Source organism: Singulisphaera rosea (assembly GCF_054877945.1).
Genome location: NZ_JBTYIP020000008.1, coordinates 173014 through 288356, shown reverse-complemented (window position 1 = coordinate 288356; position 115343 = coordinate 173014). Strand labels below are relative to the sequence as shown.

Below are 115343 nucleotides of genomic sequence, written 5' to 3'. Positions count from 1 at the left end.
TTGTTGAGCAGGAAGCTTTCGAGCTTAGGGCGGACCATCGACTCGACGAGCGAGCGGACCTCCGGGTTATTCAACCGCCCCTTGGTCTGCCCCTGGAACTGGGGCTCGTGGATGCAAATCGACAGGACGGCCGTCAGACCTTCAAGAATGTCTTCATTCTTGATTTCGATGCCCTTCTTGACCAGGTCGTGGTCCTTCATGAACCGTCGGACCGCATCCCGGATCGCCTCGCGTAGGCCGAGCTCATGAGTCCCGCCGTCCTGCGTGGGAATCGTGTTGACGAACGACCGGATCCGTTCCTCGGGGGCCTCGGTCCATACGAGCGCGACGTGGCAGCGTAGGCTGACGCCGCTATCCTCGCGCTCGAGCACGAACGGGAGCGCGGCGACCCGCTTGTCGCCTCGGGCCTGGTTGATGGCGTCGAGGAAGTCGGCGACGCCTCCGTCGTGGCGGAACTCGACGTTCTTGCCGTTCTTCTGGTCGACGAACTGGATCACGAGCCCTTTGTTGAGGTAGGTTTTCACCTCGAGCCGCTCGGCGATCAGCTTGGGATTGTAGAGCTGATCGTGGAAAACCTCGGGGTCGGGCGTGAAGGTGACCGTTGTCCCCGTGCCCCGCGCCGGCTCGCCCGGTTCGACGTTCCCCAGCGGCTTTCCCCGCTGATAGCGCTGGGTGTAGGTCTTGCCGTCGCGACGGACCTGAGCCACGAGGATCTTGCTGAGGGCGTTGACTACGCTCGCCCCGACGCCGTGGAGGCCGCCCGCGACCTTGTAGGCGTCGTTATCGAACTTGCCACCCGCGTGGAGGGTGGTGAAGATGACCTCGAGCGCGCTCTTGCCCGTCTTAGGGTGGATGTCGACGGGGATGCCTCGACCGTTGTCGGCGACCGACATCGTCTTGCCGTCGGCCTGGAGCGTGACTACGATCCGAGTCGCGTGGCCGTTCATGACCTCGTCCACCGCGTTGTCGACGATCTCCCAGAGGAGGTGGTGGAGTCCCGCCTCGTCGACGCCGCCGATGTACATGCCGGGTCGGCGCCTGACGGCCTCGAGGCCTTCGAGCACGGTGATCGACTCGGCGTTGTAAGTTCCTGAGGCCATCGGGCATCGTCCTTTTAGGGCCGGTCGAATTGAAAGGGGCCGGCCGGTTCGGGCGAAACGATTCGTAGTGGTTGGGCGTGGTAGACGGCTACTCGACGACCTGTTCGGGCGGCGGGACCGGCTTGACCTCGTCGTGGATGATCGACTCGAACGAGCCGCGCTGGAGGACGCCGTAGCCCTTGCCACCTCGGCCGGTGACGGGATACTTGGTCGCCCGGATCACCTGCGTCGACCCGCGGTTGGTGTTCACCGTCAGCCCTTCGCGAACCTTGTTAGCGAGGGCGAAGCCCAGCACGCGGTCGTGCGACTCGAGCTTGATCGCCGTCACGCCCTTGGCCGTACCCGCGACGACGTTCGCCTCGGTCACAGGGAAGATCAGGACCCGGGCGGCTCGGGTGGCCAGGCAGACATTCTCAGTGCCATCGCTCGCCTCGACGCCGACGACCGCGTCGTCCGTGAGGACGGAGTCGAGCCGGACCACCGCACGTCCCTTCCGGTTCGAGACGGTCGCGACCGACGCCAACGCGAAGCGTAGGACTTTCCCCCCCGCCGTCATCGCGATCGCATACGGAGGGGGCGGGAGCGAGCCGTGCGAGGAGTCGCCGTCGCCGTTGACCTTCGCGAGCTCGCCGTTGAGAGTCCCCTGGACCAAGGCCGGGGGGCTTTGGGGGGCCTCGGTGACTTCGGGCAGACAGCGTGGGTCATGGCAGATCACGCTGACGATCTGCTCGTTGTCCTCGAAGGCGAATTGCTTCTGGATCGGCTCGCCGTGGCCGGTCGTCATCGCGATGTCGTTGGTCCGGAGCGTGTACGCCATGCCTCGGTCGGTGAAGATGGTCAAGGTCTGGCGTGCTCGGGCGCGATAGATCCAGCCGACCCGGTCCTCGTCGCGGACCCGGATGCCGGCGACGTCGGCGAACGACTTCTGACGCTTCGTCCAACCCTCCCGAGTGACGATCACCCAGGAGTCGTCATCGATGATGTAGTCTTCCTCGCGATACTCGATCGGCGCGGCCGGGCCATCGATCCGGGTGCGCCTTGCGTCGCCGTACGCGCTGGCGATCTCCTTCAATTCGGCCCGGATGATCTTCCAGCGGGCGGGCTCGTCGGCCAGCAGACGCTCAATCTCGCCGGCCCGCTCGCGCTTCTGGGCCAGTTCGTCGAGGATGTCCTGGATCTCGAGCTTGCCGAGGCGGTAAAGCTTGGTTTCGAGGATCGCGTCCGCCTGCAGGTCCGACAGGCCGAACCGATCGATCAACTTCGGGGCGGCGTCGGCCTTGCCGTCGCTCGCCCGGATGATCCGGATCGCCTCGTCGAGGTTGTTGAAGACGATCGCGAACCCTTCGAGGATGTGGATCCTCCGGAGCAGGTTCGCGAGCTCGTGCTGGAGCCGCCTCGTGACGATCTCGAGCCGGAAGTCGAGGAAGTGCTGGAGGATGCTCCGCAGGTCGAGCCGGTCGGGGACCGCGACCTCGGCCCCCGCGGCCGGGAGCAGGCACGTCATGTTGACGTTGAAGTTCGTCTGGAGCGGTGTGTTCTTGAAGAGATAGGCGAGCGCGGCATCGGCGTTCGAGCCGGGCCGGAGCTCGAGAGCGATCCGGACGTCCTCGGTGCTCAGGTCCTTGATGTTGGTCAGTTGCGGGACCTGCCCCTTGCCGATCAACTCGCCGATCCGCTGGACCAGCGGATCCTTGTCGATGCCGTAGGGGATCGAGGTGATCAGGACGACGTTCTGCTTCTCGGGGTCTTCCTCGTACGTCCCGCGGAGCTTGATCGCCCCTTGCCCGGTCGCATAGATCTGGAGGATCTCGTCCGCCGAGTTGAGGATGACTCCCCCGGTGGGGAAATCGGGCCCGAGGATGTGCCGCGTCAGTTTCTCGAGCGGCAATTCTCGGTTGTCGAGCAGGGCGACGAGGGCGTTGCACACCTCTTTGAGGTTGTGCGGCGGGATGTTGGTGGCCATCCCCACCGCGATCCCCGCCGCCCCGTTGATGAGGATGTTCGGGAACTGCGCGGGGAGGACGATCGGCTCCTCGGTCGTCGACGCATAGTTCGGGCGGAAGTCGACGGTCTGCTCGCCGAGTTCGCTGAGGAGTTCGTGCGCGAGCGCCGTGAGGCGGGACTCGGTGTACCGCATCGCGGCCGGGGGATCGCCGTCGATCGAACCGAAGTTCCCGTAACCCTCCACCAGCGGGTGCCGCAGGCTGAACGACTGCGCCATGCGGACGAGGGCTTCGTAAATCGACGAGTCGCCGTGCGGGTGATAGCTCTTCATCACCTCGCCGACCACTGCGGCGCACTTGATGAACCGGCTATCGGACCGCACGTGCAGGTCGTGCCACATCGCGTACAGGATGCGGCGCTGCACGGGCTTGAGTCCGTCGCGGACGTCGGGCAAGGCACGCGAGGTGATCACGCTCAGCGCGTAATTCAGGTATCGCGAGCGGGTCGCATCCGCCAGCGACACATCCTCGACCACCGCCTTGGGCCGAACTCCGAGCCCAAGTCCTTGACTCGACCGGCGGGTGCGTTTCGCCATCGCTCCGTCTTCTGCTCGAGTAGACTCGTTGACCTGACCGTCACCGAGGAAACCCCATTCGCCTGAAGTCGACAATAGCAGTTTCGGGGGTGGGAGGCAATCCGATTACTGTACAAAATTATCTGGGTGGGGGCGAGGCCGGGGACTGATTCACCACAAAGGCACAAAGTCACAAAGAAATACGAAGAATGAACATTTTTAAGAATAATTCCTTTTGATTTCCTTCGTGTCTTGGCACCCTTGTGGTGAAGAGTTCCCTACCCATCAACCCCGATTCGCCGCATCGAGCTCACGTCTCAGGCAATCGAAGCTCTGCTTGGCGGTCGCTTCGGCTCCCGGCGAGTAGTCGAACACTTCGACCGAGACCCAGCGGTCGTAGCCGGAATCGACGAGGGCCTTCATGATCGGGCCGAAGTCGACGTCGCCCATGCCGGGGCCTCGGAGGTTGACGTCCTGGGCATGGAAGTGGCCGGCGAGTGCGGCGTGCTGGAGGATGAGCTCGGGGACGGTCGCGTCAGGCTCGCCGCTCTGGGCCTTTACGTCCATGTGGAGTGTGAACCGAGGGTGCCCCACGCGATCGATCAGGGCCTCGGCCTGGTCGCAGGTGTTCAGGAAGTTGGTCTCGCTCGGCGCGAGCGGCTCGAGGCAGAACTCGACCCCGAGGTCGCCGATCCGGGACATCATGTTCTCGAAGACCTCGGCGGCGTATTCGAAGGCCTGATCGTAGGTCACTCCCGGCAGCAGGTCGCGTTGTTTCGGGGATCCGAAGACCATCAGCGAGCCGCCGAGGTCTCGGGTCGCCTCGGCCAGGGCCACGAGGTAGTCCGCGGTCCTCTTGCGGCCGGCCGCGTCCGGCGTGGTCAGGTAGAACCCCTCGGTCTTCGCCAGGAGCCAGTGGAGGCCGATGGTGGTCAGCCCCGAGTCCTCGACCATGGCCCGGAGTTCTCGACGTCGGGCGGCGGAGACGTCCGTGATGAGCGGGGCCAGGGTGAACGGAGCGATTTCCAGTCCGTCGTAGCCGAGGCTCTTGACGGTCCGGCAGACGTCGCCGAACTCCCAACCTTCGAACAACTCGTTGCAGATCCCGAGGCGAATCATGACAGGGCCCTTCCCGTGCATTCGTCGTGGCGTGTCTCGACGCGCGAAGACCGTTGCTTCAAGAGGCAGACAGGCGTGCGGCCCGGAGGGTATTCCGGAGGAGCATGGCGACGGTCATCGGGCCGACGCCCCCCGGGACCGGCGTGATCGCCGAGGCAATCTCGGAGACCTCCGGAAAATGGACGTCGCCGCAGAGCGAGCCATCGTCCCGCTTGTGGATGCCGACGTCGATGACGACCGCGCCCGGCTTCACCCAGTCGGCGCGGATGTGCTCGGGACGGCCGATGGCGGCGACCAGGATATCCGCCTGTCGAGTGATCGCCGCGGCGTCTCGGCTCGCGGAGTGGCAGACGGAGACCGTCGCGTCGCCGCCGATCCCCTTCTGGAGCAGGAGCAGGGCCATCGGCTTGCCCACGACCTGGGAGCGACCGACAACCACCGCGTGCGCCCCTCGGGTCTCCACGCCTCCGGCGATGAGCAGTTCGCGGATACCCAGCGGGGTGCATGGGACGAACCTCGGGGTGCCGATCGCCAGGAGCCCGGCGTTGACCGGGTGGAAGCCGTCGACGTCCTTACTCGGGTCGACCCTGTTGAGGACGGCCCGCTCGTCGATCTGGCTCGGGAGCGGCAACTGGACCAGGATGCCATGCACGGACGGGTCGGCGTTCAGCCGGTCGATCGCCTCGAAGAGGGCGTCTTGCGAAACATCGGCAGGATATCGTTCGATCGTCCCCGACATCCCGGCGGCCTTGCAGGAGTTCTGCTTGTTCCGGACGTAGACCTGGCTCGCGGGGTTCGCGCCGACGAGCACCACGGTCAGTCCCGGGACGATCCCCGTCTCGGCCTTGAATCGAGCGACCTCCTCGGCGACGTCGACGCGAACTTGCTGGGCGAGGGCTTTTCCGTCGAGGATCCTGGCGGGCACGGGCGCACTCCTGCGTAAACTGGATTGTCCGGCCCGCTATCATAGCTCGTGACGAGGGGGGGCGGGATACAGAACTCCGCTCGAGCCGAGGGGGATGGTCCGCGTGCCGCAGGGTTCGGAGTCGGAGTTTCGGGCGGGGGTCGAGTCGGAGGTCGGGCCGGTCGATCGCACAAGCGCGGCTGGCCCTGAGAGGACGATTGCGCGCCAGGTTCTCAGGCTCGCCGCGCCGGTCATCGTCGAACAGGCATTGCTCTACCTCGTGGGATTGTCCGACACTCTCCTGACCGGCCGATACCTCTCCGAGACGCATCTCGCGGCCGTGACGGTGGCGACCTACCTCCTTTGGTTCCTGACCAGTCTCCTGACGATCGTCTCGGTGGGAGGGACCGCCCTCGTGGCGAGGCTCGTCGGGATGGGCCGGCCGGACGCGGCGTCGAGGATCAGTGAGCAGGCGATGGCCATGGCTTTGATCGTCGGTACCCTGACCGCGGCGGTCGGACTGTCGACGGCGCCTGGGTTAGTCCGGGTCCTCAACCTCTCGGGGGAGCCGGCCGAGGCCGCGGCCCTTTTCCTGGGGATCATCCTGTCGGCGACGCCGCTCCTGGCCTGCATGACCATCGGGGTCGCTTGCCTCCGAGGGGCCGGCGACACGAAGACGGGCATGTGGGTGATGGTCCTCGTCAACGCGATCAACGTCGGGTTGAGCTGGAGCCTCGTCCGAGGGTTTGGCCCGTTCCCTTCGATCGGTTTCCCCGGGATCGCGCTCGGGACGGCGATCGGCGAAGGCGTCGGAGGGATCGTCGTCCTGGTGATCCTGGTTCGAGGGCGTTCGGGCTTGAAACTCGGTTGGCGAGGGCTTTCGCCCCGATGGCCGGAGATCCGACGCATCTTGCGGATCAGCACGCCCGCGGCCGGCGAGAGTGTGACTAACATCGCCTGCCAGCTCTGGTTCCTGGCCCTGATCAATCAACTCGGGGCCACCGCGACCGCTGCGCATGGCGTCGCGATCCGCTGCGAGGCGATTGCATTCCTGACGATCACGGCGTTCTCAGTGGCCGCCAGTACGCTGACCGGTCAGTACCTCGGGGCGGGGCGGCCCGACCTCGCCGACAAGGCGGCCCGCACGGCCTGGGCCTTGGGCGTTATCGTGCTCGGAACGATCGGGGTCCTGATCTATGTCAGGGCCGAGTCGATGTTCACGATCTTCACCGGGGGCCGGCGGCCGGGAGTTGTCGCCGAAGGAGTCCCGGTGCTTCGGGTCGTCGCATTCGCCCTCCCCGCCCTGGCGACGATCAACGTTCTGAGCGGATCCCTGCGGGGGGCCGGCGACACGCGCTGGCCCTGGGCCTTCGTCCTCTTCGGGTACCTCGTCGTACGGATCCCCATGACTTACTGGCTCACCACGACGATCGACCGTGGCGGGATCGGTTGGGGCTTGTATGGAGCCTGGGTGGCGATGCTCGTCGACCTCTGGACTCGTGCCGCCCTGGTCGCCGCACGATTCCTGAGCGGGAGCTGGAAGTATGCCAAGGTCTGAGCCGATCGCCGGGGGGGAAGTCGGCTGTCTCAAGGCGTCTTCGACCGGTGGAGTGCTGTCGAAGACGCAATCCACGCCCAAACTTAGAACGACTCGAGCGAGGCTCGCTGGTCACGGTCGATCGTGAAGAGGCGGTCGAGGTTCGAGTTCCGGAAGACCTGCTGGAGGACCGGGGACATCTCGCACAGACGGAGCTTACCGTGTGAGGCGTCGATTCGCCGTTGGAAGAGGATCAGTTTGCTGAGCAAGGAGCTGGAGATGAGCGCCACGTCGGCGAAGTTCAGGACGAGTTGGATTGGGGAGCCGTCGTTGGGCATGATCGCAGCGACCTGATCGGCGACGTCACGAACGGTCCTCTCATCGAAGAGGTGCCGTTCGAGGAATCGGACAACCTTCACGCCGTCGACCTCACGGACATCAATCCGGGAAGTGGAGGTCATAGGGGGATGCTCCGAGGTTGAAAAAGCAGACGCGACGGCCGAGTGAACGGGGACCTCGGCGAATCAGGTAGCCCGCCAGTTCACGACAGCTTCTTGCGTCGGCTCGAGTGAAGCAAGCCATCACCCCCCGTTTTCTTGAGCGAGGGAGGGGCTGGATCGGTTGGGGGGGCTTTGGCGGCGTCACCCTCCGCCGTTGCCGTCGCGGGGCGTACCGCCAGGGCGAGGGCTTCGGCACGGTCCTTTACGAACGAGAATAACGGCTCGAGCTTGCTGACGCGAAAAACCTCGTGGACCGTCGGATCGACGTTGCAAAAAATGAGCTGACCCCCACGCTGCTTCGCGAGTCGGTGCAACGCGACAAAGTTGCCGAGGGCTGCTGAGCCCGCGAACCCGATCCCAAGGAGGTCGATCACTAACTCCGGGCGCCCTTTCTTGCCCAGGTGTGCCTCATATTCCTTGCGAAGATCCTGCACCGGCGCCGGGTCGAGTCGAAAACAATCCCAAAACTCTGCGACCATTATCCCATCAAGATTATGGACCTGCACGGCCGGCTTGAGCATTTTAAGAGGTTCCGTTGCCTGACACCCATCGGTCGCGGCGACGAGCACGAAGAGAGGAAGGTTTTGATGAGATGGTTCATCGATCGCGATTCCCTCCCCCTCGATCCGACCCTGGAATCGCCTTGGGAATTGCGAGTCGAATGCCGTTGCGATCGATGACAAAAGTCATCCTAGCATTCGCCGAACACCTCGGCCAGTGCAGACGACGGCTGGACCCGAGGATTGCACGGTCTTTCATCCTTCCTTCGCAACTCGCGCAACGGAGTGTTCTCGCCCCGGACTCGACCTCGTCACGCAGGTGGACCGCGATTTCTGTCAATAGATCACGTCTTACCTGAAGATGACGTCAACTTCGCGGTTTCTCGCTTCGTGAACCCAGCACTCGCCGGTTCTCTCGAGAATCGCTCAAGTGTTGCGTCGGGACGAGATCGGCCCCTGAATCACGAGGCGTGTCGTATTGATTTTTCTGAATTTGACGGCCCTTCCTCCGCCAGGTGATCGTTCCGAATCCATCATTGCTGAAAGACTTTTGCGATCACGCGAGGCGTCGGGAGCGCCGAATTGAGTGGGAGGATCTCGACGTCTGTACCTCGCCCGGGCGTCGAAATCGCTCCTCTCGGAGTGGCGGCGATATGGTATGTTTCCCGTAAGGAGTTTGAAGGCGGCCGGTCCGCCCCGCGTTGGTTTGAACCCATCTCGCGGGCGGCGTTGGATGTTGAGGATTGGCTCGAGCAAGGAGTTGCAACGAGGCCGCTCCGAGTCAACGCCTTTAGAAGGGATCTGACCCAATGCGTCGCGTTTCTGTCCTCCTCGCGGTTTGGGCCGTTTTGGCCTCTCTGCCCGCCCACGCGCAGAACTGGGTCGATTCCGTCCTCCCGGAACGGGCTTTCGACTTCGGAACCGTCGCGCGAGGCTCGAAGATTCGTCACAGCTTCAAGCTCGTCAATCGGACCGATCAGGAGATCCACATCGCCAGTTGGCGGACCAAGTGCGGCTGCACCGAGGTCCGCGTCGGCGCGAAGGAGATCCCGCCCGGCACCCAGACGACGATCGAGGCGGTGATCGACACCACAAAGTTCCTCGGGTACAAGCCTTCGGGCCTGACCTTGATCCTCGACCGGCCCAACTTCGTCGAGGTGGACCTGAACCTCAGTTGCTTCATCCGGGGTGACCTCGTCCTCAACCCCGGCCTCGTCGACTTCGGCACCATCCAGCGTGGGGGTGGCTCGGCGGTCACCCTGACCCTCACCTATGCCGGCGGCCAGCCGAATTGGGGGGTCACGAAGATGAACACCAAGAGCGAGCATGTTTCGGCCGAGCTCCGCGAGTTGGGCCGCTCGGCCGACGGTCAGTTGCAGTATTCGCTCGTCGCGACGCTCAAGCCTTCGGTCGCGAACGGGTATTTCAAGGACGAGATCACGCTCCTGACGAACGACCCGTCGAGCCCCTCCGTCCCGATCTCGGTCTCGGCCAACGTCCAGACGGCAGTGGTTGTCTCGCCCGCGATCGTCAACCTCGGGCGGGTTAAGCCGGGGGGTATCGTCAAGAAGAAGGTGATCGTCCGGTCGGCCCAGCCCTTCAAGGTTACCTCTGCGAAGGCGAACAAGGACGGGCTTTCCGCCCCTGCGGATGATGTCGCCAAGCCCGTCCACACGCTCGACGTCACTTTCACCGCCCCCCAGGTCTCCGGGCCGTACAACGCGGTCTTCGAGATCGCGACGGACCTCAAGGATGAACCCCCCGCCAAGCTGACTGCGTTCGCAACCATCGTTCCCTGACGTTGGCACGAGATCCGAAGTCTGTCAGGTGGCGCCGCCACGAACCATCGAGCGAGCCGAGATCGAGCAGATCTCGGCTCGTTCGCGTTTCCGGGGTGAAGCTCATTTCGTTGGCGGGTGTCGTGAAGTTGTCGTAATCGTTACGGCGTCCCTTCGAAACGAAGAAATCCTCCCGCAAGGTGCGGGAGGATTCTTTGTCGGGTGGGAGGGCGAGAAGGCAGCGTCGCGTCGCGACCGTCATCAATGCAACGACGATCGCGACGGGATCAAGTTCGTGATCAAGGACGGGCGCAGGTACCGCCGGCGCAGCTGGTCGCCGGGGCGTAGTAGTGGGAGGTGTACGGCATGGCCTGGGGAGCCGCGGTCACGGCGGGGTAGGCGACGCTGCCGCAAGCGGCCGGGGACGCGCAGGGGGCGGGAGCGGCGTAGGAAACGGGGGCCGCGCACGGGGCGGGGGCGGAACACGAAGGGGCGCGGAAGCCTCGGAAGCCGCAGTGGGCCTTGGGGGCGTAGCCCACGGTCGGGGCGCAGGTCGAGTAGGCCGGAGCCGCGGAGACCCCGCCGCAGGTGCCGTGGTGGCGCCCGCCGCCGAAAAGACCCGTGGTGGCCGAAAGCGCGGTCAAGAGAACGATCTGATGCATCGTCTGAATCCCTTTACTCAATGATGTCCGTTCGAGTGGTGAATCCGGAGCGGCTTCGCTCCGGTGGCCTTGCAACTTTGCACGTGAGTGCGAAGACCTATCCGTCGGATCGACAAAGGTCAAAACGGCACCTTGTCGATGTCACCCTCTCTCACCCCGATTCCTTTGATCCCTCGGCGACACCAAACCCCCCCGCATCCTCCTGGGTCCGGCCGCTGTCACCAAGTCGGCCCGATTGTAGGGACTACGTCGGATGCGGGCAACCGTGGTGTGGACTGCTTGGAGGATATTTTCCGATTCGGATGACTCTTTCGATTCACTAAAATGGATGGATCTTAGGGAACATTAAGGAGAAACGACCGTTGTCCGGCGATCGTCGATTCGGGAAAAATTCTCCCGTATTGGCATCGAGTTGGTTGAAGGTCAGGATGATTGCCGTTGGGTTTTACGGATTCGATCCCGCATTCACGGGCGGGGTCGGCCGTCCTCCCAAGGACATTCCCTCTAGGTCTCGAACCATTCCCATGGTGCCCATTCCGTTGACATGGAGACGAGCGGTTGCATAGACTTTCCGCTCGACGAGGCGGGATGGATCAAGCCTGAGACTCGGCAATTCAGGCCTTGGATTGTTCGTAACAGAGTCCCCTCGTTCGGTTCGGAACGATTTTCAGGGATGCCGCGGGAGCCATGATGGCCACCACCATGACTTCGAGCGACACCGAGAGGGTTGGGCGTCGAGGGCGCCTGGCGCTCGCGGTGGCGGACGCGAATTGGTTCACGACCGAGAACCTGTTCCGCGAGATCCGTCGGGATGACGTCGCGACCTTGCTTCTGAATTGCATGGACTTTCGCGTGGCCTGGATGAAACGCCGGCCGTTGCGGACCTGGCGGTCGTCGTTGAAAGATCGTGGTCCGGGCCTCTGGCAGCATGACTTCGTCCTGCCGAGCGGCTGGATGAAGAGCTACCCTCGCCTCGGGATGAGGCCGATTGCGCGGGCGGTCCGGCGCTGGCGAGACACGCATGTCGCGGACGGCGACCTGGCCCTGGTCGTGACCTATCCCTATTATCTTCACCTCCGCGACCTCGTCCGCCCCGAGCGCCTCGTCTACTTCAACATCGACGACTACGCCTTGTACTGGCCTCGCCAGGCGGAGCAGGTCCGAGCGTTGGAACGCCGAGCGGTCCGGGAGGCGGACCTCACCGTTTGCGTCTCGCGCGCTCGGGCTGACGAGCTTCGAGCGGCGGTCCCCGAGGCCTCGGACCGGATCCGGCACCTCCCCCACGGCTCTCCGAGCTCCTCGCAGGCCGAGCATGCCTGGGAACGCCCCGACGAACCGCCGGCCGACCTCGCGTCGCTGCCTCGGCCAATCCTCGGTTACATCGGTTCCCTCGAAGACCGGCTCGACTGGTCCCTCATGGCCCGCCTCGCCGATGCGATGCCGGAGGCGTCGATCGTACTCATCGGCCGCGAGCCGCCTGCCGGGGATGACCCCTGGATCGCCGAATACCGCCGATGTCTCGAACGTCCGAATGTTCATGCGATCGGGTGGAGATCCCAAGACGAGATCCATCGTTACAACCGTTCGTTTGACGTTTGCCTGATCCCCTACAAGGTTGACCACCCGTTCAACCTGGCCTGCTGTCCGACCAAGATCATGGATTACATGGCGACGGGGCGTCCGATCGTCGCGACGGACCTGCCGGAGTGCCGGCTCTACGAGCACCTCTTCGACGTCACGCCGGCCGATGACGCGTTCGTCCGGTCGGTCCGCGCGATCGTCGCCGCTGGCTCGGACGACGGCCGCGCCCCGAGGCGTTTCGACTGGGCCCGCGCCAATACCTGCCGGAACGTCGCGGACCGCTTGATCGGCTGGCTGTCGGACTGAACTCGCCGCACGATTTCCTTTCTCTTCTCGGCAGGCGTCGAGCGATCCCCCTGCGCCCTTGCATCGCCGTGCCTCGGGCTTAAGACGGTTGAATAAATATTTTAAGTGTTTGGGGGCCACATTCGTTGCCGATGGGGCCACCTCCCTCTGCCGTCAGGGGAAACCTTGAGGGTTTGGACGGACATGAGGATGCCCTCGGCGGCGACGACGACCCGGGCGTTCGGTCCTACCTTCCGCGTGGCTGGGGAATCAGTAGAATTGATCCTTCGCGTCGGAGCTCGGGGACGTCCCGCCATGGGATGATCCCCGCCCTGGGCGCCGAGGCCGGGGGCACTCCCCTCCCCGACCCGGATGGCCATTGACGATCGGAACGCAATGGTTCCGAATCCAGAGAGGACGCAGCCCAGACGTGGATGAACGCCGCGCGCGGATTCACGACGACCTCCGAGGGATCCTCGGGGGCGACCTGTTGTTCGAGCCGCTCCGTCGCGCCAGCTATGCGCACGATGCCGGGCTCTACGAGGTCGACCCCCTCGGGGTGGTCGTCCCCAGGACCGAGCAGGATGTGGTGGGAGTGCTCCGCTACGCCTCTGAGAACTTGATCCCTGTCCATCCGCGAGGGGCCGGGACGGGAGCATCGGGCGGGGTCCTGGGGCCTGGACTCGTCCTGGACCTGAGCCGGTACTTCCGGCGCATCATCGCGATCGAGTCCGAGCGTGTCGTGGTGCAGGCCGGGGTCGTCCTCGACGTCCTCAACGCCCAGCTTGCACCGTTGGGCAGGCGAGTCGGCCCCGATCCGGCCGGTTCGGAGTCCTGTACGATCGGCGGGATGATCGGGACCGACGCCTCGGGGCCCCGTTCCCTCCGCTACGGCGGCACGGGTGACCACGTCGAAGAGTTGCGCGTCGTCTTCGCAAACGGCGAGGTCGCCGAGCTCGGCCGCGCCCCCTGGCCTTCATTCGACGATGAGCCGGAAGACTTCAAAGGGGTCGTCGTCCGAAAGCTCGGGGCCCTGGTGAGGCGGAGCGGCGAGACCGTCGCCCGCAAGGCGTCTCGTGCCCCGAGGAACAGCGCGGGCTACGCGCTCAAGCCGGCGTCGTCTTCGGCGGACATCCACCTCGCGCGACTCCTCGTCGGCTCCGAAGGGACGCTCGCCGTCGTGACCGAGGCGACCCTCCGGACGATCCCGATCCCGGATGCGCAAGGGGCGGTCCTCTTCCCCTTCGGACGGATCGCCGACGCCGCGGCGGCGGTCGTCGCCTGCCTGGGCGAGTCACCCTCCGCCTGCGACCTACACGACTGGCGATCGATCCGGCTCGTTCGGGACGCGGTGCCAATCTTCCGGGGGTGGATCGACGAGGAGGCTGAGGCGGTCCTGATCGTCGAGTTCGAGGGGGACGACCCCGACGAGGTCGTGGGACGGATCCGCCGCCTGTCCGACCGCCTGGCACGCTCCGGACGGCTGGTCGCCGGGCCGGTCGAGCTCACCCGACGTGCGGAGATCGAGCGGCTGCTAGGTCTCCGTCGCGCCCTCGACCCCTTATTGATGAGGATGAAAGGGCCGGCCCGGCCGGTCCCCTTCATTGAGGATGTTGCGGTCCCTCCGGAGGTCTTGCCCGAATTCCTCACGCGACTCCAGCTCATCTTCAAGCACTATGATGTGAGCTGGACCCTCGACGCCCAGGCCGGAGTCGGCCGTCTTCAGGCGCGGCCGTTCCTGGACATGAGGGACCCTCGCGACGTCTCCAAGCTCGAGCCGCTCGCGACCCGCGTCTACGACGCAGCCCTGGAATTTGGAGGGACCATCGCCTCCGGGAGCGGCTGTGGGCTGGTCCGCACGCAGTTCCTCAAACGCCAGTACGGCGAGCTGGTCCAGGTCTTTCGCGAAATCAAGGATGCGTTCGATCCCCTGAATATCCTGAACCCGGGCAAGGTCATCGGCGACGATCCGCACCTGATGGTGCGCGACCTTCGACGGAATCCTCGACAGGAGGAAACCCCGGAGCCTGGGGCGGAAGCCGAGGCGGTCGAGCCGCCGGCCCTGCCGATCTTGCGATGGCCGGAGCCGGGTTTCGAACACACGGCCTCGGCCTGCAATAGCTGCGGGGCCTGCCGGACCCGTGCCCCCGACGCGCGGATGTGCCCGACCTTTCGCGCACTCGGGTCGGAGGCCGCCACGCCGCGTTCGAAGGCCAATCTCGTCCGGCAACTCCTTGCGGGCGAACTCGACCCGAAACTCTGGGGGTCGGAGGAATTTCGGGAGAATGCGGACCTTTGCATCCACTGCAATCTCTGCCCTCAGGAATGCCCTTCGGGGCTCGACGTCTCGGCCCTGATGCTCGAGGCGAAAGCGGCGTACGTCGAGAACCACGGCCTGACGCCGGTCGACTGGATGCTCTCGAGGGTCGACACCTGGTCGGCGATCGCGAGCCGATTGCCGATCGTGACCAACGCCCTCCTGGCGAGCCGGCCGATGCGCTGGCTGTTCGAGCGTCTCTTCGGCCTCTCGAGGCTGCGACGAATCCCCAAGGCCCACCGGACCCCGTTCGTTCGTCGGGCCGCGAAGCTCGGCCTGACCCGTCCCAGGCCCCAGGCCCCAGGGCCTCGCGTCGCCTACTTCGTCGACGTCTACGCGAACCACTTCGACCAGGAGCTCGCCGAGTCGGTCATCGGGGTGTTTCACCAGGCGGAGATCAACGTCTACGTCCCCCCCGGTCAGCGCGGATCGGGGATGCCCGCCCTGGTCGCGGGGGACATCGACCATGCCCGGGACTTGGCGCTGGCGAACCTCCGGATCCTCGGCAACGCGGTCCGCGACGGCTACACGATCGTCTGCTCCGAGCCGACCGCGGCCCTGATGCTCCGCCGAGAGTACTTCAAGCTCACCGACGACCTCGATGCCGCGCTCGTCGCCGAAAATACCCGCGACGTGGGCGATTACCTGATGGGCCTGGAGGCCCGAGGTCAGCTCCCGGCCCCCGCCCATCCTCTCCGCGCCCGGGTCGGCTATCACCAGCCGTGCCACCTCCGGGCGCTCGACGTCGGGACTCCGGGCCTCGACCTGATCCGGAAGATCCCCGAGCTCGACGTCGAGTTCATCGACCGGGGGTGCTCGGGGATGGCGGGGACCTTCGGCATGGCCCGCGACAACTTCCGGACCTCGCTCCGGGCCGGCCGGGGGCTCCTCAACCGGCTCCGCGACCTCGACATCGAGGTCGGCGCCACCGAATGCGGCGCCTGCCGAATGCAGATGGAGCAAGGCTCGCCCAAGCGGACCCTCCACCCGATCAAGCTCCTGGGCCTGAGCTACGGCCTGAACCCCTCCTTGCTCCGGCAGTTCAAAGATCACAAGCCTCGGCACGAGATTACCTGAACTCCCGTCTACAAGCATCGACCCAGGCCTGCGCCGGCCCCGCGCCTCGGACGTCCTCAGGAGAGGCCAAGAATCTGACATATCCCTGAGCGTGAGCCGCCAACTCTCCCCGAGAGTCCCAACCGCTTCGATGTCTTCTCCCCTCCGGCGACGGGTCGAGAGGGCGAGTGACGAGTCCGAGCGGGTGGAAGGATTCCCGCAGAATCCGTCGGCATCATGAAGAGGATTTTAGGGAATCGTTCGACCGACTTGGGTGCCCTCCAACGCTCGCTTGGGATATTGGCGAAATCTGTCACGAGCGAGGGGTGTTCGCCCCAGGACTCCTCAGAGCCAAATCGGAGGATGGTATGAGCGCACCGTTCACGGAGAGACTTCCTGGCCGCGACCGTCGCTGGAATGGGCAGGGAGATGGCGTTGCGGTCGCCTTGGGCTTGGGCTGCCGATGAGGTTGATCCACGCGTGGCGGAAATCGCGGCCAGCACCATAGGAGTCGACGCGCACAACCAAGTCGACGTGCCAACGACTGCGGCCGAAGTCCCCGGCCCGGACCTCGACCTCGCCGGCGAGTTGAAGCGTTCGGGGCTTTCGGCGATTTGCTCGACATTCGCCGTCGACCGCCAGAGGATCGGCGGACCGGGCGTCGCTTATGACCGATTCCAGAACGCGTTGAAGTCGATGGATGCTCAACTCGCCCGGAATCACATGACCCGAGCCTTGAACCTCGAGCAGCTCCAGACGGCCCACGAGAAGGGCCAGCCTATCATCATCCAGGCCGTCGAAGGGGGGGCATTTCATCGAGGGCAAGCTCGAACGAGTGGAAGAGGCATACAGGCGGGGCATCCGCGTGATTGGCCTGGTTCACGACAACGATGCGACCCCTCCGTTGGGTGACCTCTTCACGGCACCCCCGCGCCACGGCGGTTTGACCGGGTTGGGGGCGGATGTCATCAAGGAATGCAATCGCCTGGGCATCCTGGTTGACATGAATCACGGGAACGTCCAGACCGTCGAGGGGGCCCTCAAGCTCTCGACCAAGCCCGTCATCTTCTCGCACACGACCCTCTCGGCCCCTCGTGAGGACAGCGCGGGGAAGGGCCAGATGATGCAATCCCGCAACATCCCCGTTTCGCCTTCGCTCTCGGGTCACAGGCTCGTTGAGTATAGTAGAGTTTATGCGTTGGCCGAGCCCAGGGGGAATTTCTTGACACTACCTGCTTGATTGATTTTGTGATTTTATTTTAGAATTCTTAATTTTAAGCGTATTGGGTGGGTCCGCAGGGTGGCCGCCTCGTATTGTAGATTGCGAAGTCTGATTGTGGAATCCATTCCAGTGGCGTTTTGGTCAGTGGTCGTGGGCTTGGTTGATCCGAGGTTCGGAGCCTTCTTGTCGAATCACCGGCCGATTGAGCTTGTTGGGTATGGGTGAAGAGCCCCAGAAATCATGGGAGGTGTCAACCGTGAGCATCAAGCCAAGTCGGGGTGTCATTCACGGGAAGACAATTGAACTCGTCGAAGACCTTGGCCTTACGGAGGGCCTGGAGGTCGAGGTGATCGTGAGGGTCCGAAATGCCGGGTTGGGATGGGGCCAAGGTATCTTGAATTCGGCCGGCGCAATGGCTCCTTACTGGACCCCGGAGGATGATCGCATCCTCGCCGAACTCGAGCGGGATCGAAGGCAGCCGAGTACCCGTGAGATCCCGGAATGAGTTTCCTCCTGGACACGAATATCTGCTGAGCCCATCTGCGCCGGCCTTCTGGACTTGCCCATCGATTCATGCAGCACACGGGGCGTCTTTTCATCCCGACGGTCGTTCTGGGCGAGCTTTATGCCTGGGCGTTCAAACGTCCTGATCCCTCGCCGCTCCTGCACCTTGTCGATGAGGAACTCCTGCGGGACGTCGAGGTCCTGCATTAGGATTCGGCTCGTGCTTATGAATTCGGGGAACTTCGAGGGCAGATGTTGCGCCGAGGAGGGGTCGTCTTCGAACTCGACCTGAGGATCGCATCGGTCTCGCTGGTCCACGATCTGACGCTCGTCACGAACAACACGAGACACTTCCATCTCATCCCCGGTCTTCGGCTCGATGACTGGCTCGCAGATTGAGCTGGAGGCTCAAGAACCTCCCCTCGGCGAGGCACAGGTTCTGGACAGACGATCCTCGTCTGCAAACGGTTTGCCTCGGACGCCGAGCCCGAGAGTTGTTTCAGACGTCGTCAATATGAGGTTCGACGTCGAACGCGAGTTGCGGAAGCGGAGCGACTCCGGTTCTCGGGTTGACGGTTCGGCATGTCAGGGCTATCTTGCCCGCCGATTGTCCTGTCACATCCATGTCTTGACGCTCTCGACATTCACCGTGCGACCGCGACAAGGAAAACCAGGCCCCCTCGATTGCGTCGAGGGTTCCTGCGCCCTTGGCGGGACGAGACGGTTTCATGAGGGTCGCTGAGCTCAGTCGGCGTGATGCCGAAGTGGTGGCGGACGATCTTCGAGCTCGGCCAAGGAAGGCCGGCTCGTTCGGTGGCCTGGTCGAACCTTGGGAGGAGCTGTGCAAGGGCACGACCAAACCAGAGTTTGTGCGCCCCGATGGGTCCGGCTTGGACTCATCCTCATGGCCGTCTCGGTCCCGCTCTTGGTCCGCGCACAGGCTCCCGCCAGCCCCGAAGTCCTGAGCCACGACGCCGAGCCTATCGACCTCGCGGCGGATCGGATCACGGCCTGGGGAGTCGGCACGAGCCAGTGGCTGGTCCTCCAAGGGCAGGCCGCGATCATCCAGGGGGGCGTCGACGGAGTTCGGGCCGACCAGGCCGTCGTACGCGTCGTCCGTTCCAATGATGATGGCATCACGACCTCGCATGTCGAGATCTATGCCGAAGGCCACGTCCAACCGATGGGGGAAGGACCTTCCGCTAGACCCTCGGGCCGCATGACGCTGCGGACTGTGAGGGAGGTCACCCTGAATCCGTATTCGGGCGACCGCGGCATGGTGCACCTGAAAGGTCGGCCGAGCGGGGTGGCGATTCTCGATCGCGCCTTCCCTCCGCCCGCGGCCCCGAAACCCGCACCGAACACTCTTCCCACAAAGCCTCGCGTCGCGAACGCCGCGGGGCAGCCTGCGCCGACGTCGCGTCCCCCCGCGCCTCGACCCGAAGTCCAGACGCCTTCGGGGATGAGGACGGGAACCGATCCCCGAAATGCGGACGTGGTGGCGACGCAGTTCCGGCCGGCGATGCTCCCCGAGGGGGTGATTGCCACGTCGTCATCCTCGGGAGCAGCAGGTCCCAGGTCGACCGGGACTCCTGCTGAGACCGTGGCTTCGGTTCCGGCCTCGGCCCCCAGCACGCCTGTGGTCAATTCGAGGGATGCGTTAGCGGCGACGGAGGCATCTCCGGTCGACCCCGTGGTCGTCCCGACGCAATTCGGCCCGGATGGTTTCTCCGACGAGCCGAACGCGATGCCGTCGGCCTCGGAACTGCCTCCCCTGATCGAGGCGCCCCAGGGCAACTCACCCCCCTCGACCACACCCGGGTTTGACGACTCGGCGGTGTTGCCCGACGCCTTGCCACCGCTCGACAATCTTTCGACCGATCTCGAGCCGCTGCCCGGGCCGTCCGGCGGCCCTGCGTCGCCGGCGCAACGCCCCCCCGGTCCTCGGGTGCAAGATCCGGGCTCTCTCGCCATGCCGATCACCCCGGGGACCCAACGCGTCACGCGCATCTACTCGAGGAACGGTGGTCCCGACTTCAAGTTCCAGAAGTTGCAGACGTCGGATGATCACGTCGAGACGTATACGATGCGGGGTGGCGTCTCGATCCTCTCAGAGTCACCGGCCCCGAACGGGGTCATCGACCTCTCGGCGGACAGCGCGATCATCTGGCGACGCGTCGACCCGAACAAACCGAAGGGGAAAACGATCGGCCCCGACGGCGTCATCGTCGAGGACGCCGGGGACCCGATGGAGATCTACCTCGAGGGGAACGTCGTCGTCCGTCAGGACACCCGCGAGATCGCCGGCAATGCCGACCAGAAGACGTACCGGGCCAAGCAGATCTATTACGACTTCCGGACCGGCCGATTGATCGGACTCCAGGCCCAGCTCGACCTCTTCGCGCCCGGGCTCATCGCTCCGACCAAGCTCACCTCGCCGAGGATCGACCAGTTCCGGCCGCTCGAAGTCACTCCCGAGGGCACCTATAAGTTTGGACTCGAGCGAGTGCAGGCCAACCGCACGCTGATGACCGGCAGCCGGTTCCCTGTCCCCGGATACCGGTTCACCAGCAAGTCGGTCGACCTCACGCACGTCGTCAGTTCGAAGACCAACCCGACCACGGGGAGCACGGTCAGCAAACCCGGTTCGCCAAACCCGGAGCCGAACCTGACCTGGAACTTCGACGCGAGGCAGAACATCTTCTACCTCGGGCCGTTGCCGGTCTTCTACCATCCCAGGATCAGCGGCGACGTCGATGACATCGAGCCGCCGCTGCGCCAGATCCGCTACGGGATGAACAATTACTTCGGCCAGCAGATCCTCTCGGATTTCAACGGCTTCCGCCTCTTCGGGATCAAGCGGCCGCAGTGGATCGACAGTTGGACCGTCGACCTCGACTACCTCCAGAAGCGGACGCAGGAGTTCCCCGCCGTGGGGACCGAGATCGGTTGGTTCGGCAAGGACTTCCTCGGCGACCTGAGCGACCCGTATCGCTCGAGGCGGGTGGCGAACCCCAACCTCACAAACGACGGCTACTTCGGCTACCTCGACGTCTGGGGCTTGAAGGACGCCGGCGTGGACGTCCTCGGCTCCGGCCCGGCGATCGTGACGAGCAACACGATCCTGCCGTCGGGCATCGTGGCGGGCAAGCGAGGCTACCAGCGAGACGACGTCCCGTCGTTCCAGGATTTTCGCGGTCGCATCAATATGCGGCACATGCAATCGCTGCTCAGCCCCGACGCCGACCCCTACGAGGACTTCCGGGTCCAGGTCGAGGCGGCGTACATCTCCGACCGCCAGTTCCTCGAAGAGTATTACAAGCGGCTCGCCGAGACCGGGCTCGACCAGGAGACCCTCGGCTATGTCATCCGGCAGAAGGACAACTGGGCCTGGAGCGTCTGGACCGAGGCGAACCTCCAGAACTTCAACACCGAGACCCAGTGGCTCCCCCGGCTCGACTACTACCGCCTGGGCGACTCGCTCCTCGGCAATCGCCTGACCTACTTCCAGCACTCCGGCGTCGACTACGCCAACACGCACACGGCGAACGAAGTCAACAACCCGAACATCTTCGCGTTCATGCCCTATGACCCGATCTCGAACACGAGCGGGGTGCTCTCGACGGGCCGTGCGTACTCGAACCACGAAATCGACATGCCGATGAGCTTCGGCAACGTCTTCCGGTTCGTGCCGTATGTCCAGGGGCAGGTCGTCGGTTGGAACAACCAGCTCGGCGGCAATGCGATCGGACGCGTCTGGGGAGCCGCGGGTGCCAAGGCCGATATCATCGCCTGGAAGCGGTATCCGGACGCCGAGAGCGACCTCTTCAACGTCCACGGCCTGAACCACAAGATGAGCTTCGAGGCCGACTACCGCAACGCCGTCTCGAACACGCGGCTCAACCAGATCGGCGTGCAGGACGACCTCGACGACAACGAATACGAATTCGTCCGACGCTACTTCGCCCTCTCACAGTACATCGGTGGCGTGCTCCCCCAGCAGTACGACCCCAGGCACTTGATCCTCCGCCGGGCGATCTCGCCGATCTCGGGCACGACCGACATCCAGGGGACGATCCAGACGCTCCAACTGAACTTCCACTCGAGGCTCCAGACGAAGCGTGGGCCCGAAGGGCGACGGCGGGTCACCGACTTCATGACCCTCGACGTGAGCACCACGTTCTTCCCGTACGCCAGCCGCGACGACTTCGGCCAGAGCTTCGGCCAGAACATGTACAACTACCAGTGGTTCCTCGGCGACAGGACGAGCTTCATCTCCTATGGTTGGTTCGAGTTCTTCAAGATCGGCGGGCAGCCGACGACCCTGGCCACGGCCAATCAGCCGGGCTACCCGTTCGGCCTGAACGTGGTCACGTCGGGGTTCTCGATCAGCCGACCGCCCCGAGGGAACATCTTCATCGGCTACACGGTCATCAACTCCGGGCCGATCACGACCTCGGCGTTGAACCCGAGCGTGAGCTACTGGCTGAGCCCGAAGTGGTACGGGACGTTCTCGACCTCGTACGACTTCGGCAACCAGATCCTCCTCGCGTCGATGTTCTCGTTCACCCGTGTCGGGGCCGACTATCTGACCACGTTTGGTTTAGTGGTCGACCCGCAGCGAAACAACTTCTCGCAGATTGCCATTGCGATTTCGCCGCGGATGAGCCCGAATATGCGATTCGGGTCGGGGAGCGGCCTGACCCAATTCGATTCGCGGTTCGCTCCAACGCAGTGAGGATGAGGGGGTCGTTTCGCCCTCCTGGAGCCGATCGGGTAGGACCCGAGGGACGACTCAATGTTTGAGAGAACGAGCGAGACCGGCCCGCGCGACGGCGTGATGGACTACGACGGGCCGGAGCTCGACGAGAGCGAATTCGGCCCTCCCTCGCCCTGGGCCGCCCGCGCGGGCCGACGCGACTCGCGCGAGAAGTTCGCCGCCGGCCTCCGCGGCCTGAAGCACGCCATCCGGGGCGACTCGAGCTTCTTCGCGCACGCCTACCGAGGGATCCTCATCGCCCTGACCGCCGGGCTCCTCGGCGTCAGCCCCTGGGGCTGGTGCCTCCTCGTCGTCGGCGCCTGCCTCGTCCTTATGGCCGAGCTGACCCACAGCGCCATCGACACCCTGGCGAGGGCCGTCGGCGACCCCGAATCCCCTCCCCTCCGAGTCGCCCGCGAGATCGCCGCCGGCGTCGTCCTCGTCGCCGCCTTCGGCTCGGGCGCTGTGACGATCACCGTCCTCACCATGAAGTTCGGCGAGCTGCTCGGCTGGTGGAAGTAAGGGCCCGGTACGAGTCACAGTGGCTTCCCAAGAGCCCACTACGTCTGCGGTCGGCCGTAGGTTCACACCCAGGAACCGGTCCATTTTTTGGACGAGCCGGATGGTGCTCGGATCAGGTCCGAAACCCACCTGACGCGTTCATCAAATCCCAAACACTCGATCGTCGAACGGTTCGTGCATTCGAGGGATGGGTCGCGGAAAAGTCTACCGGCGACTCGCTTCCCCTCTCGAGCCCGAACGGCGTGTATTCGGGTCTCCCAGGAGCCGACTTTTTACGGCTTCGAGGCCTTTTCTGATTCCGCGACCAAGCTCTCGATCATCTTGTCGAGTTCCTTGCCGTCGTGGATTTCGTTGTCGCGAATCACGCCGTTGGCGTCGATCACATAGAAGGTTGGCCAGAGGCTAATGCCCCACTCCAGAGGGGTGCCTCGCTTCGCGCCACCGGGCCAGAAGGATCGCCAGTTGACGCCTTCTCTGGCGGACACCGCTTTCGCTTTCTCGCGGTCGTTGTCGCCGTTGACGCCGATCAGGGCAAACGGCCGGCCCTTCATCCTTTCGACCAGGGCTTTCTCGTGAGGTACTTGTTCCATGCACGGAATGCACCAGGTCGCCCAGAACGAGACCACGACGACCTTGCCCCGGTAGTCGGAGAGCTTCATCGGCTTGCCGTCGACGTCCTCCCCCTCGATCTCAGCCGCGGTACGACCGATGCCGAGGTGATGCAATTGGAAAAGCATTCCCTCGGCCTGCTTTCCTAGCGGCGGGAAGAACGAGCCCATGGGTTGCTGATCTCCGAACTCCTTGATCGTGCGGTCGAAACACGCCTCGGCCTCGCGAGTGAGCTTCTCGGGATCGAGCGAGCCGAGTCGTCGGATCACGACTGGCCCGAAGCGGTCGAGAATTCCTTCGCGGACCTCGCGACGGACGGGATCGTTGAGATCTCGCGCCACCGAGGCGAGCTCCTGATAGCACCGGCCCAGACTGAAGCAGGAAAGTGCACGCACCTTGGGGTTCGTGCTCCGCTCGACCGCGGCGCGGAGACACGTTTCAACCCGGGGGCTCTTGACGGCGTCGACCCAGGCGGTACGGCAGAGCGGCAGGATCGCGTCGGAGTCGAGATAATGTTCGGCCACAAAGTCATAAACAACGCCAGCGAGCTCCGAATTGCCCTCCGCCCCCACCTTACGGGCCCATAGCAGGGTCTCGACGGCGTCGGGCGCATCAGGACGTATCCTGACGACCGCCATGCCGCGGCGACCAAGGTCGGCGACCGTCTCGTAGTAGCGATCGAGAGCCTTCTTCTGATCGGCCTGGGTCGTTCCCGGCTTTCGCCGACTCTCCAGTTCCTCGAACGCCGCACCCTCCCACTTCTTGAGCGAAGCCAACGTCTCCTCCGGCCTCTCATCCTCCGCCGCGCAGAGTGAGGTCGAAACCAGAACCGCAAGCACCCAAACCGTGCGTCGCATGAGCCGCATCGTGGTATTCCCTCCGAGGTCTTACGATGGTCCGAGGGCCGTACAAGAATCGCCGGGACGGCTGGCGTTGTCCAGAGCCATGGCGCAAAACCGATGCGAATCAGAGGTTTTGTCAGAGCTTGACGCGTCACGCGTCTTGAGCCAGTACGCCATCAGGCTGCATAGCTGCACGCTACGAGCCGGCAACCAGGCCAGGGCCAGCGCATATCAAAGCTGATGTAATTGCAAGACTTGAACCAAGTAGTCCTTATTTATCATAAGGGAAATCGTGTTTCCACGGAGACTATTCTTGTCGGGATGCCGCCTCAGGAGCGTCTCGGCGAGCCGTCGCAGGGGGGTATGTTCAAGAGCTGTGTCTGGGGATTTTTCAGGCGGCGGTCTTTTCCTTGACGCCGTCCTTGAAGATGGTCCCCTTCACGACGTCCTGAAGCAACGGTGAACCGTTCAACGATCGCCGACTCTTTGATGTACTCTCCATCAGCTTGAACACCATCGTCAGGCTCGACACCCGGTCACCGCTCCCCTTCGTCTTGTCGTGCCTCAGCCGCACCATCGAGAACACGCTCTCGATCGGGTTCGTCTGGATGTGCCGCCAAGGCTCCGCCGGGAAGTCTTAGAACGCCAGCAGGTCCTCCTTGTCCTTTTCCAGGCACTCCGTCGACTTCGGATACTTCGCACCGTACGTCTTCACGAACAGGTCCAACGCCTTCTCCGCAGCACCCTTGCTCTCGGCCCCGTAGATCTCGTGCAACGCACCCTTCCTATTGGGTTGCGCCCCCTTGGGCAACTTGTCCAGGATGTTCGCCATCTTGCGCACCCAGCAACGCGGCTCCTTCGTCTTGTCCCAGACCTGACGCATCGCTTTCCAGAAACCCAACGCCCTGTCACCGATCACCAGGCTCGACTCCTCCTCCAGCCCTCGCCTTGCAGTCGAGCAGCAATTCCTTAGACGATTCGATGCACCCTCGGTTTTGCCTTCTGAAGACCGGTGCCAACGTCTTACACCCCGATCCTTTGGCGAACCGATTGTGAGCTCGCGAGTCAGAGCTTGCGTCTCGGTGAATGCGGTTGCTGGCAGGCAACGCTTAGGAAGGACGCAAGCGTGGGCAGGTCGCAAGTCGTTACGGCCCTGGAAATTTGGAGAACCCAAGTGTGCGCCGGCTGCATCTCCATCGTGCCGAGGACGAGTGGCAGGAGCAGCTGTCAGGCCATGGAGAGGATCGATCACGATCCTTCTGGAATGCGGATCTTGGAGGAGTGCAGGCCTGAGAATTCAGGCTCACCTCGGGAAACATCGACTAAGACCGGGGAATAGGGCGACCGGACCAGCGCACGGCGACCTGAAGCGTCGTATGATCGACCAGGCACAGCAATTCGCCCCCGCGTTCGAGGAAGGCCAAGGACGGCGCTCCTCCACCCCGGGCAGCCAGGTTCCGGGCTTTCCATCGCGGCCGCTCGACGCGAAGACCGGAGCCCCTGGCACGGATGGAGGGGTTTGATGACACGAGAACCGCTGGGGGAAGCCATCGAGGCTTACGCCCAGAATATTGTCGACACGGTCCGCGAGCCGCTGCTCATCCTCGACGCCACCCTCCGCGTCCGTTCGGCCAACCGCGCATTCTACCAGGCATTCCACGTCTCTTCCGAAGAGACCGAGAATCGGCTGATCTACGAACTGGGCAATGGCCAATGGGATATCCCCGACTTGCGAACGCTCCTGGAGGACATCGTCCCCAAGAGCTCTGTCTTTGACGACTTCGAACTTGAGCACACCTTCCCGGTCATCGGCCGGCGGGTGATGCTGCTCAATGCCCGCAAGCTCCAGGCTGGGCAGCACGGAGAACTGCTGGTCCTCGCCATGGAGGACGTGACACAGCGGCGACGATCCGAGGAGGATGTCGCAAAGGCCAAGGAGGCGGCCGAGGCCGCCAATCGGGCCAAGAGTACCTTCCTGGCGAACATGTCGCATGAGATTCGAACGCCGATGAATGCGATCCTTGGGTTCTCCCAACTGATGTTGCGTGATCGGAACCTGGACGCCCGGCAGAGCCAGTACCTCGGGACGATCAATCGAAGCGGTGAGCATCTGCTCGCCCTGATCAACGACATCCTGGAGATGTCCAAGATCGAGGCCGGGCGGACCACGTTGAACCTTAGCACGTTTGACCTGGCCGACCTGCTCGATGACCTCGAGATGATGTTCCGTGTCCGGACGGACGGGAAGAGATTGTCGTTCGTCGTCGAGATGGGGGGCGACGTCCCCCGTTTCATCGAGTCCGACATCAACAAGCTTCGGCAGGTATTCATCAACGTGCTAGGTAATGCCGTCAAGTTCACAGATCGGGGCGGGATCGGCCTTCGGGTCAGCGCGGATCGCGAGGGCACGAAGGGCCCAATCCTGAGGGTCGAAGTCCAGGATACCGGCCCGGGTATACCTGAGGACGAGCAGCCCAAGCTGTTCCGGCATTTCGAACAGACCAAGACCGGACAGCAAGCGGGGACCGGCACGGGCCTCGGGCTAGCGATTAGCCGGGAGTTCGTCCGGTTGATGGGCGGCGACATCAACGTGAGGAGTGAGGTCGGCAAGGGGAGCGTCTTTTCGATCCACTTTCCCTTGAAGGAGGGGCAGTCCCAAGCTGTGCATCACGCCGAGAGACCCCGGCAGGTCCTTGGGCTAAAGCCCGGACAGTCCCCATGTCGGGTGCTGGTCGTCGATGACATCGAGGAGAACCGGGAATTGCTGGCACAGCTCCTCGTCCCCATCGGATTCGATGTCCGGCTGGCGTATGACGGAGAGCAAGCGATCGCGGAGTTCGCTCTCTGGCGGCCACACCTGATCCTGATGGATTTCCGCATGCCGGTAATGGACGGCAACGAGGCGATCCGAAGGATCCGCGCGTCGGCCGGCGGGACCGAGCCCAAGATTATCGCGGTCACCGCCAGCGCGATGGATGAGAACCGCCACGAACTGATCGGGGTCGGCGCCGACGATTTCATCGGCAAGCCATTCCGGGAGGCGGAGCTGTTCCAGAAGATCCAGTCCCATCTGGGAGTCGAGTTCTCTTACGCCGAAGAACTGCCCATCGTTGAGGGAGCGATAGCCGAGCTCTCGCCCGAGGCCCTGGCGGCCGTGCCTCGGTCACTGATCGACCTCATGCGAGAGGCCGTCGTCGAAGCGGATCTGGACCAATTGCTCGCGACGATCCACGAAGTCGAAGCTCGAACTCCCGACGTCGCACAAGGGCTTCGATACCTGGCCGAGCGGTTCCAGTACCAGATCCTGCTTGATTTATTCGGCCCGCCCACCGTCGGTCGGGTACCGACTGTCTCTCCTTCGAGTGGTTTCCCGAGCCCTCCGTAACGGCATTCCAGGGTTACGTGTGGATCGGCCTTCCCACCGGCCTCCGATCGAGTGGTGGAAACCGAACGTCATGAGAGCGCCCGCCGGAAGAGTTGACGGATGTTTGGTCGAACGATCGAGTGCCCGAGGTAGATCTCGAAAAGGTAGCCCATTGCCGCGCTCCGGCGGAGAAAGGGTCTAAGATCAAAATTCCCAGCATCCTGGTGGTGGATGATGTCCCGGCCAATCTCCATCTGCTGGCCGGCATGCTCAAGGCTCGCGGCTACAAGGTCCGGCCGGTTCCCAGCGGCAGGCTGGCCCTGGCGGCGTCCCGGAAGGAACCTCCGGACCTGATACTTCTCGACATCAACATGCCGGAGATGGACGGCTACGAGGTTTGCCGCCACCTGAAGGCCGATGAATTGCTCCGGGGTATCCCTGTCATCTTCATCAGCGCCCTCAACGAGAACCTCGACAAGGTGAAGGCGTTCGCGACCGGCGGGGTGGATTACCTCACCAAGCCGTTCCAGATGGAAGAGCTTCATGCTCGCGTCGAAACACACCTCAAGATCCGCCGCCTCCAAATTGAGCTGGAAGTGTCCAATGCGCAACTGGGAAAGGCCAACGGTCGGATGTCTCGGGACTTGGAGGCGGCGGCCAGGATCCAGAAGGCGTTCCTCCCCTGCACGGCCCCCTCGATCGCTGGCGCGGAGTTCGCCTGGTGCTATCGCCCATGCGACGAACTGGCGGGCGACGGTCTGAACATCCTGCCGCTTGGCGAAGGTAAGGTCGGCCTCTACGTCCTTGACGTCAGCGGCCATGGCGTCTCGGCGGCCTTGCTGTCGGTTACGCTGAGCCGCCTCCTGTCGCCCCCATCGGAAGCGTCCTCGATCCTGATCGGTGATCGAAACGCTGCCGGGTCTCCGTGTCTAACCCCACCCGCCGAGGTCGCTAATCACCTGAACCGGCTCTTCCCGTACGACGCGGCCACCGAGCAATTCGCCACGCTCATCTACGGCATCTTGGAGGTCTCGACCGGGGAGTTCCAGCACGTTTCCGCGGGCCATCCGGGCCCGATCCATCTCCCCGTCGTCGGTTTCCCGGTAATCCTCGAAACACCGGGTTTCCCGATCGGACTGGCGGAGGAGGTCTACGGCGAGAGGTGTGTCCGGTTGGCGATGGGGGACAGGCTGTATCTCTATTCTGATGGCCTGCCCGATGTGATGAACCCTGACGGTCAGCGATTCGGTGACGCACGCGTCCTGGACTCACTCGACCGGCTGAGGGCGCTACCGCTGGCACGGGGGATCGCCCTACTCTTGGAGGAGATAACGCATTGGGAAGGGGCCGGCGGATCTCATGATGACATATCGATTTTAGGAGTCGAGCTCACGGCCCATCCTTGACATGTTAAATTCGGAATTCTCTTAAATAAATGCCGATTGCGTGCTGGCTGCGCGATTCGTTGCGTATCCCTCCTGCACTCCCACCCGGGTTTTTCAGGATTGGTCACCCCGGTAACCGAACTGACCGCCTGACCACTTCTTCGTTCCATCCGTGACCGGCAGCCCGACATTTCGTCCGGGTACGGCGCAATAAATTTTTGTTTTGATATTTTTTTGGCATGTCGAGATTCGAATGAATCGGGGTTTCTACCCGTCGGGTTACTTCCCCGGAAAGGACACAACAACGTGAAGACCGTTCATTCGGTAAACGCTCTGCTCGATCTGGACCTTCGTCGTTCACTCCCTGGTCGCCATGCACGAATCGGTCGATACTTCGACGTTCAAATCGGATGGCCTACAAATGTTTGCAAGCCATGTAGTGGCAAACAGAGGGGGCCTACCACAGTCGGCATGAAGCGAGAACCTTGAGGGACTGCATCACCGACCCGGAATTTGCGAGCAATATCGATGCTCCCGCTCGTCCTGCAAGAGGCCGACGGGAATCGCGAGCGATCCGGATATGCTGGCAAGACGCCCGCAGGAGGCCCGATGACAATCGATCAAGAGACCGAGGCAGGGATGATCGCCTGGCGACCGGGAGGGATGGCGAAAGCTGACGACCTGATGGCGAGTCGTTGGGTCAGACCAAACAACGTCCTGATGGCATGCGGTGTCCGAGTCTCTGGGTGTTTCGTAGTGACGAGGGTGGACAGGGCCATTGATTGCCTTGATATGAAATTTATAATGGCGACGTTAAGTTGAATGTTTCAAGGTTTCCCTCATTGGCGTAGGTGACTCAACTCATATTTCAGTGATCGACGGCAATTTTCCGATCTCCTACAGCGGTTCCCGGCCGCATCGCACACGACAGAATAGCCTGAAACCTTGGATTTCGGGCGGAACCGTTCACCTCGTGCGATATGCCTGCGTTAACCGCTGTAAACATGGTCTCGAAGGTCTATCCCCGAGCCAAGGGTTTGCTCATCATCGCCAAAGTCGGTGGAAGCCAAGGTGGCGGTGCAGGAGTTGGCCAATGCGACGGGTTTGCGGAACAAGGTGTGTCATATCCCACCGGGGACGAGCAAGTGAAACAAGATCGAGCACCGGATGTTCTGCCACATCACAGAGTTGGAGAGGGAGGCCGCTTCGGAGCCTGGAGATGCTCCTCAACTTGATCCGCAATTCATGCACCGAGACGGGATTGCGGATCCAGGCGGGATTGGACACCGGCAGCTAACTCAGGGGGGTCGAGGTGAGTGAGGAGGAGACGACTGGGCTGCGGATCAAGGGCGACGACTTCTACGGCGAATGGAACTACACGACCTCATTCCGGTGACATTGAATTTCAACAGGTTCTTTTGCCCAACACCTTATTTTTCGAACGTACCGCCGACGGCCGGAGGTTGAAGCGTCTCGGTATTGTCGATGAGTGTACGAGTGAATCCTTGGTGTTGGAGGTAAGCCGGGGCATGACGGCCGTAGATATCCGCAGGATTGTGTAGGGCTTGGCGGCGCAGCGCGGCGACCCGCCGCACCGGATATGACGCCACGCTCTCAGTTCACGACCCTGCGGACATGTCGTCTCTGTACCGGGGTCGGCCTGGAGGAGTTCAGCTCTTGATCGACTTACGAACGCTGCCCGTCGTGCAGGGCGGCGTGTGCGGCTTCGTCGGCAGGGCGGGTGTCGCGGCCTCGGCGGATTGTCAGCTCGATACGGCTGAGGTATTTGACGTTGGCGCAGTCGTCGAGTTCGGTGGTGTGGCAGGCGGAGGGGTCGCGGATCAGGAAGCGGATCGGCCCTCCTTGCTTGAGCTCGAGCGGCCCGTCGCCGAGCCGATAGACGACGATGCATTCGCCTCGGACGGCCTGGAGCGGGACCGAGACGTGGAAGTCGTCGCGGTCGGCGTGCAAGGTCAGGTAGTTGGCGTCGGCGTGGGGGCGGGCTCGTTCCAGCAGGGCGTCGAGCATAACGCCGTCGCCTTGGCGTGAGGGCTGGAAGCGAGAGACGTCCCGGACCTGACCCGATTCCGGGAAGGCAGACAGGTCGTCGTAGGTCAGTCGCAATGGCTGCTCGACGGCACCGTCGAGGATGAGGATGTTCGGTTCTTCCATTGTGGGGATCACCTGTGAGCGATCGTGCTTCGGCACGGAGATGAAGCCGCCGGGAGCCCGAACGGGGACGGCGTCATGGCCCCTCATTTCTGCCGGCGCGGCCGGTTCCGGGGTTCAGTCGTGGGCGGGCTCGCGGACGTTGAACTCGAGCTTCCATTTCCGGTCGTCGCGGGTGCTGTTGCACCAGAGCTCGAGCGTGCCGACCTCAGTGACGTTCGAATGGAGTCGGACCGGGACGGTTTCGTCGGCATCGCCGTCTTCGGCGACGAGGGAGGTCTCCATCGGGGACATCTCCTGGAGCTCTTCGGGTTGCCAGCGGTCGAGGATGAGGCCGACGGCATCGTCTCGACGGGTGGTCGAGCCGAGGAACCGGAACTCGGCCGGCTCGCCGACGACGAGGCCGAACTCAGGGCCGGGGACGTCGGCCTCGGTCCCTTCCTCCATCCCCATCGGGACGACGCAGAGGGCCTTGATCGGGGGCGCGATCCCGGGGACGGCCGGGGCCGAGGTCTCGATCCCGACGTAGTAGGAGCGGGGGACACCGCCTCGGATGCGGATCCCCTTCCCTCGGCGGACCTGTCCGTAGTAGGCGGCCCCGTGAGCTACGGCCAGGTCGAGGTCGCTCGTCTCGAGCGGGGGGACGGGAGAGCCCGACCAGGACGAGAGCACTTCGACCACGCGGTCGCGGAGTTCGCCCGCCTTGAAGACGCCGCCGTTGAAGAGGACGGCCGAGGGGGCTATCGAGCTCCCGCCGGTGTGGAGCGAGCCGGCTTGCCGGCCGAGGAATCGGGCGAGGTGACGCGTGATCGCCGGGTCGGCTGCGTAAGGGAGGCCGATCTCGGTCAGGCCGACCCGGCGGCCACGGGCCGGCTGGTCGGTGGGGGCGCATCGCGGGAGGAAACCCTCGAGCAGGACCTGATTCAACGCCTCCCTCGTCAGCTCGGTCTTCAACGCACCCCCGATGACCTTGGAACCTCGGCCGAGGATCGTCACGGGTGCCGAAGCCTTGTCGGGGCCGGAGAACAGTGCTTCCTTGGCGTTGCGGCAGGCGTAGCCGAGGGCGATCCGCTGGGTGGCGTCGAGACCCTCCATGCCGGCCGGGAGCGTCGAGGCGACGGCGTGGGCGAGGGCGAGGTCCATGTTGTCGCCGCCGAGCAAAATATGTTCACCGACCGCGAGGCGAGTCAATTCGAGGTCCCCCCCCTGCTCCGTCACGGCGATCAGCGTGAAGTCGGTCGTGCCGCCGCCGACGTCGCAGACGAGCAGGAGGTCGCCGACCTTGACCTTCTTCCGCCAGCTTTCTCCCTGCGCCGAGAGCCAGGAGTAGAACGCGGCCTGGGGCTCCTCGAGCAGAGAGACGTTTTCGAGGCCCGCCGCGCGGGCGGCCTCGACCGTCAACTCCCTCGCGACCGCGTCGAACGAGGCAGGGACGGTGAGCAAGACCTCCTGTTGCTCGAGGCGATCCGAGGTGGACTTCCCGGCGATGAGATGGTTCCAACTATCCCGCAGATGTGCGAGATAGGCCGCCGACGCTTCCACGGGCGAAAGTTTCGCGACCCCCTCGGAGGCGCTCCAGGGCAGGATCGGGCTCTTGCGGTCGACCCCAGGATGCGAGAGCCAGCTCTTGGCCGAGCTGATGAGCCGGCCGGGGACCTTGCCGCCGTGCTCGCGGGCGAACGTCCCCACGACGCGGTCGCTGGGGGATTTCCAGGGGAGGTCGGTCGCCCCCGACGGAAATTCCTTGGCCGCGGGGAGGTAGAGGAACGAGGGCAAGACCGTCCGTTCGCCGACGTCATTCACGCCGATCACCTGCGGGATCGCCAGCGCCCGGATCGGTGCGGGGGCGTCGGCGGTCGCCTGGCTCGTGTCGGCATACGCCAAGGCGCTGTTGGTCGTCCCCAGGTCGATGCCGACGACGAAGCGAGACATGGACACTCCTTAACCAAGTGGCCGGGTCGTCCGGGCCTCCCGGCGCGACCTGGATTCGGAGATCACCCGCCTTCAACGATTCGAGGACAGGCCCCGGATTTCAACAAGCCTGGCGCGCGAAGGGTCGACTTCGGCTCGGGGCTCAGACGACTTCCACCTCGGCCGGAGAGAGGACCGAAGAGTCGTCCCTGGCGACGGGGAGGACCGGGAGATGGACCGACGTGACCCGCCAGCCGTGGTGCTTGAGGACGCCCTGAAACGGCGGGGCGCCGTTCACGTTGCCGATCAGCCGGATCGCGGCCGGGTCGAAGTCGGGGGCGACGGTCACCCGCGCTTCTTCCTCGCCGGGCATGATCGGCTCGATGGTCAGATAGTCGCGCAAGGATTTGCGACAGCCTCGATGGATATCGCGCACCGCGGCACCGATCTGGGCGTCGGTGTACGGGTCGATGTCCTCCTCGAGGAAGTCGATCAGTCGGCCGTCGCGTTGGAGCACGGCCAGCACGCGGAGGTCGGGGCCCGTGGGGGTGTGGACGAACAGGGGCTCGACTCGTGCCGCGAACTCGGGGTTGACCGACGTCTGCCAGAACGCCTTCAGGGCCAGCCAGAGACGATTCAAGTGAGGTTCCCCAACGCCGCAAGGCGGGGCGGGTCCGCCTTGCTCTCCGAACTCCGGTCCGTGGCACGCGTCCGGTCCGCCCCAACCGTGCCTCGGCCCGCCCGGCAAGCATGGCTCCAGTCTAACCCGGTTTCACCGGAAATGTGAGCCGATCATGGGAACCTGGGGCAATTCGAGGGGAGAACCGCGGGCCGTCGACGGTCGGGTAAAGACGACGGCCTCGGCAGACTGGCCCACCGAGATGTGGAGCGAGGCTGCCGAGGTCGAGCGTTGCGATCCGAGGCCGGGGCGGTGATCGGTCAGGCCGTCGCCGGTTCCACCTTCGCCTTCGTGGTCGAGATCCACCACTCGTCGGCCTTGTCGCTGTCCCAATCATGGGCCGCGGCACAGGCCGCGAGGTCTTTCCCGAGGGCTTTGACGTCGGCATACCGTTCCTCACGCTTCTTCGCGAGGCAGCGGAGGACGATGGCTTCGAGGTCGGCGGGGATCCCGGGGCGGATCTGCGACGGGGGCACGACGGGGTCTCGGGCGTGTGCGATCATGATCGCGAACGGGCTGGTCCCCGAGAAGGGGGCCTGGCCGGTGAGGCAGAAGTAGGCGATCGCCCCGAGGGCGTAGATGTCGGCCCTGGCGTCGAGCTCGCGGTCGCCGGACGCCTGCTCGGGCGCCATGAACATCGGGGTGCCGCTGACCGACTGGTCGGACGTCAACTCGGCCGAATCCGGCCCGTGGGTCACCTTCACGAGCCCGAAGTCGAGGACCTTGGCGACGTCGGATTCGCCCCCTCGGATCGCGACATAGATATTCGCGGGCTTCAAGTCGCGATGGACGAGGCCCAGGTTGTGGGCCTCGGCGAGACCTGCGCAGATCTGCCGGAACAGGTAGATCACGCGCCCCGGAGGGAGCGGACCGGCCATGCTCACCAGCTCGTTCAGGCTCAGGCCCTGGAGGTATTCCATCACGTAGTAGAACGTGCCGTCGTCGGTGTGGCCGTAGTCGAAGATCTCGATCGTGTTCGGGTGCGAGAGCCGCGCGGCCGACCGGACTTCGCGCTCGAAGCGGGCCATGGCAAGCGGCTCGGCGCCGACCTCGGACCGGATCAACTTCAACGCACACGGGCGTTTGAGCAACTCGTGTTCGGCGAGGTAGACATCACCCATCCCGCCTGAGCCCAGCTTGTGGACGAGCTTGTACTGGCCGAACTTCTTGGCCTCGTGAAGTTGGACGCGGAGGCCGTTGAGCACGTGCGCCCCGTAAATCGCAAGGCTCGCGCCGATCAGTACCGAGATGAGTCCGGCACCGAGGGGCTCGATGGTCTTGAGCTTCTCGATCATCGGCTCGGCGTCCTGGTGCTCCAGGGAGAGCGCCAGTGCCAGGCCGGGGAGGAGCGCCATCGTCAGGACGACTCGCGCGGTGTTCTTGGCATCGTTGGGGATCACCATCCCGTAGAGCACCATCAGCGCGAAGAGCTGCAAGACCGTGTTCTTCTCGTACGCGATCAGGCCGGCCACGTTCTGGGCTTCGATGAAGCCATGGGTCACGAAATACTGCCCGACGCACATCACGAGCGTGAGGCCGCCGAATAGCACAAATTCGACGGTACGAAGCTGGCTCCTCGTCAGCGAGACTTTGCTGACGAGGAAGCCGGCGACCGCGCCCGTGAGGACGACCCGGAAACCCATGAGCACCGGGATGAGCCACTGCGTGGGCACCCCGGCGATCCGGTTGAAGACGAAGATCACCAGGGAGACGATGGAGAGGAAGATCGCGACCGAGGTCAATCGGCTCCTCCGGAGGGCATCGAGCTCGCCGCCGAGGCTCGCCATCGTCCCTTGCGCCAGGGCGACGGGGGGGCCCAGGCTCGGGTCTGCGGCCTCCAGCGTGACCGTCGGCTCGAGGTCGATGACGCCTTCGTCGGGGAATTGACCGTCGCGAGGATGTTGGTCGAGTCGGGTGGACATTGAAGAATGCACTCTCAATATCGGGGATTCGTCGGTCCGCGTCGGGAGATCTACGGCTGGGGTTGGGGACGGGGGAGGCCGTCCGGGCGTCGAGGTCGGGCGATGGGCTCGAGTTTACTGGCTCGACCCGTCGCCTCCCTTCTCGACCTTGCTGCGGAGGCGCCCCTTCACGTCCTCGAGCTCGCCCTTGGCCTTCTCGCCCAGGGAGTTGACGTCGAGTTTTTTCGACTTCGACACCTCGTCGCGAATTTCCCCTTCGAGCTCGGTGGCCCCTTCCCGAATTCGCTCGGCGACGCTTCCGGAGGCCTTCTTCCCGCCCGAGAGGGATGGGATGAAGGTGAAGGCGAGGACAACCAGGCCAATGGTGATGGCCGGCTCGATCACCCGCTTGGCAGACTTATGGACCTTCGACCAGTGCTTCGAGAGGAAGATGAAGGTGAAGGGAGGGATCAGGAAGCTCACCCCCTGAGGGATCCCTTCGCGGAAGGCGAATACGGCGAGGTTGGCGATCCCGATTCCCAGCCGGCCGATGTTGAGCAGGACCACGACCGTGGCGCCGAGGATCGCCAGGTGACGCGACCGGAGCATGATCCCGAAGAGGATCAGCATCAGGAAGGGGATCGAAATCAAGTAAGCCGTCTCGCTGACCCAGCGGAGGACCTTGAAGACGCTGCTGAGCTCGTTCCGCCAGAGACGTTTGACCGTACTGACCTGGTTCGACACGCGTCCGCGTGACCGTTCCCCCATGGGATTGGCCAGGTTGTACGGGTTCGAATCCTCCCACTCGTCGTCGTCTTGCGGCGTCGGCTTGGACGGTTGCCGCTTCAAGGAAGGGAGGCGGTCGATGGTAAGAGGTTTGAGGCCGACATTGCTGCTGTTGACCGCCGCGACCCATGAGGACGAGCTCGTGGCGGCGGCGGCCGCTGCCAAAGGAGTCGCCGTGACCGGCAACTTGGCCTTGGACGCGGGGATCTCGATCTGGTGGCCGCACTTCTTGCAGCGACCTTTCTTGCCCGCCATCTTCGAGTCGACCTCGAACCTGGCGCCGCAGTCGTCACAAAAGAACACGATGCTCATCGGGCCATTCCCCTCGCCATTGGACAGGGCAACCTTCGCCTTGCCTTCTCAGACATCCGCCCCGGACTCGCCCTCGAGTCGGTCGGACGCCTTCCGCACGATCGTTCGGCTCAGGAAATCGAGAGCCAGTTTCCCAACCGTAGCACCGATTCGAGGACGGTAAAAGGGGGGCTTGGCTATTTTGCCGAGCCGCCCCAGTTGCTTCGGATCCCGGGACTCCAGAGGCGAGCCCGACCGAGGAATCCTCGATCGATCGAGGCCTTGGAACCACCCGCGGGTTGGCCTGCGAAGCCCAAGCCTGTGCGACGTGTCGGCACGAAAGAGTCGGACAGCGACCTATTCATCGATGCGCACCGTACACGTCCCTCGAAAGGAGGACCGGTTGGGACACTCGAGTTTAATGGATCAAAGCATTGACGAACAAAAGTGTGATTGAGTTTTCGGAATGATCGGCATGTGCCGCGCTCTCGCGGCGAACCCGAGCAGGGGCGGGAGACGAGTGCCATGCCCGCGTATCTGTTGGCGTCTTTCAAATGATTGGAGCAGGATCTCGCGCAATCGTCCAATGAATTCCCGAAGTGCGCGCGGGATTCCTTCTTGGCTTATGAAGGCGTGCTCAAGGTCCACCAACAGACCGTCCCGACGTCGTGCGCGATGTCGGCGAGAGCCTGGGACCTGGAGGTAACGAGAACCGGCTTCGCCGAGGAAGCCGGTCGCATCGATTGCCAACGTCCGCAATGGGAGGAGGCGGGGCGATTGCACAGTGGCCCGGGCCGCGGCCACGCGTCGTTCGGGAACGAATCCGGCGGCCCGAGGGTCGCGAGTGGGAGGCGAAAGGAGAAGACCGCAAGGAGAGACCGAGCATCGGGACGGTTCAGTCGTCGACCTTGGGCAGTTCGGACGGGCCGTCGGGGACCTCGACATTGACGAACGGGGCACGGACGCGGACGCCCTCTCCCGTCTGGACGTTCACGAGGGGGGCGCGACGTTCGTGGCAGCCGGCGCCCGCGAGGGTGATGAGGGTGATGAGGATCGTGCGACGACTGCGTGGTCTCACGGGAAGCGACTCCTTACGTCTTTCTCTTTCGAAGACTTCAGATAAGAACAAGATCGACAGAGGCCCGGCTCTGGGTTAACTTCGACGTCAGGCTCCGCAATCGACCCGACGTCCGCGGCGGGCCGCTCCCCACCCGTTCGGACGAAACGTCTCAACCAATCCGACCTGCGCCGCCCCGACCCCGAGCCGAGGAGACCACGGAGATATGTCGTCCTTCAGTGTCCGAGAGGAGCCGGGAGGCCTGATCTTAAGGCTCGAGGACCCTTCCGGCCTGAATGACTTCCGCTCCAACGCCGTCCGCTCGTCTCTCTACGAAACCGTCGAGACGATCTCGACGCCACGGATCGCCGTCGACCTCGGCCCCATCGACTATCTCTCCAGCTCGGGCGTCGCCATCCTGGTCGGCATCCAGCGCCGGGGTACCGCCCAGGGGGGGAAGGTCGTCTTCTTCCACATCCAGCCCAACGTCCTCGACCTCCTTCGAAGCATGAAGCTCGACCAATATTTCCAATTCGCCGATGATGAGAGTTGCGCGATGGCGGCCCTTCGTTCCCTTCCCACGGCGTAACCCCCTCTTCTGATTTCCTCGATACCCTGATTTGCCTACCTTATCTCGTCGCCTGAAGTCTTCCCAAGACCTCGGCCGAGTAATTTAGCCGTAACCTCGTTCGTTGCGCCGACAAGGCTTGGGTTCGGACCGAATCGGGACGACCGGCAAGACACGTCCGAGGCGCGCGATCCCGCGATTTTTCTTCTGGACGGCCACGCCGATCAGGGATGGCGGCTCTCGGCTTCGTTGCGCCGGGTGTGAAGACCTCGTGCAACGTCGACCGTCCTCGCGAGCTGCCCATGGAGGGAGTCTTCGATGCGGAACACACGTCGGCGATTAGACCGACCCGAACCCAGCCGGTTCGGGCCGAGTTCGACACTCGAAACGCTTGAGAGCCGTACGTTGCTCTCGGCGACCAGCCAACCTTTCTCGCCATGGATCCCGACCGACCTGCCGGTCTACACGGCGACGACCCACCAGAAGATCCCCTTTTCGATCAGCGGCCTCGTCCGGCAGGGGAAAGCCAATCCCCAGGCGCAGTTCCTGAACAACGAAGGCAAGATCGTCTCGGGCACGGACCGCGAGGGGGACACCTGGACGATCACGGTCCACGGCCCCGGTAAGGTGATCGTCACCGACGTCACCCCCAACGACGGCGCGCTCGACGACGCGATCGACACGATCCAACTCGTCGGCACGACCTCGAAGTCGATCGTGACGGGTCAGACGACCGCCTCGCCGTATGTGCAGGGCAACGGCATTGTCTTCTTCAACCGCTTGATCGACACCACCGCGGTGAAGTCGGTCGTACTCAACGGGTTCACCCTGACCCAGACGCTGCTCGCGCCTCCGGGCGGGGTCAACTACAGCACCACCGGGGTCTACCTCCTCGGCGGGACGAACCTGCTGCAGTTCCACGACATCATCGCCCCGGTCGACCTGGCCCAGCCCAATTCGCCGATCAACATCCAGATCGGGGATATGTCCACGCCGTTGAAGATGCAGCCCTCGATCCGGCTCGACAGCATCTTCAACACCGTGTTCAACTCCGACGCGGCGTCGGTCCCGACCGACCCGCAGACGACCCCGACGGTCAACATCCTGGTCAACGGCAACATCCGAAGCCTCGACGTGATCTCGTCGACCCAGGCCGCGCCGAACGACCCGGCCGAGACCCTCCGGACGTACCAGATCCCGCAGTTCGCCGGCTTGATCAACACCCCGCAGTACCAGTCGGATCGGTTCGCCAACTACTACAAGAGCCCGATCGCGAGCGCGGGCGTCGCCTACCAGTTCCCGAAGGTCAGCACGACGGGACGGACGGCGATCCGGGCGACCGGCATCAACCACCTCAACGCGGGCGGTTCGCTGGTCAACGTCACGGCCTCGAAGGGTGCGGTGCCGTTCCAGAACGGCCTCAGCGGGCTCGACCACCTCGACGCGGCCCGGTTCGGCGGCAACGCCGACGCCCTCGGGCTGGACGTCCGGGGCAAGATTGGCCGCCTGACCTTCGAGCGTGGTCTCGGAAGCTCGGTCGGCAACACCACGGCCGCCACGAGCTACGGGACTCCGGCCGAACAGACCGGTTACCCCGCGGCGGGCCTCCTGGGTGGCCTCATCACCGCCCGCCAGATCCGTCGGATCACGGCCGAGCCGGCCAACGTCAACCTCCAGACGGCGACGAACCCGCAGTTCGTCCAGCTCACCCGCCAGCGCTACCCGTACTACTTCGCTCGGCCGGGCAACGCGCTCAACTCGGCGGCGATCGTCTCCGCGGGTAATATCGGCCACACGGCCGTCACCGGGAGTCTGGTCAACAGCGAGATCAAGTCCGGGTTCCACTACCCGTCCTACGCGGCCGGGCTCGAAGGGACCCGGGCCAAGAGCAAGTTCATCACGTTCCAGCAGACCGGCAGCCTGATCAACAGCGACGTGTCGGCGACGTATCGGCCCGGGAACCGCTTCTACGGGAGCACGACCTCGGTCGCCGGCCCCGGCAAGATCCGCGGTCAATTCAACGGGAACCTGTTCGTCAACGGCAACGGCGTCACCGCGCTCAACAACACGGGTTCGGGCATCTGGGCGCGGCTCAAGAGCCGCAATCTCCCGTCGTCCCGGGCATTCTGAGTACGCGGAGGCAGGCTCCCCTTTTCCCGAGGGGATCCCGCCCCATCGATGCGAGTCCGAGTCCTCGCCAACGTTTTGGGCCGCCGTCGATCGCTCGACGGCGGCCCAACGTGTTTTCCGGCGGCGAAACCTCGAGGGTCAAGAACCCTCGCGTTGCGGGGCTCACCAACGCCAGAGGGCGGTGCCCCAGTTCAGGCCGGCCCCGAAGCCCGAGGTCAGCAGCAAGTCTCCACGCTCGATCTGACCGTCCCGGGTCAGCTCGTCGAGCGCGATCGGGATGGATCCGGCCGACGTATTGCCGTACCGCTCGAGGTTCTTGAAGACGACGTCGCGTTGGAACCCGAGCACGTCGCTGGCGGCGTGGATGATCCGCACATTCGCCTGGTGCGGGATGAACCAGCGGATGTCGTCGACCCGGCATTCGGCCCGGGCCATGACGTCGACGGTGGAGTCGGTCAGGATCCGGACCGCCCACTTGAAGACGGCCCGGCCGTCCATCGTGAGGTAGTGGAGCCCTTCCTGGAGCGCTTCCGGCGTCGGTGGGATCCGGCTCCCGCACGCGGGTCGGCTCAAGAGATCGCCTCCCGAGCCGTCCGAGCCGAGCTGGTAGGCGACCAAGCCTTGTTCTGCACTCCCGGGTGCGAGCAAGACGGCCCCTGCCCCGTCACCGAACAGCGGGAAACTCTTCTGGTCGCTCGGATTGATGACGCGACTGTTACAGTCGCCGCCGATGACCAGGGCTCGCTGGCTCGTCCCCGCCGCGACGAATTGCGCCGCCGTGGCGAGCGCGAAGACGAACCCCGCGCAGGCCGCCTGGATGTCGAACGCCGGGCAGGTGAGCCGGAGCCGATCCTGGACGAGGTTCGCCGTCGAGGGGAAGCACATGTCGGGGGTGAACGTACCCACGACCAGGAGGTCGACGTCCGACGGGTCGCAGCCCGCGGCCTTCAGGCAACGCTGGGCGGCGTGGGTGCAGAGGTCGCTCGTCGCCTGATGAGGCAGCGCGAACCTGCGCTCGTGGATCCCCGTCCGATTGACGATCCACTCGGGGTCGAACCCGTGCGACTCTCGGAGGGTATGGTTGCTGATGACATTGTCGGGAACATAGCTGCCGGTTCCCAGGATCTGCACGCCCGTCAGCGAGCGAGTCCGCGGCACGACGTGGAGTTGGCCGTTGCTCATAGGCAATCCGCGACAGACATCGACCACATTCCGAAAGATTCGATCCCGAAGGCCCACCGTCGTGGTGGCCTCAATCGATCACGAAACCGAAACACGGTTCGACGGCCCTAATTAAGAGTCGAGCAAGGCGGGGGAAGCGTGGCTCTCGGGAGCGATTCTCGGCGTGGCCCCCGACGAGGTGTGTCGCAACTCGAAGTTCCGCCTTCCGGGAAAACCCCGGAACGCCCCAGGAAGGTTTTGACTATACTGACTGGGGCAGACCCTGACCATACCAACTTGGGCACCACTCGATTCGACCCTAACCGGCGGGGACGGTTCCCCTTTCGTTGGGTGCGCTCGAGGAACCCGGAGACGACCCTTTGGCCGAGCATCAGATCCGGCTCCGAGGGGGCTGGCAGTCTCAACCCCTCCCTCTCGACGAGGCTTCGCCGTCCCTACGGATCGCTCTCCCCGTCGATCCCGGGCGAACCTACCCCGGCCCTGCCAGACTCTCCCGATCCTTCGGCAACCCCCACATCGACCCTCGCACCGAACGACTCATCCTCCGGATGGAGGACGTCCCCGGCCTGACCGCCGCCTTATTGAACGACCAGGAAATCACTTGCCCAACCCCGGGCGCTAACTCCATCGAGACCGACGTCTCGGTACTCGTCCGCGAACGCAACATCCTCATCCTGGACGTTCACCCTCCAAGTGATCACCTACCGGCGGGATGGGGCCAAGTCAACCTGGTCGTGGCCCCTCGCTAAAGGAGGCCTTTCGCTTTGTGGCATCCACGAAGAAATCCTCGACATGGCAAGAACCCTTGTCGCGTGATCAACGTTCTAAAAGTAGCCACGCCGGCAGGCGGCAGCAGCGGGGCAACCTGATGATGAATGAGGAGCCATCCGTGCTGCGGTCACGCGTATCCGGTAGGCGTGGAATCGGCCCTTCTCAGGGGCGCGGGCGGACCTTCGCGTGAAACGCGGGGAAACGCTTCGATAGGTAACGAAACTCTGGCCGGAATCCCCCCGAGGTATTTTACGGATTCGATCGAATTGAGACGTCGGAGGCTGGCCCATGTTCCTGCCCGTCGTCCTTGTTTGTCTCGCCTCTCTCGCCGAGGCTTCCTCGATAGCCTCGCCCGTCGAAAAAGCGGACCTCCGGACCTACGAAGCCGCGAAGGCCAAGGCCGGCAGCCGGGCCGAGGCGCATGTCAAGTTGGCGCTTTGGTGCGAGGGCCGAGGATTCATGGCGCAGCGGAAGGAGCAACTCGAGGAGGCGGTGAAACTCGATCCCGGAAACACCGCCGCGCGTGGGCTCCTGGGACAGGTTTCGTTAGACGGGGCATGGGAGCCGCCTGATGCCGTCGCGTCACGAATCAAGGCCGATGAGCAACTGGGCGCCAAGCTGGCCGAATACAACGCGCGCCGCGATGCCCTGGATAGACTACCCCGGCGCCGATCCAGGGTTTCCCCGGCCGTCGAGGCCAAGGCCCATGTCGCGCTCGGAATGTGGTGCGAGAAGGTCGGGCTGAAAGCCGCAGCCTTGGCCCACTTCACATCGGCCGTGGTGCTCGACCCTTATCGCGACGCCTCGTGGAAACATCTCGGCTATATCAAGCATGGCGGCCGCTGGATGAGCCACGCCCAGGCCGACGCCGAACGCCGCGAGGCCGATGCTCAGTACAAGGCTAACGCCTACTGGGAGCCAAAACTGCGGACTTGGCGGACCGCCCTGCGCCAGGCCGCTCTGACTCGCGACCATGCGAAAGAACGCCTCGACGAGATCAATGATCCCCGAGCTGTCCCGTCCCTGCTCCGGGTCTTCGGAAACGGCTCCGAGGCGGGGCAGACCATCGTGGTTCAAATCCTGACCCGGATCGAGGCACCCGAGTCGACGCGGCAACTGGCGTCTCTCGCCGTCTTCAGTGAGTCCCCCACGATCCGCGAGGCCGCGATCCACGCCCTGAAGAAACGCGAGCCTCGCGACTATGGGGGCACGCTCGTAGAAATGCTCCACACTCCGATTCGCTATCGGGTCCAACCGGTCGCGGGCCCAGGTTCGCCGGGAGCGTTGCTGGTCGAGACCTCGCGGTTCAAGATGATGCGGACCTACGACGCCCCTCCCGCCTTCAGACTGGGCGGAGGGTTTTACGGCTACGTCGGCTTCGACGAGAACGGCCTGCCTGTGGTCGCCCGCGGTGTGGAGGTGGACAAAATAAAGAAGTTGAGAGAAAAGAATTCCTCTGAGTTGGCCGGTGAGATTGCCATGATCGAGGAGAGGACGCAGAGGATGCTCGCCGAGGCGAACCTCAAGGCCGCCGCATCCCAGCAGCAACTCATCCTCGACGTCAACGGCATCGAAGCCTGGAACGCGCAGGCCAATGTGGTCAACTCCCGCGTGGTCGACGTGCTCCAGGGGGCCATGGATGCGCCCAAGGTCCCTGAACTCGTCAAGCCGGCGAACGCGGAGATGTTGGCCGGAAATGCGTTCCCCGACGAGGGCGTGAACGACTCGCCCAAGAACGACGAGGATTCCTGGCGGGCGTGGTGGTTCGACCGACTGGGCTACAAGTACACTCCCCCTCCGACGATCACCCACGTGGTCAACGCCGCGCCCCAGCCATCACCCCCCTCGGTCTATAGCTGCTTCAACGCAGGGACGCCCGTCCGCACCCTTGAGGGGCTGCGGCGCATCGAGACCCTGCGAGTCGGGGACCAGGTTCTGTCCCAGGACATCTCCACGGGATCCCTGGGCTTCCAACCGATCCTCGTCGTGCACCACAACGCCCCCGGGGAGACGCTCAGGATCCGGCTTGAGGACGGCGAGATCCTCACCGCCAGCGTCTACCACCGGTTCTGGCTCGCTGGCAAGGGCTGGGCGATGGCCCGAGAGCTGAAGGCGGGCGACGTCCTCCGCACGCTCAAAGGTCCGTCTCGCATCGAGTCGGTCGAGGAAGGAATCGTCGAACCCCTGTTCAACCTGGTCGTGGCGCAGACCCGGACGTTCTTCGTGGGTAACAGCGACACACTCGTGCACGACAACACCCTGCCCGAGATCCGTGTGAAGCCGTTCGACGCCCCGCCGACTCTTGCGGCGATCGGCTCGGAACGGCGATAAACCCCCGGATCATCGAGAGGCGGCAATCGCACCGTGACCAACCCGGGTCATCAGGGTTCGTCACGGTGCGATTGCCGCCTTTTAGCTTTTGGATTGAACATGAATTCGTATCTACGATTTTTTGGCGTCTGATCGGTTGCCGGTAAGACCCCCTCGGCGATTCTCTTTGCCGGGCGCGAACCACGAGTTACCATGGGCGAGGCCCTGGAGACGTCAAACCTATTCTTTCGCGAAACGGCGTGCTGCATGCGGTTCGAAACCGATTGGCAAGGCGAGATGGGGACGAAGGAATCCGATCGCAGGAGTCGCCGTCAGATCCTCCGCGCCGCCATCGTCAGCCTCGCCGGGGCTTCCCTCGCCCCGGCGCAAGTTTGGTCGGCCGAGGAGGTCTTCCACGATGATGTGGCCATCAACGAGACCGCGGCCTTGATTTTTTCGGAGCAGGTACCGCTCCGGCCGAATGCAGGCCTGAAAGACTCGAGGGCCGTATGGTGCCACACGCCCGAGGAACCTGCCCGGAGCGCGCTGCTCTATTTTCACGGCCACAATGGTTACGTCACCGTGGATGCGCAGGGTCGTTCGCGCGTGCCGGATTGGGCCGTCGGTGACGCCTCGGCGCGGACGGGGGCTTCGGGGAAGGACGCCGCACCTCTCGTTTACGGGCTGGATCGTCTTGGTCCGAAACTCAAGAAGAAGGAACCGATGGTGCTGGTCCCCGAGGTCAGCACGCTCGCGACGGGTTCCTTCTGGGCGAAGGAGCCGGCCGGTCAGTACGCCGACTCCACCAGGCTGACGCGACTCGTCGAGGATTGCCGTCATCACCTGGCCCGCCTCCCTAAGCCGGGTGGCGGCCGGTACGTCCGTCCCGATCTCGAGAAAAGCACGATCGATCGGGTCTACCTCTGCGGCCACTCGGGTGCGGGCATCCCGCTGGAAGAAGCGGCCGGATCCGCGATGATCCTTCCAGGAGAGGGAATACCGACCGACCTGTGGCTTTTCGACTGCACGTACTGGTCGAAGGTCGCCGGCTTCGTCAAGTTCTGCGAGCGTTGGAATGCCGTCGGTCGCCTCGCCGGCGGCCGTCCCGACGCCTCGCACTTCGTTTGTATCTACCGCCCGAAGTCTCAAACCGAGGAAGTCGCCGACGAGTTGAGGGCCGCCATTGCCAAGAGCCTCGGCGTCGATGCCGGGTCGCTGGTCGTGGACCACTCGCCTGAGGATCTCCCGGCCACAATTTTGCCCTCCTTGAGGAAATCAGGAGTCGTCTTCGTGCGGACGACACTTCCACACGACGAAATCCCGAAATTCTTCATTCCAGTCTTGATCGAGGCGGCAGGCTCGTGATCTTCTGCATCAGACGTGAAATCACACCTCACGAGTCGACGCCTGGACCTCTTCTATCCGAACGAACGAGATCCAGAGCCTCGTCGTTGTGAAGCGAATGAGGGCGATGGGATCGCCGAATATGAGCATAGAGGCTGCCGATGGAAAAGGACTGGTCTGGAGCGATCTTGACGGCGGTCCTGCTAACGCCGCCGAGCTTCCTCGGCGTCCGTTCGTTGATCCGAGGACCGACGAGATTCGCCGGCAAGGTCGTGCCGATCGAGATGGACCGGCTCGCCACTGCCATTTGGCTGGCGGTGTTCCCCTTGACGATCGCGATCGTCTTTTTCCGCCTCTATTACTCTCCCCCGCGAACGCAATCCGAGGCGGATTACCTGGCCAAGGAATGGGGACCCCTGGTGATTCGAGCACTCAGCATCACCTGTCTGCTTGTCGGAGGGGGCATCGCCCTCCGAACGGCGAGGCCGGAAGCGAAGCCCAAAACCGGGAGAAAGCGGGATGCCCGGGGCAAGAAGCGGAAGCGATAATCTTTGGAAGCCAGAAATGGGGTCTTGCACAGTATCATACCTCGATCGTATTGATTGTTTAATGTTGATATAATGTTTGTTATGATCGTCAATAATTCTGCTGTCTGAGGCCGGTTGACGAGATGCAAGGACTTTCGTATCAATGACTTCCAGGGGAAATGCGTCCTCGATGGAAGGAGTCGGACGATGGAGCATCGATTCCAGGAACGCCGTGAACAGTTGCTCGCCGATTGCCAAGTCCCACCCGACGCCTTCCGCGGAGTCATCCGGCGATTGGAGACTTTTGTTCTACCCTTCGTCGCCGCCTTCCCTACAGCGGTTAACGCAGGCATATCGCACGAGGTGAACGGTTACGCCCGAAATCCAAGGCTTTCAGGCTAATCTGTTGTGTGCGATGCGGCTGGGAACCGCTGTAGCCCCGAGAGCCAGAGGTATTCCCGGATCTACCTCGCAGGTCTCCTCTCCAACCTCGCGCCCAAGAATGCCGAAGCGATCGCCTATCGCCACGACCTCGATCGCCGGACCCTTCAGGCATTCGTCGGATCCTCGCCCTGGGACTACAACCCCCTGCTCGACGAATTGAACCGTCAGGTAGCTTGCGACCTCAGGAGAGCCGACGCCCGTGCTCGTCTTCGACCCTTCCGCCTCCCCCAAGAAGGGCGAGGCCTCCGTCGGCGTCACAAGCGACAATACTGCGGCCGCAACGGCAAGTTCGACAACTGCCAGATCGGTATCTACCTGGGCTATGTCACCCATGTCGAGCATGCCCTGGTCGACTTCCGGCTCTATCTGCCCGGGGAATGGCCCAAGGACCGGGCGCGCCGCAAGCGTTGCGGGGTCCCCAATGAGATCACGTATCGGACGCGGCCTGCCCTGGCGCTTGAGATGCTCGATCGTCGCAGCGGGATGCTGCCGCACGGCTGAGTCGCCGACGACGACGAGATGGGCCGCCTGGTGTGGTTCCGCAAGGCGTTAGTGGCCCGGGGGGAGCGTTACCTGCTGGCCGTGCCGTCGAACACGAGCGTGCGTGACCTGGAGGCCGAGTTGCCACCTTACGGTGGGAAGGGTCGGCATCCCAAGCCGCCGATCCAGAGCGTTCGCGCCTGGTGCGAGGCCCTGCCGGAGAATGCTTGGGAACGAGTCGTTGTGCGCGACGCCGAGAAGGGTCCTCTTGAGGTGGAGATCGTGGCGCGACGAGTGGAGTCGAAAATCGAACGTAAGGTCGTCGGCTTCGAGGAGCCGCTGGTGGTGGTGAGGTGTCTGGATGAAGGAAAAAGAAAATACGATTATAGTTTATCGAATTCTACACGTGAAACATCGGTGACGGGATTGGTTCGGGTGGCGAAGGCGGAACACCGGATCGAGGAGTGCCTGAAGCGGAGCAAGAGTGAGGCGGGCCTTGGTAGCTACGAAGTGAGGAATTGGTTGGGTCGGCATCATTGCCAAGCGTTGAGCTTGATCGCGACGTGGTTCCTGGTGAAGGAGGCCGATCGGGGGAAAAAAGGTAGCCCCGGCATTGACAGTGCCGCAGGTGCGGTTGGCGTTGGCGATGATCATCCGGAAAGCATGCGGGTGCGATACGGAGTCGCGAATGGCGCGGGAGTGGACGTGTTGGCTACAGCGAAGTGAGCTGGCCCGCCTCTACAACTACAAAGCACTTAACCGGCTGCCACCACTGAAGAAATGACCGTTCGACAAGAACAGACTGTAGAATTGGAATCGGGCTGAACGCGGTCGGTCGATGTAACAAATTATTCAAGATATCGATGCGGGTTTTGTTTTCGAATCGATCGGTTGTGATCGCATCCTCCCGATAGCCTGAATGGGCCATGGTCCATGACACGTCATGCTTGCGAATGATCTAAGGTTTCCGCCACCGCGACGACAGATGCATGATGCGTCTCCTGAACTGTCCACGGGCTTCGGGTCATCATGTCGCTGGCGATTCTCACGATCGAATCCTGCGATTCGCTCGCTGGACGTCTGATCTCATCATCGGGGGCAACGTCCTCATGCCCTTGGATCTCGAGCAAATTCCCAGCCGGTTGGCCCCACGTCTCCTTGACGTAGCCAAGGAGCTTGGGCCACTCCCCTTGCAACTCCTGACCATTGATTACCATCTTACGACACTCCTTGAATTTTGAGTGGCTTCGCTAGGGCCCGAGAAAGGTTCCTCAGTTTTCGACTTGTGTCATCGATCGAAGTTCATGGAAACGGGCTTCGGCGGGCCAAGTCCCCGTTCGCAGCCATCCTTCCACATCCGACCGAGAGAAATACAGGGTCGTTGCGAGTATCGCCCGGGGCATCGGCCACGCGCCCGTCTCTACCCAGAGGTTGAGCATTCTCCGTGAAACCCCGGACATCCTCGCCGCTTCGAGATCGGTTACCAGTCCAGCCAGAGACGTCCTCATGAGAACGGGCTGGTGGCGGGACTGACCAGAAGCGGAACTGTTGGTGACGGTCCGATCGTTCCTCCAACGTCGGCGGGTGAGGAAGGGCAGCGTCGGGATATTCATAAACGCTCCTGTACAGGTAGAAGCTCAGAGCGATGGCTGGAAGGGAAGTCCTACCGGAGTGAGCCGGTAGATCTGGGCGACCGATGATAGCAACCGGTCGGGATTGGCCGGAGATTGGGTCTGGCCTCGGATCGCGGTGTTCAGCGCAGACGTGAATGGCGGCGTGAGAAACACTGTACGTTGAGCTCGGACGACGCCCGTATCGGCTTCGACAAGCGTCACGCGGAGCTGGGCGTGAAGGTTAGGACTCAATGATGGCGAAGGTGGAATGCACCGCTTGGATTTCGGCACCTCGTGCCGGTGGAATGGAATTGAGTGTGACCACGGAAGCGATGTGCCAAAGCGGGCGCAGAACACGATCTCGCATTCGTCCGTCACAAGGGCCAGGTCGAAAGTCCCTTCGCGGAGGTCTGATTCCTGTCGAGCGGTGACGTTCCGGACGAGAAGAATCAATTCGTGTCCATCCGAACGATAGGAGTACAGCGACGCTTCGGACCACCAGGTGCACCCGGCCCTGTATGACTTCCCTATGAGATATTGGGGCATTGAGAATATCCATCAAGGATGGCCGGCAGAGGGATCGCATGCGTGCATTGCGCTTCGGCACGATCTGCGATGTCCCCGCTTGGTGCCGACGAAGACACGGCACTTCTCGTCGCCCAGAGGGCCCGGACAATGGTCGATGTGCCGGTCGTCTTCCAATTGACAATCATAGGGTCCCAAAGCGCAAAAATCCATAAAATTCATGAAAATTTTGACATCAATAGGCTTGCAAATCAACACTTTCATCAGGAAGACCTGGGGGCGGACCTGTGGACCTAGAAGTCGGACCTCGTTTCTAGTTTTTCAATCTCCCCGACGGTGTGTACATGCTCCAATGGCGGACAGGCCACGACGCTACCATCGCAGTCCTCTGAGGCGATTTGCCGAGCGATCACCGACGTTAAAGGCCGACAGACCGGAGCTGGCGCATATCAACGGCACCGCGATCCGGGACTTGCAAACTTTGGGGTTGGATTATGAACGATACCTGTAGGCCGGTAACCCTAATAGAAGGGGAGGCACCATGAACCTGGCCCTTAAGGATCTCCATTGAAGTGGCCGGAAAACCATAAAGGGTATCCTTATATTTCACATGGCCAGGCTCCTCTTTCCGTGACGTCATGACACGATCTGAGCCGTCAACGCAGCGTCCTCCGGGCCTGGATGGTCCTCAACTCGTGCCGATGATCCCCGGCCCAATCGCCGAGGTGCTCCAGCGGTTCAAAGAGTTTCGAGCCCAGGGATGTCAGCTTGTATTCGGTCTTCGGTGGCACGACTGCGTACACGGTTCGTTCGACAAGTCCGTCAGCCTCCATCGATCGGAGCGTTTGTGTGAGCATTTTCTTGGAGATGCCATGAAGCAGACGTTGCAACTCGCCGTAACGATGGACCCCCTGCGAGAGCAGGTAGAGCAAGGCGAGGGTCCACTTGTCGCCGAGCAACTCGAACATGAAGTGCAGAGGGCAATCCTCGACGGATACGCCGTCCGGTCGGGCCTTGGATACCATTTGGTGCCTACGATACTTCCGGGTGCCTACTTGTCGGTTAGAACCAATTAACCTTAAATGCCGGGACATGATACGTCGAGGGCCAGATCTCAAGCTCGCCCTCGGCCATTTGCTCTCCATCGGTCGGCGGAGGGGCTCGTTTCACCCACTAACAGGCAAAACATGGATCTTCAATTGAAGGACAAGCGGGCTTTGATCACGGGGAGCAGCAGCGGCATCGGTGAGGCAATCGCCAAGACTCTCGCTGCCGAAGGTGCCCTCGTGGCGATCCACGGGCGGGACGAGAGGAGAGCGACCCGGGTCCGCCAGCAGATCGAGGCGACAGGGGGCAACGCCGTCGTCGTGCTTGGCGGCCTCTCTCGGGACGCCGATGCCGAGCGGGTGGCAGACACAGCGGCGAGGGCGTGGGGCGGGATCGACATCCTCGTCAACAACGCCGGGGGTTCGGGTGACAAGGACCCTGCGGACCGAACCTCGCCCGAAGAGTGGGCGGAGATGTATGACCAGAATGTGCTCTGCGTCATCCGCCTCACCCGATGGTTGGTCCCGCCGATGCGTAAGGCGGGGTGGGGCCGGGTCGTGAACATCTCGAGCGGAGCCGGGGCCATGCCAACGGTCAGTCGAGCGGCCTACTCGGCGGCCAAGGCCGCGGTCAACAACCTCACGGTTTCGCTCTCCAAGGAGGTGGGCCGCGATGGAGTGACGGTCAATGCCATCTCGCCCGGCACGATTCTGACGCCCAAGGCCGAGCGGGTCTTGCGGGAGGTGGCTCGTCAACGGGGCTGGGCCGACGGCGGCAACGCAGAATGGCCCGATGTCGAGAGAGCGATCGTGGAGAACATCGCCCCTAACTCCCTCGCCCGTATCGGCCGGCCTGAGGAGGTCGCCCACGCCGTTGCCTTCCTCTGTAGCCCGCATGCCGGATACATCACCGGAGCGAATCTCCGGGTAGACGGTGGGATCGTCCCAACAGTCAACTGACCGCTATGGCAGGCCGTCGGAGACGTCCCTGGGGAAGTTCTTGTGAGTGACCATGTCCTAGTTTCATGCTTTCTGTACTAACGTTCATGGCACGCTCTAAGGCGCCAGAACCGGTACGCCACCGAACCGTCTCTACCAGGGTCAAGCCCCCGGGGTTCCTTTCAGCAGATCTTCGACGACTTTGTCGAGTACATCACCGATCACATTCTTTCGGCGAATCACCCCCTTCGCGTCGATCACGAACAAGGTCGGGTAACCGCGGACGTGGTACTTCTCGACGATCGGGCCGTCATCCTCGCCATCATGCCACTGGGGCCAGTTCATCTTCTCGCGTTCGACGGTCTTCTTCGCCTCCTCAGCCTGCTCGCGGCAGTTCACGCCCAGGATGGCGAATGGCTTATCCCGGTACTTCTCGGAGAGTCGCCGTTCGTTGGGGACCTCCCTCATACAGGGGCCACACCACGAGCCCCAGAAGACCAGCACGACGACCTTGCCCCGGAAGTCGGACAGCTTCAGCGGGCGGCCGTCGAGGTCCTTGCCCTCGATCTCAGGCGCGGCCTGGCCCTCGTTCACATGGTGCATCTCATCGAGATTCCCCGCGGCGACCTCGCCGAGCGTCTTCCTCCTCTCCGCCATCGCCCGGACCTTCGAGATCTCATCGGGGGTCAACGGCTTGTCGTTCCACATCGGGACCGGGGCATTCAGGAGGATCTGCAGAGACCTCTGATGGGAGGTGATGTAGGGGATGTCGCCGTAGTCGGCCTGGATCTCCTCATAGATGGCCTCGGCCCGTTTCCGCCAGACATCGGGGTCGATCATGCGAAGGCCGACGATGTAGCCCTGGAACTCATTGGGAAACGTATACGTCTTCGTGATCGGTTTGCCGTCGTCGTCGATGGCGTCGTAGGGCGTCGACTGCTTCCCCGTGGTCTCTCTCGTGCCCTGGGCGAATTCCGCCTTGCGCTGGAGGTAACGGGCCAGGGCCATACGGGCGAGCCCCTTCGCCTCGCGGCTCTCCGCGTTCGCGAACATCCCATCCATCAGGGCGTCACGGTGGTAGGAGAAGCTGTTGTCCAGCCCCAGCCCCACCCGGACCGCCTCGGGGTCGTCGGCGAAGTGGTCGACCAGCAGCCGGACGGCGCGGCCGACCTCGTCGCCGTAGTCGCCGACGTCGAGGCGGTAGACCTTGTTGATCACCCAGATGAGGGCATCCCGCGAGGCCGGTTCCTTGGGCGACGAGGCCGCGAGGTCGACCATCCTCCGTGAGAAAGCCGCATCGTCGGGCGACATCGTCTCGTAGGCCTTCCTCTGCTCGGCCTCGGTCTTTGCCCGGCCCGAGGCTTCCGCGGCGGCCTTCTTCTTCGCCTCATACTCGTCGACGATCGCCCGGTAACGCTCGGCTACCGAGGGCTTCGAATCGTCCACGGCTCGGCACAGGCCCACCGGGCCGTTGGCCAATGACCCAAGGCCGACCAGGACGGCCGATGTCATCACGATCCTTCGGAACATGGAATGATTCTCCTCGTTCTACACGGACGGGTCTGCGTCGAGTTGTTTTAGACGCACGACGCTCTGCTTCTCCTGCGCGTCGCGTACCAGACTGACGATCGGGTGATCGCGGGACCCTGCACCGGCACGACGTTTTCTGGTAACCTCAGGACAAAAGGCGGCGAACCATCCGCTGAGCTTTGCCGTTAGAAGTCGTTCCCCCCGAGGCAACCCATGAAGAATGCACTTCTCGTGCTCTTCTCTCTCGCGACGGCCACTGTGTACGGGGCGGAAAATACGCTCAAGGTGACTGGCGTCCGCGACGCCAAGAAAGTCGCGTTTTCCGAAAATGACGCTGCTGATGGCGTGAGGGTGGTCGTCGATCTCGGGGAATCCTGCCACGACGAGAGTCCATTTCAGAGCGATGAGTTCGAGAATGCCCCGCGAGGAGATCATGTCTGGTTGGAATTTTCAAGGCCGACGGCGGTCAAGATCATGGGAGAAAAGATTGAGATCGCAGAGCTGGTTTTGCGACTTCCGACGAACACCGGAGTGTTCTGGCTGCGATCTGGTAACAAGGTGAGGCGGTTCACTAAGTTTGAGCCGCAGAAGGTGCAGCCGTTCGGTGATTGGTTTAAGGAGGCCCAGCCGGCGAACTGACGCCTAAAGGTGGGATTGACAGAGCCTTCCTGCGATTAGGGGCTTGGTTTGGAGCGGTGCTAAACAGACCGGCAGTGTGTGTTAGGCGGAATCCGATTCTACTTATTCAATGAGCTCGCCCACATTTATAGCTAAGAAATTAACTTCACGTTCGTTGTCATTGCTATAGGGCGGCATCTGACCTCCCAGCCGTGTGTCCGACCGAGCATTTAAGAAGAGGCCGTGATGAGGAATCGAACGATCTTGCTGGTCCTGGGCCTGGTGGTGGCGATGAACATGACGCTCAACGCCGGCGATCTCGACGCATCGCGGAAGATCATGACTCCCGACGTGGCGATCGAGGACCGTACGGGCGGCACTATCACAATCGAGTTCCGCGTCGGACGCGTCGGAATGCTCACTGGCCTCCAACCCGAGGGCATGCCCCCTCATCTCCAGCCGATCGATCTGGTCGCTGAAGCGCCCTTGAAGTGTGGAGGAGAGTTCCACGCCTATATCAACGGCAAATTCTTGGAGGATCTCCATCGGCTCGCCGTCGTTCCCACCAAACAGTTCGAGGGCGCCCTCGTCCAGGTCACCGGAACGCTCCGCAAAGTCGAGGTCGAGGTGCACAACGTAAAGCGGGATGATTACCAAGTGGTCATCCTGGACCTGGACAAGTTTCGAGTCCTGCAACGACCCGCGAATTGAGTTCTTGCCGGGCACCCTAACTTCGCGCCGCACACCCACCCACTACGGTGTCCATAGATAAATCGAATGAGGTATGGGTGTGCAACGAACGGCTCTTCGGCAAAGACTCTACGGATTTTAGAAATGTGATGCGGCCCCTAATTCGTCCGGGACGGTGCGAGTCGATCGCCGTGTCAGGCCCGGGATCATGAGGATTTCTAACCCTGTGTATGCAGGCCAGAGTTCCCGCCAAGAGAACTCATATAACGCCCATGGCATCAGAAGAGGGCGGCGATATTTTTGGCTTCTTGCCGTAAAGGTGTCGGCCTGAACGCCACGTAGATAGCTCACAGGTTCTTCGCTGGCAACGATTAGGGACTATGGGGGGCAGACCTAGTTAATAGTTCTCGCCGACGTCCGCGAGGTGACCGACCTCGCCGGTCGAGATCGTCGACGGAATAGCGGGGTGGCGGGGGGGATGGTAGAATCACAATTAGGTTCACGGAGAGCGACGAACGTCAGGTTGTGGCGAGCCTCGCATGCACGCGATCGATTTCCTGCGCGATCCCGCAAAGACTCCGGCTAAACCCGTTTATGCGGTGTTCGGGGACGATACGTTCCTGCGTCGGGAGTCGCTGGTCGCGATCACGAAGCAGGCGCTCGGCGGGGTGGACGACGACCTTGCGGTGACTCGGTTCGCGGGCGAGCAGACGGGGCTTGCCGACGTCCTCGACGAGGTGCGGACGCTCCCGTTCTTTTCGAAGCGGAAGGTCGTGATCGTCGAGTCGGCCGATGCCTTTATCACGGCGCATCGCAAGGGCCTCGAGTCGTATGTCGAGCACCCTTCGAGTGCCGGCACCCTCGTGCTCTCGGCCAAGTCGTGGCCGTCGAACACCAAGCTGGCGAAGGTGCTCGAGAAAACCGGCCTGGCGGTCGACTGCAAGGGCGCGAACGAGCGCACGTTGATGACCTGGTTGGTCCACCTGGCCAAGTCTCGGTTCGGGGCGCACCTTGACGACGAGGCCTCGCGACTCCTGCTCGAGCTGGTCGGTCCGGAGGTTGGGCTCCTCGTCGCCGAGGTCGACAAGCTTTCGGTCTATGTCGGGAAACGGGCGAAGATCCATCGCGACGACGTGGCCAAGATGGTCGGCGCGGGGAGGGTCGACGACGTCTGGAACGTGCTCGGTGCCGCGACGACCGGCCGAGGCGACCTGGCTCTGGAACTTCTCGACCGACTGATCGCCGCGGGCGAGCCTCCCGTTCGACTCCTGGCCGCGATCAGCTTCTCCCTGCGTAAGGTCCACCACGCCGGCCAGCTCCGCAGGGCGGGGCTCGACCTCAAGAGTGCCTGCCAGAAGGCGGGCATCTTCTCGAACGCCGTCGAGTCGACCGGCCTGCAACATACCCACCTCGGCCCGAGACGGGTCGGGCAGTTGCCGAACCTCCTGCTCAAAGCCGACCTCGACCTCAAGGGGTCGTCGATGCTCCCCCCGCGTTCGATCCTCGAGAAACTCCTCGTCCAACTTTCCCGACCTCGGGAAGACTAATCTCCTCGCGAGAGGGTTGCCGCATGGCTCGACCTGCCGGTCCCTGGTTCGGATGGCTCTCCCTCGGCCTCCTGGCGGCTGCCGCGAATGGCGCCGATCTCTCCGGTGGTTCCTCGGCTCCGCCTATCGGGCCCAAGGTCCCTGTGGCAATGGCATGGGGGCCGGATGGGGCGGTCCACGTCGCACTCCGAGACACCAAGCAGGTTGCGGTCATCCAACCAGGGACCTGGGCCGTCGTCTCGTCCTCGGAACTCTCACTCCGTCCTGCATCGTTGGCCTTTGCCGACGACGGGAAGTCGCGGCTGGTCGGCGGGATGGACGGCGAGCTTGTCGTCCTCGATTTCGAGGGCAAGGTCACGCGAAGTCTCCATGTCGGGAGAGGGGCCACGCGCCTTCTCCCGCTGTCGGAGGGCCGGGTTTTGGTCGCGTCGGTGTGGTCGTCGGCGGTCCGAGTCATCGATTGGCGAACCGGTTCGATCGTGGCTGAGCATCCCCTGCCCTTTGCGCCCGGTTCGATGATCCGTCGGCCCGACGGACGAGTCATTGTCGCGGACGCGTTTGGAGGCAAGGTCGCCGACCTGGAGCCCGGGCAAGTCGGGTCGGAGCGGGTGCGGTCGATCGACGGGGTGAATTTGCATGCGTTGGCGATCTCGGGGGATGGCAAGGAATTGCTCGTCGCCCACATGATCCAGTTCGACACCGTCCCGATCAGCACGGCGAACATCGACTGGGGCCTGGTGATCTCGAGCCGCCTGAGTGCGATCCGCCTCTCTTCGTTCGACACCAGCCCCGGCGACGGCGCCCGACTCCCCTCGAGACGGCTCGCCCTCGACGGCTCGTCGCACGGCGCGGCCGACCCCTCGGCGATGGCGCTCAGCCGAGACGGGACTCAGGTCGTGATCGCCCTCGCCGGCTCCCACCAGGTTCTGAAGTGTGACCGGACCCTCGGCTCGCCCACGAGCGAGTCGGCCGACCTCCTCCCGCTCGGCCACTCTCAGCGCCTGGAGGTCGTCGAGGTCGGGCGGACGCCCGTTGCCCTCCTCATTGATCCCTCGGGCCGATGGGTGGTGACCGCCGACGCCATGTCCGACACCCTGTCGGTCCTGCCGATCGATGGGCTCGAGCCGGTCAAGACGGTCGCGCTGGGCACCGGCCCCATCGTTCGGACCCCGGCCCAACGCGGGGAGGCGTCGTTTCGTGACGGCCGACGGTCGCTCGATCGCTGGATGAGCTGTGCGAGCTGTCATACGGCGGGGCATACGAACGGGTTGAACTTCGACACGCAAGGAGACGGCGGCACGGGCGCCGCCAAGAATACCCCGAGTTTGCTCGGAGTCGGGCAAACCGCTCCCTACACGTGGACGGGAAGCTTCTCCAAGCTCGGCGATCAGATCCATCAGTCGATCATCACGAGCCTCCGAGGTTCGCGAGTCGAGGACAGTGTCGTCGAGGATCTCTCCGAATATCTCGAGACCTTGTCGCCCGCTCCGGCCCCTCCGAAACGGGACGGCGCCGCAACCGGCCGTGGCGAAGCCGTCTTTCGCGCACGCCGGTGCGACACCTGCCACAAGCCTCCCTTTTATACCGTCGACGGCGTGCGCGACGTCGGGCTCGACGACGGCGTCGGCGGCCATCAGCGGTTCAACCCGCCGTCGCTTCGGGGAGTCCGCTGGTCGGCCCCCTACTTCCATGACGGCCGGGCCGTGAGCCTTGACCAGGTCCTCGGAATCCATCCCCCGGACTCGATCGATCGACCCTGGAGCTCGACCGATCGCGAGGATCTGATCCAGTTCCTCGAATCGCTCTGACGGAGTTTGACCCGTTGCGATCCTACTCTCCGGGGACTGTGCGCCCCTGGAGCGGAGTCGTGCGCGAAATCGGGGCGGTGCAGGCACGTTGCCGTGGCGGCCCAAGCCGTTGCGTCGGACTTTTTGCGAAAATTGGGATTTTGCGTTATATGGGAGCTTAAGTGGAATTGTAAGTGTTATGGTTGATTTTAGATCGAGGTTTTCCAGGGACGACTCGGGGACGTAGGTAGGATCCAAAGGTTCTGACACCCTTTTACGGCGGATTTTACAATTTTTGCGGCGTCTGAAACGAAACGGTCTGAGAATTGCTTATCTAGGTCTTTCGGGTTGTGACACGCGAAAGACATCCACCTCGCTCGTCACGTCTCGACTCTTCCGAGTGTTGGTAAGTCTGGGTGATTGAGTCGCGGTTTCGGGAGGATGCCTCGTTCGTCAATCCGTCGAACGCCTCGAGTCCAGGCGGGACATGCCGCCAATTCGCCCGAGTCGGTCTAGACGACGAACGCAGCATCATCCTTGAAGGCTCATCATCCGCGCGAGTTCCTGAGAGATCATCAATATCGACGGTCAAAGTCGCCGAAGGAGAAGGTGCGTGCGCCCGGTTGGCAAGGTCGGGCAAAGAAGGACTGTCGTTCGCGTGATGACCCTCCGTCCGGGCGGATTCCCGGATTTCCCTCAAGTTCTCTCTAGAAACCTAGGCGAGATTCCTTCATGATCGGGGCGTTCCCTTGGTGATTCGCCCACAGATATGAATTTATCGACGATCCAGGGGTCCTGAATCGTCCAAGCCGCCTAGCACGCTTATTCTTTGCAGGATGTCAGGAGTCGGAGGTTATGTTGTTCGATACGTCGGAATCAGGACCGTCACTGGTTGAGCAAGTGGCCATTCGCGTCCGTCAGTTGACCTATGGCCGGATCCGGAATCTGTCGGTCGAGGAGGTGCAGGGTCGAGTCATGGTCCGTGGTCACGTCCCCTCGCAGCACACGAAGCAACTCGCGTTCAAGGGGGCTCTCGAGCTGCTCTCGGGAGACCGTTTCATGGCGAAGATCACGGTTGGTTGAGAGAGAAGAATCCGGGCAAGTCTCCCGCCTGTTTGTCTCTACGCTGATTGTCTCATCCCCTCGATCGCCCACCCCGACCTGAGTCGTGATGTCCCCTTGGTCCGAGGATTCTCCTTGGGCCTGAGGGGGCGCTGTTTCCCCATCGACGACGATCCGTCCCGAATTTGCCGGCGAGCGTGGCGCGGATGCGTCCCCCTTGAGTGTTGAACTTGAGAGCGGGGACGTTTTTGACCATAGTGAAGCCGGACTTCGCGACGAAGTCCCGGGCAAAGCCCACGGGTCGAAGATCCGTCCGGTGGCCGTCGGCCGGGACGAAGGTCGGCGTCCAGTCCGAGATGCGGATCCCCTCCGCGCACTATCTGATCTGAAAGGTTGGGTCGACTATGAGACGGACTCGACGTGGGCCGAGGCTGGCGCTGGCCTTGGGCCTCTTGATCGTACCGCTTGCAGCAGCCTCGTCGGGCCGAGCCCAGGACTCCTGGGACGCCGTCTATCTCTCCGGGACGAAGATCGGGCACGTCCACACCTTCATCGAGAAGGTCAACGACCGTGGCCGAGACCTGCTCCGGGTGCGGGTCGACATGGAGCTCCAGTTCAAGCGGCTCAAGGACAATATCAAGCTCGAGACGCGCTACGGGACGATCGAGACCCCCACGGGCGAGGTTCTCCGGATCGACACCCGTACGGTCGCCAGCCGGCAAGAGATGCGGACGTCGGGGAGCGCCAAGGACGGCAAGATGACCCTGACGATGGAGGGGGGAGGCCAGAAACAGGTCGTGACGATCCCCTGGAGCCCGGAGGTTCGGGGCCCTTATGCGGCCGAACAGAGCCTCTCGAGGAGCCCGATCAAGCCCGGTGAGACCCGCGAGCTCCTGATGTACATCCCCGACCTGAACAAGGTCTGCAACACGAAGCTCGTCGCCCGAGGGCCCGAGGATGTCCTCCTCGGCGACGGGAAGCGGTCACTCCTCCACATCGACCAGATCGTCACGCTCGAAGGGAAGGTCCTCCCCGAGTGTGGCGCCACGCTCTGGCTCGATCCCGAGGGGCAGGTCCTCAAGAGCCGGACCGACCTCCTCGGCGGCATGGAGTCCTACCGGACGACCGAGGAAGGGGCCAAGGCCGGGAGCAACAAGGTCCCCGAGTTCAACCTGATCGCTGCGTCGATCATCAAGATCGGGAACAAGATCGACAAGCCCGAGGCCCGTCACGACATCGTCTACCGTGTGACTTTGAAGGATGACGACCCGTCCAAGGTCATCCCGCGCGACCGTCGCCAGACGATTCGCTCAACCTCCGGGACGAACACCGCGATCCTCGAAGTGAAGACCGCCGGCCCGAACGAAGGCCCGGCCGGATCCGAGACCGTGGACGACCAGTACCTCCGCCCGAACGCCCTGGTGACCAGCCGCGACCCGAACGTCGTCAGGCTTGCCCAGGAGGCGGTGGCCGGGGCGACCAGCCCCTGGGACAAGGCGGTCAAGATCGAGCACTGGGTCGCCGAGAAGCTCATCAACAAGAACTTCGAAACCGCCTTCGCCCCCGCCAGCGAGGTGGCCGAGACCCTCTCCGGCGACTGCACCGAGCATAGCGTCCTCGCCGCCGCGATGTGCCGCGCCCAGGGGATCCCGTCTCGGGTCGCGGTCGGCCTGGTCTATGCCCACAACCTCGACGGTTTCGGATTCCACATGTGGAATGAGGTTTATGTGAATCGGCGTTGGGTGGCCCTCGACTCGGCCTTCGATCAGTCCGAGGTCGACGCGGTCCACATCAAGCTCTCCGAGACCAGCCTCGACGGAGTCGCGCCTTATGAGGCCTTCATGCCCGTCCTCCGCGTCATGGGCAAGATGAACCTCCAACCGCTCGAGATCCGCTGAGCGTCCCGGCCCGAGACCCGGTGAGTTCCGACACTCCTCGCCGGTCTCCACCGTACTCATACCGGGCGAGGATATCACCACATAGGCACGAAGGACACAAAGAAGAGGAGCCGAAGTGAATCAGTCCTTATTTGGACCTGATTCGATGGCTCTTTGTGTCCTTCGTGCCTATGTGGTGACGCCTTCCTCCGGATAGGGCTCGGTGGAGGTCAGCGAGGAGTCTCGTTTTTCCACACCGTGTTACGGGCGATGCGGACGACCGGGCGCTTGTCTTTGGAGTTGCTCGCGTGTTCAAATCGATTGTTAAGAAATCTTGAGAGACGGCGGTCCTCGAGGATTCTCGCGAGTCTGCTTGCCGAGGGGGCGGAGGATCCGTAGACTTCGTAGTGGCGGGGGAGGCTCGCCCCTTCAAGGTGCCGCCCTGCCCTGGAGGTCGTCTCAACATGTCGCGGCATCAGGCGATTTGGCGGCTCGTCCCGCTCGGCTTGGCTACCTTCCTCGCCCCAGGCGAAGACGCCCGGGCTCAGAATGTCCCACCGACCTCGCCCCGAGGGGTGGTCGGGACCTCGCGACCGGAGACGGTCGTCCTCCAGGCGCTCCTCGCCAATCCGATCACGGCTCCCTATCGGATCACGACGACCTACCGCAACCGACAGGTTGTCCTCTCGGGCAAGGTCGGCACGCGTCTCATCCACGACTCGGCGGTGCAGGTCGCGATGGCGACCGGTTACCCGATCCGCGATGACCTCGTGATCGACACGAACGAGCTCAATCGCCTCGTCGCCGCGGGCGTCTCCGCGTCGTCGGCGGCGATGCCGCCGATGGTCGGCTCGCTCGGCGGTTCGCCCTCGTACGTCTATCCGCCCCCCCTGTTCGGGAGGCTTGACGACCCGTTCTACGGGTTCGAACCCCCGCTCATCACCTATCCTCCCTGGTGGCGCGCGGTGGCCTCCCGCGAGCCGATCCGGATGCCGGCCCAGGCCGGGGTCCCCGGGATGCTCGGGCAGGGCTTGCCGCCGGCGGTCGACCCGAATGCGGACCCCCCCGTGTCATCCCCGCTCGGCACCGAAGGGAAAGATGGCGCCGTCGAGATGACCATCGACCCGCAAGGCGTTGCCGTCTTGCGAGGGAAGGTTCCTACGCTCGAGGCCCGCGTGGCCGTGGGACAGAAGATGGCTCAGACGCCGGGGATTACCCAGGTCATCAACCTGATCGAGACCGATGGCGCCACGACGGAGGCAACTCCACCGCCGCCGCAACCTGGGCCGGAACCGAACGTGGAACCCCAACCCCCACCCGCGCCGGGGGAGGGGAATGTGTCCACGCCTGGCGAGACCGAAGTGCCGGCGCGGCCCCACGTCACGGTCGATGGGACCGAACTGGGGACTCGCCTCGGACAGGCCTTCGCCCGACGCCCCGCACTCGCCGGACTGCCCATCCGGCTCTCGACCCGCGACGGCGTCGCCCACCTCACCGGGAAGGTCCCGACCGTCTACGAGGCGATGCTCGCCTACCGCGCGGCGCAGCAGACGCCGGGGGTCCGCGATGTCGACGACCGCCTCGAATTCGTCGTCCCCGATGGCGAGCGGAAGAATCCGTTGATCCAGAAGGGACGTCCCGAGGACGTCGAGCCGTACCTCGTCGCGCAGATTCGTCGGCAGGTCGGCGACCTCGCCCACATCGACCGGGTCGAACTCCGGGGCGAGACTCTTGAGCTGCATGGGACCGTGCTCCGCCAGGAAGACCGGCCTCGGCTCGACGCGATACTCCGCTCGATGCCCATCCTTCGCGGGTTCACCCTGGAGCCTGAGCTTGTGCTCGAGTGACAGAAGCGATTGAGATTCGCCTGAGCCTCTCGATTCGAGTTTCGGCACCCGCCCCGTCATGATGAGTCGGAACCTCGAGTCCCATGAACGAATCCGACGAACCCGCCCGGCCTTGGCCGAGGCGGGTTTTTCTTCGCGCGCCGTTCCGACACGTTTGTGGCGATACGTCGGTGGCTGGGTTGTTGTTGCTGATCGCGTTGATTGCGGGGAAATCGTGTTCTGGAATATCTACGAAGAATGTTCCGGTGCCCTCTTGAAAAAATGACAAAAACTTGGTTGACGGGCCATGTGATTGCCCTTGATCGAAAATCGGGGCCGGGCTTAGGATGGCCCGCGCTCTTGGGACTTTGTCGAAGATCGCGGTAATGACTGGGCTCATACCACTTACCTCCGTTCGAGGAGAGGGGTCCTGGATCGCATGAATGCCAACGCGGATGGTGGCTCGGCTCGAGCATCGAATCGAATCTCGAGGCGATCGGCCATCTCGTCGGGAACCTTCCCCGACGACGGCTTCGAGGAGACACTCGGGGCGACTTCTCGTTGGCTTGTCGATCGCCAGAATCCCGAGGGCTTCTGGGTTGGGGAGCTCGAAGGGGACACCATCCTCGAGTCGGAATATGTCCTCTTGATGGCCTTCATCGGCCGATCCGGCGAAGAGGTCTGCGTCAAGGCGTGCCGCTACCTGCTCGACCACCAGCTCCCCGAAGGGGGATGGGCGATCTATCCCGGCGGGCCGCCCGACCTGAGTGCGTCGGTCAAGGCGTACTTCGCGCTGAAGATCGTGGGGGTGCCGTTCGACGACCCCGCCATGGGCAAGGCCCGGCGGGTGATCCTCGACGCAGGCGGTGCGCAGGGATGCAACAGCTTCTCGAGGTTCTACCTCGCGCTCCTCGGTCAGATCGGATATGAGGAATGTCCGAGTGTCCCGCCCGAGCTCGTGTTGATCCCTTCACGGCTTGGCTTCAGCCTGAGCGCGATGTCGGCCTGGACACGGCCGATCCTGATCCCGCTGTCGATCATGTCGGTCCATCGACCGGTCAGGCAACTCCGGGCCGATCAGGGGATCGCCGAGCTGTTCCGTGAGGACCAGCCCAGGCAGGCGGGCGGCACGCGCGAATTCTTGAGCTGGACGAATTTCTTCCTGGGCGTGGATCGGCTGCTCAAGTGGGGTCATCGCAATTTGCCCACATCGTGGCGAAGACCGGCGGTCCGTGCCGCGCATCGCTGGATGCTCGACCACTTCGAGAACACCGACGGCCTCGGGGCGATCTTCCCGCCGATGATCTATTCGGTCGTCGCACTGCATTGCCTGGGTTATGAGAAAGACTCGGCGCCGATGCGCTGGGCCCTGGAACACCTCGAAAACCTCTTGATCGAGGAAGAGGGGACGGTCCGGGTCCAGCCTTGCGTCTCGCCGGTCTGGGACACGGCAATCGCGACGATTGCGCTGGCCGACGCCAAGCTCCCGCCGCATCACCCGGCGCTTCTCGGCGCCTCGCGTTGGCTGCTCGAGAAGGAGATCCGCGTGCCGGGCGACTGGCAGATCCGCCGACCCGGCGTCGAGCCGAGCGGCTGGCACTTCCAGTTCCACAACGAGCGCTACCCCGACATCGACGATACGGCGATGGTCCTGCTCGCCCTCCAGCGGACCGCGATGGCCGACTCGGTCGAGGTGAAGGACGCGACTCGTCGAGGTGTCGACTGGCTCCTCGCGATGCAGAACCGCGACGGGGGATGGGCGGCCTTCGACGTCGACATCGATAATGAAATTCTGACGAAAGTCCCCTTCGCCGACCACAACGCGATGCTCGACCCGAGCTGCGCCGACATCACCGCGAGGATTCTCGAACTCCTCGGCACGCTCGGCTACGGGCAAGACCATCCGTCGGTCGCCCGAGGGCTCGCGTACCTCTGGCGGACCCAGGAGCCCCAGGGCTGCTGGTACGGGCGTTGGGGAGTGAATTACATCTACGGGACATGGCAGGTCCTCCAGGGGCTCAAGGCCCTCGGCGTCTCGGCGGAACATCCCGCGATCCGGGCGGCGGCCGACTGGATCGAGTCGGTCCAGCAGCCTTGCGGGGGCTGGGGAGAGTCGTGCCGGAGCTACGACGACCCGACCTGGATGGGCCAGGGCGAGCCGACCGCCTCGCAGACCGCGTGGGCCGTCCTGGCTCTCGTCGCCGCCGGTCGCGCCGAGGGCGAAGCAGCCAAGCTCGGCATCGAATACCTGCTCGAGACGAGGCGCGAGGACGGATCCTGGGACGAGGACGCCTTCACGGGCACGGGTTTCCCGCGGGTCTTCTACCTCAAGTACCACCTGTACCGGATCTATTTCCCGCTCATGGCCGTTTCCCGGTATCAGGAGGCCTTGGCGGCTCATCGTGCTTCGGAAGTTCCCGGCGCGCTCGCGTCCCGGATCCCGGCCCAGCCGCGATCGTTCGAGGTTTGACCGGCAGTCTCGAACCCCGGTTTTTTTCTTAAAATCCGGGGTTCTGACGCCCATCAACGTCGCCAGCTCCGCTCGGGATGTCGACGTCGACCCCCAAAGAACCCCGGTTTTTAAGAAAAAAACCGGGGTTCGGTAGGGAGGCTGACTGTTCGGCATCGAATGACCGGGCATGGGAGTCGGTTTTGACCGTTTCTCTGCTAGGTGTCTTGGCCGCTTTGTGGTAAATCATCGAATCCTCAACACCCAGGGCCACGGACGGTCCCGAGGGTTCCTTCCAGGAGGACGAGCGTCAATGCGATTCCCGATCCAGATGACCTCGCGTATCGCGGGTTACGTCGCCAAGAAGAAGCTGACCGCGACCAAGCGTTTCCCGATGGTCCTGATGCTCGAGCCCCTGCACGCCTGCAACTTGACCTGCACCGGCTGCGGGCGGATCCGGGAATACGAATCGACGATCAAGCAGAAACTGTCTGTCCAGGAATGCCTCGACGCCGTCGATGAGTGTGGCGCCCCGGTGGTCTCGATTTGCGGCGGCGAGCCGATGATCTACCCCGGCATCGGCGAGCTCACCGCCAAGATCCTCGAGCGGAAGAAGAGTGTCATCCTCTGCACCAACGGGATGTTCACCCGCAAGAAGATCAACGAGTTCAAGCCGTCGAAGCAGTTCTTCTTCAACGTCCACCTCGACGGGATGAAGGAGACGCACGACATCGCCGTCGAGCGCCAGGGCGTCTTCGACTCGGCGATCGACGGGATCAAGGTCGCCAAGGAGGCCGGTTTCCTCGTCTGCACCAACACCACGGTGTACAAGGAAACCGACATGGCCGAACTCGACGGGCTGTTCGGCTACCTGACGACCCTCGGCGTCGACGGGTTCATGATCTCCCCCGGCTACAGCTACGCCGCGGTCGATTCCAAAGAGATCTTCATGACTCGCGAGGACATCCGGACCAAGTTCCGGGCGGCCGACGCGATGTTCCGTAAATATAAGTTCAATACCTCACCCATCTACCTCGAGTTCCTCCAGGGGAAGCGCGAGATCTCCTGCACCGCCTGGGGCAACCCGACCCGGAACGTCAAGGGGTGGAAGGGCCCGTGCTACCTGATCACGGACATCCACCACAAGTCGTTCGACGACCTCTTGAACAAGACCCCGTGGGAGAAGTACGGTTACGGGAAGGATCCCCGCTGCGAGAACTGCATGGTCCACTCGGGCTATGAGGCGTCCGCGGCCCTCGGGGTCAACGGCAAGTTGGGCGACACGCTGAAGATGATCAAGTGGCAGTTCACCTGAGCGGGGACTCATGAGCTTCGGTGAAACCACGGCGGAAGACTGGGCCGGTCCGGGGTCGATGCCGTCGGCCCCTGCCCCCGTACCTGTGGATGTCGGCCTCATCGCGGCGATGTCGGTCGAGATTGGCTTCTTCCTCGACCGGCTCTCGAAGGTCCGGAAGTACGCGGGACCTCGCCATACCGTCATCGAAGGCGAGCTCGAGGGCAAGGTCGTCGCCGTGATCGTCGCGGGCATGGGTCGCGAGGCCGCGAGGCTCGGGGCCCAGATCCTGATCGACGGCCATCGGCCCCGTTGGATCCTCTCCGCCGGCTTCGCCGGCGCCCTCGACCCCACCCTGAAGCGTGGCGACATCGTCCTGCCGAACGAAGTCCTCGACCTCGAGGGCTCTCGGTTCGCGATCGACGTCGCCGTCCCCGACCAAGGCGGGGCACGTCGCATCCGCTCGGGGCGACTCCTCACCGTCGACGCCATCGTCCGGACGGCCGCCGAGAAGGCCGAGCTCCGGGAACGCTTCACGGCCGACGTCGTCGACATGGAAACATCCGGCGTCGTCTCCCTGTGCAGCGCACGCTCGATCCGATTCCTCTCCATTCGGGTCGTCAGCGACGACGCCCAGAAGGATCTCCCCCCCGAGGTCGCGGCCCTGATCACCCACTCCGGGAGTTACCGGGTCGGTGCCGCCTTGCGCGCGATATGGAATCGCCCCTCCAGCCTCAAGGATTTCTGGGCCCTCCACGAACACGCCCAGGAATGCGCCGACCGCCTCGCCGCCTTCACGGCCGAGGCCATCGGTCGACTCGACGCGTGACGCCCCGGTCTCGGGGGAAACACGGACAAGGTGATTCGATCCGCGTCATCTGTGGATCGTCCTTACGCGCACTTTCTTTTGAACGAGAGCGATTTCGTCGTGGGGTGAGGCTCGCTCGTCCCGGCTACCATTTCAGGCGGCGTCGGTTGCGATAGAAGTAAGCTCCGAGCCTGTGGGCCGCGGCGATCGAGATCCAAACGGCGAGTGACCAGCATGCGAGGCTGGCGAGGACGTAGATCGCGAAATAGCTGGGGCGGAGGGCGTACACGAGGGCGAAAGCCCCGGTACCCGTTGCAAAGATGGAGGCGACGCTCAGGCAAAGGATGACGAACGAAGGGGCCATCCGGGCGATCGTCCCGATCACCGCCCAGGGCTTTGCCGCGAATGGGCTGCTATGGAGGAACGTCAACAGCAGGGCCATGAGGGTGTAGGGCAACGCGACGGCGGCGAGTCCCACGAGGATCCACGGATTCCCGGCCGAGTGGTTCGGGGTCGTACCAAGGTAGCCGGCGAGGGGTAACAGGCCGACGCCCAGTCCAAGCACGATCCAGATCACCCAAAGGCTCAGGCCGGTGAGGAGGCCGTCGAAATTGCGGTCGGGGGGTCTCGGGGGCTGGGAGTCCCCTTCGCTGCAGGCGACCAAGACTCTCGAGAGATATTGAAGCCAGTAGATGAGCACGAACGGGGATAATACCAGGGTCGGTATGGCGGTGATCAGGACGACGAGATGCCCCATCGTTGGGGTGCCCAACGCTTCGGCGTCCGCCATGAGCGACCGACAGTATTCCGGGACCAGGGTACCCATGACCCAGCACGCCACCCCGATCGCGGCTACCATCCCGAGACCCTCCGCCGCCCGAAGTGGGTAGAGGATTCCGGGGCCCCCCTGAGGTTCCTGGTTGGTTCGGCCGGTCTTTCGACCGCTGGACTCCGAGTGGTCGCCGGTTGGTGTGGTCGAAGGTAAGGGAAGGGGGGCCTCACTGCCCTGCTCTCGTTCCGGCGGCTTCCTGACGGGGATGACATGTTCCGGTCCGAGGCCGTAATCCGGGGTCTTCGTATCCCCTTCAAATTCGACGATCGGTTCGTCGGGAATGGCCGCCCCGGCCCAATCTCGACTGTCGGCCCAGGGATCAAGCGGTTCCTTGAAGAGTTGTCGATTGCCCTGGCGAGTCGGGGGTCGGATCTCGTCCTCGCCGAGTTCGTAGTTCCCCTCCCAGTTCCATTCGTCCTCGACGAGGGGGGACGCGGGCCTTTGAGCCTCGGGTATTCGGAGCCGGGTCCCGCAATTTGGGCAGAGTCCGCTCTTCCCCGGTGTCATCCCGGTCGTTTTCAGCCGCTTCCCGCAGGAACACATCAGGGTCGTCACGCTCATCGGCTTACTCACGTCCGGAGTCGAGGTTCCTCCATCCAACCGTCGAATGACAACTGTAATGGGTTGCGGTCATGGTTGCAATGACAAAAGTCGGAAGTGGCCCGTCGACGGATGGAGATCCGTGGTGATCTTCCTACCTCACTGCCTACTGCCTACTGCCTGCTGCCTACTGTCTACTCCTCCCGGGGCGGGTGGAGATCCGAGGTGATACTCCTACTTCCCCTTCCGCGTGCCCTCTTCCCAGGCCTTGTGCGAGGCGGCCTGGAGGGGGCGGGTGCCGTCGGGCAGGAGGTCGGAGTTGATCTGCCAGAAGAAGACGCCGCGGAAGCCTTGCTTCAACGCCCAATCGGTCTTGAGGGCGACGGACTCGGCGTCGTCGTAGCCGATGACGATCGAGTGGTCGGGCGAGGTGATCCAGGGGTTCTTGGTCTCCTCGTCCCAGGTCCGGGTCCAGCCTTCGCCCAGGAGTTTGTGGACGTTGCGGTAGTCGCCCTGGGGGATCCGCGTCTTCGGGGCATCCTTGGTCGAGGCATACGGCTCCTTCACGGCGAACCCTCGTCCGTAGAGGGGAATCCCCACGGCGAGCCGGTCGGCGGGGATGCCGAGCTCTTCGATCGCGAATTTCATGCTCGACTCGGTGGACCGTGGATTCCCCTTCGGCCCCTTCGACGAGGCGAACAGCGGCGAGTGGTGTCCCGCGTAGTTCGTCCAGTCGCCGGTGAAGTCGTAGGTCATGACGTTGATCCAATCCATGGTCTCGAGCACGAAGTCCTTCTTCAGCCAGCGGAGCGTGCCCGGGTTCGACGAGGCGGCCATCGTGATGAGCATCGGCCGCCCCTTCTTGGTGCCCAGGGCGTCGAGATCCTTGCGGAATCGGCGCGTGAGTCGCTCGAAGCCGACGATCTCGTCCTTCGTGTCGGGGTACTCCCAGTCCAGGTCGATGCCGTCGTAGTCCCCCTCGTCCACGATCGCCATCACCGAGGCGAAGTAGCGGTCCTCGGATTCGGGCTTGGAGACGATGGACGCGAACTGCTTGTCCCATCCCCAGCCACCCAGGGAGATGAGCATCTTGACGCCGGCCTTGTGGGCCTGGGCGGTGAGCTCCTTGTTGGGAACGCCTCGTCGCTTCTGGACGTTCCCCTCGCCGTCGGCTGTGAGGAAGGCGTGGCACAGGTGGGTATAGAGCCCGAAGTCGATGTTCCGGGGCTGGCCGAAGAGGTAACCCACGAAGACCTTCGCCGGCGCCTGACTTTCGGCGGCCGGCAAGGATCCCGGCATCACGAGGAGGGCGAGTGCGGCGAGGAGGCAGAGACCTGTTTGCTGTACACTCGAAGCGTGCATTCTCGGACCTCGATATGAAGGGGCGAGGCGTGTCTCAATACCGCCCGGTCGGCCGATCATAACAGAGGCGAGGAGCCCTTCCCAACGGTCGAGGGGATAGGTCTCGATTCCCTCGGCGATCAGGCCTCGAAGCGTCGAAGCCCGCTTCGAGGCAGGGGAACGGGAACAGAGACGTGGCGTTTGCCGGAGGCGGGCGGGAGGGGATTGGGGGGACGTCGACTCGACAATTCCGGACGGAGCGAGGCCCTTTCTGCTCAGACGGTCTCGGCCGCGGGGAGCGGGTCTCCGGGTTCGCCGAGTGCCTCGGCGGCGGCACCCACCGCGAGGCCGACGGGGATCGGAGTATCGGCACCCACCGCGCGAAGTCGGCCGGCGAGCAAGAGACTCAGGAGAGTCGCCGTCACTCCCAGGAGGCCCACCCAGGCGAAGTTCGCGAGGCTTCCATCCGCGTTCTTGACGATGATCTGGCCGCCGACGAACGCCCCGAGCCCGCTGGCGAGGTGCTGCACGGACGAGTTCGCGCTCATGAAGCTGCCACGCTTCTTCGGCTCGACGCTCGCCATGACCATCGCCATCGCCGCGACCATGCGCCCGGCGTTGCTGACCATGAGGACGGCGACGACGAGGACGGCCACGGCCAGGTGGACCTTCGGCAGGTTCGTGACGAGGATCATCAGGAACGCCGTGACGGGCGCGACGCAACGATAGACGGGGAGCTTCCCATATCGATCGGCGAGCTTGCCGATCATCGGGGCGACCACCAGCGTCAAGGCACCTCCCAGCACGTAGACCAGGAAGAGCCGCTTCTCGGGCACGTTGACGTTCGCGATCAGGTAGGGGCCGATGTAGGGGACGACCGCGAAGCTCCCGAACATCAGCGTGACGATCAGCGTGAAGGCGCGGATGTGGTTGGGATGCGCGAAGGTGGACCAGAGCGCCTCGAGCGGGTGGGCGGCGGGCTTGGACGGGTTGAGGTGGCCGCGGAGCGGAGGCAAGACCCAGGCCGCGGCCGCGAGGACGACCGTACCGAGCACGGAGAGCAGGAGGAACGGGGCGGGCCAGCCGTACTCGATCCCGACCGAGAGGCCGAACGGGACACCGACGACCGAGGCGACGGCGAAGGCGGACATCAGTGCGGCGGTCGCCGAGCCGTGGCGATGCGGTGGGAAGACGTCGGCGATGATCGCGAGGGCCATCCCGCCGAGCACTCCGCCGAACGCCCCGGTGACGACTCGGGCGGCGAGGAGGGTCCCGTAGCTGCTGGCGAGCCCACAAAGCAACGTGCCGATCAGGAAGCCCGTGTAAAGCACCAGGAAGGCCCGCTTGCGGTCGAACCGGTCGACGAGTGCCGACGCGAGCAGCCCGGCGATCCCCGCGCTAAACGTGTACGACGAGACGATCATCCCGAACTTGTCGGGGGTGATCTGGAGCGATCGCATCAGGTTATCGCCCAGCGGCATCACGACCATGAAGTCGACGATGCTGGTGAACTGGACGGCCGCGAGCGTCAGCACGACGCCCCGCTCGAGACGTTTCACCCGGGCCGCCTCTTCCGGCGGTATCGACACGTCTTCGATGACCTGGCTCATGTCTCGTGACCTTTCCTTGTCTCTGGACCGTTCCTCCGCCCGGTCCCGCCCGGTCGGCGTTCGTCCGTTTCCTGCCCCTCGCGTCACTTCAGATTCTCTCGGGCCCGGAGGAGGAGGTCGCGCAGCGTTTGGCGTTCCGCGTCCTCCATCCCGCCGGTCAGACGGCCCTCGACCTCGGCCCAGAGCGCCCGAACGGGACCTTCGATTGCCCGACCTCGATCCGTCAGGTAGACCCGAACCACTCGAGCGTCCTGCGGGTCCCCGCGACGCTCGACCAGCCCGGCGGCCTCCATCCGATGGATCATGTTCGTCACGGTCGGAGGCTCGCAGCCGAGCCCTTCGCCCAGCCGAGCCTGGGACAGGCCTTCCTCATGCCAGAGTCGCAAGAGCAGCTTGTCCTGGCCGACGTGCAGCCCCAACTCGCGCAGGCCGCGCTCGACCCGATGCCGCAAGGCACCGCACGTCGACGCCAGGGCGTATACGACGCTCTCCTCCATCATTCGCATCGAGGCCGTCCTGTCCCTGTGCGCTGCGAGGCTTCCTGTCCTTTCGATCGGCCTCTCGGGCGATCGGCCGATCGGATTGGTTAGTCGGCTAACTATAGGGGGACGAAGTGATTCGTCAAGGGTCGCCGAGGTGGCGGGCGGGAGGGGGACCGAGCTCGGTTCGTGCGCGAATGCACCCCGAGTTTCCCGGATTTTCCAGGAGGAGAGGAGCCGGGGGCCGATGCCCGGGTTGCATCCGACGCAAGCACGATGCGGCCTGTCGAATGGGTCAATCGGCGACCGTGAAGAGGCTGATTAATTGCGGAACCGCCGTGTCGAACCCCACCACGTCCATCATGCCGGGGTCGTTCGGGTCGGCGATGCTGAACCCGGACGACACCATGCCCACCACGATGAGTTTCGCCGCGATCCCGGTGCGGTCTCGATACCGTTTCAACGCCTCGATCGGGTGGATGGCTCCGTACCAGGTCTCGTTATCCGTGTAGACGACGAAGACATCCACGGCGAGCTGTCGTTCCAGGGCATACAGCATCGGCAGCGAACAGTCGGTCGGGCCCATGGGCAATTGATCGACGACCTGGATCGCGTCATCCAGGCGCCGATCGGGGCCGATCGAAAGCGGTTCGACCCCTGTCGGATAGTTCTCCATGTAGGCCCAGTAAGGGGAGGGCGATCGGCTGGTGTGAGTGACCGAAAACCCTCGTCCCGTGAAGCCGATGATATGATGATTCGGCTCGGTGGCGGCGGTCACGAGAGCCATCGCGGTCGCGGCGTCGCGAGGCGTCAGGCCGGGGATTCCCGCGATCGAAGTCATCGCCATGCTTCCCGAGACGTCCAGGGCCAGGAGCCAGCGTTTGTTGGTCGGCTCGGTGTTTCGGAAGGCCGCGTAGAAGGCGCCATCGAGTGCGTCGACGACCTGGGAGACGGGGGACCAGATACCGCTCCCGCGCGCCCCCCGCCCGGAGGCGTAGGTCCTCAGGGCCGCGAGGATCGTGATCGGGTGAAGACGGGATCGCTTGATCGTCTCGATATCGCTCAGTGCCGACACGACCCGACCCACCGCGGCCGAGCCCGGTGTCAGCAAGCCGACACGCGTCAACGTCGCCAGATTCCGGACGAGGGCCGTCATCGGCATCCTTACCAGGAGAGCCTCCCAGACGCCGGCCTCCGCGAGCCAGCGGGTTGGCACGCACTCTCGGGGCAGGCCATAGGCGCGGATCAGGTGGATCACCTCCTCGGACCTGGATGCTCGTTTGGCTGCCTCGGTACCCGCGATCGACGCAAGGGGGGACGAGGCGTCCATGGAATTTGCCTCGATCCCTTTCCCCACCGCCCAGCGCAGCGCCGAGTTCGACGGCCCCATCGCCTTGACGTGGCACATTCTGAGCAAGTCCTGATGCGACCAACCTCCGCGCCGTTGATACTTGCAGAGCTGATAGGCCAGATCGCTCGGCGACTTGGTGGTATACCACTCGCCCACCGCTCGACGCAGTGCCCGGCCCCAGCCTCGGGAGGTTTCGATCCCCTCGGCGAACTGGAACAGATGGGTTCCGGTCCGGCAGACTCGAGGGAGTGCTCCCAGTGCCAGTTCTCTCGTGACACGGTTCTCTGCGCCGGCGGCGATGGCGAGTGCGTAGACCGCCGGGTCGTTCTTCAACGCTCGCCCGTCTTCGCTGATTGCGATAATCCGGGCCACGGTGCGAGGCCCATCGGATTCGAGGCAGAGACGGACGACTTCCGCGTTCTGATTGAACAACTGCTGATCGCTCGCGTAATAGCTCCCCCCCTCGGTGCCGAGGATCAGGAACCGATCGAGCCGGGTCCAGATGTCGACGGCGAACGCGAAACCGCCCGCGTTATTCCGGGCCTGGGCCATGCCGGGGACTGGTACGGACTGATGGGTCTGGCGACGCGAAGAGTCGCCGGTGTCGGGGGCATGCAAAGGCAGGGCCTCCGATCGAATCGAGAAAAAATATGGAAGTGTGGTCAATGAACCGGAGGCGGGTGTGGCGAGACGCGGGTTCTTCCGCACTCGCCACACCCCTCGATTGCGGGGGATGGGCCCGCGGTACTGGCATCGCCAGCGGCATCGGAACTCCTACCGGTTTACCGATTTCGAGAGGTAACCTTCGCCTGCGGCTCGACGGCCCGTAACCCGTCGAACAAGGGAGTGGAGAAGGTGCGAGCCCTTGATTGCAACGGGAGTGCCAAATCCACGTCAACGAAAGTAACATAGGTCAATTCATGGCGAACCGAGAAAGCTCCGGAACTTCCAAGGTAAGACCTGGCTTCCCTTTGAGGTTCGAGGGGTCGGTGTCGGGCCGCCCTCAAAATCTTTCTTGTAAGTCGAGGGGGGGGCATTGGACTCGCCCCTCGAGTACAAATGATTTTGTTGCCGCATCCAAAAAATTGGTGGTCCCCCATGGCGATTCGTCGCGTTCTCGTTTCCTGGATCGGATATGCCGACTTCCGTGCCCTGGCAGCCACCCTACCGTCCGACCGGCAGGCCGACGTCTTGCGAGGGCTGAATCCGCCCACGCCTCTCTTCGGGCAGGCGGGACCGCTCAAGACCTTGCTCGATTCCGAACAGTTCGATGAAGTCCATCTGCTGACCAGCCATGGCGGCGTACGCAATCGACTCTACGTCCAGTGGGTTGGCGGCAAGGTGACGCTCCATGCCGTCGAGGTGACGAATCCGACCGATTACGCCGAAGTCTTCCCACTTGTCGACACGCAACTGGCCTCGATCGTCCGTATTCCCAGGGACGTCGACGTGGAGTTATGCGTCCATCTCAGCCCCGGCACTCCGACCATGACGGCGGTCTGGCTGCTGCTTGGCAAGAGTAAGTACCAGCCGGTGACGTTCTACCAGACCCACGACGGGCGAGCCTGGGTGACGACGGTCCCCTTCGACCTCGTGGTGGACTATGTTCCCCAGGTCTTGCGGGACGCGGATGCTCAGTTCGAGTTCCTGGCGTCCCAGAGGCCTCAGGACGTCCAGGGGTTCCAGCAGGTGGCGGGCGAGAGTCCCGGGATCCGGCTGGCCGTCGGCCGGGCGCGTCGGGCCGCCAGGCGAGACGTCTCGGTATTGATCCTGGGCGAGAGCGGGACCGGGAAAGAGTTGTTTGCGCGAGCGATCCACGATGCGAGCCCGCGCCGTGACGGCGTGTTCGTCGCGATCAACTGCGCCGCGATCTCCCGAGAATTGCTGGAGAGCGAACTGTTCGGCCACAAGAAGGGCGCCTTCACCGGCGCAGACCGGGACCGGGACGGCGCCTTCGTCGCGGCGGATGGCGGCACGTTGTTCCTCGACGAGATCGCCGAATGCGACCCGGCGATGCAGGCCAAGCTCCTGCGCGTGCTACAACCGCCCGACGGCAGCCCCTGTCGTCGGGTGTTCTCTCGGGTCGGCGATTCCCGGCCGCTGACGAGCGACGTCCGGATCGTGGCGGCCACTAACCGCGACCTGCTCGGAAGCGTCACCCAGCACCAGTTCCGCGAGGATCTGTATTACCGATTGGCGGTCGTGACCATCAAACTGCCACCGCTCCGCGAGCGTCGCGCCGACGTTGCATTGATCGCCGAGCGATTACTCGGCCGGATCAACCGAGACTTCGCCCGGCAAGAGCCGGGTTTTGTGCCCAAACGCCTGTCCGCTTCGGCCCTCGCCTTCGTGAAGCGGCACTCGTGGCCGGGGAACGTCAGGCAGCTCTACAATACGCTCGTCCAGGCCGCGGTCATGACCGACAGAGACGTCATCGATCGGAGGGATGTCGATGACGCCGTGGCCGAGGTCCCCGGCCGCTCCCCCCTGGATCCCATGGAGCGACCCTTGGGGGGAGACTTCTCCCTCGACCGGCACCTCGCCGAGATCCAACGCCACTACTTGCAACGTGCATTGACGGAAGCCGCGGGGGTCCAGCGCCGTGCTGCGGAGTTGCTGGGCTACCGGAATTATCAGACCCTGGCGGCGCAGCTCGAACGCCTCGGGATCATGAAGGATAAATCCTGACAGGCTTCGACTTCCCGGATGATACCGAAGTGCCTGCTCCCACCGGTGATCGATCGTGTGTCACGTTCTCTCGCGACATTCGAGGGCGAAAGAGAGGCCCCTCGGCCGGCGAAGCGGCCGAGGCACCCGACCCCTCGACGAGGGGAGGAGTGGTCGCTTGCCCGAGGTCTCGGGGCGTCGCATACTGTCGGGCTCCGGCTGGCCCGCGAGAGGCGTGATTGGTTCACGAATTGAGGAATCGATCGATGAACGGTGTTCGTCGCAAGGCTCGACGTTGGGGCCTCGTCGGCCTTCTCTTCGTCGCCACGTGGGTGGGAGCGAGATCGTCCTCGGCGCAGGGCCTGGTCCCGGTCGACCTCTCGGGTTACAAGCCCGAGTGCGGGGCGGGCGTCGAGTCGGTCGACGGACACCTTAACGTGACCTGGCCGGTAGGCGGCGGAGACGTTGGGCGTCTGGTGCTCGATTTACGTCCGAAGTCGCCGCTCGTCGAACGTCTGGCCTTGGGCTCGCGTGCGGATGAGCCGCGTAAAGGCGAGTCGGTCTTGCTCGCCGGTGTCGACCCGGTGACGTTCGTGACCGTGGGATCGCGAGAATCGCCGCCGGATCGGCCGCCGGGGATGAGCGTCTTCAACGTGTTCTTCGACACCCCCGCCCGGCGTACCTCGTCGAGGTTTCGGTCCCAGCTCGAGGTCAAGGGAGTCAAGGTCGTCAGTCGAGGGAGGCGGGTGACGGTGGTCGTCGACGGCTTGACCGTCGGTCCTTTTGCGGGGACGCTCGAATTCACGACCTACGCGGGGAGTCCCCTGCTCCACGTCGAGTCCGTGGTGAGCACCAAGGAAGAACGCCGTGCTTACCTGTATGACGCCGGGTTGGTCGCTGCCACGCCGACCTGGCAACGTGTGGTATGGAAGGACACCGAGGGGCGGCTCCAACGGCTCGATGCCGCGAGGTCGTCGGGTGATCGGGGGATTCACGTCCGGCATCGGACGCTCGTCGCCGAGTCGGCAGGAGGGTCGGTCGCGTGCTTTCCACCGCCTCATCAGTATTTCTTCCCGCGCGACGTGACCGACAACCTCGGTACGGTCTGGGCGGGGCGAGACCATCGGGGGATGGAGACTCGTCCCGGCTTCGGGATCCGGCAGGCCGAGACGGGGGGAGGCGCTTACGTCCCCTGGTTCAATGCCCCGCGGGGATCTTTCCAGCGGCTCGGCGTCTTCTACCTCTTGAGTCGAGGGAAGGCCGAGGACGCCCTCCGAGAGACGCTCCGCTACACGCATAACGACCGCTTCCCCGAGCTCCCGGGCCATCTCACGCTGACGAGTCACTGGCACATGGCGATCGCCGTCGCTGCGATGCAGGAGCAGGCGCGGGGGACGGTGCGGACGCGGCCGGACTTCGTCGACATGTTCAAGGAAATGGGAGTGAAGGCCGTCCACATCGCCGACTTCCATGGCGACGGCCATCCCCAGGACCCCGGCCCGCTCCGGCTCCCCGAGCTCGACGCGCTTTTCGACGAGTGCCGGCGCCTCTCCGACGCCGAGTTCCTCCTCCTCCCCGGCGAGGAGGCGAATGTCTATCTCGGGACCGAAGGACCCAACCGCCATCCCGGACACTGGCTCTACCTGTTTCCGAAGCCGGTCTACTGGACCATGCGACGAGCTCCGTCCGAGCCGTTCGCGACCCGAGATCCCAAGCGGGGGACGATCCATCACGTCGGGAGCCAGGAGGACATGGTCCGCCTGCTTCGCCAGGAGAACGGGCTGGCCTGGACGGCCCACCCGAGGATCAAGGCGTCGAACTGGGCCCCCGACGACTATCGCCACGAGGCCTTCTATCGGGATGACCACTGGCTTGGCGCGGCCTGGAAGGCGATGCCCGCCGATCTCTCCCGGTCGAGGCTCGGGGAACGGAGCCTCGACCTCCTCGACGACATGGCCAACTGGGGGTCGCACAAGTCCGTCCTGGGCGAGGTCGACGTCTTCAAGATCGACCACACGCACGAGCTCTACGGCCATATGAACGTCAACTACGTCCGTCTCGACCGACTCCCTCGGTTCGACGACGACTGGCAGCCGATCCTCGACGCGATTCGCGGAGGTCGTTTCTTCGTCACGACGGGCGAGGTCCTCCTCCGCGACTTCCGGGCCGGCGGCAAGTCGAGCGGCGAAACCCTACCGGTCGGGGCCGACTCCAAGGTCGAGTTGACGCTCGAACCGGATTGGACCTTCCCCCTGAAGTCGGTCCGTTGGATCTCCGGAGACGGCGAACGGACCTACCACGATGAGGTCGACCTCGCCGAGACCGAGGCGTTCGGCCGGAAGACGGTCGCGACATCCCTCGACCTCCGGGGCCGGCGTTGGGTGCGTGCCGAGGCCTGGGATATTGCCGGAAACGGCGCGTTCACCCAGCCGGTCTGGCTGTCGTCGACTAACGACACCCCGAAGCCATAACCAGGACATCCTCGCCGACGAACCCGCAGTTGGAACGATTTTTCTATCTTTCGAAGATGATTATGAACGCACGATACAGCTTAGCCGCCGCAATCGTCATCCTCGTCTCCACCATGGGCGTCCAGGCGTCGGAGGTCGATCGTCCCAACGTCGTGTTGATCGTCGCGGACGACCTCGGCTGGGCCGACCTGGGGTGTTACGGGAGTCGGTACTACCGCACGCCCAACCTCGACCGCCTGGCGGCCTCGGGCCGGCGGTTCACGCAGGCCTATGCGGCCTGCCCGGTCTGCTCGCCGACCCGCGCGGCGTTGATGACGGGGAAGCACCCGGCCCGACTCCACTTGACGGATTGGCTCCCCGGCAGCGGCGACCGACCTTCGCGGCGGTTGAAGCGACCGGAATTCCTCCAACAGTTGCCGCTCGAGGAAGTCACGATCGCCGAGCGGCTCAAGACGGCCGGTTACGCCACGGCGCAGATCGGGAAATGGCACCTGGGGGGAGTCGGGTTCGAGCCGACGCGACAGGGCTTCGACGTCAGCGTCGGCGGTTCCGCCGTCGGGACGACCCCGAGCTACTTCGCCCCGTATGTGCGGAACGGCGTTGCTCTACCCGGCCTCGGGGACGCTCCCGGAGGGGAGTACCTCACCGATCGGCTCTCGCTGGAGGCCGAGCGATTCCTCGAGGCCCATCGCACGGAGCCGTTCTTCCTCTACCTGCCGCACTACGCGGTCCACACTCCGATGGTCGCCAAGGCCGAGGCCATCGAGGGGTTCTCCAAGTGGGACGGCACGCCCCACGGCCGGCAAGAAAACCCGATCTACGCCGCGATGCTCCAAAGCCTCGACGAGGGGGTTGGACGGGTCGTCGCCAAGCTCGAGGCGCTGGGCTTGAGCTCGAAGACGATCGTCATCTTCACGAGCGACAACGGCGGCCTGGCCACCAGGGAAGGACCCAACACGCCGGCCACGATCAACGCCCCCTTGCGCGAGGGGAAAGGGTGGTTATACGAAGGGGGGATTCGCGTCCCCCTCATCGCGAGCTGGCCGGGCCGGATCACGCCCGGCGTCGAGTCCACCCCCTGCTCGAGCCCCGACCTCTTCGCCACGATCGCCGAGTTTGGTGGGGTCGGTGAGCCGCCGGCACAGGACGGCCTGAGCCTCGCGCCTTTACTCCAGGGCGGGAGTCCTCCGACCGATCGCCCGTTGTACTGGCACTATCCCCACTACAGCAATCAGGGGGGCCGTCCGGGCGGGGCCGTCCGGGACGGCGACTGGAAGCTCGTTGAGGACTACGAGACCCAGCGTCGCGAGCTCTTCAACCTCAAGAAAGATCCGGGCGAGTCGCGGAACCTCGCGGTGGCCGAGCCTCAGAAAGTCGAGGAACTCGCCGCAAAGCTGGCCGCGTGGCGGAAGGCCGTGGCCGCCCGGATGCCCACGCCCAACCCCGAGTATTCCCCGAACGCCCAGGGCGCGGACGGCGTCGTCACCCTGCCGGCCAATTCCGCCGACGTCCACGGGGTCATGCTCCGTTACGAGCCCCTGCCCCATAAGAACACCCTCGGCTATTGGATTAACGCGGAGGATTGGGCCTCGTTCGAGTTCGACCTCAAGACCCCCGGCGAGTTCACCCTCCGCGGGCTCATCGGCTGCGGCAACGGCAGCGGCGGCAGCTCGGTCGAGTTTCGTGTGGCCGGACAGGTGCTCCCATTCAAGGTGACCGAGACCGGCGGGTTCCAGGCGTTCGAGCCCCGCGAGCTGGGCACGATCCGCCTCGATCGGCCCGGACGGTACACGCTGGAAGTCCACGCGACGGCCAAGCCGGGGCCGGCGGTTATGGATCTCCGCGAGTTGAAGCTGGTGCCGGCGAGATGACGTTGAGTCGATTTTGGGTAGTTCTTAGGTGAAATTGTGAATATTATTTAAAGGTCGACGGTAGGGTAATCTTTTCGCGATTTGATGTCGGAATATCTCGTTCCCACGGTCCCCGTGGGAATGCCGACTTGCACCCCCTGCGTGCCCAGCCGTCGACCACGAAATGCTATCGTTCGGGGCAGTTACGCCCTCGACCGGTTCGAATCACATCGGATGAGACCTGCCGAATTCGCGATCGGATCCGGGGTTTCAGGGGTGACATGGATTCTCAAGCCCGCGGCCTCGGGCGGGATGTACGATTCGCTGCCTGGTGGCGTCTCGATGTCGGTCGCGAGGACGCGGCGCGTCCGAAGACGCATCCCCACGGAGACCGTGGGAACGAGGAATTTGCATGTCGTGACTTATGGGTAATGCGGGGATATGCACGAGAGTATAACTCGCGGCCGATCGCTCGCGGATCACACACGGTAGGCGATGCGTCAAGCGATCGAATTCCGCCATGAGACAACCGGCCACGGTTCCGGGAGAGCGACTTAATACGGAACACCGGCGTCCCGGGCGGTCTTCAGGGCGCGGGCGTACCACTCGAGCTCGTCGAGGAACCGGGAGGCGCGTCGGGGGTAGGCGTTGTCGAGCGGGCGGCCCTCGTCGTCGAACGCGTCCTGGACCTTTGGGATCGGCAATAGCGAGGGGATGCTGGGGGAGCCGAGCTCGGCGAGCATCGCCCGTAGCTGCATCGCGGCGCGGACGCCGCCGAACGGGCCGGCGGAATAGCAGACGATTCCCGAAGGACGCCAGAAGTATTCTTCGAGGAAATGGTCGAGCAAGTTGGAAAGCGCCGGCGGGATGCTGTGGTTGTACTCGCCGCTGACGATGATGAGCGCGTCGGCCTTCTTGATCGCCGCGGCCAGGCCTTCGAGGACTGCGGGAGCTTCCCCCTTCGGGTACTCCTTGTACATCCGGTCGAGGAGCGGGAGCGGTGTCTCGAGTGGGTCGACCAGGGTGACGACGTGGCCTCGCTGCCGGCAGGTTTCGGCGAGGAACCGGGCGGCCTTGATCCCCTGGCGGTCGCGACGGACGGATCCATAGACGATGAGGACATCGAGCGTCGACACGTGAGTTTCCTCTCCTGGTTCGTGATAGTCCTGGATCGATTCCCGGGCTTGTGGAGGAGTTGCCCGGGGTTCGTCACTTTTTTCCGACGGTCGGCCTGGTGTCGCTCGTCGTCTTTGACTACGGTTGGTGCAATTTTTTTCCGATCGCGTTGGGCGGACTGCCGATTGTCGCCCGAGTTCCCAAGGCCCGTCGCGATCCTCAGAAGGTCACCGAACCTGGCTGTCGGCGATCGAATCCTCACCCGACCAAGAAAGCTCTCGTCCCATGGCCATCCGCGTCGCGTTGCGTCACCAGACCGAATACCTCTACGATCGTCCCGTCACGCTGACCCCGCAAGTCGTCCGGCTCCGCCCGGCTCCCCACTGTCGGACGCCGATCCTGAGTTATTCCCTGAGGGTGCAGCCCGCCGAGCACTTCGTCAACTGGCAGCAGGATCCTTATAGCAATTACCTCGCGCGATTGGTTTTCCCCAAGCCGACCCGTCATTTCAAGATCGAGGTCGACCTGGTGGCCGAGCTCTCGGTCGTCAACCCGTTCGACTTCTTCCTCGAGAAGGGCGCCGAAACCTGCCCGTTCGAGTATGACCCCGCACTGGCCAAGGAACTGGCCCCTTACCTCGAGACGGAGCCCGCCGGTCCGAAGCTCCGTGAATTCGTCGAGGGGCATCGGCGATCGGACATCAGGACGGTCGACTACCTCGTGGCAATCAACCAGGATCTGAACGGCGCGATCCGGTATTTGATCCGGATGGAGCCGGGGATCCAGTCGTGCGAGGAAACGCTGACGCTCGCGAGCGGCTCCTGCCGCGACACCGCCTGGCTGCTTGTCCAGGCGCTCCGACATCTGGGCCTGGCCGCCCGGTTCGTGTCCGGATACCTGATCCAGTTGAAGCCGGACGTCGAGGCGCTCGACGGGCCGCAGGGGGCGTCGACGGACTTCACCGACCTCCATGCCTGGGCCGAGGTGTATATCCCCGGAGCCGGCTGGATCGGCCTGGATCCGACCTCGGGGCTTTTGGCCGGCGAAGGGCACATCCCGCTCGCCTGCGCGGCGGACCCTTTGAACGCATCGCCCGTGTCGGGCTCATTCTCGTGGGACGTCGACCCGGCGAAGGCGGACGAGGACTCCTGCATCCCCGAGTTTCGCTTCCACATGGATGTCACGCGGGTCCACGAGGATCCGAGGGTGACCCGGCCTTACACGGAGGACCAGTGGGCGTCGATCCTCGGCCTCGGCCGGCGGGTGGACGAGCGGCTGAGGGCGGGCGATGTCCGGCTGACGATGGGGGGCGAGCCGACCTTCGTCTCGATCGACGACCTCGAAGGGGCCGAGTGGAACACGACAGCTCTTGGTGCGACGAAGCGGGTCCTCGCAGGCAAGCTGCTCGACCGGCTCCGCGACCGGTTCGCGCCGGGGGCGTTGCTCCACTACGGCCAAGGGAAGTGGTATCCCGGCGAGTCCCTCCCTCGTTGGGCGCTCTCGTGCTACTGGCGAGGGGACGGCGTCCCGCTCTGGGACGACCCCTCGCTTTTCGCCGACGAGTCGAAGGACTACGGCCACGGCGACGTCCATGCCGAGGCGTTCATCAACTCCCTCGCCGCCCGGCTCGGTATCGACCCCGCCCAGTGCCTCCCCGGCTATGAGGACGCATGGTACTACCTTTGGAAAGAGCGCCGGCTCCCTTCGAACGTCGACCCGTTGGCCGCGGACCTCGACGACCCCGAGGAGCGTCGACGCTTGGCCAAGGTCTTCGAGCAGGGGTTGGACCACGTCGTCGGCTATGCCTTGCCCCTGCGCAAGGGGCGCGAGCTTGGGGAGCCGGAGTGGGTCAGCGGCCGTTGGACGCTCCGTCGCGAGCATCTCTTCCTCATGCCCGGCGACTCGCCGATGGGCCTGCGCCTCCCGCTGGACACGCTCCCCTGGGAGGCTCCCGGGGACGTCGACACGATCCATGAGCTCGACCCTTTCGCCCCTCGGGCTCCGCTGCCTAGGCTCGATGAGTTGCTCCGGCAAAGGCGCCTTGCGGTCGCCCATCCGGGGCCCGGCTCGTCCGAACATCCGGGGCTGGGCCGAGGTGAGGGCGTTGAAGCTGCCACGGGCAACCAGGGCGTCGGGACGACGTCGGGGGTCGTGCGGACGGCGATCTGCGTCGAGCCGCGCGAAGGGCGGCTCTATGTGTTCATGCCCCCGTTGCGAATGCTCGAGGACTACCTGGAACTCGTCGAGGAGCTGGAGGCGACGGCCGGGGATCTCGGGATGCCGATCATCCTTGAGGGTTATACACCCCCCTCGGACCATCGCGTCAACCAGCTCAGCGTCACCCCCGACCCGGGCGTCATCGAGGTCAACCTCCACCCCGCCCACGACTGGGACCAGCTCGTCGACCAGACGACCACGCTCTACGAGGAAGCGCGGCAGACGAGGCTCGGGACCGAGAAGTTCATGATCGACGGGCGACACTCGGGGACCGGCGGAGGCAATCATATTGTCCTGGGCGGCCCGACGCCCGAGGATAGCCCGATCCTGCGTCGGCCCGACTTGCTTCGGAGCCTGGTCGGATACTGGCACAACCATCCATCCCTCTCTTACCTGTTCTCGGGGCTTTTCGTCGGGCCGACGAGTCAGTCCCCGAGGATCGACGAGGCCCGGAACGACAGCGTCTACGAGATGGAGATCGCCTTCCGGCAGATCCCCGACCGCGGCGGCGTGCCCCCTTGGTTGGTGGACCGGGTCTTCCGGCACCTGCTGGCGGACATCACGGGCAACACCCACCGCGCCGAGTTTTGCATCGACAAGCTCTACTCGCCCGACTCGAGCAGCGGCCGGCGAGGCTTGGTCGAGATGCGCGGGTTCGAGATGCCCCCTCACCCCCAGATGAGCCTCGTGCAGCAACTGCTGATCCGGGCGCTCGTCGCCCGATTTTGGGACGCCCCCTACGACCGCCCGCTCGCCCGATGGGGGACCGAGCTCCACGACCGGTTCGTCCTCCCCCACTTCGTGGAGCAGGACGTCTCCGACGTGATCACCGAGCTGCACGACGCGGGGATTCCGCTCGAACGCGAGTGGTTCGACCCGCATCTCGAGTTCCGGTTCCCTCGGTTCGGGCAGGTCGCCTATCGCGGCGTGGCCCTCGAGCTCCGGCAGGCCATCGAGCCCTGGCACGTCCTGGGCGAAGAGGCCGGCGCGGGGACGACGGTGCGATACGTCGACTCGTCCGTCGAGCGGGTCGAGCTCAAGGTGCAGGGCATGACCGATACCCGTCATATCGTGACCTGCAACGGCCGGCAGGTCCCGATGCACCCGACCGGCATTAACGGCGAGTTCGTCGCGGGCGTTCGTTACCGGGCCTGGCAGCCCCCCTCGTGCCTGCACCCGACGATCCCCGTCCACGCCCCGCTGGTCTTCGACCTGGTCGACACGTGGATGAACCGCTCCATGGGAGGGTTCACGTACCACGTTTCCCATCCCGGCGGTCGGTCCTTCGAGCGGGTCCCGGTCAATGCCTACGAGGCCGAGAGTCGTCGAGGCTCGCGATTCATCCCGTTCGGCCACACCCCGGGCCGGCTCCTCGTCCCGACGGAAGGTCGGCACCCGGAGGCCCCCCTGACGCTCGACCTGCGTTGGCCGCATTGAGGCGAATGCGGGACGTCTTTCCCACGTTCGTGGCTCGATCCCACGCCTTCGGTATAATCTTCGCCATGATGGGCAGCCGCTCCCGAAACCCGGTTTTTTCTTAAAAACCGGTTTTCTGGGGATGAGACGACGACATCCCGGGAAGGGGACGCCGCCGTCGAGTGCGTCAGAAACCCGGTCTTTAAGAAAAAACCGGGATTCGGGACAGACACCAACGGGGATGGCTCGAAGAACATGCCCGACACCCAAGACATGGCGGTCGCGAATGAGTGGGGGCTCGGTTATCGAGGTCCCGCGTCGGGCTTCGACGAGATGGCCTTCGGCGAGGGCCAGCCGAGGAGCCATTGGCAGTCGTTCCTCGAGCAGGTCGGGGCGATCGGGCTGCCCGAGCTCCGTCAGCGTTGGGAGGACGCGCAGCACCTGATCCGCGAGAACGGGGTGACGTACAACGTCTACGGCGACCCCCAGGGGCTGGACCGCCCCTGGGAGCTCGACCCGATCCCGCTATTGATCTCGCCCGCGGATGCGCAGGCCATCGACGTCGGCCTCTCCCAGCGTGCCCGGCTCCTCGATCGGGTCCTGGCCGATCTCTACGGGCCGCAACGGCTCCTTTCACGGGGGATCCTCCCCCCCGAGCTGGTCTTCGGGCATCCCGGATTTCTCCGTGCCTGCCACGATGTGAAGGTCCCCGGAGATCGCTACCTCCACCTGTACGCGGCCGACCTTGGCCGGTCGTCGGATGGCCGATACCACGTCCTGGCGGATCGGACCCAGGCCCCCTCGGGGGCCGGCTACGCGCTCGAGAACCGGATCGTCCTCTCGAGGATGCTCCCCGAGGCCTTCAAGGAGTGCCGCGTCCAGCGCCTGGCGCTCTTCTTCCGGGCACTCCGCGATGGGCTGCGGTCGATCTCGCCCGGCGACCGCGATAACCCTCGGATCGTCCTCCTGACCCCCGGCCCGTACAACGAGACGTACTTCGAGCACGCCTACCTCGCCCGATATCTCGGCTACACCCTGGTCGAGGGGGCGGACCTGACGGTCCGCGACAATCGCGTCTACTTGAAGTTGCTTGGCGGGCTTCAACCCGTCGACGTGATCCTCCGCCGCCTCGACGACGACTTCTGCGACCCCCTGGAGCTGCGCCGGGATTCGTTCCTCGGAGTGCCGGGGCTGGTCCAGGTGATCCGCTCGGGGAACGTGGCGCTCGCGAACCCGCTCGGGAGCGGCCTCGTCGAGTCGCCGGCGATGCTTGCCTACCTCCCGGAGATCTGCCGGCAGCTCCTGGGCGAAAACCTAAGGATCCCTTCGGTCCCGACCTGGTGGTGCGGCGATCCGAGATCCCTGGACCACGTCCTCGCGAACCTGCCGATCATGGTCATCAAGCCGACGTTCGGCGCCGGGCGCTCCGGCTCGGTCTTCGGCGCGGGCCTCGACGCCGATCAGCGTGCGGCCCTCGCCGACGCGATCCGCGCGAAGCCCATCGAATACGTCGGCCAGGAGCAACTCCCCCTTTCGACCTCGCCCGTCCTGGCCGATGACGGGTTCCGCTCGCGACACCTCGTCCTCCGCACGTTCCTGACCGCGACCGAATCGGGCTATTCCGTGATGCCGGGAGGCTTGACGCGGATCACCCGGTCGCCCGACAGCCTCGTCGTGACGATGCAGAAAGGGGGAGGAAGCAAGGATACCTGGGTCCTCACCGAGGGCCCCGTGAGCACCTTCTCCCTCCTGCCCACGAGCGTCCAGCCGGTCGGCCTGAGCCGAGGGGGCGGGGACCTGCCGAGCCGCGTCGCCGACGACCTCTTCTGGCTCGGCCGCTACGTCGAGCGTGTCGACAGCACCGTACGACTGCTCCGCGGGATCTTGATCCGGCTCACCGAGCGCTCGGGGGTGGCCGAGGTCCCCGAGCTCCCCTCGCTGCTCCGGGCCGTGACCTATCAGACTTACACTCATCCCGGTTTCATCGGCCAGGGGGCCGCCGACCGGTTGGCCTCGCCCGAGTCGGAGATCCTCTCGGTCGTGGGCGACTCGAGGCGCTCCGGCACCCTCGCCTCGACGATCCAGGCCCTCCACCGCACCGCGGGCAAGGTCCGCGACCGCTTCTCCATCGACATGTGGCGCATCCTCGGCGACCTCGACCTCGATGACGACCCCTCGTCCACGTGGGGCTCCTCGCCAGGCAGGGACCTGGACGAGGCCGCCGGCCTCGGGCGGACCTGCCCCCTGCCCCGTCGCCTGGGGGAGGTCCGCGACATGCTCGACCGCAAGGTCCTCAGCCTGGCCGCATTCGCCGGCCTCGTCGCCGAGAGCATGACCCGAGGTCAGGGGTGGCGGTTCCTCGACATGGGCCGTCGGCTCGAACGATCGCTCCGGATGGCCGGGCTGTTGCGGAGCACCGTCGTCCGACCGGAAGGTCCCGAGGCGCCGCTGCTCGAGGCGATCCTCGAGATCGCCGACAGCTCCATGACCTACCGACGGCGCTACATGAGTCACATCCAGACGGCCCCCGTCCTCGACCTGCTCCTGGCCGACGAATCGAACCCCCGCTCGCTCGCGTTCCAACTCGCGGAGCTCGCCGAGGGCTTTACCCAACTGCCCCGCGACGACGCGGCCACCGCCACGGGCGAGGAGCAACGGATCAACCTCGAGGCGCTCGCCCGGATCCGGGGCGCCGACCTCGCCCAACTCGCCCGCGTCGACGAGTCCGGCGGTCGTCCCGTCCTCGACGCCCTCCTCTCCGCGATCCAGTCCGACATCCCCGCGGTCTCCGACGCGCTCGGACGCGCCTATTTCAGCCACCTGATGCCGTCTCGACAGTTCTCGAGGGCGACGTGAGTCGGGACCTATGATCTATAAGATCAACCATTCCACGATCTATCATTACGTGGGAAATGTTTCCCTCTGCCACAACCTCGCCCACCTCTCGCCGAGGAGCGACCGACGTCAGACCTGCGTCTCGAGGGAGTTGAAGATCAGCCCGACTCCCGCCGTCCTGGCCGAGCGGACCGACTCGTTCGGCAACCCGTCCACGTTCTTCACGGTCCAGGAGTCGCACAAGACCTTGGAGGTCCGAGCCCTTGGCGTCGTGGATGTCCACCCCGAAATCCCGCCCGACCTCGAGTCGACCGCCCCCTGGGAGGACGCGTCGCGGCAAATCCGCGAAGGGCGCGAGCCCGAGAGCCTCGATGCCTACCAGTTCGTCTTCGACTCGCACTACATCACGCGGCACGCCGACCTCGCGGAATACGCCCTCCCGTCGTTCACGCCCGGCCGCCCGCTCCTCGCCGCGGCGCGAGATTTGACGTCGAGGATCTATCATGAGTTCATCTTCGACCCCGACGCGACGACGATCGGGACTTCTCCGCTCGAGCAGCTCGAGCTCCGCCGGGGCGTCTGTCAGGATTTCGCCCATCTCCAGGTCGCCTGCTTGCGTTCGCTCGGCCTGGCGGCACGTTACGTCAGCGGCTACCTCCTGACGAATCCACCCAAGGGCCGACCTCGGCTTATCGGCGCGGATATGTCGCACGCGTGGCTCTCGGTCTATTGCCCGGGCGCCGGTTGGGTCGACTTCGACCCCACCAACGACGTGATCCCGTCGACCAAGCACATCACGCTCGCCTGGGGCCGCGACTACGACGACGTGAGCCCCATCAAAGGGGTCATCCTCGGCGGCGGCCGCCACTCGGTCACGGTCGGCGTCGACGTTACCCCCGACCCGACCGATTCCTGACCGCGACGCCGCCGAATCGACTCACGACTCACAACTCACAACTCACAACTCACAACTCCAGACGGATGCACTCGTCGAGCGCCCTGCAGAATCCCTCCGGCGTGGCCTCGATCGGTTCGGGTGCCGACTTCGGGGTCGAGAGCTCGGAGATGCCCTCGCCGTGCTTGGCGAACAGAGAGCCCGGGTCGAGGTCGGGGAACGACCGCCATCTTCGACCAGTCGGCCCGTCGGAACGTGGCTCGCTCGGTCTTCAAGACGACCTCGTCCCCTTCGGGCGCAGCCAGGGCTGTCGCCACCGACGCCCCGACAGCCTCGATCGTCCGGTCCCAGTCTCGACGGCTCCACTCGTCTCGATCTTGACCCTCGCCGACGTCCCACGGCCCGTCGGCAAACCGTCGCCGGTAGACCATCATCGCGTTGAACATCGCGTCCCCCCGCGGTGCGACGACGATCGTCGAGCCCTTGACCCGAGGTAACGACGCCTCCTCCGGAAACCACTCCGTCCCTCGGGCCTTCGCGACGACGGCCTGGGAATCCGCCTCGCTCGAGAGAAGGAACGTCGCGGCCTTGCGCTCGTCGATCTTCCGGCAGATCTCCATGGCTTCGACCAGATCGTCGCGAGTCAACCGTACGGACGCATGGGTGACGAGGAGCGTCCCGTGCTCGGTCAGGGTCCCCCGGTACCGTTGCCGACCCGCGATCGGCGGGGAGGAATCCGGATCGGATCCGTCGTCCGAAGCGTCCCCCGAGAGGAACTCGACCTCCGTCCCGGCCGGTGCCTGGATGATGGGACTTCCTCGATGGATCGATAGGTGCGTAGGCGGGGTTGCGGCGGCCTCCACGCCACCTCGAGGTAAGTCCGGCCGCCTCGACGATGGAATGTCATCCACGCCTCGGGCTTCGGCAACGCGATGCACGATCCGGTGGGAGGTGCGAGCAGGATGTCGGTCTCGGCGTCGGTGTCGCAGAACCCGGATAGGAGCCAGAATCGGGCGAGGTCGCTCGCAGGAAGCTCGACCGGCCCTCCATCAATCGCGCGCACGTCAGGGGTGATCGCATCCAGGGCCACCTCCCGTCCGAACGACCCGAGCGAGCTCGCTTCGGGCCCAACGACCCAGGTACCGTCGTGATCGATCAAGGCTTTGCCCAACGCCAAGGGCATCGAGAAATCCCGGCAGGGTCCCGAACGGACCAAATTCGGCTCCCTCCGGAAGCTCCTCCCCCATCACGGCCGACCGCAGATCGAAGTCGAGCCTCGGGGCCCTATCGATGAACTCGGCAACTCGCTCCGCCTGGGCCTTCTTCACGGCCTCCAGCCCCTTCGCCGGCGACTTGCCCTTGGCTTTCGAGAGCAAGTCCTCGGGGGTTCGGAAATCGCTTGGGGGTATCGCGTCGAGCTGCCTCGGACGATCAGCAACCGGGGGGGTTGCCGGAGTGCGTGCGGCCGCCGACGTCGAGAAACTACACCTCCCGATGCCGGCGGACGACCGCCTGCGGAAGATCGCCGATGCGATGGCCGCCGACCCCTCCGACCGGGCGTCCGTACAGGAGTGGGCCGAGCGCACCGGGGTCAGCGAGCGGACCCTGAGCCGTCTCGTGCGGCAAGAGACCGGCATGAGCTTCGGCCGCTGGCGGCAGCAGCTTCACATCATCCTGGCCCTGCAGTCGCTATCTCGAGGGGCTTCAGTCCAATCGGTGGCCACCGACCTGGGATATGAAAATGCGAGTAGCTTCGTCGTCATGTTCCGCAAGGCCCTGGGGTCCTCCCCTGCCCGATACATGACTCGGAAACTCATAGGGTCGCCGACGTCGATACCGTGATAACGAGTGTTGAGGATTTGTTGGAATTCCAATATGGAAAAGAGAATAATTGCTTGATAAATGGGAAAGCGTGCTGAAGATTTTTAATGAGCTTGTCATCGGTCGTCAAGAGTTCACAACATTCCTGCTCGGCGAGGGCGACGTAGAGACGATCGTGGACTCCGATGCGGGCTTTGCGTGAGATCTCGATGGCCCTCAGGAGCAAGGGAGAAAGTGGGTCCAAGTGGGGGCATGTTGTCATCACGTCGAGCCATAGCTTCTCCGCGTTGTGAATCCTCCGCTGACGTTCAGCCTTCGTGAGGGCATGGGCCACCTCGAGAGTGAAACACTCCGGGGCGATTAACTCATAGACACCGTTGCGGACTTCCGCCCGAAGGCGATGGGCGCTTTCCGAGCCTGGTTCAGGCAACACCCATTTTAAGCCGACGGCCGCGTCAACAACGAGTTTCATTCGCCGCGGGCTTCACGTATGAGTTCGAGGGACCATTCGACGATGCCGTGCTCCTGGATGATTTGCTGACGTACTTGCTCTGCACGCTCCGAAACGCGACGAATCAACTCGGGGTCGGTTACATTTTGACCCGCGGAGACGAGCCGCATGACCTCTTCTGCATCGGCTCGCTCCTGGTCGATTCCTCGCGTTTCGACGGTTGCCAGAGTTTTGTCCTCCAACCCAATTTTATCGCAGGGATCGAACTGAGAGTAGGCGGATCAATTCGCCGGCGGGTGTGGAATCGCCATTGCGGTACCAATTCAGACGTGGGGCTCGCCCTCGACTCGAAGGGAGTTCATGCCTTCGGGGCTTCGTCCATGGAATAGACACGGAGATGGCCGTCGTGGTGCGCGACGGCGATGCGAAGACCATCCGGGTGGAGGTCCAGGGCGCGGCCGGTGTTGGGGAGGGTGTACTTGAAGAACTCGTTGACCTGGTCGGGCTTGTAGAAGAGGAGGAGGCCGCCGCTGGTGCCACCGGAGACCATGATGAGGAAGCCGTCGGGATGGTAGCGGATGCCCCAGGCGACGCCTTTCAAGTCTTCCTTCGGACGCTGCATGCGGAGGTCTTTGCCTTCGGCCCAGTCGAGGAGGAGATTCGCGGGGTTGCTGACGGCTCCAAGAGGGTTCGAGGCCTCGATCAAGCCGCAGCAGGCGAGGAATTTGCCGTCGGGGCTGAAGGAGAGGTCGCGGACCCCGCCGTAGTCGACCCCTTGGGAGGCGAAGTAGATGAAGAGCTTCGCCGCGTCGAGCCGCCTCGCTTCTTTGCGAGTCGCGAGCTCCCACTGGATCAGGCGTCCCTGGAGGTCGGCCGAGACGAGGTATCGCCCCGATGGGTCGAACAAGGCACGGTAGACCGGCTTCTCGTGGCCGGGCAACGTGGCGACAAGCGATCCGTCGGCGACCGACCAGAGTTTGACCAGGCGATCGTTGCCGCAGGTCGCCGCGAGGGTGCCTTCGCGGTTGACCTCGATCGAGTTGATCCAACCGGCGTGCGCGTCGATGGAGCGGATCGGCTTGGTTTCGGCCGAGGCCATCGACCACCAGGAGAGGCGACCGTCCCCCGCCCCGCTGAGCATGCACGACCCATCCGGGACACCTGCCAGGGCGAACGGCCAGCTCTCGTGCCCTTTCAGGACCGTCTTCGCCCCCGATTGCAGGTCCCAGCGGACGACCGACGAATCCTCGGAGCCGCCGAAGACGAATCGGCCTTTGGGGTCGAATCGGCAGGAGACGAGGGGTCGTTCGTGGACCAGGTCTTTCGCCACCCGCGTCTTCTCGGGCACCGGCTTCGCTTGGGGAGCGGGGGGGGCCGGGTTCATGCGAGGAGCTCCTTGATCGACGAGAAGCCCGGTTCCACGAGCTGGATCGGCCGGCCGTCGTGCTCGAAGTCGTCGTTCGGGTTCAGCCCCACCGCCTTGAGGTAGGTTTGGAAGAGGTGGCCGGAGTTGACCTGGCCGTCGACGACCTCGGTCCCGTTCGCGTTGGTCTTGCCGTGGATGTTGCCGGGCTTGATCCCGCAACCCGCCAGGGCGATCGACCAGGCGGTTCCCCAATGGTCCCGCCCGTACAGGTAGTTGATCTGGGGCGTCCGGCCGAACTCCGACATCACGACGACGAGCGTGTTCTTGAGCCGACCGCTCGCGCTCAGGTCGTCGATCAAGTTCGAGAACCCCTGGTCGAACTCGCCGACCTGCTCGAGGTGGAAGCTGAAGTTCTCGTTGTGCGTGTCGTAGTTCGAGTGCGAGACCTGCACGAAGGTGACGCCCGACTCGAGGAGTCGTCGGGCGAGGAGGCAATGGCGGCCGAAGTCGTGGGAGCCGTAACGCTCCTGATGGGCGAGGGGCTCCTTGGTGACGTCGAAGACCTCGCGCTTCGTCATCAACTGGAGGGCTTGTTCATAGGTTGTCGTGTAGGCCTCGGTCTCGGCCGTGCGCCGCTTCGAGGCGAAGCGGTCATTGACGTGGCGGCGGAAGTCGTGCCGGGCGACGTCGCTGGCCTCGCCGACGGCCCCGTGCCGGGCCGTGTTGTCGGGGGCGTTGCCGTTGCCGAGGTAGAGCGCTGCGTACTTCGGCCCGAGGAAGGCCGCCTCGGTCCCCGTCCGCCCGCCACCGCCCGGGGTGATGTGGATGTACCCGGGCAGCGGGTTCGACTCCGAGCCCAAAAACCGCGCGGCGACCGAGCCGAGGTGCGGGTGGATCACCCCGGGCTTCTCTTTCCACCCGGTGTGCATCTCATACTGACCCCGGGCGTGATCACTCTCATTCGTGTTGATGCCACGGGCCAGCGCGATGTGGTGCATGAGCCGGGCTGTCCTCGGCATCAGCTCCGAGATACGGACCCCCGGCACCGACGTCTCGATCGAGCGGAAGGGGCCGCCGGTCTCCGTCCCCGGCTTCGGGTCCCACGTCTCGAGCTGGCTCGCCCCTCCCGCCAACCAGACCACGAGGATCTGCTTACCGGACTGGCCGAGCTCCTCGGCGGTCGTCGGCCGTACGAACCTCGAGAAGCCGAAGGTCGACGCGGCTCCGACCCCGGTCGCCAGGTTCCCGAGGAACCGGCGGCGGGAGACGAGGTGGTCCGTCGATCCGCAAGAATAAGAGCACTTCATCGCTCGTTCTCCCTTCCCGGACGCGAGGCGTCCGGTCAACAGGTCGGGGTCGTCGGATCAGTCGGGGCTCAATGATTGAAGCGGAACTCGGCCGAGGCGATCAGGGCCCAGGCGATCTCGCGGAGCCCCTGGGCTCGTTCGTTACCCCGGGAGGTAAGGTAGTCCGCAGTCTCTTTACGCTCCTCGGGCGTGGGGCGTCGGGTGAGGATGGCCAGGTAGAGCTCCTCCGCGACCGCGGAGCCGTCGGTCATCGTGTTGAGTCGTCCCGTGAGGTTGTCGCCCGAGGGGGCCAGCCAGCTCTGGATGGGCTCGCCGTTGGAGACGAAGAGGGCCTGATCGACGCTCGACTGGCCGGCGTCCTGCGCCTGGCCGGGAGCCCCGCCGAACCTCGAGACGAAAGGCGCCGTCTGCCCCCCGAGCCGTTCGAGGATTGTCCGCTCGATCATCTCGACCCCGAGGGCTTGTCGCTTCGGGTCGATCTTCACGAGGTCGCGGAATTTGGGGTCGACGCCGAGCCATTGCTGCTCGACCGCCTTGCGCGTCCCTTCGAGCACGCCCGTCGCTTGCATGAGGCTCCAGGCGATCTGTTCGGGAGTCAGGGGCTTGAGCATGCTGACCGCGAAGGTCTCGGGGGCCAGGCCGCCGGGCGATGCCCCGGGAGGGAGCTCGCTCGAACGTTGATAGACCCGGGTCGCGGTCAGCTCTCTGATGAATTTCTTGATGTCGTACTTCATCGCGACGAACTCCTTCGCGAGCAGGTCGAGTAGCTCGGGATGCGAAGGAGGGTTGTCGCCGTGGTCCATATCGAGCGGGTGGAAGATCCCCCGGCCCATGACCAGGGCCCATAGCCGGTTGACCGCGTTGCGGCTGAACGCGGGGACCTCGGGCGAAGTGAGGATCTCCGGGAGCCTGGCGCGGCGGCTATAGGTCGGGATCGAGCGGACTTTGTCCAACGGGGCCACCCGATACTCCTGGCCCTTGTCAACCTTGGGCTCGTCGACCTCGGGCCCGTCGATGACCCGCGGGCGGGTCGTCTTCACGATCTTCTTCTTGAAGACCGAGGCGAAGGAGACATCACCGTCGGCCTTCTCCGCGAAGGTCGTGACGCCGCTCGCCTCGGCGACCGCGAAGCTCCGGTTGAAGAAGGCATAGAGCCCGTGGTAATGGGCCTGCTTGAAGTCGTCGACAATCGGATGGTCGTGGCACTGGGCACACTGCATGTCCCTGCCGAGGAAGAACCGGCCCACGTCACGCGTCAGCAGGTTCGGCTCTCCCAAGCGATCGAGGTAGAACCGCGCGGGGCCTCGGGTGGCGGGATCCGATCCGTCGGCCGAAAGGATCTCGCGGACGAGTTGGTCGTACGGCACGTTGCGGGCGAACGCGTCTCTGAGGAATGCTTGCCAGATTGCCGCCGGGACGTTTGTCTCCGGCCGGCGCTCCATGAGCATGGTGTCGAAGACTTCCTGCATCCGGCGGGCGTAACGTGGGCTGTTGAGGAGTGTCTCGACGAGGGTGGCGCGCTTGTAGGCCGACGGGTCGTCGAGGAAGGCTCGGGCCTCGGCGGACGTCGGGATCATCCCCGCGAAATCGAGCCAGGCCCGCCGGAGGAACTCGGCGTCGGTCGCCGGTGCCGCAGGGGCTATCCCCCCGAGATGCGACTCGATCATCCGGTCGATCCGCTCGTGAAGCGGCAGCGGGGCGGACTCTTCGGCGCCCGCGAGGACCGGGGCGAGCATGACTGCCGCAAGAAGGACGAGGGTTTTTCGACGTTTCCGCTCCATGACCCACCCCCGGCGTCGCCGCCTTCAGACCCGTCGCAGACCTTCGGGCCGACCCCTTTGCCCGGATCGTCGTTGTGGAACGAGCGATCAATGTTTGTTAAACATACCCCCGCCCGGCCCGTTTCGCAACGGGATTTCGGGATGGGGATGTTTCGGATGGGGGAGTTGCTCGCTCATGGAACTCTCATCCGAGGGGGGTGAGGGCCTCGCTATAATGGGAAATTGCGGAGGGCGTCGTCCTCCGGGAGAGGATCTTGGGAGACTGCTCTGGATGATGACCGCCGAATTGAAGGTCGCCGAAGAGGCCGCACGCGCCGCGAGCTCTGTCCTGACCCGCTACTATCACGAAGGGGTCACGATGCGGAGCAAGGACATCTCGAACCTCGTCTCCGACGCCGACATCGACGCGGAGCGGGCGGTCGTCGAGGTGATCCGAGGCGCTTTCCCCAATCACGAGGTGCTCGGCGAGGAGGTCCACAAGGGCAACGTCGACGCCGAGCATCTCTGGGTGGTCGATCCGCTCGACGGCACGAACAACTTCGCCCACAAGGTCCCCCATTTCGCCGTCTCGATCGCCTACTACCACCAGGGGCAGGCCCAGTGCGGCGTCGTCGTTAACCCGATCCGAGACGAGTGGCATATCGCCGTCCGCGGCCAGGGGGCCTACCAGAACGGCCGACGCGTCCAGGTCGGCGATGAGACCCGGTTGGATCAGGTGCTCTTCGGGGTCGGCTTCTACTACGATCGGGGGGCGATGATGGAGTCGACCCTGGCGGCGGTGCGCGACTTCAAGCGCAAGCAGGTCCACGGGAGCCGCCGCATGGGCACCGCTTCGCTCGACCTTTGCATGGTCGGCCTTGGCATGTACGGCGCCTACTTCGAGTACGAACTCTCCCCCTGGGACTTCGCCGCCGGCCGGCTCTTCGTCGAAGAGGCGGGGGGCCGCGTCACGACCTGCCTCGGCGAACCCCTCCCGATGGCTCCGTCAAGCGTCCTCGCCACCAATGGCCTCCTCCACGACGCGTCCCTCGAGATCGTCCGTGCCCATCACCCCGGCGAGCCCGGCCACCGTTGATCGGAGATCCGTTCCGAGAGGTTCGCGGCCCTCTTCGTCCCCCTTTTCGAAATTCCGTGCCATCGGACCTCCCGGCCTTCTTTATTAGCATGTGAGGTGAACCAAGTCCGGGCGGGGGACCGCGATCATGGCGACGTTGCGATCGGGGACGGTCATTCAGCAGATCGACAGGCTCTTCGGCGCGGGGACGCTCTCGGGGCTATCCGACGCCCAGCTCCTCGAACGGTTTGGTGCCAAACGCGACGAGGCAGCCTTCGAGGCGTTGGTGACTCGGCACGCGGCGATGGTCCTGAGCGTCTGTCGTGGCGTGCTCCGCGACCCACACGACACCGAGGACGCGTTCCAGGCGACGATCTTGATCCTCGTCCGAAAGGCCGAGACCCTGAAGGTCGACGGTTCGATCGCCGGTTGGTTGCATCGGGTCGCCGTCCGGGTTGCGATCCAGGCGAACCAGGCCGAAGCACGGCGAAGGGCCCGGGAACGCAAGGCCGGGGAGGCGACGGCCCTCCGGACTCTGCGGGGAACCGACTCCGGTGACCTGAGGGCGATCCTCCATTCGGAAATCGGCCGGCTCCCCGACAGTTTCCGACTCCCCTTGGTCCTCTGCGACCTGGAGGGGAGGTCTCGGGCGGAGGCCGCCGCCACATTGAACTGGTCCGAAGGGACCGTGCGCGGGCGGCTCGCCCGGGGACGTGCGCGCCTTCGTTCGAGACTGGCACGCCATGGACTGGTCGTCACGCTCGGCTCGATCACCGCGGCCCTCGCCGACGCCTCGGCGTCGACGATCTCGGAAGGGCGAGTGGCCGAGGTCGTCAGGGCGACGCTCACGCAGGCCCTGGACCCATCTCCCGTTGGGGTGGCTCCGTTGCTCTGCGAGCAGGTCCTGCGCGGGTCGCATCTGGCCCGGCTCCAGGCGCTCGCCGCCTCGGCCCTCACCGCGATCCTGGTCACAGCGACGGCCGCGGGTCTCGTGGCAAGGGCCGAAACGGGAGAAGAAATCGCGGACGGACCGAGACCGTCGATGACGTCGGCGCCACCGGCCGTGAGTTCGAAGATGACGAAACCGTCCGACAAGGACTTGGCCGATCGACCCTCGGCGAAGCCCCTGGTCCCCAGTCAGCCCCTCCAGGCGGCCGGGGTTCAGGAGATCCGGGACTACGAGTTCAAAGGCATCGTCGTCGATCCGGTCGGCAAGCCTGCCGAAGGGGCGCGGCTCAGACTTTCCACCGACGCCCAGAACAATCCTCCCCGGGCGACGACCGCTCCCGACGGCCGATTCCGGTTTACGGTCCGTGGGCCATCGACCTACAAGGATGCTCGGGTCATTGCCGAGGCCGATGGCTACGTCGCGGGGACGGCCTCGAAGAGTTTCCTCTACTCGGATTTCCCCAACACCGACCCGTCGGACGCGGGGCGTGAGCTCTCCGTCACGCTGACGGCCGACCAACCCATCGAAGGTCGCCTCGTCGACCTCGAAGGCCGGCCGGTGGCCGATGCCGATGTCAAGGTTGGATTCCTGTTCGGCCCCCCGGGCGGCGATCTGACGCCCTGGCTCGATGCCCTCAAAGCACGCGAAGGGCCTGCCGACGACTTGATGTACAAGTATATGAAACGCGTGTATTTATTCGACCGATATCCGTCGCAATCGGTCAAGACCGACGCGCAAGGACGCTTCCGCTTGCCCGGTCTCGGGAGAGACCGACTGGCGATCGTCAAAATCGAGGCGTCGACGATCCGCCCCCTCGAGATCAAGGTCGTGACACGCCGGCTCGCTCCATTCCAGGCGATGAACCATCCTCAAGTCCCGCAGTTCGGATCGATCACCTACTACGGGGCCTCGCTTCAGCTCGCGGCCTCGCCGACTCGGCCGATCCAAGGGATCGTCCGAGATCAAAGCACCGGAAGGCCGATCGCGGGGGCGAGCATCCAGAGCACCAAGCTCGCGGATCGCGAGGTCTGGAACGACGGGAGTGCCTCGACGACCAGCGACGCCGAAGGGCGCTATCGACTGACGGGCATGCCCAGGGGGGCGGGCAACGTGATCATCGTCGGCACGCCCGCCGGCCCGCCATACCTGCCGGTCCAGCTCGAGGTCCAGAATCCACCCGGGCTCGACCCCATTGCACTCGACGTCGAGTTGACCAAGGGGGTCGGGATCGAAGGGCAAGTCCTCGACCTTCGGACTCGAAAGCCGGTGGGGGCCTGGGTCGCCTACCATGCCGCCGCGGACAACAAGAACCTCGATACGTCACCTGGATTCAAGGCCAACGCCGTCAGCAACAGCCCACTCCTCCGCGTCATGACCCCGCCGGACGGCCGCTTCAAGCTCGTCGGGCTTCCCGGACGCGGGGCGCTCGTGGTCGAATCGCAGGAACGCCGGTATCCCGGTGACAATAACGGCGGGATGCCCCGTTTCGACTACGTCCCCTCAATCCAGGGATTTCATCAGGCGCTTGTTTCCATCGATATTCCCATGAACGTGGTTGCCTTCCGCAAAGACATCCCGCTCGATTCGGGCAAGGTGGTCGAGGGGACGGTCATCGACCCCGAAGGCCGGCCGCTCGACGGGGCTCGTGCTTACGGACTGCAAAATCTCGGCTACTGGGAGACCTTGGCCCATGCGACCTTCCAGGTCGTCGCCTTGAAGTCACCCGGAGCGGGTGATCAGGCGAAAGGAAATTCGGGCCGTTCGCTGGTCTTCCTCCATGAGTCGCGCAAGCTCGCGGCCTCGGTGACGCTCAACGGTGAAGTGGACGGACCAATTCGTGTCAAACTTGAACCCTGGGCGGCGGCTGAGGGCCGAGTGATCGACCCCGAGGGCAAACCTCGGCCCAACCTGACCCTCCAGATCACCGCCGGGCGGCCAAGGCTCGGCGGTGGCCAGATCAGCCACGAACCCGAACGTCTCCGCACGGACCTCGAGGGTCGATTCGCGATTGTGGGGCTCGCTCCGAACCTCGACTACAGCGTCTACGTCCAGGCTCCGGCCGGCCTCCGAGCGAAGAAACGGATCGAGATCCCGCCGACCGCCTCGGGCGAGTCGAGGGATCTCGGGACAATCACGGTCGAATATCGGAACGATTGAACCGTCAACGTCCGGGGTGTACCCGCCCGGCAAGTTCTCCCGACGGCCTTTCACAAGCCCGAAGCGCCGGCGAGTGAATCTCTCCTCGAGAAATCGAAAGAGATTCACTCGCTGGCGTTTCGGGCTTGTATTGGAGTGGCGCAGCTCGAGCGTCAACCGCTCTACTCTCCCTCTCGGCCGAATCGCTCGCTCCGAAACGGACTCAGCTGAGCGCCCCTTCGCCAGGCTCGATGCTGTAGACCGAGCGGAGCAACTGGGAATAGCGTTCGAAGAACCGTTCGACCGACGCGAGGGCTTTGTCCGGCGGAACTTTCTCCGGAAGGACGACCTGGACCTGACCGCAGCTCCGCCCTTCCTTCATCGCATGGACTTCCTTGCACGCTTCGAGGACGACGGCGCGGAGGAACCGGCCGAAGCGGAACTCGAGGGTCGAGTAGCGGGGGTAGACGAGCATCCCGCCGAACCTCGCGCCGGGGAGCCCGATGGTCATCCGCGTCTTGAGCTCGCGGACATGAGTCCATCCGATCATGTTCAGGCTTACGCCGGGGAGCCACATCGGCGAGCGGGCGACGAAGCAATGGCCGAGGCGATCGTAGAGGATGCGGTCGGCCTCGGTGCCGCTGAGCTTGCGCTGGCCCTCGACCTCTCCGCGGACCATCCAACCCCGAAGCTGTTCGCGGAAGGCCGCCATCTCCCGGACCGCATCGTCTTGATATACCAGCTGGCCGTAGCCCCAGGTATCGCGATAATACGAGACGCCGTCCTCCGTCGGCCGGATATACAGGATCAAGGCACCGTTGCAAAGGGCCTTGGCGACGACGAGCGCGATGGCGTGGCCATCCGGAGTGTTTTCGAACTCGTACGGGGAGTTCGTACAGGCGGAGAAGGCGAGGAAGCAATGCTCGCCGAGCGTGTGCAGCACGCGAAGGGTGTGGCCTGCATAACGTTTGAAGGTCTTCTCCGCGACCTGATACTCGCGGTTCACACGCCTTAAGGCTTCCTCGGTCGGGTGGATCTCGGTCTTGGCGGAGACCCTCCCCTCGATCAGCTCGACGCCGAGCTGAGTTGCGACATTTTCATTAAGTCCTTCCCACTGCAGCAAGTCGGCAAGCGGGGCCAGGCACGCTCGCCGGAACTGGTTGCGCTGCTTCCAGGACGAGAGGGTCTGTGCGGGGACCTCGAGCTTACGCGCCAGCCACGATTCGTTCTTCCTCATCTTGCCGAGCTGCTGAATGAGCGTCTCCCAAAACTCGGACGGACTGTGCGGCATCGTCATGTCTTCGTCGCTCCGCGTAGCTCTTGCGTAATACTCGAAATATACGCGGACATCCGCGTCATTCCAATCGGCCGATCGCATTGGAGAACGAGATTAATCGGGGAGTTTCGACCTACCGGATTGGTAGAATCGCCGAGACAGCGGCCACACGCGGTCCGCGTCGCGTCTATCGGGTCATTCATGACAGTCGGGGAAATCGAGATGCGCTCGAGAACGATCGTGTCCGCCCTGTGCGGCGCGGCGCTCGCGTCCGTCGTCGGGGCGGGCTGCGGCGGTGAGCCGGGCAACGAGACCGACTTGGCCAAACTCCCCCCGCCATCGGCCAAGCAGATCGAACGCGCCAAGATGAAGCCGCTGCCGAAGTCGCCACCCAGGTTCGGCTCCCCCCCACGGACGCCCAAGGGCACTCCTGAATGACCGCCATCCCCGACCTCGGGGATGGACGACATGCGTTCGACATTGTTCATTCATTCGAGGGAGTCGCGAATCATGTCTCATCCTCCTCAGGCTCCGAAGGGACGACGGCCGGCATTCACCCTGATCGAATTGCTGGTCGTCATCGCGATCATCGCCGTCCTCATCGCCCTGCTGCTCCCGGCCGTCCAGGCCGCACGCGAGGCGGCCCGCCGGGCCCAGTGCACGAACAACATGAAGCAGCTCGGCCTGGCGATGCACAACTATCACTCGGCGATCGGCTGCTTCCCGCCGGGGGGGACGAACACCCGGAACCTCGTCGGGGGCGTGGGCCAGGGGTGGGGATGCTGGAGCGCGCACTCCATGATGCTCCCGTACCTCGAGCAGCAAACGATCTACAATGCCTTGAACTTCAACGTCGTCTGTTTCAGCAACGGCGGCAGCGAGGACCTGCTCCAGACCACGGGCACGATGCGGGCGATCTCGGCCTTCCTCTGCCCCTCGACCCAGACGGCCCCGATCCTCCAGTACTCCGCCCCGACCGGACTCCAGTACATCGTCCCCGGCAACACGTATTTTGCATCTGTTGGCGCGAGCATGAACCAGTATGGGGATATCCCGTCTCCCCCCGTGCCCGTCGGCCCGGCGGCCCCGAACGGGATGTTCCAGGTCTTCGGCGCCCCGATCTCCATCGCTTCGGTCACCGACGGGACTTCGAACACGATCGCGATGGGCGAGTGGCTCATCGGCGACAACTCGAACCGGTACACGGTCCCGTCGGACGTGATCATGATGGGCACCACGCTCCCCGCCGGGGCCTCGCCCGGCTCCGCGCTGCTGAACATGCCCGCGGGCGGCGCCGGCCTCAATGCCTGGCTCCAGAACTGCGCCCAGCAGGGTCCGGCGATGGTCGCGAGTGGTAACTTCTACAACTCGCTCGGCCAGGACTGGTGCGAGGGACTCTTCGAGCACACGATCGGCAACGTCCTGGTCGGGCCGAATCCCCCCTTTCCCAACTGCGCCGCGGACATCTACGGGCTCGGCGACAGCGACGACGACTACGGCCATTTCGGCCTGAGCAGCCGACATCCGGGGGGCGCCAATGTGCTCATGGGGGACGGTTCGGTACGATTCCTCAAGAACTCGGTGAACCAACTGACCCTCTGGGGCCTCGGCTCTCGAGCCCAGGGCGAGGTGATCAGCGCCGACGCCTTCTGACCGTGCCAACCCTCGGGCCCGCCTTCCTCGTTCGCCGGGGACGGGCCCCCTTCGGGAGATGACCAGGATGTCGACGATCTCACGTCGTGAGCTGTTGGGAGCGGCCGGCCTCATCGGGGCCGGCCTCGCGACCTCGGCCGAAGCTGCCGCCGAAGACTCGACGCCTCCGAAGAAAGCCAAGGTGATCATCACCGGCGGGCACCCCGGCGATCCCGAGTACGGCTGCGGAGGCACCGTCGCCCGATACACCGCACTCGGCCACGACGTCGCCCTGCTCTACCTGAACCGGGGCGAATGGCCCGAGAAGGCCGACGACGACGGTGCCCCCCGCGTCGCCGAGGCCGAGGGGGCCTGTCGGATCCTCAAGGCCCGGCCCCTGTACGCCGGCCAGCGTAACGCCAATGCGATCGTCGACCGCACCCATTACGAGTCCTTTCGCAAGATCCTCGTCGACGAGAATCCCGACGTCGTCTTCACCCACTGGCCGATCGACAACCACGCCGATCATCGGGCGATCTCGATGCTGGTCTACGACGCCTGGCTCAAGATGAAGAAGAATTTCGCCCTCTACTACTATGAGGTTTCGAACGGCGAAGACACGCTCCAATTCACCCCCACCCACTACGTCGACATCAGCGAGACCGAACCGACCAAGCGCAAGGCCTGCTACGCGCACGCCAGCCAGACGCCCGATCGCTACTACGCCCTCCAGGAACAGGTGACTCGGCTCCGCGGCATCGAAAGCGGTCATCGCCAGGCTGAGGGGTACATCCGCCACGTCCAGAGCCCCGACTTCTCGCTCCCACTCGGGGTTCGGGTCGGTTGATGCGAACGAAGTTCCGACGTTGACGATCCCCCGGATTTCCTACACCGGGGGCGTTCCCGGACTTGGTCTCGCGTTGACAAAACACCCTTGCCTGAGCGATCGTCGAGGGTCGAAGCCCCCCCCGACCTCCTCGATGCCGAGAACTCTGCACGTGCTCTCAGATCTCCTCCGCCCGGCCGAAGATCTCAACCAAAACCCCCGCGACTACGAGCTGATCACCCTCCGTGCCCTCTCCGGAAGCTTCCCCGACGTCGATTCGGCCACGGCCGAGATCGCGCGACTGGCCGCCGTCTTGACGCTGCCCAAGGGGACGGTCCACATCATCAGCGACGTCCATGGCGAGGACAAGAAGCTCCGCCACGTCATCAATAACGCCTCGGGGACCCTCCGGCCCCTCGTGCAGAGCCTGTTCGCCTCGAGGATGTCGGCCGAGGAGCTCCAGGAATTCCTGACCCTGATCTTCTACCCCGCCGAGGTCGTCGAGAATCTCGGGAAGACCCTCGAAGGGGCCGAGGCCCTTCGCGCCTATTGCACGAGGACCTTGCGGAACCAGTTCGAGCTGGTCCGCGTGCTGGCGGCCCGGTACAGCCTGAAACGCGCGATGGAGGTTTTCCCGCCGGAGTATCGGGAACTGATGTCCGAGATGCTCCATGAGCCGACGACCGAGCGAGACAAGGCCTTCGTCGAGGCCATCGTCGACCAGCTCTTGCGACACGGCCGGGCGCTCTACCTCGTCCACCTGACGGCGAGGCTCGTCCGCAACCTGGCGATCTATGAGCTGATCATCGGCGGGGATTGCTGGGATCGGGGTCCGCGAGGGGATGGCGTCCTCGACTACCTTCGTCAGCAGCCCAACGTCTCGTTCATCTGGGGCAATCACGACGTCGCCTGGCTTGGCGCCTGCCTCGGGCACGAGGCCCTCATCTGCCACGTCCTCCGAATCTCGCTCCGGTACCGTCGACTCGGTCAGCTCGACGAAGGCTACAGCATCCCGCTCACGCCGCTCGAGCACCTCGCACGGACGGTCTATGCCGACGACCCTGCCTCCGGTTTCTTCCCCAAGTCGAGCGGCCTGCGACCCAACCTTCTCGTCGCCAGGATGCAGAAGGCGGCCGCGGTCATGCAGTTCAAACTCGAAGGGCAGGTTATCGACCGAAACCCGCAGTGGGGTATGGAGCATCGTCGGCTCCTGCATCGGATCGACCGAGCCAGCAAACAGATCGAAGTCGACGGCGTTCGCTATCCTCTGAAGGATGCCTACCTGCCGACGCTGGACCCGGAGAACCCCTATCAGCTCACGGACGAGGAGGCCCTCTGCGTCGAGCGGCTGCGACGATCCTTCGTCTCGAGCCAGAAGCTCTGGGAGCACATGCAGTATCTCGTCCGCCGGGGGTCGATGTACCTCGTGCGTGACGGGTGCCTGGTTTTCCACGGCTGCGTCCCGGTCGACCGTGCCGGCCAACCCCTCACGATGGAGATCAACGGCGAGGCGCTGGGCGGTCGACCCCTCTTTGATGCCATCGCGAAGGCGATCCTACGCTCGGTCGAACGTCGGGACACCCGCGACCTGGACCTCCTCTGGTATCTCTGGGGAGGCGAGCGCTCACCGCTCTTCGGGAAGGACCGGATCACGACCCTCGAACGCGACTTCATCGCCGACAAGGCCACTCATCACGAGTCGAAGAACCCTTATTTCGAGCTCATCCACGAGACCTGGTTCTGTGACCAGATCCTCCGCGAATTCGGCGTCGACCCCGAATCCGGCCTGATCGTCAACGGCCACGTTCCCGTCAAGATCGAGACGGGGGAAAACCCGGTGAAGCGGAGCGGGAAAGCGATCACGATCGACGGTGCCTTCTCCGAGGCCTACGGCGACCGCGGGTATACTCTGGTCCTCGAGGCCGACCGGACGCTCCTGGCCGAGCATTCTCACTTCGAATCCGTCGAAGCGGCGATCCGAGATGGGGTCGATATCATTCCCAAGGTGTCGGTCGTCAAGACGTGGGACCGCCCCCACCGCATGGCGGACACCGAACGGGGCGACCAGATTCGTTGCGAGATCCGCACGCTCGAACGACTGATCGACGCCTACCGGACGAACGAGCTCCGCCAAAGTGGCCGGCTCTGCTGATCGTTGCGAGATAGCCCCTTCTGCCAGGCGACATCAACTCCCCGTCGCCTGGTGGATCGTCATCCTCCCAAGTCTACGAAATCTGTACTTATGAGCCCCATCGACCCGCCATGTTGGGCGGACGACGCATCCTCGAGAGAAGAATCACGGGTTGACCCGAATTCTGAAGTCCAAGATGACCCCGCCAATCGTCATCCGACGAATGATTGCGCAAGGTGCGAACGCCACGACCGCTCTCCATGAACTCTCGGAGCATGGAACACCGAAGGATCACTTCGGTTTCGGGCTGATGGCTGGGATTTCCCGAGCCCTGGATTGAGCAATCGTCATCCATTTTGCGCCATTCACCAAGAATCGCAGACGCCAACCCTCGCCGACCTGAGAAGCTGGGTGAACGGCGCAGGAGCATTGGACGCCTTCATATGCGAGCCCATTCCTCTGAGTTGATGACGCTTCGTTCGTCACTGCTCGGCACACGGGTTGCACCACCCGCGATATTGACTCGCATCATCGTCCAGCTAAAAATTCCGGGCCAATCTCACGTCATTTCTCGCAAGATAATCCATTCACAAATCTGAATTTCTATGTTGAGACTTTCCTGACATTCGGGCGTCACAAAAATCGACGGTGGACGTAACCGGGTCATAAGCGGGCAAGCACGGTGAATTCCCGCAACAGTCTCGAAGACTTGGAAGGAATGTACTCCTCAACGCGATTCCCTGTCGCGGTTCGGCTCCTCGATCCGAGGCTGATGAACCTATCCAGATTCGCCATCCAAACTCGAGAGGAGACCTTCTTTGGTAGACCGGATTGTCACCAGAAGCGCCACGAATCGAATCCCGACTTCGACGAAGGGACATGTGCTCATCGTCGAAGATCACTCCGTGTCTCGCCTCGGGCTTGCGACGCTGTTCCGGATGCGCGGCTGGCAGGTCAGTTCGGCGACCACGATTCATGAGGCCATGGGCCTTTTGAACCCGGCGCCCGACTGCGTGCTCCTCGACCTTTGCTTGCCCGATGGGAACGGAGAGGAACTCCTGCAAAAGCTCCAACGCGAGAGCCCCGTCTCACGCGTCATCGTGACCACCGGCTGCCGGGATGACTCTCGACTCGCGGCGATCGAACGGTTCGGGGCCGAGGCCATCTTCAGCAAGCCGATCGATTTGTCTCGGCTTTTCAATATGTGTACATTTCAGGATATCGAACGGTCTGCCCGCTCGGTCCCGGGCCGTCCCGCCGAGGCTGCGTTGACGTCGAATTGACGATCAGCCGGATGGTGCGTCTCAAGATCTCCCCGCCATCGAGTCGCGACCGAAGGCCACGCGTCCGTTCCACGTGGCGATTCATGTCTCGGTATGTCGACTCTACCGTTTGGCCGATCGACCCGGGATCGCGGTGACGCGATCGCCCGAGACTCTCGCATCCGTGTTCCAAGGCCCATTTGGTTCGATGGTCTCACGTATCTGCGTCGACGATGAAACGGATGGCATTTAATATTGTATTTTTTTAGATATGAACCAATTTGCTTGTTTGCGAAAAGGATTTCGGGGCCGTCTTCGCCGACCTTCACCTGCCGCCTCATGGCGATCGAGGCTAGAGGGGTTGACGATCGAGTGGCCTCTCTTCGATGTAAGCACGAAGCACAAGCGAGCGAAACGTCTTCGATCTCTCGCGTGAAGATTTTCTCGCTTGCGCTTCGTGCTTGCAAACAGTCAGCCCGCCCGCGTCATCGCGCGATCCGTATGATCGGTCCGTGACGAGAATTACTGATTGCCAGGCAGGAGCGGCCACGGCAGGAGTCTTCGCTCGCGGCGCGGCCTTTCGGTGTTGAGGCGTCGGAGCCACGCGTCGGTCCAGGAGTTGATCCTCGGCTGGAGCCGGCATTCCAGCATGTAAGCGAGCGGGACCACGAGGACGACGGATGCGACAACGGCGAGTGTTCGAGCCGTCCCCCTGGGCATGTGGAGGGTCGTCAACTCGAGCAAGGGATGGTGAAAGATGTACAAAGCATAGGAGATGGGGCTGAGGATCGAAAACCAGCCCAGCGTGGCCCGAAAGCCGCGGAATCCCCAGGCGCTCCAGACGATGGCGGTCATGACGAAGAGGATCGAGGCGATGCTGAATCGTAGCTGGAGAACGGGCTGCTTGCCCATCGAGCCGAGGACGCCTTGATTCCGCTCGAGGACGGTCGCGACGAACCAGAGCGCACAGACCAAACCGAGGATGGCGATCATGGGCCCCTGCCCTCTCCAGGAGATCGCACGAGTCCGGCTGTATTCTCTCGACAATTCGACCCCGGCCCACCAGATGGGGAGCTCGATCAGGAACAAGCTGGCCTGGTTGGGGATCAACCCATTCAGGATGAAGGCCGAGACCGCAAGGCCCGCGACGACATATTTCTGCACCCATCCCCTGACCCAGAAAACGAGAGGATAGAATAACATATAATACCACCACTCATAAGAGAGCGACCAGAGCGGTACGTTCCCTCGGAAGGGTTCGACCCAGGTCCCTCGCTTGAGCCAGGATACGTCCTGGAGCATGAAGAGGTTGCCGACGGCCTCCCTCATGTCGAGGCCGACGAGTTGTCGTTCGCCGACACAAGCCATGAGATAGCTGAATCCGATGGCGAGGAGGAAGAGCGGATAGATTCGTCGGAATCGTCGGAAGAAATACGCCCGAAACGGCTCGGGCTCCCGTCCGACGCAGGTGGAGTAATGGATGACGAAGCCCGAGAGGATGAAGAATAGGATGACGACCTCTTGCCCGAACGCCAGGGGGAGAAAGGGCCGGTCGGTGCAGGCGACCTGACTATGGCCGATCACCACATAAGCGGCGGCGAAACCGCGAACGGCCTCAAGTTTCATCAGGCGGCGAGGAGCGGCCGGTCGGACCGACTGAGGCTCGGTTTCGCGCCCATACCAAAGTTGCGCCATGGTGTCGACTCGTGTTTTTCGGCAGGTGGGTCGTTATTAAGGGATGCAGGAGAGACATCTGAGCGAGAGTTAACTTTCAGTCGTGTGGGAGACTATTCCAAAGTCACCGATGCCAGCCAGATCGATTTTGAATCGTGTTGAAAAAAATAACGCGGCGACTCATCTCGTCCTAATTAAAGTTGCAGGTTTTCGAGCAGAAAATGGCCCGATGCGGTGATCATGGTGTCAAAAGCGGTGATGGTGGGACGGTATGGCTTAAATTGGTCGACGGTTTTCCAGAATTTCCGAGATTCGGAATGTGGTGTTCGTGCATCATTTCTTAAAGCGGGCCGCCCGGGACGCTGGCCTCGCTTCGGTGCCACTTTCGTTGCACGACGTGAGACTACCTCGAATCGCTCGGCTGGCCTCCACGGCGCGACTTCTCGCGAAGGCCTACGCCGGCAGCCAGGAGGCTTACGGAGAAGAATGCCGAGTTTATCAGCGTGTGCGGGGATCGACGTTTGGAAAATCGAAATCTATTGAGTTGATGTGTGCCAACGTGCTCCATCCTCCTTCGGGATGGTCGTGAGTCGATTTCTTTGAGTATGGTCTCGAGTCTTTAGACTTGATTTCATCCAATGTTATTGATGAATTGGGGGGGGAGTGTCGATCCCGAAAGGAGACCCGGGCACATCCTCGCGTCGTGGAGGTCGAATGCGAGGATCGACTTATCGGGTGTCGGGCGTAGGGACGAACGGAGAGGGTGAAGAAGGGATGAACGTCGAATTCGACACGAAGGGGAGCGATGAGCTCATCCCGTCATGTCGATTAGACGATAAGGTTCGGATGAGGAAGGTGAATACCGGTTCCCTATCCCGTTTGCCAAATCATTTAGGCAAGCAGTCGAACCAGGGCGGTCCGATCGAGGCGAGTTTTGCAGGCAATAAGAAACAGGGTGGATGACGGGATTCGAACCCGCGATATCCAGATCCACAATCTGGCGCCTTAACCGCTAGGCCACACCCACCGTCACTTGGGACGATTTCACTATAAAGTCCGCGAAGGTCGTCGTCAAGCGAAGCGCTTGAGGATCGAGAGCAATTCGCGACCGGGTCGGGTCTCGGGATCGTTACGGGATGCCCCAGTTGGGAGGGCGGGGGCGGGGCAATTTGGCTCGGAATTGATCCGGCACTCCGAGAGGCGTGGTAGATTACCGCCGAGGGCAACGGCCACCCCCACGGCTCGGGCCGACTGGGGTGACATTGAAGGCCGCGACCGTCCCCGCAACCATCTCCAGGATTCCGGAATTAGGGCTTGACCGGCCTGGATAATGTCTTGACGCGGGGAGGGGAGATTGCTGGGATGGTCGCTCGGGTTAGCATCTCTGGCGAAGAGATTCCGGGTCGGGAGAGGATCGAGTCGACATGGCAACCTCTGAGATCCGGATCGGGATCGTCGGCTGCGGATCCGCGGCACGCATCCATCTCGACCGACTGCTCGCGCTCGAGGGTGTCCGCATCGTCGGATGTGCCGATCCCGACTTCGCCGCAGCTCAGGGGCTGGCATCGAGGGCCCCGTCGCATAACGCCGAGGCCTTCGCCGATTATCGCGACCTCCTCAAGCAAGTGACCCCCGACGCCCTGGCGATCTTCACTCCTCACCTGGCGCACTATCGCCCGGCGATGGACGCGTTGCAGGCGGGTTGCCATCTATTCATTGAGAAGCCGCTCTCGACCAACGTCCAGGAAGCGTCCGACATCGTGGGCTTGGCCCGAGGCCGGGGACGCAAGGTCGGGGTGGGCCACCAGTATCGGCTCCGCCCGAGCCTGGTCGAGGCCCGCCGACGCCTTGCCGAAGGGGTTGTCGGGCCGGTTCGCCTGATCACCGCGGTGCTCGCCCAACCTTGGTTGGAGACACACCGAGGCTCGGAGAACTCCTGGCGCTTCGATCCCAAGGTCTCCGGCGGCGGGATCCTCGCGGACGCGGGCGATCATCTGATCGATGCGCTCCTCTGGAGTACCGGGCAGACGGCGGTCGAGGCGGCCGCGGTACAACATCGACTCGCTCCGGGGCTCGACTTGGTGACTGCGGCCGCCATTCAACTGGCGGACGGCACTCCCGTGAGCCTGGCGATTTCCGGGGTCTCGGGTGCCCACCTCTTCGAAGTCACCTATTTCGGCGAAAACGGACGGCTGCGAGTGACCGAGACATCGCTTTCCGAGGAAGTTGGGGGTGGCTCGGTGTCGAATATCTCGCTACCCGAGTCTTCGGAAAGCGTCGACGGGAATTTCGTGGCGGCCCTGACTCGGGAGGCCGCACTCTGCTGCCCCGCCGAAGAGGCGCTCGAGACGGTCCGCCTGCACGACGCGATCGCCCGATCCGCGGCGACTGGACAGCTCGTCCGCCTCGCCTGAGCGATGGGGGACTGCCTCGGCGTAAGTCCTTGCCGGAGAGTCACGATTCTCTTTGGGATGCTGCTTGACAACCGTGTCCGACCTTGACTACCTGTATGGCTCCGCGTCGGCGATCGAAGCGATCAGACTACCGGGCGGGCGGGCCATCCACTTCGCACAACGTCGGGGAAATCCCCGTTGACCCCTTGGCCTGAGGATCGACTCATGCTGGACCGTCTGGACATGCTGGCGACTCTTGACGAACCGACTCCCGGAGATATGCCCTGGGAGGAACGCCTTGCCCCTCCGTTGACCGCGCGGCATCCCGGCGAGGAAGAAGAAGACTTCGACGAGGAGATTGACGACGAGGAAGACGACCTCGACGATGACTTCGATGACGATGATGACGATCTCGACGACGACTTCGACGAGGAGGATGACCTCGACGACGAGATCGACGACGAGATCGATGACGAGATCGACGACCTCGACGCCGACGATGACGACGACCTCGACGACGATGACGACGATCTCGATGACGACGAGGAAGAAGAGGACCTCGACGATCTATGATCGTGAGAGTCTCGGCCCAGTCCATTCGCCGGCGCGAGACCCGGTCCCAGGAAAAGAGGAGGGCGACGCCATGTCGCTCTCCGTCGTTTCTGATGAATGAGCCGTCGCGATGCGAATGGCACGGCTGAAGTCCATTTCCCGTCCCTTCCTTGGGGGTGGGCGCGGGTTGCAGGATCGCCGAGGTCGGATTGGCGTTGAATCCTCGGAACTTCTGCTTGTTGGCCGACCTCGGTTCCGGCTATCTTGAGTCTTTTGCCAATCCCTGCGCTTGCCGTGAGGGACAGACTGGAGCCCGAGCCGGGAAGGGAGCTACTCCGATGGCCGCACATCAGGATCGTCCGGGTGAATCCTCATCCGAGGGCCCGGCTCCCGAAACGTCGACTCGTCGGCTTCGCGAACAGAGCCAACTCGACTTCGAGCTCGAATTCTTCGGCCGCGTCCTCGAACGTGACCCGTTCTATGCGGATGCGCTAAGGGTCCACGGGAACAACTTGGCGGCCAAGGGGTTCTACTCCCGGGCGCTCCAGGTCGACCGTCGTCTCGTCCGGCTCCTGCCCGAACGCGAGGTGGCCTGGTATAACCTCGCGTGCAGCTACGCGTTGATGGGGATGATCGATGCGGCGTTCTCGGCGCTTCAGAGGTCGCTCGACCTTGGGTACCGGCACCTGAATCATCTTCGCCGAGATCCTGATTTGAAATCCCTCCGCCACGACCCGCGCTTCCCCCGTTTGCTCCGCCGCCGCGCTTCGCAATGAGGCGGTCTGGTCGTCGTTTCCCTGGCGACAATCCCGGAGCGGAAGTTCTACGATTCGCCTTCCACCTCCTCCTCGAAGGAGGCTGGGGAGTTGTCTCGATCGGCCGTCCCGGCCTCAGGGTCGCAGGCACCCTGCCTCGACGTCATCCCTCTCATCTCGATTCGGCGAGCGACGAAGTTCGATCATGACATACCACGATTGGGACCAGGTACGGGAAGCGTCCGAGGCGGTCCGAGCACGTTGGAAGGGGAACGCTCGCGTCGGCTTGGTGCTCGGCACCGGGCTTGGGGCCCTGGCGGAAGAGATCGCGGCCGAAGCGGTCATCCCCTACCCCGACATTCCGCATTTCCCCCGGTCGACGGTCACCAGCCATCGAGGGCAGCTCGTCTGCGGGACCCTCGCCGGGCAGTCGGTCGTTGCCATGGAGGGGCGGTTCCACCTGTACGAGGGGTATACGGCAGCGCAGGTGACGTTCCCGATCCGGGTGATGAAGGAGTTGGGTTGCCAGTTCCTGGTCGTCTCGAATGCGGCGGGCGGGCTGAACCCGCTCTACGCGAAGGGCGACCTCATGGTCATCGATGACCACATCAACCTGCTCAACGCCAACCCGTTGATCGGCCCCAACGACGAGCGGCTCGGCGTCCGATTCCCGGACCTGAGCGAGCCGTACGATAGGAGCCTTCAACAACTCGCGATGCGCGTGGCCCTCGAAGAGAACATCGTCGCCCATCGCGGTGTCTACGTCGCGGTGACCGGGCCGAACCTCGAGACGAGGGCGGAGTATCGCTTCCTCAAGGCGATTGGCGCCGACGTGGTCGGGATGTCGACCATCCCCGAGGTCCTGGTCGCGGTCCATGCCGGCCTCCGTGTCCTCGGGTTCTCGATTGTGACGGACCTTTGCCTTCCCGATGCCCTGGTGCCGGTGAGTGTCGAGGAGATCATCGCCGTCGCACGCGAGGCCGAGGCGAAGCTCCGGACGATCGTCACCAAGGTCCTCGAACGCCTGGACGCCTGAGCGACCTATTTCACCGCGGAGGTACCGGGACACTCGAGTGGTCGTCGGGGTTCTTACGGTAACCTCAACCCGAGTCGAACCGGGGCGGTCGATGAACTTCGGGCCCGACCTATTCGCACATTCCCGGTCTCGGACCTCGTCCGACGGCCTCACTGTCAAGAAGCAACGGCCATGTCTACCAACGCGAAGCCCTATAAAGAGACGTTGAACTTACCGGTCACCCGCTTCGAGATGAAAGCGAACCTGACCGTCCGCGAGCCCAAGATCCAGGAACGTTGGCGGCAGGCCGACCTCTACGCGAAGATTCGCGAGGCCCGCGCGGGGAGGCCGCGAAAGGTCCTGCACGACGGTCCGCCGTATGCCAATGGCGAGATCCACATGGGGCACCTCCTCAACAAGGTGCTCAAGGATATCGTCGTCCGCTCCTTGACGATGCAAGGGTTCGACAGCCCCTACATCCCTGGCTGGGATTGCCACGGCCTTCCGATCGAGCACAAGGTCGTCAAGGATCTCGGTTCGAAGGCCGCGGCGATGGGCGTCGCCGAGATCCGCGCCTTGTGTCAGGCCGACGCCCTGAAGTGGGTCGATCTCCAGCGCACCCAGTTCCGCCGGCTCGGCGTCTCGGCCGACTGGGAGAACCCCTACCTCACCCTGGATCCTCGCTACGAGGCCGGCATCCTCGACGTCCTGGGCGACCTCCTCGAAGGGGGCTACGTCTTCCGGCAGCTCAAGCCGATCCACTGGTGCATGACCGACCGAACCGCGCTTGCGGAGGCCGAGCTCGAGTACCGGGACGAGACCTCGCCGAGCATCTACGTCAACTTCCCGGTCGTCTCCGGCGTGCCCGAGTCCTGGGGCCCCGGCCCCTGGCACGCGATGATCTGGACGACGACACCCTGGACCTTGCCCGCCAACGTCGCGATCGCCGCACACCCCGAGCTCAACTATGCGGGGATCCGCTACGTCGACCCGACCAGCGGCCAGGACGTCCACACCATCCTCGCCGTCGACCTCGTGGCCAAGGTCCTTGCCTTTCGAGGGATCACCGAGTTCGTCGAGCTGGGCCGTTGCAAGGGCAAAGACCTCGAGCACGCGCAGTACCACCACCCCTTCATCCAGCGTACGAGCCCGGTCGTGCTCGCCCAGTACGTAACCGTCGAGGACGGGACCGGCCTGGTCCACACCGCGCCCGGCCACGGCGGTGAGGACTATCAGACGGGCCGCGCCTATCAGCTCCCGACCCTGAGCCCGGTCGACGCCTCCGGACGGTTCACCGACGAGGCGCCGGCCTCGCTCGTGGGGAAGCCGGTCTTCGCCGCGAATCCGCTCGTCATCGCCATGCTCCGCGAGTCGGGGCATCTCTATCACGAGTTCAGCTTCTCGCACAGCTACCCTCACTGCTGGCGCTGCAAGAAGCCGGTGATCTTCCGGGCGACCGAGCAGTGGTTCATCGCCATCGACCACGACGACCTCAGGGGCCGGACGCTCAAGCAGATCGACTCCGTGCGCTGGCTCCCCGGATGGGGCAAGTCGCGGATCGACGCCATGATCACGCTCCGGCCCGACTGGTGCATCAGCCGGCAGCGCTCCTGGGGCGTCCCGATCCCGGCCCTCGGTTGCAATTCCTGCGACACGCAGCTCCTGACGACCGAGACGGTCCGCCACTTTCGCGACCTCTTCCGCAAGGAAGGGGCCGATGCCTGGTACACGAAGTCTGTTGCGGAGCTCCTCCCCCCCGGTGCGGCGTGCCCCAAGTGTGGCGGCTCCGACTTCCGCAAGGAAGGCGACATCCTCGACGTCTGGTTCGAGTCGGGGTCGAGCCACCGAGGCGTCCTCGCGCAAGGGTTCGAGCTCGGCTTCCCGGCGTTCATGTACCTGGAAGGCTCCGACCAGCATCGAGGCTGGTTCCAGTCGTCGATCCTCACGGCCGTCGGCAGTACGGGCCGCGCCCCGTTCGAGACGGTGCTGACGCACGGGTTTGTCGTCGACGACAAGGGCGAGAAGATGTCGAAGTCGGTCGGCAATACGATCTCGGCCGTCAAGGCGACCGAGCAGTATGGTGCCGACGTCCTGCGTCTGTATGTCTCCAGCATGGA

Annotated in this window: 82 protein-coding genes, 1 tRNA gene and 1 pseudogene (2 of these 84 only partly in view); 49 read left to right on the top strand and 35 right to left on the bottom strand. The window is 64.0% G+C overall.

From position 1 onward, the window contains the following. The 4 genes from ACYOEI_RS16785 to folD form a co-directional block, all read right to left on the bottom strand. Window positions 1–1100 carry the 5' portion of a DNA gyrase/topoisomerase IV subunit B gene (locus tag ACYOEI_RS16785; RefSeq protein ID WP_462850677.1) on the bottom strand. Its footprint begins 823 nt before the window's first position, so the window shows 1100 of its 1923 coding nt (coding positions 1–1100); the start codon lies at window positions 1098–1100; its stop codon lies off the left edge, out of view. 88 nt (window positions 1101–1188) lie between these two features. After that, window positions 1189–3639 carry a DNA gyrase/topoisomerase IV subunit A gene (locus tag ACYOEI_RS16780; RefSeq protein ID WP_462850676.1) on the bottom strand — a complete coding sequence of 817 codons (2451 nt, stop codon included), beginning with the start codon at window positions 3637–3639 and terminating at the stop codon, window positions 1189–1191. 264 nt (window positions 3640–3903) lie between these two features. After that, a complete protein-coding gene (locus ACYOEI_RS16775) occupies window positions 3904–4737 on the bottom strand; it encodes a sugar phosphate isomerase/epimerase family protein (protein WP_462850675.1) in 834 nt (277 codons plus the stop codon). A 58-nt stretch (window positions 4738–4795) separates the two neighbouring features. Beyond that, entirely contained in the window at window positions 4796–5662 is an 867-nt protein-coding gene (gene folD / locus ACYOEI_RS16770) for a bifunctional methylenetetrahydrofolate dehydrogenase/methenyltetrahydrofolate cyclohydrolase FolD (RefSeq protein ID WP_462850674.1), read from the bottom strand. Between the two features lie 103 nt (window positions 5663–5765). Here folD and ACYOEI_RS16765 point away from each other — a divergent pair, with 103 nt between their 5' ends. Beyond that, on the top strand, window positions 5766–7199 hold the full coding sequence (locus tag ACYOEI_RS16765; RefSeq protein WP_462850673.1) for an MATE family efflux transporter: 1434 nt from the start codon (window positions 5766–5768) through the stop codon (window positions 7197–7199). An 83-nt stretch (window positions 7200–7282) separates the two neighbouring features. On the opposite strand, the gene ACYOEI_RS16760 is transcribed toward ACYOEI_RS16765, so the two are convergent. Both ACYOEI_RS16760 and ACYOEI_RS16755 read right to left on the bottom strand, forming a co-directional pair. After that, complete coding sequence (locus ACYOEI_RS16760) at window positions 7283–7639, bottom strand: STAS domain-containing protein (RefSeq protein ID WP_462850672.1); 357 nt, start codon at window positions 7637–7639, stop codon at window positions 7283–7285. An 80-nt stretch (window positions 7640–7719) separates the two neighbouring features. Further along, window positions 7720–8199 (bottom strand): STAS domain-containing protein, encoded by a 480-nt coding sequence (locus ACYOEI_RS16755; RefSeq protein WP_462850671.1) that lies wholly within the window; start codon window positions 8197–8199, stop codon window positions 7720–7722. Window positions 8200–8987: 788 nt separating this feature from the next. Here ACYOEI_RS16755 and ACYOEI_RS16750 point away from each other — a divergent pair. Next, a complete protein-coding gene (locus tag ACYOEI_RS16750) occupies window positions 8988–9977 on the top strand; it encodes a DUF1573 domain-containing protein (RefSeq protein WP_462850670.1) in 990 nt (329 codons plus the stop codon). 278 nt (window positions 9978–10255) lie between these two features. Here the strand turns inward: ACYOEI_RS16750 and ACYOEI_RS16745 are convergent, their stop codons facing one another. Continuing rightward, a complete protein-coding gene (locus ACYOEI_RS16745) occupies window positions 10256–10618 on the bottom strand; it encodes a hypothetical protein (RefSeq protein WP_462850669.1) in 363 nt (120 codons plus the stop codon). Window positions 10619–11305: 687 nt separating this feature from the next. Here ACYOEI_RS16745 and ACYOEI_RS16740 point away from each other — a divergent pair. The 7 genes from ACYOEI_RS16740 (at window position 11306) to ACYOEI_RS16710 (ending at window position 22864) form a co-directional block, all read left to right on the top strand. Continuing rightward, window positions 11306–12505: a glycosyltransferase gene (locus ACYOEI_RS16740; RefSeq protein ID WP_462850668.1), complete on the top strand. Its 1200-nt coding sequence runs from the start codon at window positions 11306–11308 to the stop codon at window positions 12503–12505. A 409-nt stretch (window positions 12506–12914) separates the two neighbouring features. After that, on the top strand, window positions 12915–15878 hold the full coding sequence (locus ACYOEI_RS16735; RefSeq protein WP_462850667.1) for an FAD-binding and (Fe-S)-binding domain-containing protein: 2964 nt from the start codon (window positions 12915–12917) through the stop codon (window positions 15876–15878). A 459-nt stretch (window positions 15879–16337) separates the two neighbouring features. Then, window positions 16338–16769, top strand: coding sequence for a hypothetical protein (locus ACYOEI_RS16730; protein ID WP_462850719.1), 432 nt, complete (start codon window positions 16338–16340; stop codon window positions 16767–16769). Further along, window positions 16693–17097, top strand: a complete 405-nt coding sequence (locus ACYOEI_RS16725; RefSeq protein WP_462850666.1) for a membrane dipeptidase — start codon at window positions 16693–16695, stop codon at window positions 17095–17097. The genes ACYOEI_RS16730 and ACYOEI_RS16725 overlap by 77 nt, the downstream gene beginning before the upstream one ends. Before the next feature lie 738 nt (window positions 17098–17835). Further along, window positions 17836–17982, top strand: a complete 147-nt coding sequence (locus tag ACYOEI_RS16720) for a PIN domain-containing protein (protein ID WP_462850665.1) — start codon at window positions 17836–17838, stop codon at window positions 17980–17982. 505 nt (window positions 17983–18487) lie between these two features. Then, window positions 18488–22321 carry an LPS-assembly protein LptD gene (locus ACYOEI_RS16715; RefSeq protein ID WP_462850664.1) on the top strand — a complete coding sequence of 1278 codons (3834 nt, stop codon included), beginning with the start codon at window positions 18488–18490 and terminating at the stop codon, window positions 22319–22321. 60 nt (window positions 22322–22381) lie between these two features. After that, complete coding sequence (locus ACYOEI_RS16710; protein WP_462850663.1) at window positions 22382–22864, top strand: diacylglycerol kinase; 483 nt, start codon at window positions 22382–22384, stop codon at window positions 22862–22864. A gap of 272 nt (window positions 22865–23136) precedes the next feature. On the opposite strand, the gene ACYOEI_RS16705 is transcribed toward ACYOEI_RS16710, so the two are convergent. From ACYOEI_RS16705 to ACYOEI_RS16695, 3 genes are all read right to left on the bottom strand, one after another. Further along, a complete protein-coding gene (locus tag ACYOEI_RS16705; protein ID WP_462850662.1) occupies window positions 23137–24330 on the bottom strand; it encodes a TlpA family protein disulfide reductase in 1194 nt (397 codons plus the stop codon). A gap of 376 nt (window positions 24331–24706) precedes the next feature. Next, the gene (locus tag ACYOEI_RS16700) at window positions 24707–24892 is read right to left on the bottom strand and encodes a hypothetical protein (protein WP_462850661.1); all 186 of its coding nucleotides are present in this window, start codon (window positions 24890–24892) and stop codon (window positions 24707–24709) included. Window positions 24893–24952: 60 nt separating this feature from the next. After that, on the bottom strand, window positions 24953–25567 hold the full coding sequence (locus ACYOEI_RS16695; RefSeq protein WP_462850660.1) for a transposase: 615 nt from the start codon (window positions 25565–25567) through the stop codon (window positions 24953–24955). Between the two features lie 270 nt (window positions 25568–25837). Here ACYOEI_RS16695 and ACYOEI_RS16690 point away from each other — a divergent pair, with 270 nt between their 5' ends. Continuing rightward, window positions 25838–27700 carry an ATP-binding protein gene (locus ACYOEI_RS16690; RefSeq protein ID WP_462850659.1) on the top strand — a complete coding sequence of 621 codons (1863 nt, stop codon included), beginning with the start codon at window positions 25838–25840 and terminating at the stop codon, window positions 27698–27700. Between the two features lie 206 nt (window positions 27701–27906). Next, entirely contained in the window at window positions 27907–29085 is a 1179-nt protein-coding gene (locus ACYOEI_RS16685; RefSeq protein ID WP_462850658.1) for a PP2C family protein-serine/threonine phosphatase, read from the top strand. 1665 nt (window positions 29086–30750) lie between these two features. Here ACYOEI_RS16685 and ACYOEI_RS16680 read toward each other — a convergent pair. The 6 genes from ACYOEI_RS16680 to ACYOEI_RS16655 form a co-directional block, all read right to left on the bottom strand. Next, window positions 30751–31236 (bottom strand): molybdopterin-dependent oxidoreductase, encoded by a 486-nt coding sequence (locus ACYOEI_RS16680; RefSeq protein WP_462850657.1) that lies wholly within the window; start codon window positions 31234–31236, stop codon window positions 30751–30753. Window positions 31237–31350: 114 nt separating this feature from the next. Then, a complete protein-coding gene (locus tag ACYOEI_RS16675) occupies window positions 31351–33165 on the bottom strand; it encodes an Hsp70 family protein (protein ID WP_462850656.1) in 1815 nt (604 codons plus the stop codon). A gap of 142 nt (window positions 33166–33307) precedes the next feature. Continuing rightward, a complete protein-coding gene (locus ACYOEI_RS16670) occupies window positions 33308–33784 on the bottom strand; it encodes a DUF2760 domain-containing protein (protein ID WP_462850655.1) in 477 nt (158 codons plus the stop codon). Between the two features lie 299 nt (window positions 33785–34083). Beyond that, window positions 34084–35745, bottom strand: coding sequence for a serine/threonine-protein kinase (locus ACYOEI_RS16665; protein ID WP_462850654.1), 1662 nt, complete (start codon window positions 35743–35745; stop codon window positions 34084–34086). 114 nt (window positions 35746–35859) lie between these two features. After that, the gene (locus ACYOEI_RS16660) at window positions 35860–36822 is read right to left on the bottom strand and encodes an MJ0042-type zinc finger domain-containing protein (protein ID WP_462850653.1); all 963 of its coding nucleotides are present in this window, start codon (window positions 36820–36822) and stop codon (window positions 35860–35862) included. 874 nt (window positions 36823–37696) lie between these two features. Beyond that, entirely contained in the window at window positions 37697–37879 is a 183-nt protein-coding gene (locus tag ACYOEI_RS16655) for a hypothetical protein (protein ID WP_462850652.1), read from the bottom strand. A 205-nt stretch (window positions 37880–38084) separates the two neighbouring features. On the opposite strand from ACYOEI_RS16655, the gene ACYOEI_RS16650 reads away from it, so the two are divergent. Both ACYOEI_RS16650 and ACYOEI_RS16645 read left to right on the top strand, forming a co-directional pair. Continuing rightward, window positions 38085–38447, top strand: a complete 363-nt coding sequence (locus ACYOEI_RS16650; protein WP_462850651.1) for an STAS domain-containing protein — start codon at window positions 38085–38087, stop codon at window positions 38445–38447. Between the two features lie 297 nt (window positions 38448–38744). Next, window positions 38745–40556 carry a hypothetical protein gene (locus tag ACYOEI_RS16645; protein ID WP_462850650.1) on the top strand — a complete coding sequence of 604 codons (1812 nt, stop codon included), beginning with the start codon at window positions 38745–38747 and terminating at the stop codon, window positions 40554–40556. Window positions 40557–40718: 162 nt separating this feature from the next. Here ACYOEI_RS16645 and ACYOEI_RS16640 read toward each other — a convergent pair whose 3' ends face one another. Further along, window positions 40719–41738 (bottom strand): beta-ketoacyl-ACP synthase III, encoded by a 1020-nt coding sequence (locus ACYOEI_RS16640; RefSeq protein WP_462850649.1) that lies wholly within the window; start codon window positions 41736–41738, stop codon window positions 40719–40721. A gap of 359 nt (window positions 41739–42097) precedes the next feature. Between ACYOEI_RS16640 and ACYOEI_RS16635 the strand changes: the two genes are divergently transcribed. From ACYOEI_RS16635 to ACYOEI_RS16610, 6 genes are all read left to right on the top strand, one after another. Next, complete coding sequence (locus tag ACYOEI_RS16635; RefSeq protein WP_462850648.1) at window positions 42098–42487, top strand: hypothetical protein; 390 nt, start codon at window positions 42098–42100, stop codon at window positions 42485–42487. Window positions 42488–42797: 310 nt separating this feature from the next. Continuing rightward, window positions 42798–44840: a polymorphic toxin-type HINT domain-containing protein gene (locus ACYOEI_RS16630; protein WP_462850647.1), complete on the top strand. Its 2043-nt coding sequence runs from the start codon at window positions 42798–42800 to the stop codon at window positions 44838–44840. Between the two features lie 246 nt (window positions 44841–45086). Then, window positions 45087–46184, top strand: coding sequence for a hypothetical protein (locus ACYOEI_RS16625; protein ID WP_462850646.1), 1098 nt, complete (start codon window positions 45087–45089; stop codon window positions 46182–46184). 140 nt (window positions 46185–46324) lie between these two features. Next, window positions 46325–46711: a hypothetical protein gene (locus ACYOEI_RS16620; RefSeq protein ID WP_462850645.1), complete on the top strand. Its 387-nt coding sequence runs from the start codon at window positions 46325–46327 to the stop codon at window positions 46709–46711. A gap of 387 nt (window positions 46712–47098) precedes the next feature. Then, on the top strand, window positions 47099–47635 hold the full coding sequence (locus ACYOEI_RS16615) for a transposase (RefSeq protein WP_462850644.1): 537 nt from the start codon (window positions 47099–47101) through the stop codon (window positions 47633–47635). 18 nt (window positions 47636–47653) lie between these two features. Continuing rightward, complete coding sequence (locus ACYOEI_RS16610) at window positions 47654–48340, top strand: hypothetical protein (protein ID WP_462850643.1); 687 nt, start codon at window positions 47654–47656, stop codon at window positions 48338–48340. A 215-nt stretch (window positions 48341–48555) separates the two neighbouring features. Here the strand turns inward: ACYOEI_RS16610 and ACYOEI_RS16605 are convergent, their stop codons facing one another. Both ACYOEI_RS16605 and ACYOEI_RS16600 read right to left on the bottom strand, forming a co-directional pair. Further along, window positions 48556–48831 carry a hypothetical protein gene (locus ACYOEI_RS16605; protein ID WP_462850642.1) on the bottom strand — a complete coding sequence of 92 codons (276 nt, stop codon included), beginning with the start codon at window positions 48829–48831 and terminating at the stop codon, window positions 48556–48558. Between the two features lie 1577 nt (window positions 48832–50408). Further along, a complete protein-coding gene (locus ACYOEI_RS16600) occupies window positions 50409–50777 on the bottom strand; it encodes a winged helix-turn-helix transcriptional regulator (protein WP_462850641.1) in 369 nt (122 codons plus the stop codon). A 162-nt stretch (window positions 50778–50939) separates the two neighbouring features. Here ACYOEI_RS16600 and ACYOEI_RS16595 point away from each other — a divergent pair, with 162 nt between their 5' ends. Beyond that, a complete protein-coding gene (locus ACYOEI_RS16595) occupies window positions 50940–51758 on the top strand; it encodes an SDR family NAD(P)-dependent oxidoreductase (RefSeq protein WP_462850640.1) in 819 nt (272 codons plus the stop codon). Between the two features lie 141 nt (window positions 51759–51899). On the opposite strand, the gene ACYOEI_RS16590 is transcribed toward ACYOEI_RS16595, so the two are convergent. Next, window positions 51900–53267: a peroxiredoxin family protein gene (locus tag ACYOEI_RS16590; protein ID WP_462850639.1), complete on the bottom strand. Its 1368-nt coding sequence runs from the start codon at window positions 53265–53267 to the stop codon at window positions 51900–51902. Between the two features lie 213 nt (window positions 53268–53480). Here ACYOEI_RS16590 and ACYOEI_RS16585 point away from each other — a divergent pair, with 213 nt between their 5' ends. From ACYOEI_RS16585 to ACYOEI_RS16540, 10 genes are all read left to right on the top strand, one after another. Continuing rightward, window positions 53481–53906 (top strand): hypothetical protein, encoded by a 426-nt coding sequence (locus tag ACYOEI_RS16585; RefSeq protein WP_462850638.1) that lies wholly within the window; start codon window positions 53481–53483, stop codon window positions 53904–53906. 225 nt (window positions 53907–54131) lie between these two features. Next, window positions 54132–54596 carry a hypothetical protein gene (locus ACYOEI_RS16580; RefSeq protein WP_462850637.1) on the top strand — a complete coding sequence of 155 codons (465 nt, stop codon included), beginning with the start codon at window positions 54132–54134 and terminating at the stop codon, window positions 54594–54596. A gap of 518 nt (window positions 54597–55114) precedes the next feature. Continuing rightward, window positions 55115–56122 (top strand): DNA polymerase III subunit delta, encoded by a 1008-nt coding sequence (gene holA, locus ACYOEI_RS16575; protein WP_462850636.1) that lies wholly within the window; start codon window positions 55115–55117, stop codon window positions 56120–56122. A 23-nt stretch (window positions 56123–56145) separates the two neighbouring features. Then, the gene (locus ACYOEI_RS16570; RefSeq protein WP_462850635.1) at window positions 56146–57930 is read left to right on the top strand and encodes a cytochrome c peroxidase; all 1785 of its coding nucleotides are present in this window, start codon (window positions 56146–56148) and stop codon (window positions 57928–57930) included. 834 nt (window positions 57931–58764) lie between these two features. Next, on the top strand, window positions 58765–58992 hold the full coding sequence (locus tag ACYOEI_RS16565) for a hypothetical protein (protein WP_462850634.1): 228 nt from the start codon (window positions 58765–58767) through the stop codon (window positions 58990–58992). A 383-nt stretch (window positions 58993–59375) separates the two neighbouring features. Further along, entirely contained in the window at window positions 59376–60869 is a 1494-nt protein-coding gene (locus tag ACYOEI_RS16560; protein WP_462850633.1) for a transglutaminase-like domain-containing protein, read from the top strand. Window positions 60870–61312: 443 nt separating this feature from the next. Next, entirely contained in the window at window positions 61313–62695 is a 1383-nt protein-coding gene (locus tag ACYOEI_RS16555; protein ID WP_462850632.1) for a BON domain-containing protein, read from the top strand. A 418-nt stretch (window positions 62696–63113) separates the two neighbouring features. Continuing rightward, on the top strand, window positions 63114–65144 hold the full coding sequence (gene shc / locus ACYOEI_RS16550) for a squalene--hopene cyclase (RefSeq protein ID WP_462850631.1): 2031 nt from the start codon (window positions 63114–63116) through the stop codon (window positions 65142–65144). Between the two features lie 292 nt (window positions 65145–65436). Continuing rightward, entirely contained in the window at window positions 65437–66438 is a 1002-nt protein-coding gene (hpnH, locus tag ACYOEI_RS16545) for an adenosyl-hopene transferase HpnH (RefSeq protein WP_462850630.1), read from the top strand. A 10-nt stretch (window positions 66439–66448) separates the two neighbouring features. Beyond that, entirely contained in the window at window positions 66449–67246 is a 798-nt protein-coding gene (locus ACYOEI_RS16540; RefSeq protein WP_462850629.1) for a phosphorylase family protein, read from the top strand. A 124-nt stretch (window positions 67247–67370) separates the two neighbouring features. Here ACYOEI_RS16540 and ACYOEI_RS16535 read toward each other — a convergent pair whose 3' ends face one another. From ACYOEI_RS16535 to ACYOEI_RS16515, 5 genes are all read right to left on the bottom strand, one after another. Beyond that, window positions 67371–68630, bottom strand: a complete 1260-nt coding sequence (locus ACYOEI_RS16535; RefSeq protein ID WP_462850628.1) for a hypothetical protein — start codon at window positions 68628–68630, stop codon at window positions 67371–67373. Window positions 68631–68831: 201 nt separating this feature from the next. Then, window positions 68832–69959 carry a glycoside hydrolase family 18 protein gene (locus ACYOEI_RS16530; protein ID WP_462850627.1) on the bottom strand — a complete coding sequence of 376 codons (1128 nt, stop codon included), beginning with the start codon at window positions 69957–69959 and terminating at the stop codon, window positions 68832–68834. Between the two features lie 254 nt (window positions 69960–70213). Next, entirely contained in the window at window positions 70214–71548 is a 1335-nt protein-coding gene (locus ACYOEI_RS16525; RefSeq protein ID WP_462850626.1) for an MFS transporter, read from the bottom strand. 83 nt (window positions 71549–71631) lie between these two features. Next, window positions 71632–72054: a MarR family winged helix-turn-helix transcriptional regulator gene (locus ACYOEI_RS16520; protein ID WP_462850625.1), complete on the bottom strand. Its 423-nt coding sequence runs from the start codon at window positions 72052–72054 to the stop codon at window positions 71632–71634. Between the two features lie 268 nt (window positions 72055–72322). Next, on the bottom strand, window positions 72323–73996 hold the full coding sequence (locus ACYOEI_RS16515; RefSeq protein WP_462850624.1) for a TROVE domain-containing protein: 1674 nt from the start codon (window positions 73994–73996) through the stop codon (window positions 72323–72325). Window positions 73997–74476: 480 nt separating this feature from the next. Between ACYOEI_RS16515 and ACYOEI_RS16510 the strand changes: the two genes are divergently transcribed. The 3 genes from ACYOEI_RS16510 to ACYOEI_RS16500 all read left to right on the top strand — a co-directional run bounded on the left by ACYOEI_RS16510 (window position 74477) and on the right by ACYOEI_RS16500 (window position 80387). Then, a complete protein-coding gene (locus ACYOEI_RS16510) occupies window positions 74477–76066 on the top strand; it encodes a sigma-54 interaction domain-containing protein (RefSeq protein WP_462850623.1) in 1590 nt (529 codons plus the stop codon). Between the two features lie 245 nt (window positions 76067–76311). After that, entirely contained in the window at window positions 76312–78516 is a 2205-nt protein-coding gene (locus ACYOEI_RS16505; RefSeq protein WP_462850622.1) for a CehA/McbA family metallohydrolase domain-containing protein, read from the top strand. Between the two features lie 62 nt (window positions 78517–78578). Beyond that, a complete protein-coding gene (locus tag ACYOEI_RS16500; RefSeq protein ID WP_462850621.1) occupies window positions 78579–80387 on the top strand; it encodes a sulfatase in 1809 nt (602 codons plus the stop codon). Window positions 80388–80920: 533 nt separating this feature from the next. On the opposite strand, the gene ACYOEI_RS16495 is transcribed toward ACYOEI_RS16500, so the two are convergent. Further along, window positions 80921–81502, bottom strand: coding sequence for an NADPH-dependent FMN reductase (locus ACYOEI_RS16495; RefSeq protein ID WP_462850620.1), 582 nt, complete (start codon window positions 81500–81502; stop codon window positions 80921–80923). Window positions 81503–81767: 265 nt separating this feature from the next. On the opposite strand from ACYOEI_RS16495, the gene ACYOEI_RS16490 reads away from it, so the two are divergent. The 3 genes from ACYOEI_RS16490 to ACYOEI_RS16480 all read left to right on the top strand — a co-directional run bounded on the left by ACYOEI_RS16490 (window position 81768) and on the right by ACYOEI_RS16480 (window position 88866). Next, window positions 81768–85136 carry a transglutaminase family protein gene (locus ACYOEI_RS16490; protein WP_462850619.1) on the top strand — a complete coding sequence of 1123 codons (3369 nt, stop codon included), beginning with the start codon at window positions 81768–81770 and terminating at the stop codon, window positions 85134–85136. A gap of 234 nt (window positions 85137–85370) precedes the next feature. Next, window positions 85371–87971, top strand: a complete 2601-nt coding sequence (locus ACYOEI_RS16485; RefSeq protein ID WP_462850618.1) for a circularly permuted type 2 ATP-grasp protein — start codon at window positions 85371–85373, stop codon at window positions 87969–87971. A 10-nt stretch (window positions 87972–87981) separates the two neighbouring features. Continuing rightward, entirely contained in the window at window positions 87982–88866 is an 885-nt protein-coding gene (locus ACYOEI_RS16480) for a transglutaminase family protein (RefSeq protein ID WP_462850617.1), read from the top strand. Between the two features lie 35 nt (window positions 88867–88901). Here ACYOEI_RS16480 and ACYOEI_RS16475 read toward each other — a convergent pair whose 3' ends face one another. Next, window positions 88902–89756: a hypothetical protein gene (locus tag ACYOEI_RS16475; RefSeq protein WP_462850616.1), complete on the bottom strand. Its 855-nt coding sequence runs from the start codon at window positions 89754–89756 to the stop codon at window positions 88902–88904. Between the two features lie 550 nt (window positions 89757–90306). Here ACYOEI_RS16475 and ACYOEI_RS16470 point away from each other — a divergent pair. After that, window positions 90307–90687, top strand: a pseudogene (locus tag ACYOEI_RS16470) (helix-turn-helix domain-containing protein); the annotation flags it as partial. Here the strand turns inward: ACYOEI_RS16470 and ACYOEI_RS16465 are convergent. The 5 genes from ACYOEI_RS16465 to ACYOEI_RS16445 all read right to left on the bottom strand — a co-directional run bounded on the left by ACYOEI_RS16465 (window position 90659) and on the right by ACYOEI_RS16445 (window position 95571). Next, a complete protein-coding gene (locus ACYOEI_RS16465) occupies window positions 90659–91138 on the bottom strand; it encodes a type II toxin-antitoxin system VapC family toxin (protein ID WP_462850615.1) in 480 nt (159 codons plus the stop codon). The pseudogene ACYOEI_RS16470 and the gene ACYOEI_RS16465 sit on opposite strands and share 29 nt — an antisense overlap. After that, window positions 91135–91359, bottom strand: coding sequence for a hypothetical protein (locus ACYOEI_RS16460; protein WP_462850614.1), 225 nt, complete (start codon window positions 91357–91359; stop codon window positions 91135–91137). Before ACYOEI_RS16460 ends, ACYOEI_RS16465 begins: the two co-directional genes overlap by 4 nt. Before the next feature lie 116 nt (window positions 91360–91475). Further along, window positions 91476–92501, bottom strand: coding sequence for a WD40 repeat domain-containing protein (locus ACYOEI_RS16455; protein WP_462850613.1), 1026 nt, complete (start codon window positions 92499–92501; stop codon window positions 91476–91478). Further along, entirely contained in the window at window positions 92498–93790 is a 1293-nt protein-coding gene (locus ACYOEI_RS16450) for a DUF1501 domain-containing protein (protein ID WP_462850612.1), read from the bottom strand. Before ACYOEI_RS16450 ends, ACYOEI_RS16455 begins: the two co-directional genes overlap by 4 nt. 68 nt (window positions 93791–93858) lie before the next feature. After that, the gene (locus ACYOEI_RS16445; protein ID WP_462850611.1) at window positions 93859–95571 is read right to left on the bottom strand and encodes a DUF1549 domain-containing protein; all 1713 of its coding nucleotides are present in this window, start codon (window positions 95569–95571) and stop codon (window positions 93859–93861) included. A 271-nt stretch (window positions 95572–95842) separates the two neighbouring features. Between ACYOEI_RS16445 and ACYOEI_RS16440 the strand changes: the two genes are divergently transcribed. After that, window positions 95843–96646, top strand: coding sequence for an inositol monophosphatase family protein (locus ACYOEI_RS16440; protein ID WP_462850610.1), 804 nt, complete (start codon window positions 95843–95845; stop codon window positions 96644–96646). 127 nt (window positions 96647–96773) lie between these two features. Continuing rightward, window positions 96774–99731 (top strand): sigma-70 family RNA polymerase sigma factor, encoded by a 2958-nt coding sequence (locus ACYOEI_RS16435; protein ID WP_462850609.1) that lies wholly within the window; start codon window positions 96774–96776, stop codon window positions 99729–99731. A 202-nt stretch (window positions 99732–99933) separates the two neighbouring features. Here the strand turns inward: ACYOEI_RS16435 and ACYOEI_RS16430 are convergent, their stop codons facing one another. Beyond that, on the bottom strand, window positions 99934–101007 hold the full coding sequence (locus tag ACYOEI_RS16430) for a hypothetical protein (protein WP_462850608.1): 1074 nt from the start codon (window positions 101005–101007) through the stop codon (window positions 99934–99936). A gap of 201 nt (window positions 101008–101208) precedes the next feature. On the opposite strand from ACYOEI_RS16430, the gene ACYOEI_RS16425 reads away from it, so the two are divergent. The 5 genes from ACYOEI_RS16425 to ACYOEI_RS16405 all read left to right on the top strand — a co-directional run bounded on the left by ACYOEI_RS16425 (window position 101209) and on the right by ACYOEI_RS16405 (window position 106858). Next, entirely contained in the window at window positions 101209–101424 is a 216-nt protein-coding gene (locus ACYOEI_RS16425; protein ID WP_462850607.1) for a hypothetical protein, read from the top strand. A gap of 72 nt (window positions 101425–101496) precedes the next feature. After that, on the top strand, window positions 101497–102639 hold the full coding sequence (locus ACYOEI_RS16420) for a DUF1559 domain-containing protein (RefSeq protein WP_462850606.1): 1143 nt from the start codon (window positions 101497–101499) through the stop codon (window positions 102637–102639). Between the two features lie 67 nt (window positions 102640–102706). Next, window positions 102707–103465: a PIG-L deacetylase family protein gene (locus ACYOEI_RS16415; RefSeq protein ID WP_462850605.1), complete on the top strand. Its 759-nt coding sequence runs from the start codon at window positions 102707–102709 to the stop codon at window positions 103463–103465. Between the two features lie 151 nt (window positions 103466–103616). Beyond that, a complete protein-coding gene (locus ACYOEI_RS16410; RefSeq protein WP_462850604.1) occupies window positions 103617–105596 on the top strand; it encodes a fructose-bisphosphatase class III in 1980 nt (659 codons plus the stop codon). An 860-nt stretch (window positions 105597–106456) separates the two neighbouring features. Then, on the top strand, window positions 106457–106858 hold the full coding sequence (locus ACYOEI_RS16405; RefSeq protein ID WP_462850603.1) for a response regulator: 402 nt from the start codon (window positions 106457–106459) through the stop codon (window positions 106856–106858). A 501-nt stretch (window positions 106859–107359) separates the two neighbouring features. Here ACYOEI_RS16405 and ACYOEI_RS16400 read toward each other — a convergent pair. Together ACYOEI_RS16400 and ACYOEI_RS16395 are read right to left on the bottom strand one after the other, a co-directional pair. Further along, entirely contained in the window at window positions 107360–108532 is a 1173-nt protein-coding gene (locus tag ACYOEI_RS16400; protein WP_462850602.1) for an acyltransferase family protein, read from the bottom strand. A gap of 933 nt (window positions 108533–109465) precedes the next feature. Continuing rightward, window positions 109466–109538 (bottom strand) — tRNA-His (locus ACYOEI_RS16395). A 397-nt stretch (window positions 109539–109935) separates the two neighbouring features. Between ACYOEI_RS16395 and ACYOEI_RS16390 the strand changes: the two genes are divergently transcribed. The 5 genes from ACYOEI_RS16390 to ileS all read left to right on the top strand — a co-directional run. Beyond that, a complete protein-coding gene (locus tag ACYOEI_RS16390) occupies window positions 109936–110925 on the top strand; it encodes a Gfo/Idh/MocA family protein (RefSeq protein WP_462850601.1) in 990 nt (329 codons plus the stop codon). Between the two features lie 204 nt (window positions 110926–111129). Further along, window positions 111130–111477, top strand: coding sequence for a hypothetical protein (locus tag ACYOEI_RS16385; RefSeq protein WP_462850600.1), 348 nt, complete (start codon window positions 111130–111132; stop codon window positions 111475–111477). A 317-nt stretch (window positions 111478–111794) separates the two neighbouring features. Further along, a complete protein-coding gene (locus tag ACYOEI_RS16380) occupies window positions 111795–112232 on the top strand; it encodes a TPR end-of-group domain-containing protein (RefSeq protein ID WP_462850599.1) in 438 nt (145 codons plus the stop codon). A gap of 184 nt (window positions 112233–112416) precedes the next feature. Next, window positions 112417–113247 (top strand): purine-nucleoside phosphorylase, encoded by an 831-nt coding sequence (locus tag ACYOEI_RS16375; RefSeq protein WP_462850598.1) that lies wholly within the window; start codon window positions 112417–112419, stop codon window positions 113245–113247. 171 nt (window positions 113248–113418) lie between these two features. Continuing rightward, window positions 113419–115343 carry the 5' portion of an isoleucine--tRNA ligase gene (gene ileS / locus ACYOEI_RS16370; RefSeq protein ID WP_462850597.1) on the top strand. 907 nt of this gene lie beyond the right edge of the window, so only the first 1925 of its 2832 coding nucleotides appear in the window; its start codon is at window positions 113419–113421; the stop codon falls past the right edge of the window.

Coding starts and splice junctions, on each gene's coding strand:
- ACYOEI_RS16780 (WP_462850676.1), bottom strand. CDS start 3,639: ATGGCGAAACGCACCCGCCGGTCGAGTCAAGGACTTGGGCTCGGAGTT.
- ACYOEI_RS16775 (WP_462850675.1), bottom strand. CDS start 4,737: ATGATTCGCCTCGGGATCTGCAACGAGTTGTTCGAAGGTTGGGAGTTC.
- ACYOEI_RS16760 (WP_462850672.1), bottom strand. CDS start 7,639: ATGACCTCCACTTCCCGGATTGATGTCCGTGAGGTCGACGGCGTGAAG.
- ACYOEI_RS16755 (WP_462850671.1), bottom strand. CDS start 8,199: ATGCTCAAGCCGGCCGTGCAGGTCCATAATCTTGATGGGATAATGGTC.
- ACYOEI_RS16750 (WP_462850670.1), top strand. CDS start 8,988: ATGCGTCGCGTTTCTGTCCTCCTCGCGGTTTGGGCCGTTTTGGCCTCT.
- ACYOEI_RS16745 (WP_462850669.1), bottom strand. CDS start 10,618: ATGCATCAGATCGTTCTCTTGACCGCGCTTTCGGCCACCACGGGTCTT.
- ACYOEI_RS16740 (WP_462850668.1), top strand. CDS start 11,306: ATGATGGCCACCACCATGACTTCGAGCGACACCGAGAGGGTTGGGCGT.
- ACYOEI_RS16720 (WP_462850665.1), top strand. CDS start 17,836: ATGTTGCGCCGAGGAGGGGTCGTCTTCGAACTCGACCTGAGGATCGCA.
- ACYOEI_RS16715 (WP_462850664.1), top strand. CDS start 18,488: ATGGCCGTCTCGGTCCCGCTCTTGGTCCGCGCACAGGCTCCCGCCAGC.
- ACYOEI_RS16710 (WP_462850663.1), top strand. CDS start 22,382: ATGTTTGAGAGAACGAGCGAGACCGGCCCGCGCGACGGCGTGATGGAC.
- ACYOEI_RS16705 (WP_462850662.1), bottom strand. CDS start 24,330: ATGCGACGCACGGTTTGGGTGCTTGCGGTTCTGGTTTCGACCTCACTC.
- ACYOEI_RS16700 (WP_462850661.1), bottom strand. CDS start 24,892: ATGGTGCGGCTGAGGCACGACAAGACGAAGGGGAGCGGTGACCGGGTG.
- ACYOEI_RS16690 (WP_462850659.1), top strand. CDS start 25,838: ATGACACGAGAACCGCTGGGGGAAGCCATCGAGGCTTACGCCCAGAAT.
- ACYOEI_RS16680 (WP_462850657.1), bottom strand. CDS start 31,236: ATGGAAGAACCGAACATCCTCATCCTCGACGGTGCCGTCGAGCAGCCA.
- ACYOEI_RS16675 (WP_462850656.1), bottom strand. CDS start 33,165: ATGTCTCGCTTCGTCGTCGGCATCGACCTGGGGACGACCAACAGCGCC.
- ACYOEI_RS16665 (WP_462850654.1), bottom strand. CDS start 35,745: ATGTCCACCCGACTCGACCAACATCCTCGCGACGGTCAATTCCCCGAC.
- ACYOEI_RS16660 (WP_462850653.1), bottom strand. CDS start 36,822: ATGAGCATCGTGTTCTTTTGTGACGACTGCGGCGCCAGGTTCGAGGTC.
- ACYOEI_RS16650 (WP_462850651.1), top strand. CDS start 38,085: ATGTCGTCCTTCAGTGTCCGAGAGGAGCCGGGAGGCCTGATCTTAAGG.
- ACYOEI_RS16645 (WP_462850650.1), top strand. CDS start 38,745: ATGCGGAACACACGTCGGCGATTAGACCGACCCGAACCCAGCCGGTTC.
- ACYOEI_RS16640 (WP_462850649.1), bottom strand. CDS start 41,738: ATGAGCAACGGCCAACTCCACGTCGTGCCGCGGACTCGCTCGCTGACG.
- ACYOEI_RS16630 (WP_462850647.1), top strand. CDS start 42,798: ATGTTCCTGCCCGTCGTCCTTGTTTGTCTCGCCTCTCTCGCCGAGGCT.
- ACYOEI_RS16625 (WP_462850646.1), top strand. CDS start 45,087: ATGCGGTTCGAAACCGATTGGCAAGGCGAGATGGGGACGAAGGAATCC.
- ACYOEI_RS16620 (WP_462850645.1), top strand. CDS start 46,325: ATGGAAAAGGACTGGTCTGGAGCGATCTTGACGGCGGTCCTGCTAACG.
- ACYOEI_RS16610 (WP_462850643.1), top strand. CDS start 47,654: ATGGGCCGCCTGGTGTGGTTCCGCAAGGCGTTAGTGGCCCGGGGGGAG.
- ACYOEI_RS16605 (WP_462850642.1), bottom strand. CDS start 48,831: ATGGTAATCAATGGTCAGGAGTTGCAAGGGGAGTGGCCCAAGCTCCTT.
- ACYOEI_RS16600 (WP_462850641.1), bottom strand. CDS start 50,777: ATGGTATCCAAGGCCCGACCGGACGGCGTATCCGTCGAGGATTGCCCT.
- ACYOEI_RS16595 (WP_462850640.1), top strand. CDS start 50,940: ATGGATCTTCAATTGAAGGACAAGCGGGCTTTGATCACGGGGAGCAGC.
- ACYOEI_RS16590 (WP_462850639.1), bottom strand. CDS start 53,267: ATGTTCCGAAGGATCGTGATGACATCGGCCGTCCTGGTCGGCCTTGGG.
- ACYOEI_RS16585 (WP_462850638.1), top strand. CDS start 53,481: ATGAAGAATGCACTTCTCGTGCTCTTCTCTCTCGCGACGGCCACTGTG.
- ACYOEI_RS16580 (WP_462850637.1), top strand. CDS start 54,132: ATGAGGAATCGAACGATCTTGCTGGTCCTGGGCCTGGTGGTGGCGATG.
- holA (WP_462850636.1), top strand. CDS start 55,115: ATGCACGCGATCGATTTCCTGCGCGATCCCGCAAAGACTCCGGCTAAA.
- ACYOEI_RS16570 (WP_462850635.1), top strand. CDS start 56,146: ATGGCTCGACCTGCCGGTCCCTGGTTCGGATGGCTCTCCCTCGGCCTC.
- ACYOEI_RS16565 (WP_462850634.1), top strand. CDS start 58,765: ATGTTGTTCGATACGTCGGAATCAGGACCGTCACTGGTTGAGCAAGTG.
- ACYOEI_RS16560 (WP_462850633.1), top strand. CDS start 59,376: ATGAGACGGACTCGACGTGGGCCGAGGCTGGCGCTGGCCTTGGGCCTC.
- ACYOEI_RS16555 (WP_462850632.1), top strand. CDS start 61,313: ATGTCGCGGCATCAGGCGATTTGGCGGCTCGTCCCGCTCGGCTTGGCT.
- shc (WP_462850631.1), top strand. CDS start 63,114: ATGAATGCCAACGCGGATGGTGGCTCGGCTCGAGCATCGAATCGAATC.
- hpnH (WP_462850630.1), top strand. CDS start 65,437: ATGCGATTCCCGATCCAGATGACCTCGCGTATCGCGGGTTACGTCGCC.
- ACYOEI_RS16540 (WP_462850629.1), top strand. CDS start 66,449: ATGAGCTTCGGTGAAACCACGGCGGAAGACTGGGCCGGTCCGGGGTCG.
- ACYOEI_RS16530 (WP_462850627.1), bottom strand. CDS start 69,959: ATGCACGCTTCGAGTGTACAGCAAACAGGTCTCTGCCTCCTCGCCGCA.
- ACYOEI_RS16525 (WP_462850626.1), bottom strand. CDS start 71,548: ATGAGCCAGGTCATCGAAGACGTGTCGATACCGCCGGAAGAGGCGGCC.
- ACYOEI_RS16520 (WP_462850625.1), bottom strand. CDS start 72,054: ATGCGAATGATGGAGGAGAGCGTCGTATACGCCCTGGCGTCGACGTGC.
- ACYOEI_RS16510 (WP_462850623.1), top strand. CDS start 74,477: ATGGCGATTCGTCGCGTTCTCGTTTCCTGGATCGGATATGCCGACTTC.
- ACYOEI_RS16505 (WP_462850622.1), top strand. CDS start 76,312: ATGAACGGTGTTCGTCGCAAGGCTCGACGTTGGGGCCTCGTCGGCCTT.
- ACYOEI_RS16500 (WP_462850621.1), top strand. CDS start 78,579: ATGAACGCACGATACAGCTTAGCCGCCGCAATCGTCATCCTCGTCTCC.
- ACYOEI_RS16490 (WP_462850619.1), top strand. CDS start 81,768: ATGGCCATCCGCGTCGCGTTGCGTCACCAGACCGAATACCTCTACGAT.
- ACYOEI_RS16485 (WP_462850618.1), top strand. CDS start 85,371: ATGCCCGACACCCAAGACATGGCGGTCGCGAATGAGTGGGGGCTCGGT.
- ACYOEI_RS16480 (WP_462850617.1), top strand. CDS start 87,982: ATGATCTATAAGATCAACCATTCCACGATCTATCATTACGTGGGAAAT.
- ACYOEI_RS16465 (WP_462850615.1), bottom strand. CDS start 91,138: ATGAAACTCGTTGTTGACGCGGCCGTCGGCTTAAAATGGGTGTTGCCT.
- ACYOEI_RS16455 (WP_462850613.1), bottom strand. CDS start 92,501: ATGAACCCGGCCCCCCCCGCTCCCCAAGCGAAGCCGGTGCCCGAGAAG.
- ACYOEI_RS16450 (WP_462850612.1), bottom strand. CDS start 93,790: ATGAAGTGCTCTTATTCTTGCGGATCGACGGACCACCTCGTCTCCCGC.
- ACYOEI_RS16445 (WP_462850611.1), bottom strand. CDS start 95,571: ATGGAGCGGAAACGTCGAAAAACCCTCGTCCTTCTTGCGGCAGTCATG.
- ACYOEI_RS16440 (WP_462850610.1), top strand. CDS start 95,843: ATGATGACCGCCGAATTGAAGGTCGCCGAAGAGGCCGCACGCGCCGCG.
- ACYOEI_RS16435 (WP_462850609.1), top strand. CDS start 96,774: ATGGCGACGTTGCGATCGGGGACGGTCATTCAGCAGATCGACAGGCTC.
- ACYOEI_RS16430 (WP_462850608.1), bottom strand. CDS start 101,007: ATGACGATGCCGCACAGTCCGTCCGAGTTTTGGGAGACGCTCATTCAG.
- ACYOEI_RS16425 (WP_462850607.1), top strand. CDS start 101,209: ATGCGCTCGAGAACGATCGTGTCCGCCCTGTGCGGCGCGGCGCTCGCG.
- ACYOEI_RS16420 (WP_462850606.1), top strand. CDS start 101,497: ATGTCTCATCCTCCTCAGGCTCCGAAGGGACGACGGCCGGCATTCACC.
- ACYOEI_RS16415 (WP_462850605.1), top strand. CDS start 102,707: ATGTCGACGATCTCACGTCGTGAGCTGTTGGGAGCGGCCGGCCTCATC.
- ACYOEI_RS16400 (WP_462850602.1), bottom strand. CDS start 108,532: ATGGCGCAACTTTGGTATGGGCGCGAAACCGAGCCTCAGTCGGTCCGA.
- ACYOEI_RS16390 (WP_462850601.1), top strand. CDS start 109,936: ATGGCAACCTCTGAGATCCGGATCGGGATCGTCGGCTGCGGATCCGCG.
- ACYOEI_RS16385 (WP_462850600.1), top strand. CDS start 111,130: ATGCTGGACCGTCTGGACATGCTGGCGACTCTTGACGAACCGACTCCC.
- ACYOEI_RS16380 (WP_462850599.1), top strand. CDS start 111,795: ATGGCCGCACATCAGGATCGTCCGGGTGAATCCTCATCCGAGGGCCCG.
- ACYOEI_RS16375 (WP_462850598.1), top strand. CDS start 112,417: ATGACATACCACGATTGGGACCAGGTACGGGAAGCGTCCGAGGCGGTC.